Genomic DNA, 115,343 nt, shown 5'->3' on the forward strand with positions numbered 1-115,343 from the left:
GTCATTGCGGTTGGGGAACACCCGGTCCCATTCCGAACCCGGTAGTTAAGCCTTCCAGCGCCGATGGTACTGCACTCGTGAGGGTGTGGGAGAGTAGGACGCCGCCGAACATTCTTCCCTCAGGGGCACTCGGATATCCGAGTGCCCCTGAGGGCTTTTTGCGTTACCGTCGCGCCCGTGGCCGAGGTGACGAAGCACGACGATCTGGCGGAGTTCTGGGGACTCACCGGCGAGTTCTTCAACACGGACCCGGTGTTGCACACCGTTCCGATCGCCGCCGTGGCGCGCAGGTTGGACCACCCCGACCCGGACGACGAGCCGCCGCTGCTGATGACGGTCCACGACGACGGCGTGCTGGTGGCCGCGGCCCTGCGCACACCGCCGTGGCCGTTGACGCTGAGCGGTGTGCCGGCCCGATGGGCGGAGACGGTGGCGGACGCGTTGGCCGGCGACGTGGAACTGCCGGGCGTGAACGGTCCGAGGGACGCGGTGGAGGCGTTCGTCGTGGCCTGGTCGGCGCGCACGGGCCAGGGTGCGCAGGAGCACATGGCCCAGCGGCTGTACCAGCTGGGCGACCTGGTGGTCCCGGAGGTGCCGGGACAGGCGCGGTTGGCGTCGGAGGACGACGTCGAGCTGTTGACGCGGTGGCGCACGGACTTCGCGGTCGAGGCCATGGGAGTGGTGCCCGGCTCGGAGGCCCAGGAGGAGTCGGCGCGCATCCTGCGGGCGAGCCTGGCGGCCGGCGCCGGGTACCTGGTCTGGTTCCACGACGACACGCCGGTGTCGTGGGCGGGGGCGAACGCACCGGCGTCGGGCATGTCCCGCATCGGCCCGGTCTACACGCCGCCGGAGCACCGCGGGCACGGCTACGGTGCGGCGGTCACGGCGGCCTGCGCGGCGTGGGCGCGGGAACGCGGCGCGCAGCACGTCGTGCTGTTCACGGACCTGGCGAACCCGACGTCGAACTCGATCTACCAGCGCATCGGGTTCCGCCCGGTCGTCGACGCGGCCGAGTTCGTGTTCACCCCGACCACTTCCTGACGGGGACGGCCCCCGGCGCGCCCGTGTTCCGCCAGGAGCCGGTCCGGATGCGCCTGGCTGCTCACACGGTCCCCTCCAGGTCGCGGCGCACCTCGGCGCCGGTCCGCGTGATCCGGGCCAGGGCGAGGAGCCCGGCCCCGGCGACGACGGCCCACCACGGCACGTCCCACACCATCGGCAGGGAGCCGTAGTGGTCGGACAGTTCGGGGACGACGGGCTTCACCACCTCGATCCGGACGACGGCCTTCGTCAGGGTGGTGAGCAGCGGCACGACGAGGGTGGCCCAGCCGAGCCGGCGGACGCGGTCCGCGGTGGCGGCGGTGCGGAGGCCGTCGCGGGCGGTGCGCTCCAGGAGCCTGAGCAGCAGGTACAGCAGGGCGGCGTAGCCGGTCACCGGCAGTCCGCGCTCGACGGCGACGAGCACCCGTTCCCAGGTGGTCGGGTCGTCGACGCAGATCCTCAGCGATTGCGCACCCAGGTGGGCCCGGCCCTGTTCGACCGAGGTCAGCACGTGGGTGCCGAGGTCCGAGGTGAAGCACACGCTCGCGGCGGATGCCACCGAGATGGCGGAGACCACGGCGAGACCGGCGCAGACGACGGCGGCCGCCCACGTGAAACGGACCACGCCGATCAGCGCCCCCAGAGGGCGGCGTCGGCCCTTCCGGCCCTCGTCGCCGGCTAACGGGCCGTCTTGCGGGTTCTCCTCCACGACGTCCCCCATGTCGTCCATCGACGTCATCGGGACACGATGCCATCGAGGACGTCGCGGGTCACGGGTCGGTTCCGGGCGTGCGAGGAGAACACCAGGGACGTGGTGGTGTCGCCGTAGCGCTGCGCCACCTCGACGAACTCCTCCAGTTCCGCCATCGACCGGCAGAGCACGCGCAGCAGCCAGCAGTCGTCGCCGGTCACGTGGTCGGCGTCGCGCACCTGCGGCGCGGTCACCACGCGCTCGCGGAAGCGGGGCGTGTCGAGGCTGCGGACCCGCACCCGCACGATGGCCTCGATCGGCAGGCCGAGGCGCCGCGGGTCGACCACGGCCACGTACCCGGTGACGACGCCCGCCTGCTCCAGCCGCCGCACGCGCTCGGTCGTCGCGGGTGCGGACAGGGAGACCCGCTTGGCCAGCTCGGTGAACGTCATCCGACCGTCCCGCTGGAGCAGGTCCAACAACTTCCAGTCCAGGTCGTCCAGTTCCACCGTGGAATCGTAGGCGGGAAGGTGTGAACGCCTGGACTTCCGCCTGGGCCGGCGGGCTCGGCGGGGCGACGATTTCCCCATGACGAACACGCTCCGCTTCCCCGCTGCCGACCCGGCCGCGGCCGCTGCCTTCTTCGCCGCCCAGCTCGCCTTCGAGGCCGACCCGGACGACGTCGTCCGCGACCTGGAGGCGGGTGCGACCGCCGGTTTCCGGCTCGTGGAGACCCGCGGTCGCGCGGCGTTCGAGCGGTCGCGCATCCCCGGCGCGCTCAACCTGCCGCACTGGGAGGTCGACGGGACCACCACCGCCGGCTGGGACCGCGACCTGGTCTACGTCTGCTACTGCGAGAGCTCGGCGTGCAACGCCGCCACCAAGGGCGCGTTGCGGCTCAGCGAACTGGGGTTCCGGGTGAAGCGGCTCTCCGGTGGCATCGTGGCCTGGCAGGCGGCCGGGTACCCGGTGGAAGGCGACTCGGTGGAGGGCGACCTGGCAGGGGGCGACCTGGCAGGGGGCGACCTGGCAGGGGGCGACCAGGCAGGGGGCGACCAGGCAGGGGGCACGGGCCCGTCCGGGGTCGCCTGCGCCTGCTGACCCGTCCGCGCCCTGATCTACCCTCGGCGGCGTGACGCGACTGCTCGTGCTGCAACCCGACCGCGACGACCCGCCGGCCCGCCTCGGCGAGTGGCTGACCGCCGCCGGGGCGGTGCTGGACGTGCTCGACCCGGCCGAGCGGCCGGTGCCCGACACCCTGGACGGCTACCGGGGCGTGGTGTGCCTGGGCGGCGCGATGGGCGCCCTGGACGACGCCGAGCACCCGTGGCTGGCCGACGTGCGGCGGCTGCTGTCGCACGCGGTGTCGAAGCGGGTGCCGGTGCTGGCGATCTGCCTGGGCGCGCAGCTGCTGGCCGTGGCGACCGGCGGGCAGGTGCGGCGCGCGGAGCGGCCCGAGATCGGGGTGCGGCTGGTGGCGAAGCGGGACGTCGCGGGGCAGGACCCGTTGTTCGCGGACCTGCCGTGGACGCCGGACGTGCTCCAGTTCCACCTCGACGAGGTGTCGTCCCTGCCGCCGACGGCGACGCTGCTGGCGTCCTCGCCGGTGTGCGTGAACCAGGCGTTCCGGGTGGGGGACAACGCCTACGGCGTCCAGTTCCATATCGAGACGGCACCGGAGGACGTCTTGAAATGGGCGGAAGGGCACCCAGGTGGTCTCACCGCGCTGCCGCAGTTGGCGGATCGGGAACGGCTCACTGCCGCGCACGAGGACATCCGTGAGGTGTGGCAGCCCTTCGCCGAACGATTCGTGCGTCTGGCGGGCGGAGAGCTGACGATCCAACGGAACCTCCCGCTGGTGTGACGAACCTCCGATGATGTGAGAGTTCACCTGCACGACAGGTAGCGTTCATCCACGACTGTGTCGGTTCAGCCGGAGGAATCAGCGTGGATGCCTCGCTCCTCGTCATCATCGTGGTCATCACGGCATTGGCCTTCGACTTCACCAACGGCTTCCACGACACCGCGAACTCGATGGCGACCTCCATCGCCACCGGGGCGCTGCGGCCGCGCACGGCCGTCGCGTTCTCCGCGGTGCTGAACCTGGTGGGGGCGTTGCTGTCGGTCGAGGTCGCCAAGACCATCTCCGGGGGGATCGTCGACGACGCGCGGATCACGCCCGCGATCGTGTTCGGCGGACTCGTCGGCGCGATCGTCTGGAACCTCGTGACCTGGTACGTCGGGTTGCCGTCCAGTTCGTCGCACGCCCTGTTCGGCGGGCTCATCGGCGCCACGTGGATCGCGTCGGGCGCGGACGCCGTGCACTTCGCGAAGGTCGTGGACAAGGTCGTCGCCCCGGCGATCGCCGCGCCGCTGGTCGCGGGGATCGTGGCGCTGCTGGCGACCTACCTGACCTACCGGCTCAGCCGGGGCACGCGGCGCGCGGTGAGCGAGAAGGGCTTCAAGGCCGGGCAGATCGCCTCGGCCGCGCTGATGTCCCTCGCGCACGGCACGAACGACGCGCAGAAGACCATGGGCATCATCACGCTCACCCTGATCACGGCGGGCACCCTCGCGCCCGGCGCGGAACCGCCCATGTGGGTGATCCTCAGCGCGGCCATCGCGATCGCGCTGGGCACCTACCTGGGCGGGTGGCGCATCACGCACACCCTGGGCAAGGGGCTGACCACGATCGAGGCACCGCAGGGCTTCGCGGCGCAGACCAGCGCGGCGACCGTGATCATGGCGTCGTCGCACCTGGGCTTCGCGCTGTCCACCACGCACGTCGCGTCGGGCGGCATCATGGGCTCCGGCCTGGGGCGGCAGCGCGACGGGGTGCGGTGGAACGTCGCCGGGCGGATGGCGGCGGCGTGGGTGCTGACGCTGCCCGCCGCGGGCATCGTGGGCGCGGTGGCGGGCAAGGTCGCCTCGACGGGCACGGCGGGCGTGGTGGCGGTCGCGGTGGTGGGCGTGGCGGTGGCGCTGGGCATCTGGCTGATGTCGCGGCGGGAGCCGGTGCGGCCGGAGCACGTCGTGGACGAGATCGCGGCGCAGGCCGAGACGCGCGAGGTGGCGGTGTGAAGATCGACTGGGCGGCGCTCGGCGCCGTGTTCGGCGTGAGCCTGGCGGTGGTGCTGGGGCTGGTCGTGCTGTTCTCGCTGGGGCTCCGGGCCTGGTCGGCGCGGGAGACGGCGCGGGAGGGCGGCGGGTCCGCGGCGCTGCCCACGTCCGGCGCGGTGGCCTGCCTGCTGGCGTGCGTGACCGTGGTGTTGTTCGGGATCTACTTGATCGTGGCCGGCTGAGGGCTTCGCGGGGGGACTCGGCGGACTACGGTGTTCGTCGATGACCGATCCTGCCCGCACCCCCACGTCCCCCGCGCGGTTCGGCCTGACCGGGACGCGCAGCGCCGAGGAACTGCGCGCCGCCGGCTGGTGGGAGGACCGCCGGCCCACCGACGGCGCCGAGGCGATCCTGTTCGCCCTGTCCCGCAGCCCCGACCCGGACCTGGCGCTGCGCGGGGTGGACCGGTTGCGGGTGGCGCTGGGCGACGGGTGGCCGGAGCTCGACGGCGCGCTGCGGGACGGCGCCGTGCTGCGCGGCCGGCTGCTGGCGGTGCTGGGCTCGTCCACGGCGCTGGCCGACTTCCTGGTCGCCAACCCGGACCGGTGGCGCGGCCTGGCGGACCCCGAGCCGGTGGACGCCGGGGTGTTCGCCCCCGTCCTGGTCGGTGCGGTCGACGGGCTGACCGGGGCGGACGCGGTGCGGGCGCTGCGGCTGGAGTACCGGGCGCTGCTGTGCCGGATCGCCTCGGAGGACCTGGCGCACGTCGTGGAGCCCGACGAGCGCTACGTCGCCTACGACGACGTGGCGGCGCTGCTGTCGGACCTGGCGGTGGCCGCGCTGCGGGCCGCGCTGGACGTGGCGGACCGGGAGGTGCCGCGTTCGTCGGACTGCGCGCTGGCCGTGATCGCGATGGGCAAGTGCGGCGCGCGGGAGCTGAACTACGTCAGCGACGTGGACGTGGTGTTCGTCGGTGAGGGCGACCTCGGCGTGGCGACCCGGCTGGCCGGCACGGTGATGCAGGTCGCGGGGCAGGCGTGCTTCGAGGTGGACGCGGCGCTGCGGCCCGAGGGCAAGGCCGGCGCGCTCGTGCGCACGCTCGACGGGCACGCCTCGTACTACCGGCGGTGGGCGCGGACGTGGGAGTTCCAGGCGCTGCTCAAGGCCCGGCCGGTCGCCGGTGACGAGGAGCTGGGGCGCCGGTACCTGGAGGTCGTTCGCCCGCTGGTGTGGAACGCGGCCGAGCGCGAGGACTTCGTGCCCGACGTGCAGGCGATGCGCCGCCGCGTCGAGGAGCACGTGCCGCTGGGGTTGGCAGACCGGGAGCTGAAGCTGGGCCGCGGCGGGCTGCGGGACGTCGAGTTCGCCGTGCAGCTGCTCCAGCTGGTGCACGGCCGCGCCGACGAGGAGCTGCGCATCCCGTCGACCACGGCGGCGCTGGAGGTGCTGGGGCGCGGCGGGTACGTGGGGCGCGCGGACGCGGCGGACTTCGGCCGCGCCTACCGGTTCCTGCGCACCCTGGAGCACCGGTTGCAGCTGCAGAAGATGCTGCGCACCCACCTGTTCCCGGCCGACGACGACACCGCGGCGCTGCGCTGGCTGGCGCGTGCCGCCGGGCTGCACGCCGAGGGCGGCATGTCGGCGGACCAGGTGCTGCTGGCCGAGTTCCGCAAGCGCGCCAACCAGGTGCGCAGGCTGCACGAGAAGCTGTTCTACCGGCCGTTGTTGCAGGCCGTGGCGAACGTGCCGACCGAGGCGCTGCGGCTGACCACCGCGCAGGCCGCCGCCCGGTTGGCGGCGCTCGGCTACGCCGCGCCGGACGGCGCGCTCAAGCACATCGAGGCGTTGACCAGGGGCGTGTCGCGGCGGGCGCGCATCCAGGGCGCGCTGCTGCCCGTGCTGCTGGACCTGCTGGCCACCACGCCCGACCCGGACGGCGGGCTGCTGGCGTACCGCAGGGTGTCCGAGGCGCTCGCCGAAACCCCCTGGTACCTGCGGCTGCTGCGCGACGAGGGCACCGTCGTCGACCGGCTCGCGGCGCTGCTGGGCACGTCGAAGTTCGTGCCCGACCTGCTCGTGCGGGCGCCCGAGGTGCTGCGGCTGCTGGCCGACACCGACGCGCTCGTCGGCCGCGACCCGATGACCATCGGCAACCCGCTGCGCAGCACCGTGTCCCGGTACAGCGACCTGGAGCGGGCGGTGACCGCGGCCCGGTCGCTGCGCCGCCAGGAGCTGCTGCGGGTGGCGTCGGCGGACCTGCTGGGCCTCGTGCCGCTGCGCACGGTGTGCGTGTCGCTGTCCGAGGTGTGGGTGGCGGTGCTCCAGGCCGCGCTGGACGCGGTGGTGCGGTCGTCCGGTGAGCGGGTCGCGTCGATCGCCGTCATCGGCATGGGGCGCCTGGGCGGGCGCGAGCTGGGCTACTCGTCGGACGCGGACGTGCTGTTCGTGTGCGAGCCGGCGGCCGGCGTGGCCGACTCGGCGGCGGCGAAGTACGCGTCGACGGTGGTGGAGCAGGTGCGGCGGCTGCTGGCCGCGCCCAGCCAGGACCCGGCGTTGCAGGTGGACGCCGACCTGCGGCCCGAGGGCAGGCAGGGGCCGCTGGTGCGCACGCTGGACTCCTACCGGGCCTACTACGCGCAGTGGTCGGAGCTGTGGGAGGCGCAGGCGCTGCTGCGGGCCCGGTTCATCGCGGGCGACGCGGAGCTGGGCGGGCGGTTCATCGACCTGGTGAACCCGGTGCGGTACCCGGCGGGAGGGCTGGACGCGGCGGCCGTGCGGGAGATCCGGCGCATCAAGGCCCGCGTGGAGGCGGAGCGGCTGCCGCGCGGCGCCGACCCGTCCACGCACACCAAGCTCGGCCGCGGTGGCCTGGCGGACGTGGAGTGGACCGTGCAGCTGCTCCAGCTCCAGCACGCCCACGAGGTGCCCGCGCTGCGCACGCCCTCGACCGTGCGCGGTGTGAAGGCGGCCACCGAGGCGGGGTTGATCCCGGCCGACGAGGCCTCGGCGCTGATGGAGTCGTGGACGACCGCCACCAGGGCGCGCAACGCGGTCGTGCTGGTCCGCGGCAAGCCCGGCGACCAGCTGCCCACCGCCGGGCGCGACCTGGCGGCCGTGGCGTGCGCCATGGGGCACCCGGACGACCCGGGCGAGTTCCTCGACTCGTACCGGCGCACGACGCGGCGGGCGCGGGCCGTGGTCGAGCGCGTCTTCTACGGCTCCTGAGCGCTCCCGCGGCTCTCGAGTGGTGCGCTCCGCCGGAGGTCTGAACACTGGGGTGCGTGAAGGCGATCGCGCAGAACGAGTTCGGAGACGCCGACGTGCTGGTCCTCCGGGACCTGCCCGACCCTCCCATCGCCCTGGACCAGGTGCTGGTCGAGGTGCGCGCGGCGGGGGTGAACCCGGTGGACCTGCTGGTGCGGGCCGGGTACGTGGCGGCGTCGGTGCCCCACCACTTCCCGCTGGTGCCGGGCTGGGACGTGGCCGGCGTGGTGCGCGCCGTCGGGCCCGCCGTCGACGGGTTCGCCGTCGGTGACGAGGTGTTCGGCTACCAGCGCAAGGACCACGTGCAGCACGGCACGTACGCGGAGCTGGTCGCGGCCACCGAGCGGGGCTTGGCGCACAAGCCGCCGTCGCTGTCGTGGGAGCAGGCGGGCGGCCTCGCGCTGACCGGCCTGACCGCGCTCCAGTCGTTGCGCAAGGTCGGTGTCGGCGAGGGCGACGCGGTGCTCGTGCACGCCGCCGCCGGCGGGGTCGGGCACCTGGCCGTGCAGGTGGCGCGGCTGCTGGGCGCGTCGCGGGTGATCGGCACGGCGTCGCCCCGCAACCACGACTTCCTGCGGTCGCTCGGCGCGGAGCCGGTGGCGTACGGGGACGCGCTGGTGGACAACGTGGCGGAGCTGGTCGGCGGCGACGGCCTGGTCGACGTGGCGTTCGACTGCGTCGGCGGCACGGCGCTGCACGACTCGACCGCGTTGGTGCGGGACAACTCCCGGATCGTGTCGATCGTCGACACGAACGTGTTGCAGCTGGGCGGGCGGTACGCCTACGCCAAGCCCGTGCGGGCGGATCTGGAGTGGCTGGCCGCCCGTGCCGGGGCGGGTGAGCTGGAGGTGTCGGTGCAGCAGGCGTTCCCGCTGGACCGGGCCGCCGACGCGCACCGGCTGCTGGAGGGCAGGCACGTGCGGGGCAAGGTCGTGCTGGTGGTGTGAGGGAAGGGCCCCTCGGGTGAGGGGCCCTCCGGTCAGTCGATCAGTCCTCGTCCCCGGTCGGGATCGAGGTGAGCAGCTCCACCACCCACTCCTCGGCGAGCGAATCGGCGTCGTCCTCGTCCTGGACGAGCCGGTTGGACACCTTGACGCCCAGGCCGAGCACGTCGGCGGCGGCGATCGCCTCGATGGCCTCGGAGGCGGAGTCGAAGATGTTGGTGGAGAGCACCTGCGCGGTGGTTGCGACGTCATCAGACACGGCGCGACCCTAACCGCCCGGGTCGGGCGCGGCACGGCGGCCCCGCGGTGGACGGCGTGTCCCCCCGGCGTGGACGGCGCGTTGCCGGCGCGTCACCGACCGTCGATCAGGGGGCGCTCACCATTGACTATTCGTGTTCCGCATGTCAACACTGACGTCGTTTTACGGGAAGATTCATGTTTCGCACGCGTGCGCCCGGACGAAGGACGTCATGGTCGACGGAAGCCACCACCGCAGGAAGAACAACACCGCCCTGAAGGTCGGCGCGGTCGTGCTCGGCGTGCTGGTGCTCCTGGGCGCGGTCCAGGCGGTCACCGCCGGCACCATCGGCGTGGGCGCGCTGAGCGTGACGCTGCGCCAGACCACCTCCGACGCGGCGCCGTCCACCACCCGCCCCGCCACGACCGACGACACGGCGGGCCTGGACGGCGCGGTGGGCGCCGCCGAGTCCTCCCCGTCGCCGGAGGCCCCCGCCGCCGGCGTGGAGGACAGGAGCGCCGAGGGCTCCTGGCAGCAGGCGCGCGGCCTGCTCACCGTGGAGGTCACCAAGGTGGAGAACCGGGGCGGTGCGCTCCGGGTGTTCGTGACGGCCGTCAACGCCAGCACCGCGAAGATGGACCTGCCGGTGGCCTCCGTCGCGGCGGTCGACGACACCGGGCGCGACTACGGAGCGTCCCTGTCGACCAGCAAGTGGCCGGGGACGGTGGCGAAGAACAGCAGCGTCAACGGGTACCTGGACCTGGACCGGAAGGTGCCGGGTGCGGCGGGCGCGTTCTCGCTGACCTTCGCGGGCATCGTCGGTCAACTCGCCCCGACCGGCGGCTCCGTGACCGTGCCGGGCATCCCCGTCCCCCGGTAGCGATCATCCGGATCACGGGGTCGTGTCGTCCTGGGGCCGGGACGAGGCAGGGCCGCCATTCGATATCGATGCGCTCTCCCGGAGATGCCCTGGCCACGCTGTGCGAGCACGGGCGATCACTGGACCGCGAGACGGAACCGCCGGCACAGGTCGGGCACGACTTGCCGGGTGCCGTTCAGGTGCGGATGATCGAGCAGTCCGGCGACGAGTGGGAATGGGTCGATCCCGCGGAAGCCGAAGACGGCCGTTCCCGCTGCGGGTGAGTTCGGTGACTGGCTCGTCACGTTCCCCGACTACCGGCACGCGGACGTTCCCGTCAACGAGTTCACCATGATGTCCCTGGCGCGCGCCGTCGGCATCGACGTGCCCGAGATCAGATTCGGTGCACCGTGACGAGCTGCGCCGCGCCGGCCTACCGGGGGCGGGACGAGGCCCGCTTGGTGGAGGTGGTTCGGAGGCTCGCCTTCTGCGTGGTCGTCGGCAACGGGGACGCCCACTTGAAGAACTGGTCCCTGATCTACCGCAACAAGAAGATGCCCGTGCTGTCGCCGGTGTACGACTCGGTGTCCACGGCTCCGTACGTCCCGATCGGTGAATCAGAGGACCTCGGACCGAAGTTCGCCGGCAGCAAGCGGTTCGCCAACGTGAACAGAGCGAGCTTCGCGGCGTCGCAGAATCACCTGCAACGCCGTCTTCCGGAAATCCGGACGAATCTGGCCGACGTCGCCATGCACGCGGTCGAGGAGGTTCGTTCACACTGGCCGGAACACGAGGCCGAGTTGGCGAAGAGCCCTGAACCGCGCCGAGAGATCGACGACTGGGTCGACTTCCACTCCACCAGGCTGCTGCGCTCGCGGTAGGCGTCCTCCACTCCGGCGAGCCGGAGGCCCGGCCCCCGAGGGGACCGGGCCTCCGCGACGCTCAACCGCTCGCGCGGCGTCGGTCACACGTCGTAGTACAGGGCGAACTCGTACGGGTTCGGGCGCAGGCGCAGGGGGTTGATCTCCTCCTCGCGCTTGAACGTGATCCAGGTGTCGATCACGTCCGGCGTGAAGACGCCGCCCTCCAGCAGGAAGTCGTGGTCCGCTTCGAGGCTGTCCAGGACCGCGTCGAGGGACGCCGGGACCTGCTTGACGTCGCGGGCCTCCTCGGGCGGCAGCTCGTAGAGGTCCTTGTCGATCGGGGCCGGCGGCTCCATCTTGTTCTTCACGCCGTCGAGGCCCGCCATGACCATGGCCGAGAAGGCCAGGTACGGGTTGCCCGACGAGTCGGGGCAGCGGAACTCGATGCGCTTGGCCTTCGGGTTGTTGCCGGTGATCGGGATGCGCACGCACGCCGAGCGGTTGCGCTGGCTGTAGACCAGGCTGACCGGGGCCTCGTAGCCGGGCACCAGGCGGTGGTACGAGTTCACCGTCGGGTTGGTGAAGGCCAGCAGCGACGGGGCGTGGTGCAGGATGCCGCCGATGTAGTGGCGCGCCGTGTCGGACAGGCCCGCGTAGCCGGACTCGTCGTGGAACAGCGGCTGGCCGTCCTTCCACAGCGACTGGTGGGTGTGCATGCCCGAGCCGTTGTCGCCGAACAGCGGCTTCGGCATGAACGTGACGGTCCTGCCGGCCTGCCAGGCGGTGTTCTTGATGATGTACTTGAACAGCATCAGGTCGTCCGCGGCGTGCAGCAGCGTGTTGAACTTGTAGTTGATCTCGGCCTGGCCGCCGGTGCCCACCTCGTGGTGCGCGCGCTCGACGGTGAAGCCCTGGGCCTCCATGTTGAGGACCATCTTGTCGCGCAGGTCGGCGTAGTGGTCGGTCGGCGTGACCGGGAAGTAGCCGCCCTTGTACTTGACCTTGTAGCCGCGGTTGCCGCCCTCTTCCTCGCGGCCGGTGTTCCAGGCGCCGGAGATCGCGTCGATCTCGTGGAAGGAGGCGTTCGCGGTGGTGTCGAAGCGGATCGAGTCGAAGATGTAGAACTCGGCCTCGGCGCCGAAGTACGCGGTGTCCGCGATGCCCGACTCGGTGATGTACTGCTCGGCCTTGCGCGCGATGTTGCGCGGGTCGCGGCTGTACGCCTCACGCGTGAACGGGTCGTGCACGAAGAAGTTGACGATCAGCGTCTTCTCGATCCGGAACGGGTCGAGGCGCGCCGTGTACAGGTCGGGCAGCAGCAGCATGTCCGACTCGTGGATCGACTGGAAGCCGCGCACCGACGAGCCGTCGAACGCCAGGCCCTCGGCGATCGCGTCGGCGTCGAACGCCGAGGCCGGGAGCGTGAAGTGCTGCATCACGCCGGGCAGGTCGCTGAACCGGACGTCGACGAACTTCACGCCCTCGTCGGAGATGTACTTCAGGACCTCGTCGGGATTCTTGAACACCCTCGTCGACTCCTCTGCTGCGGTGGGGGCGTGGTTCTGCGCCGCTGCGTGCTGCGGCCGTGCCATCGTGGCGAAACTAAGACCGCGGTGTTGCCCGGCAGTCACCCTGGTGTTTCGCCAGTGTTAACGGGCGGCCCGTGCGGGGCAACCCGACCGTCGGTCCTCACCGGCTGAGCACGGGCTTACTCTGGTGGGGTGAGCAGGTGGACCGGTTCGTGGCTGTCAGGACCCCGCGCGGCGCTGGAGCCGGGCGCCGACTCCGGTGACGGCACCGGCCAGCGGTGGAAGGGCGAACGCCTCGGCCTGCCGCGGTCGGGACCGGGTTCGGTCGCCTCCACCGGGCGCCGCGCCTTCGCCATCCTGCTGGACTTCGTGCTGTCCGGGGGCGTGGCGGCGGTGTTCACCCAGCCCGAGCTGCCCAAGAACTGGAGCCTGCTGGCCTGGTTCACGATCACCATCGTCGCGGTCGGGTTCTTCGGCTTCACCCCCGGTCACGCGCTGTTCGGCCTCCGCGTCGCCCGACTGGACGGCGCCGGGGCCGTGGGCCTGCCCCGCGCGGCGCTGCGGACGCTGCTCATCTTCCCGATCATCCCGGCCGTCGTGTGGGACGCGGACGGCAGGTGCCTGCACGACAAGGCCGCGGGCACGGTCGTCGTCCGCGTCCGCTAGCCACCGGAACGCCCGGAGCCGAACACCCCAAGGCGCCGAAAACACCTCAGGCCCGGTCGACGGACCGGGCCTGAGGTGCGTGAACGTGGTTCCGCGCGGTCAGCGACGGCGCATGGCGCGCTGCACGTTGCGCATCTTGGCGCCCTGCGGCAGCGGGCCCTTGGGCAGTGCCGCGCTCCGGCTGGCCAGCGCGGCCAGGCGGTTCTCGATCGTGTCGACCTGGGCGGTCGAGATGTTGCGCGGGAGCTTCATCAGGTGGCCCTGGAGCTTGCGCAGCGAGACCTGGCCCTCCTCCGAGCCGACGACGAGGTCGTAGATGGGGGTGTCGCCGACGACCCGCGCCACCCTCTTCTTCTCCTGCGCGAGCAGGCCCTTGACCCGGTGCGGGGCGCCCTCGGCGACCAGGATCACACCCGGCCGGCCCAGCACCCGGTGCACCATGTCGCCGCTGGTCGTGCCCGCCACGGCCTGGGTGACCCGCCACTTGCCGCGCAGGTTGTCCAGTGCCCACGCCGCCGCACCCGGCTGGCCGTCGGCCTTCGCGTAGACGTTGCGCTGCACCCGGCGGCCGAACACGATCACCGCCAGCAGCGCGCCCACCGCGATGCCCATGGGCAGCAGCACCCACTGCATGTCCCAGACGAGGCCGATCAGGAATGCCGCCGCCGTCGCGCCCAGCAGGCACAACAGCATCAGCGGCACGAGCGCCTTGTCCTCGCGGCGCTGCATCTTGAACGCCTCGAAGATCTGGCCGCGCCGCTGCTTCGAGGCCGCGCGCCGCGCCTTCGCCGCTTCCTTGGAGGCCGCCTTGGCGGCGGCCTTGTCCTGCTTACCAGCCATACCCACCAGGATACGGCGCGGCGCGTCGCCCCATGACGGGAGTACGCGCTGTGCTCTGCGAGGATGCACCGCATGGACCGGCTGCTGGAGGGACTGGACCCGGAACAGCGCGCCGCCGTGGAAGCCCCGCGCGGCCCGGTCTGCGTCCTCGCGGGCGCGGGCACCGGCAAGACCCGCACGATCACCCACCGCATCGCCCACCTGGTCCAACGGGGGCACGTCGCCGCGGGTCAGGTCCTCGCCGTCACGTTCACCGCGCGTGCCGCGGGCGAGATGCGGACCCGGCTGCGGGCGCTGGGCGTGCACGGCGCGCAGGCCCGCACGTTCCACGCGGCGTCGCTGCGCCAGCTCCGCTACTTCTGGCCGCGGGTCGTCGGCGGCGAGCAGTGGCAGCTCGTCGACCGCAACAAGCTGCGCCTGATCGCCCAGGCCGCCAACCGCGCCGGCGTGTCCACCGAGTCCGATTCGCTGCGCGACCTCGCCGGCGAGGTCGAGTGGGCCAAGGCGTCGCTCATCGCGCCCGAGGACTACCCGGCCGCCGCCGCCCGCACCAGCCGCGACACCCCGGTGGCCGCCGAGCTGGTCGTGCAGGTCTACCGCACCTACGAGCAGCTCAAGAACCAGGCGCAGCTGCTCGACTTCGACGACCTGCTGCTGCACACCGCCGCCGCGCTGGAGGAGCACGGCGAGGTCGCCGAGGAGTTCCGCGACCGCTACCGGTGCTTCGTGGTCGACGAGTACCAGGACGTGACGCCGCTCCAGCAGCGCGTGCTCGACGCGTGGCTCGGTCAGCGCGACGACCTGACCGTGGTCGGCGACGCCAACCAGACCATCTACTCCTTCGCCGGCGCCTCGCCCGCGCCGCTGCTGAACTTCCCGCGCCGCTTCCCCCACGCGGCCGTCGTGCGGCTCGAACGCGACTACCGGTCCACGCCGCAGGTCGTGACGCTGGCCAACCAGGTCATCAGCTCGGCGCGCGGACGTCCCGCCGGTTCGCGGCTGAAGCTGATCGGGCAGCGCCCGGACGGGCCGCGGCCGTCGTTCACCGAGTTCGACGACGAGACGCTGGAAGCCGCCGCCGTCGCCCGGCGCACCAAGGAGCTGCTCGACGACGGCGTGCCGGCCAGCGAGGTCGCCGTCCTCTACCGGGTGAACGCCCAGTCGGAGGTCTTCGAGCAGGCGCTGGCCGAGGTCGGCGTGCCCTACCAGGTGCGCGGCGGCGAGCGGTTCTTCCAGCGCGCCGAGGTGCGGCAGGCGATGGTCGCCCTGCGCCAGGCCGCGGGGCACGAACCGTCCGGCGAGCTGCCCAAGGTCGTGCGCGAGGTGCTGGCCGGCATCGGCCTGACCGACGACCCGCCCGCCGGCGGTTCGGCCCGGGAGAAGTGGGAGTCGCTGCTGGCGCTCGTCGAGCTGGCCGAGGAGCTGGCGGGCTCGGTCGAGGGCGCCGACCTGCCGAAGTTCGTCGCCGAGCTGGAGATGCGCGCCGAGGCCCAGCACCCGCCGACCGTGGAGGGCGTGACGCTCGCGTCGCTGCACGCGGCGAAGGGCCTGGAGTGGGACGCCGTGTTCCTCGTCGGCCTCGTCGAGGGCACCGTCCCCATCCAGCACGCCGACGGCGACGAGGCCGCGATCGAGGAGGAGCGTCGGCTGCTCTACGTGGGCGTCACGCGTGCCCGTGAGCACCTGTGGCTGTCGTGGGCGCTGGCGCGCGCGGGCGGCGGGCGGCGCTACCGCCGGCGCAGCCGCTTCCTCTACGGCCTCGTCCCCGACGACCACCCCGCTTCGCGTGTCGCGGGGGCCGCCCAGCGCGCCCCGTTCCAGCGCGAACCGCTCCAGCGCAAGCCCAAGCCCCAGTGCCGGGTCTGCGCCTCGGCACTGGTGGACGCGCGGTCGGTCAAGCTGAGCCGGTGCACCTCGTGCCCCTCGGACGTGGACGAGGAGCTGTTGACGCGCCTGCGCGCGTGGCGCGCGGACCGGGCGCGCGAGCTGAAGGTGCCCGCGTACGTCGTGTTCACCGACGCGACCCTGGTGGCCATCGCGGAGCAGCGCCCCGAGGACGTCGCCGGGCTGGTCGCCATCACCGGCATCGGCGCCTCCAAGCTCGACCGCTACGGCGACGACGTCCTGACCCTGGTCCGCGGCAGCAACCACTGACCCGCGCCACCGACCCCGCCCCGGTGGCCCGTGTCGGCGGTCCGCGCCGGCCGTTAATCCGGTGGCGCGCGCGTGACCGGGGTCGCTATAAAGCTCCCGCGGCCCTGCCGCGCGGTGTCCCCGGACCCGCGCGCGGGCGCTGTGCCGGCGTGCCGCCGACCGCCTTGCAGGTGCGGTCGGCGGGGTGCCGGCGGGGGTTGTCGAGGTTGCCCGCCGGCGGGCGGCCCGGTCCTCGACTTGATCGAGCACCGGCCGTCTGTACAGGGCAAACACGGAAACTTCACACGATCGACAGGTATTTGGAAAAACCGGTTGCACCCGCCGTGCGCGGGGTCATAACCTGCTGAGGCCGGGCGCGAAGCGCCCGCTGGGGAATCAAGAGCTGTACCCGACACGAGACCGCCCTAGGAGGTGACCGGCTGTGAACACTCTCGAGTGCTTCGAGAAGCCCGGTTACCTGATGACCGGGGCTCTCATGGTGTCCGGCACGGCTCACGTCGCGGGGGAGAGGTCTGCCCGCGATCGCCACACCCACACGTGGGGTGCGCGAGTTCAGCTGATCCAGGTCCCGGCGCCGTACGCCCCGACCGTTGTCCCGACTCCGATCGTTGCGCCGTCCGCGCAAGGGCGAAGTACCTGACACACCAGTAGTCAGGCCACTGAACCCACGAAGGCCGCGGACCCGTAACCAGGTCCGCGGCCTTCGTGTTTTTTCACCCCGTTTTCCCTGCACGACCCACTTACCCCACGCAAGACCCTGACAGGAGTCCACCTGATGTTGACCGTGACCGTCCCGATAGCCGGGACGCTGTCCACCGAGTCCGACCTGATCGGAGCTGGTGTCGCGACCCTGATCGACACCGCGCCGGACGCCGGCCTGGAGCTCCCCTGCCGCACCAACAACCCCGACCTGTGGTTCGCCGACGCACCGGCGGAGTTGGAGGAGGCCAAGAAGTTCTGCGCCACGTGCCCGGTCATCGCCGAGTGCCTCGCGGGTGCGCTCGCCCGGCACGAGCCCTGGGGGGTCTGGGGCGGCGAGATCTTCGAGCGCGGAACCGTGATCGCGCGCAAGCGTCCCCGTGGGCGCCCGCGCAAGGACGCAGCACCCGTTGTTCCCGCGGCGCCCGCCGCGACCGTTGTCCGGGGGGCTACCGACCAGGAGGCCGCCGCGTGACCACGTACCGAACCACCAGCGACGAAGCCGTGCTCATGGAACTGAACCCCAGGGGGAACCCCATGTTGCTCGAAGAAAACCTGGCCAGATCCCGAATGCACGACGCGGAGATATACGCGCGACAGCATCGGCTGGCCCACCGCCTCGTCGTCGCCCGCAGGTGGCGTCGGCTGGCCGGTTGGGCCGAGCGCAGGGCCCGACTGAAGGCCCGCGCCCTCTGATGCACGACCGGGCCCGCCCTTCCCGTCCGACACGGGGAGGGCGGGCCTCGCCGTTTCGGGGGGAGGGATCGTCCCGTCGTCGGTACGGTGCGTCGTGTGGCTGCTCACTCTCACCACCACCCGGCTCACCACCACCCGGGCCGAACCCCCGACCGGATCGACTGGTCGTCCCGCCTGACGATGCTGCGGCAGGCCGACGAGCTGGACGCGGAGGCCCACCGCGTCGTCGCACGCCGGCTCGTCCGCGCCCTGCCCGACAACCCGACCGTCCTCGACGTCGGGTGCGGTGCCGGGGGGATGGCGGTGGCGTTCACCGAAGCACTGGTCGCCCGCGGCGGGGGGACGATCGTGCTGGTCGACGCCACGCCGGAGCTGCTGGACGCGGCGACGAGCGCGGCACGCTCGGCCGCCGCCTACGGCGGTGACACGACCAGCGCGCCCGTCCGGGTCCGGCCGGTGCTGGCCGACCTGGCCGCCGAACGGCCCGTCGACCTCGCCGGACCCGCTCAGCTGGTGTGGGCGTCGAACGTGGTGCACCACCTGCCGGACCAGCGGTCCGCTGTGGCCGGGTTGGTGGAGGCGGTGGCGCCGGGTGGGTGGTTGGCGCTCGCCGAGGGCGGGCTCGAGGGCAAGTTCCTCCCGTGGGACCTGGGGGTGGGGGAGCCCGGCTTGCAGGAACGACTGGCCGCCGCGCGCGCCCAGTGGTTCGTGCGGATGCGCGAGGACACCCACGGCTCCGTGCGGATGTCCGGTGGCTGGAACACCGTGCTCGCCGACCTCGGGCTGCTCGACGTGACGGCTTTCAGCTACCTCGTCGACCACCCCGCGCCCGCCGGGCAGGCGGTCCGGGACTGGGCCGTCGACCGGCTCCGCTGGTTCGCGGAGATCGCCGGCGACCTGCTGCACCCCGCGGACCGGCGCACCGTCCGGCAGCTCCTGGACCCGGACGACCCCGCCTACCTGGGGGCGCGCGACGACGTCTTCCTGCTCCTGGCCAACACCGTCCACCTCGGGCGCAGGGCATGACCGACGCCGGTGGCGCGTGCGCCCGGTGCGGTCGGACCCGGAACTCGGTCGCCGACGCCGCCCAGCTGCTGGCCTGGGTGCGACAGCGGGAACGCGGCGTCGACCAGTGGCTGTGCCACGTCTGCGCGCGAGAGCACGTGCGGGACATCGAGGGGAAGCTCCCGGCCGACCACTGGGGATGAGACGGCGGCACCGCTCGGGACGAGGTGGTGTGGGGGCTGCGGACCTCCTGGGGGTTCGGGTGTCCCGCCGGGCGGGACACGATCGGTGGAATCCGGCAGGCCGGAATCCGGCAGGCGGGCTCGGGTCGACCGGTGCTCCGGCCGGGGGCCGGCCGACAGCCGGTCAGCGGAGGGTGGCGGCCAGGAGCCTCAGGGCAGACCTGGTGGCCGCCGTGCCGCGTGTGCTGCCCGCCTCCAGCTCCGCCGTCAGGTCCTCGATCGTGCACAGGCCCGCGCGCACCGCCCCGGCCAGGACGTGGTGACGTCTCAGCGGGTGGGGTTCGTGCCGCACCGAGTCCAGGACCGCCCTGGTCGGCTCGCTGAACGGCAGGCCGTCGCGCACGACCACGCCCGGTGGCCGGCTGGTGCGTTCCAGCACCACCCGGGGCGTGCCCTGCCGGCGGCGGCTCGCCGGTTGCAGCAGGTGGACGTGGCGCGGTGGCCGGGTGGGCAGGCCCTGGGCGGCCAGGGCGTCAGCTCCGGTGATCACCGCGCCCGGACCCGCGTAGGCCACGGCGGCCCGGAGGCGTTGGGCGCGGGTGGGCGGCTGGGCGCCGAGCAGCAGCACGCCCGGCAGGATGCGCTGCCACGGGCCGCCGGGGCGGCACTTGAGCTCGATGACGTGGCCGGGGACGCCGGCGGCTTTCAGGTCGGCGGTCCTGGCGACGTCCGCGGTGCGGGTGATGTCCGTGGTCGGGGTGATGTCCATGGGGCAACGGTGGCGGACACCGGAGCGCTGTGCCAGGGAGTGCGGCTTGGTTGTGGACAACTCGGAAAGCTGTGGACAACTCAGTCCGCGAAGCCCGGCTGCCACCGGGACACAATGGCTTTGGCCTGCACGTTCGCGTCGAGCTGGCAGAGGATGCCCGTGGCACCCAGCGTCACCCTGTGGACAAGTAGGTACTGGGGCGGGAGGTTGAGGGACCTTCCCGTTTGCGAATCAGGGCTGCGGAGGTCGCCCACCCGCTCCGCCTGCTGCTGCAACCACCGGCGCGTGAAGTGGAACGTCTCGGTGCGCAGCGGCTCGACGAACGGCGCCAGGTAGTTCAGCACGTCCTCGGCGTGCAGCTCGGTGCCCGGGCGGATGAAGTGCTCGGTGCGCAGCAGCTCCTCCAGGTCCGCCGAACGGCCCTCCAGCGCCAACCTGGTCATCAGCCCCAGGGGCCTGGGCAGGCCGTCGGGCAGGCGGGCCACCGCGCCGAAGTCCAGGACGCGCAGCCGGCCGTCCGCGCCCAGCATGAAGTTGCCGGGGTGCGGGTCGGCGTGCAGCAACCCCGACCGGCTCGGCGCGGAGAAGTGGAACTCCGAGAGCAGCTGACCGGACAGGTCGCGCTCCTCCCGCGAACCGTCGCGGATGATCTTCGCCAGGGGGGTGCCCTCGGTCCACTCGGTGACCATGACCTTCGGCGAGCTGGCCACCACGCGCGGCACGAGCACGTGGTCGTCGCCGGCGAACGCCTTGGCGAACACCCGCTGGCTGGCCGCCTCGGTCCGGTAGTCCAACTCCTCCAGGTACCGGTCGCGCAGCTCCTCCAGCAGCGGCTTCACCTCGGCGCCGGGCATGATCGCCTGCATCAGCCTGCTGAACCGCAGCAGCTGCTTCAGGTCCGACTCCAGGGCCTCGTCCGCACCGGGGTACTGCACCTTCACGGCCACGTCGCGCCCGTCGTGCCACACCGCGCGGTGCACCTGGCCGATGCTCGCGGACGCTGCGGGCGTGTCGTCGAACGACGCGAACCGCTTGGCCCAGCCCGTGCCGAGCTGCTCGGCCAGCACGCGGTGCACGGTGCGCGTCGGCATCGGCGGCGCCGCGGTCTGGAGCTTGGTCAGCGCCTCGCGGTACGGCTCGGCCAGCTCCTCCGGCACCGCCGCCTCGAACACGCTCAGGGCCTGGCCGAACTTCATCGCGCCGCCCTTGAGCTGCCCGAGCACCGCGAACACCTGCTCGGCGGTCTTCGCCGACACCTCGGCGTTGACCTCCTCGGAGCTGCGGCCTGCCAAGCGCTTGCCCCAGCCGCCCACCACCCGGCCCGCCACCCCGAGCGGGAGGCTGGCCAGCTTGGCGGTGCGCTGCACGGCCTTGCGCGGGATTTCAGTCACCCGGGAATTCTCCCCCCGCCGATCCTCGTGGTCGCGCTGGATCGCGTTACCCACCGAAAACCTACACAGCCCTCCCTGAGGGCCCGTCACGTCGCGGAACGGCACTCGCAGCGCGGGTGCACCGGCGCTATCCGGTGCTCCACCGCCCCGGCGAACGCGTCGACCTCCACGACCGCGTCCCAGGTCGGCGGCCGGGTGCGCATCTCGGCGCCGCGGTCGAGCGCCAGCAGCGCCTGGCCGACGGCGAAGCCCGCCGTGGCGGTCACCGTGGCCGCGTCGGCGTGCTGGACGCGGTCGACGAGCTGCGCGGCCAGCACCGGCCACTCGGGGTCCTCGTCGGCGGCGTGCCTGTCCGCGCACCTCAGGCAGCTGCTGCGACCGGGCACGACGAGCGGCCCGACGACGCCGAGGCCCTCGCGGACGCGCACGGCCAGGTGCGGCGTGCGCGAGGCCAGCAGGCCGATGAGCAGTTCCGGCGCGGGCACCAGCACGTCCGCCAGCACGACGAGGTCGACGTGCCGGGGCGCCGGCCGGACACCGCCGCACGCCCGCTCCACGGCCGCCGCCGCGGCGGCGGAGCGCGGCCTGCCCACGTCGTCGTCGGTATAACCCGATCCGGTGTCCTCCGGTCCGACGCGGCCCCGCGCGACCACCCGAACGTGTCCCACGCCGGCGGCGGCGAGGAGGGTCGCGACGGTCACCGCGAGCCGCCCCTCGCCGTGCACGACGACGGCCCGGTCGGCACGCTCGGCGGGTAGCCCGGGCGCGGGGCGACGGGTCCGCAGCGCCCACGACGACACCTCGGCGGTCAGCCGGGCGTGCGGCGCGGGCACCGACTCCTCGACCAGGCCGGCCTGCGCCAGCCCGTGCAGCACGCCCGCCAGCTCGGCGGCCTGCGTGCCGTGGGGCGCGAGCTGTTCGCGCAGCTCGGAGAGGGTGTGCCGGCCGGTGAGGTCGAGCAGGACGGACGCCATGGGCGCGGGCACGTCCTCGACCAGCACGGCGTGCCGGGGGTCGGTGCCGATCTGCACCACGTCGTTCCGGCGGCGCAGCAGCGGCAGGCCGGGCAGGACCCTGGGTCGGTTCGGGAGATCCACACCGGCAGCGTGGCCCCGCCGCCCGGAATCGCGAAATGCCCGTCCACAGGTCCGCGATCCGTCCACAGGCGGCACCGGGGCCCTTGACAGGTGGCCGGGCGCGCGGCCCGGCCACCCGCAGGACGTCAGACCTTCGCCTTGCCGAGAATCCGGGTCACCGTGGTCCCGCAGACCGGGCACTTGCCCTTGGCCATCCTGCGGTTGTTGCTCTCGTGCACCTCGCCCGTGAAATCGCGCTTCTCACGGCACTTGACGCAGTAGCCGTTGTAGGTCTCGGCCACGGCTTCCTCCTTGCTTCGAGAGTGCGGGGCGATCTGCGCCACACTCGGGGCTGACCAGCACGCTACCTGCGGGGAGTCCGTCCCGCTGCACGCCGCGTCGATCGTGTCCAGCCGCCTTTCGGTGGAACCTGATCGTCCGTTGCCCCACACACCGCCGCTTGGCCGCCGCGGATTGTCGGTCCGGGGCCTTACCGTGAATGCCATGCCCGAACCGCAGGTGGAGGTGCGGCGCAGCGCCCGGCGCCGTCGCATGGTGAGCGCGTACCGCGAAGGGGACACCGTCGTCGTCCTGCTGCCGGCCCGCATGACGAAGACCGAGGAGAAGCACTGGGTGGCGGAGATGCTGAGCCGCCTCCAGCGCAGCGAGACCCGACGCCGGTCGCCGACGCGCACGTCCGACGCCGCCCTGCTCCAGCGGTGCGAGGAGCTCGCCGACCGCCACCTGGACGGCGTGCGCCCGAGCAGCGTGCGGTGGGTGCCGCCGATGCGCACGAGGTGGGCGTCGTGCACGCCCAGCGAGGGGACGATCCGGATCAGCGAGCGCCTGCGCGAGGTGCCCTCGTGGGTGCTCGACTACGTGCTGGTGCACGAGTTGGCGCACCTGCGGGTGCCCGGTCACGGGAAGGACTTCTGGCAGCTCGTGCACAGGTACCCGAGGGCGGAGCGCGCCATCGGGTACCTGGAGGGCATCTCGGCGGCCGCGGGCCTGGGCATCACCGAGGAGGACTAGCGGGACCGGTGCGCGGCGACGACGGCGCCGCGCACCCGGGCGCTACTTGGCGTCGCCGCCCGAGGGGCCGTCCTCGTCGGAGGGGCCCGCGCCGGCGGCGCCGTCATCGGGAGCGCCGCCGTCGGACTTGTCGCGCAGCGTGCGCTCCAGCTCCGCCATCGGGTCCTCCAGCGCCTTGCGGGTGGTCCCGAACCGCTCCGCGAACTCCATCGGGTCGTCGAGGTCCTCCGCCGAGGGCACCAGGTCGGGGTGCTCCCACACGCTCTCGCGCTGCTCGATGCCGTGCTGGTCGCCGAGCAGCTTCCACAGCGCCGCCGCCGAGCGGTGCCGGCGGGGCCGCAGCTCCAAGCCGACCAGGGTGGCGAACGTCTGCTCCGCCGGACCGCCGGACGCCCGGCGCCGCCGCAGCGTCTCGCGCAGCGCCTCCGCGCCGGGCAGGCGCTCGCCGACGGCCTCGTTCACCACGACGTCGACCCAGCCCTCGACCAGGGCCAACAGCGTCTCCAGGCGGGTCAGCGCGGCCTTCTGCTCGGGCGTGGTCTGGGGTTCGAGCATCCCGGACTTCATCGCTTCCTCGATGCTCGCCGGGTTCGACGGGTCCACCTGGCCCGCCAGCTGCTCCAGCGCCGAGGTGTCCACCGCGATGCCCTGCGCGAACTCCTCCACCAGGTCCAGCAGCCGCTGCCGCAGCCACGGCACGTGGCTGAACAGCCGCTGGTGGGCGGCCTCGCGGGCGGCGAGGAACACCAGCACCTCGCTGGCCGGGCGCTCCAGGCCCTCGGTGAACTTCTCGATGTTGGCGGGCAGCAGCGCCGCCGTGCCCTCCGGCCCCAGCGGCAGGCCCACCTCGGTCGAGGTCAGCACCTCGGAACCGAGCTGCGCCAGCGCGCCGCCGAGCTGCGAGCCGAACGCCATGCCGCCCATCTGGCCGAGCATCGACAGCAGCGGGCCGGCGGCCTCCTTGGCCTCGGCGGGCATCGCGTCGACCCACGCGCCGGACACGCGCCGCGCCACCGGGTCGCACAGCCGCTGCCACGTCGGCAGCGTGCGCTCCACCCACTCGCGCGCGCTCCAGCTCTGCGTGGTGCGCACCCCCGCGGGCAGCGCCGTCACCGGGTCGAGCCACATCTCGGCCAGGTGCACGGCGTCGGCCACCGCGGTCCCCTGGTCGGGGCCGAAGCCGAGGGCGGTGCCCGGCTTGCCGGCCAGCTGCTGGAGGGCGATCTGCTTCGCCAGGTCGTAGTTGACCGGCCCGGACGACGAGTTCGCGTTGCTGAACATCGCGCCGAGCTGGCTCAGCATCGCGCCGAGCTGGTTGAAGTCGAAGGGGTTCGCGTCCCCCTGGTCCCCTGGCTTGCGGCCTCGGTCGTCGGGGTCCTGCGGGCCGAACCCGAAGGGCAGGTCACTCATGCCACCACGGTACGCGGGATGCGGCGTCGGGGCGGAGCCGAGGAGCGGCGACGCGGACCGGTTCGCCCCCGGCGCAACCGCGTGGTCGTACCCTGTCGGGCGTGACCGAAGGCACCGACACCGTCGTGGACCAGGCACCGCCCACCCCGAAGCCCCCGCGGCGCGGCCTCACCAGGCGCACGTGGACCCTGGTGATCAGCCTCGCGGTGGTCCTGGTCCTCGGGCTGCTCGGTGGGTTCGCCCGGGTGCCGTACGTGGCGCTGGGCCCCGGTCCGACCTACGACACGCTGGGCCAGGTCAACGGCGGCGACGTCGTGGCGATCGAGGGTCAGGAGACGTTCCCGACCGGCGGTCGGCTGACCATGACCACGGTGTCGCTCACCGACGACGTGTCGCTGTTCGGCGCGCTCGGCCTGTGGGTCAGCGGCCGGTACGCGCTCGCGCCGCGCGAGGAGTTCTTCCGCCCCGGCGAGTCCGAGCAGCAGGTCCGCGACCAGAACGTGAAGGCGTTCCAGGACTCGCAGACCAGCGCCGAGGTCGCCGCGCTGCGCTACCTGGACTACCCGATGAAGGTCGTCGCCGCCGAGATCACGAACGACACGGCCGCGGCCGGCGTGCTCCAGCCCGACGACCGGCTGCTGGAGGTCAACGGCAAGCAGGTCGTGACCGCCGACGACGTGCGACCCGCCCTGGAGACCACCAAGCCGGGCGACCGGGTCCAGCTGACCTTCGAGCACGAGGGCGAGCGCAAGACCGCCACGGTCACGCTCGGCCGGGCCGACGGCCGCGAGACCGGCTTCCTCGGCGTGCTGCCGCTGGACCGCGCCGACGTGCCGTTCGACATCAAGATCAGCCTGAACGACGTCGGCGGCCCGTCCGCGGGCATGATGTTCGCCCTGTCGATCGTCGACAAGCTGACCCCCGGCGAGCTGAACGGCGGCCAGTCCGTCGCGGGCACCGGCGAGATCAACGACAAGGGCGAGGTCGGCCGCATCGGCGGCATCCAGTTCAAGCTGGTCGCCGCCGCCGAGGGCGGCGCCACCACGTTCCTGGTGCCGGCGGGCAACTGCGACGAGGCCAGGCAGCACGCCCCGGAGGGCATGCGCCTGGTGAAGGTCGAGAAGCTCGACGACGCCGTGCGGGCGCTGGAGAGCCTGGCCGCCGGCGGCGACGCGCCCACCTGCTGACCACGGCCGCCGGTCACCTCACGGCTGGAGGGTCTCCAGCAGCGCGCGCGTGAGGTTCGGGGCCAGCTCGGGGTGCGCCACGACCTCCTCGGGCACCTCCGTGCTCCCGCGCAGCCGCAGCACGCACGCCGCCGACCCGTCCCGCAGCACGGCCGCCACCAGGCGCGCCTCCCGGCGCTGGGGGTGCTCGGCGGCGAACCGGCGGGCCGCCTCGTCGTCCAGCTCGCCCTCGGCCAGCTGCGCCTCGGCGTCCGGCGGCAGCACCACGATCTCCTGCGCGAGCGCGCACCCGCGCACCACGTCCGGCCACACGATCCCGGCCAGCGCCCGGTCCAGCTCCGAGTCGGGCAGCGAGTCCTGCGCGATGGGCGTCAGCGGCGACGACTCCGGGTCGAGCTGACCGGCCAGCTCGGGCTGCTGCGCGAGCAGCTCCGACGTCGGGACCAGCGCGAACAGCTGGGTCGGCTGGTTCCACCCACCGGTGGACACGAACTCCTCGACCTCGCGGGCGACGGCGGGCAGCACCACGGGCGGCGTTTCACTGGCTGACACGCCCGCCATGGTCGCATCACCCCGAAACGGTCGACCGAACGGGGAACCCCGAGGGGCCTCCGTAGAGTTGGACAGAACGTACGAACGCCACTACCGCGATCCAGGAGCGTGCCCCGTGGCCACACGGCCCCCGGTCGGACTGCCCAGGCTGTCCCGTCGCAGCCGGATATTGCTCATCGTCGGTGCGGTGGTCCTGGTCGGTCTGATCACCGGCTCAAGGCTGCTCGGCACCTACGTCAACTGGCTGTGGTTCGGCGAGGTCGGCTTCCGCAGCGTCTACGGCACCGTGCTCGCGACCCGCCTCGGGTTGTTCGCGGCGGTGGCGCTGCTGGTGGGCGGACTCGTCGCGATCAACCTCATCGTCGCCTACCGCACACGGCCCGTGTTCGTGCCGGTCTCCGGACCCGACGACCCGGTCGCCCGCTACCGCTCGGTCGTCACCCGGCGCATGCGGCTGTTCGCGATCGGCCTGCCGGTGCTCGTCGGCGTCATCGCCGGCACCTCCGCGCAGGGGGACTGGCAGCGGTTCCAGCTGTTCCTCAACTCCACGCCGTTCGGCGTGACCGACCCCGAGTTCGGCCACGACATCGGCTTCTACGCCTTCGAGCTCCCCTTCTACACGTGGCTGCTGTCGTGGCTGTTCATCGCCACCGCGGTGTCGTTCGTGGGCGCGGTCGTGGCGCACTACCTGTTCGGCGGCATCCGGCTCGCGGGCCGCGGCGGTCAGCTCTCCGGCCCCGCGCGCGCCCACCTGGCCATCGTCGCCGGCGTGTTCATCCTGCTCAAGGCCGTCGCCTACTTCTTCGACCGGTACCAACTGCTGTTCTCCGACCGGAACGACAAGTTCGACGGCGCGAGCTACACCGACCTGAACGCGGTGCTGCCGGCGAAGCTGATCCTGCTGTTCATCGCGGTCTTCTGCGCCATCGCGTTCTTCGCGGGCGCGGTGCTGCGCAACCTCCAGCTGCCGGCCATCGCGACCGTGCTGCTGGTGCTCTCCAGCATCCTGGTCGGCGCCGCCTGGCCCGCCGTGCTGGAGCAGTTCTCGGTCCGGCCGAACGCCATCGAGAAGGAAGCGGAGTCGATCGACCGCAGCATCACGTCGACCAGGCAGGCGTACGGGCTCACCGAGGACAGGGTCGAGACCAAGCCGTACGACGGCAAGCAGAACGTCTCGCTGGACGAGCTGAAGGCCGACCAGGCGACGCTGGGCAACGTCCGGCTGCTCGACCCGGCCGTCGTGTCCAAGACGTTCACCCAGTTCCAGCAGCTGCGGCCGTTCTACGGGTTCCCGGACAAGCTCGACGTCGACCGGTACACAGTGGACGGGGACCTCCAGGACTACATCGTCGCGGTCCGCGAGCTGAACACCGCGGGCATCCCGCAGGGCCAGCGCGACTGGATCAACCAGCACCTGATCTACACCCACGGCAACGGCATGGTGTTCGCCGAGGCCAGCAAGGTCAACTCGCCGGCCAACGAGGGCGGCGACGGCGGCTACCCGGTGTTCCAGGTGGCCCAGGTCGGCCAGGACGGGAAGGTCCAGCCCGGCCCGTTCGGCGTCGAGCAGCCGCGCACCTACTACGGCGAGCTGGGCGGCGCGGGCGACTACGCGATCGTCGGCGGCCGCAGCGAGGGCGCGCCGGGCGAGTACGACACCGACGGCTCGCAGTACACCTACACCGGCAAGGGCGGCGTCCGCATCGGCGGCCTGTTCAACAAGCTGGTGTTCGCCGCCGCCTACGGCGAGCGGAACATCCTGTTCAACTCGGCCATCGGCGACGACTCGCGGATCATCTTCGAGCGCAACCCGCGCGACCGGGTGGAGAACGTGGCCCCGTGGCTGACGGTGGACGGCGACCCCTACCCGGCCGTGGTCGACGGCCGGATCACCTGGATCGTCGACGGCTACACCACGCTCGACAGCTACCCCTACGCCCGCCGCACGCCGCTGGGCGACGCCACGAACGACTCGCTGCCGGGCGTCGCGCAGCAGCCGAACCGGGAGATCAACTACATCCGGAACTCGGTCAAGGCCACTGTGGACGCCTACGACGGCACGGTGACGCTCTACGCGATGGACGAGCAGGACCCGGTGCTCAAGGCGTGGCAGGGCGTGTTCCCCGGCACGGTGAAGCCGGGCAGCGACATGTCGCAGTCGCTGCGCGAGCACCTGCGCTACCCGGAGGACCTGTTCAAGGTCCAGCGCGAGATGCTGTCCGAGTACCACGTGGACAACCCGCGCGACTTCTACTCGGGCGTCTCGTTCTGGGACGTGCCGTCGGACCCGACCATCGACAACGCCACCACGGTCGAGGCGCAGCAGCAGGTCAGCCAGCAGCAGCGCGACCGGCAGCCGCCGTTCTACGTCCTGGCGGGCGACCCGACCGGTGACGCGAACGACGTGAGCTTCCAGCTGACCAGCGCCCTGGTGCGGCTCAACCGGGAGTTCATGGCCTCCTACGTGACGGTCAGGTCGGACCCGGACAACTACGGCAAGATCAGCGTGCTGACGCTGAACAACGAGGCCAAGGGTCCGCAGCAGATCCAGACGACGTTCCTCACCAACGGCGAGGTCTCCAGTGAGCTGAACCTGCTCACCCAGCGCCAGACGAAGGTCGTCTACGGCAACCTGCTGACCCTCCCGGTCGGTGGCGGGCTGCTCTACGTGGAGCCCATCTACATCGAACGGGCGAGCCAGAACACCCAGTTCCCGCAGCTCTACAAGGTGCTCGTCAGCTTCGGCGACAAGGTGGGCTACGCGCCGACGCTGAGCGAGGCGCTGGAGGAGGTGCTGACCGGGGCCGGGGTGCAGGTGCCCGACCCGAACACCGGCGAGCCGCCGGCGTCCACGCCGCCGACGTCGCCCTCCACGCCCACCACGCAGCCCCAGGGCGACGGGACCGGGCAGACGGAGCTGGAGCGGGCCGTCCAGGACATCCGGACGGCCATGGACCGGGTGAAGGCCGCGAACGCGAGCGGTGACTTCGCCGAGCTGGGCAGCGCCTACAAGGCGCTGGACGACGCGCTCAAGCGGTTCGACGCGGCCGACGGCTCCACGCCGTCGCAGTCGTCGGCGGTGCAGCCGTCACCCACGCCGACCGGCTGACCAGGCGCTGAGCAACCGGATCGGGTGGCCCCGGGCACGACGGGGCCACCCGATTTGCATCTCCGCCACCCGGCGCGTACAGTTCCAATTACCAACGCGGGGTGGAGCAGCTCGGTAGCTCGCTGGGCTCATAACCCAGAGGTCGCAGGTTCAAATCCTGTCCCCGCTACCACGGCGAAGACCCTCTTCCGGATTTCGGGAGAGGGTCTTCTGCTTTTGGTGCACCGGGTTCCGCGTGTGCCGGGAGCGGATTCGCCGGTTTCGGCAGTACGGCTCCGCCAGGTGGTCTGAACTGCGGAAACGCGCTCGGGTACCCCCCTGTAAAACGGTTCGCGGGGGGTGTGTATAGTTCTACTTGCAGCGCGGGGTGGAGCAGCTCGGTAGCTCGCTGGGCTCATAACCCAGAGGTCGCAGGTTCAAATCCTGTCCCCGCTACCACGGCGAAGGCCCCCTTCCGGATATCCGGAAGGGGGCCTTTTGCCTGTTCGCAGATCACGTCATGTTCTCGGCCCAGTACTGGGCGCAGGTCAGCGAGCACACCCGGCCCTCGCCGCTCACCGTGCGGTGCCGGCGGATCTGCTTGCCGCACACCATGCACTCGTCCTTGCCCGCCTGTTCCGGGATCGAGCCGGACGCCCACGCGCGGGCGTTGCGCACCACCTTGGTGGTCCCGGTCGTCCACTTGGCCCCGGTCGTCCACTTGATGCCCACAGTTGACCTCCCAGAAGAACGAACACCCGCGGTAATGGTCCCACCACCGGACGTACAAGCCACGTCGAGCGGCCGAAACCACCGGGTTGTGCTATTCACGGGGCCCTCGGACCGGGTGGATCGACGCGGCGAGTGACGTACCGCTGCCGTTAGGGTGAACGCAGAAGTGCGGCTTCCCTTGCGGGGCAATGGATTTCCACTCGGCGTGGACAACCCGGGTCAAGCGGCCGAACGCGTGGCGCCGGCCGGCGGCCGGTTACGCAGCGGAGCTTCTCGTTGCTCCGCTTGGCCCAATTCCACTAGCCCGTGATCAGCCACAGTGGACAGAACGGCTGACCATTGTGGACACCGTGCCCACGGCGTGGCACCGTTGGGTGCGTGTCGGACCTGAATGCGACGGCGGCGGCCCTGCTGGGGCTGCTGCACGACGGACCCAAGACCGGTGGCCAGCTCGTGGCTGAGGCCGGGGAGCGCTTCGGTGCGTTCTTCAGCGTCACCCGCAGTCAGGTCTACCGCGAGCTGCCCGCGTTGGCGGACGCCGGCCTGCTTCGCCTCGGCAAGCAGGGCCCCCGCTCCAGCCAGCAGTACGTCCTCACGGCGGCGGGCAAGAAGGCGTTCAAGAACTGGCTGCTGTCCCAACCGGGACCGGACCACCTGCGCAGTCCGCTGATCCTGCGGATGGTGCACGCCGGTTTCCTGACCCCGAAGCAGCGGCAGGGCCTCGTGGACTCGGCGCGCGCGAGCTACACCGCCGACCAGGAGGCCGCCAGGACCGCTGTGAAGACCGCGGAGGACGCCTACTCCAAGGCGGTCGCCGAGTTCGGCCTGGCCCACGCCAAGGCCGTGCTGAAGCTGCTCGACGCCATCCCGCAGGGCTGAGGCGCGCCGACCGGTCGCACTCCGCGGCCGGTCCTGGCGTAATCTTCAGCCGTGAACCCCGACGTCGAAGCAGACATCAAGGACCTCTCCGCCACCCTCGCGAGCATCGAGGCGGTGATGGACCTCGATGCGCTGCGCGCGCAGCTGGTCGACCTGGAGCAGGAGGCCACCCGCCCCGACCTGTGGGACGACCAGGAGAAGGCGCAGCGGGTCACCAGCCAGCTCTCCCACAAGCAGGGCGAGCTGCGCCGGGTGACGAGCCTGCGCGACCGCCTCGACGACCTCGGCATCATGTACGAGCTGGCGGAGGACGAGGGCGACGCGGGCAGCCTCGCCGAGGCCGACACCGAGCGCGCGAAGCTCCGCGAGGAGATCTCCTCCCTGGAGGTCCGCACCCTGCTCTCCGGCGAGTACGACGAGCGCAACGCGCTGGTCACGATCCGCGCCGAGGCGGGTGGCGTGGACGCCGCGGACTTCGCCGAGATGCTCCTGCGCATGTACTCGCGCTGGGCCGAGCGGCACGGCTACTCCGTCGACGTGTTCGACACCTCCTACGCGGAGGAGGCGGGCATCAAGTCCGCGACGTTCCGCGTCAGCGCCCCCTACGCCTACGGCACGCTGAGCGTCGAGCAGGGCACCCACCGGCTCGTGCGCATCTCGCCGTTCGACAACCAGGGCCGCCGGCAGACGTCGTTCGCCGGCGTCGAGGTGGTGCCGGTGGTCGAGCAGACCGACCACGTCGACATCGACGAGAAGGACCTGCGGGTCGACGTGTACCGCTCGTCCGGCCCCGGCGGCCAGGGCGTGAACACGACGGACTCCGCGGTGCGCCTCACGCACATCCCGACCGGCATCGTGGTCTCCTGCCAGAACGAGCGCAGCCAGCTCCAGAACAAGGCCACCGCCATGGCGGTCCTCCAGGCGAAGCTGCTGGAGCGGCAGCGCCAGGAGGAGCAGGCCAAGATGGACGCCCTCAAGGACAGCGGGTCGAGCTGGGGCAACCAGATGCGCTCCTACGTGCTGCACCCCTACCAGATGGTCAAGGACCTGCGCACCGAGCACGAGGTCGGCAACCCGTCCGCGGTGCTCGACGGCGAGATCGACGAATTCCTGGAGGCCGGCATCCGCTGGCGCAAGCAGCAGCAGGCCTGACGCGTTCGGTAGCGATCTCGATCGGTCAAGCCCCTGTCGGGTGAAGTCCGGCGAGGGCGAGACGGAGGCTTCACGGGGGCCGCGAGTAGACTCGCGCCTCGTGATTCGCCTCGAACACGTGTCCAAGGTCTACAAGACCTCCGCGCGCCCCGCTCTCGACAACGTCTCCGTCGAGATGGACAAGGGTGAGTTCGTGTTCCTCATCGGGCCGTCCGGGTCCGGCAAGTCCACGTTCCTCCGGCTGCTGCTGCGCGAAGAAGTGCCCAGCAAGGGCCGCGTGTACGTCTCCAACTTCGACGTCGCCAAGATGTCGCGGCGCAGGGTCCCCCGCCTGCGCCAGTCCATCGGCTGCGTCTTCCAGGACTTCCGCCTGCTGACCAACAAGACCGTGGCGGAGAACGTCGCGTTCGCGCTGGAGGTCATCGGCAAGCCCCGCAACACCATCGTGAAGGTGGTGCCCGAGGTGCTCCAGCTGGTGGGCCTCGACGGCAAGGCGGACCGGATGCCCCACGAACTCTCCGGCGGCGAGCAGCAGCGGGTGGCCATCGCCCGCGCGTTCGTCAACCGGCCCCTGGTCCTGCTCGCCGACGAGCCGACCGGAAACCTGGACCCCGACACGAGCCAGGACATCATGTTGCTGCTGGAGCGGATCAACCGCACCGGCACGACGGTGCTGATGGCCACCCACGACCACTCCATCGTCGACTCCATGCGCCGCCGCGTGGTCGAGCTGGACCACGGCCGCATCATCCGCGACGACGCGCGGGGCGTGTACGGCGTGGGCCGCTGAGCCCGTCCGCCGCGAACCCCTCGTCCCCCCGACCCTGAGGAACGCTCCCCCCGATGCGTACCAGCTTCGTGTTCAGCGAGGTCGTGACCGGCCTGCGCCGGAACGTCACGATGACCATCGCGATGATCCTCACGACCGCGATCTCGCTCTTCCTGCTCGGCATGGGCCTACTGGTCGTGCGCATGGTCGACAAGATGCAGGACAACTACCAGGGCAAGCTGGAGGTCTCGGTCCTGCTGACGAACGACGTCAGCGCGAACGACAAGGACTGCACGCAGCAGCCGTGCGCCTCGCTGCGCAGCCAGCTGGAGACCACCTCCGGGGTCAAGACGGTCGTCTACGAGAACCGCGAGAAGGGCTTCGAGCGGTTCAAGAAGATCTTCGAGGCGCAGCCCGAGCTGGTGAAGCTCGCCCGCCCGGAGGCCATCCCGTCGACGTTCCGGGTGAGTTTGGAGGACCCCGAGCGCTCCGACGTGATCGTGCAGGCGTTCAGCGGGAAGGCCGGCGTGAAGGCGGTGAACGACCAGGGCGAGTTCCTCGCCCGGCTGTTCGACGTGCTCAACGGCCTGCGGGACGGCGCGCTCGGCCTCGCCGCGTTCCAGGCGCTGGCCGCGCTGCTGCTGATCTCGAACACCATCCAGGTGTCGGCGTTCACCCGGCGCACGGAGGTCGGCATCATGCGGCTGGTGGGCGCGACCCGCTGGTACACGCAGCTGCCGTTCCTCATCGAGGCGGTGGTGGCGGGCATCATCGGCGCCATCGCGGGCGTGCTGTGCCTGGTCGGGTTCAAGGCGGTGGCGCTCGACCGGGTGTTCGGCGACCTGTTCGACTCGGGAATCCTGCCGCAGATCGGGATGTTGGACATCCTGGTCATCTCGCCGATCCTGCTCGGCACCGCGGTGGTGATCTCGGCGTTGACGGGCTACGTCACGCTGCGCCTCTACGTCCGCCTCTAGGGTCCGACCACCGATAACCGCTGGCGCGGTCACGTAAGGTTGCCGTCATGGTCAAGGAGCGCGGTCAAAAGGTGATCGCGTCGAACCGCAAGGCTCGGCACGACTACACCATCCTCGACACCTACGAAGCGGGTGTCGTGCTCGTCGGCACCGAGGTGAAGAGCCTGCGGATGGGCAGGGCGTCCCTTGTGGACGCCTTCGCCCAGGTCGACGACGGTGAGATCTGGCTGCACGCGCTGCACATCCCGGAGTACGTCGCGGGCACCTGGACCAACCACGAGGTGCGCCGCAAGCGGAAGCTGCTGCTGCACAAGGGCGAGATCGAGCGGCTGATCGGCAAGACCAAGGAGAGCGGTCTGTCGCTGATCCCGCTGTCGATGTACTTCAAGGACGGGTACGTCAAGGTCGAGTTGGCGCTGGCCAGGGGCAAGAAGTCGTACGACAAGCGGCAGGACCTGGCCAAGCGGGACGCGCAGCGCGAGATCCAGAAGGCGCACGGCCGCGCGCTGAAGGGCCGCTACTGAGCACCCGGCCCCGGCGGACGCGCACGTCCGGGGGCCGGGTGGCCGGGCCTCACCCCAGGTTGAGGTAGGCGAGCACGGCGCGCACGCGGCGGTGCTCCGAGGTGCTCGGCTCCAGCCCCAGCTTGGCGAAGATGTTGCCGACGTGCTTCTCCACCGCGCCGTCCGACACGACCAGCGACGCCGCGATGGCGCCGTTCGACATGCCCTCCGCCATCAGGCCCAGCACCTCGCGCTCGCGCTGGGTGAGCGAGTCGACCGGGTTGCGCCGGGCACGCACCATGAGCTGCATCATCACCTCGTGGTCGATGCTCGTGCCGCCCCCGGCGACCCGGCGGACGGCGGCGACGAACTCCGACACGTCGGCCACCCGCTCCTTGAGCAGGTAGCCGACGCCGTTCGCGCCGCCCGCGAGCAGCTCCACCGCGTACCGCTCCTCGACGTACTGCGAGAGCACCAGCACCGGCAGGCCGGGGACGCGCCTGCGGGCCTCGATGGCGGCCCGCAGCCCCTCGTCGGTGAACGTCGGCGGCATCCGCACGTCCACCAGCGCCAGGTCGGGGCGGTGCTCCTCGACGGCGGCGAGCAGCGCCCCGCCGTCCTCGACGGCCGCCACCGTCTCGATGCCCTCGTCGGCCAGCAGGCGCTGCACGCCCACCCGCAGCAGCACCGAGTCCTCGGCGATCACCACTCGCACGGCAGCTCCGTCCGGATCACGGTCGGCCCCCCGGCGGGGCTGAGCACGACGACGACGCCGTCGATCGTCGCAGCCCGGTCCGCGAGGCCCGCGAGGCCACCCCCGGGACGCACCTCGGCGCCGCCGCGGCCGTTGTCGATGACCTCGACGACCACGGAGCCGTCCGTGCGCGACACGTCGACCAGCACCTGCGTCGCACCCGAGTGCTTGGCGACGTTCGTCAGCGCCTCGGCGACGGTGAAGTAGGCGGTGCTCTCCACGGCTGTCGGCGGGCGCGGCTCGACGTCCACGCGCACCTCCACCGGGATCGGGCACCTCGCCGCCAGCGACGACAGCGCCGCGTCCAACCCCCGGTCGCCCAGCACGGACGGGTAGATGCCGCGGGCCAGGTCGCGCAGCTCGGAGATGGCGAGCTTGGCGTCGGCGTGCGCCTCGGCGATCAGCTCGCGGGCGCCGTCCGGGTCCGTCTCCAGCTTGCCGCGCGCCCGGCCGAGGCCCATGGCCACCGCCACCAGCCGCTGCTGCGCACCGTCGTGCAGGTCGCGCTCGATGCGCCTGCGCTCCACCTCCGCCGCCTCCACGCCCCGCGCCCGGCTCGCCGACAGCCGCTCGGCCTCGGCGGACAGCAGGCTCGTCCGCGACGGCCCCAGCAGCGCGCGGGCGAACGCCCCGTGACCCCGGCCCAGGGCGGTGAGCAGCCGGTACGCCAGGAAACCGAGCACCAGGCCCACCAGGGTCACCGGGAGGGCCTTCACGAACGAGTCGATCGAGTAGACGACGCCCGGCGCGAACTCGACCTCCCACGTCGCGGGCAGCCGGTGCAGGTAGAACGGCAGGGCCACGGTGGCCGCGACCGCCGACCACAGGGCCACGGTCAGCGCGAACTCGATCGCGCCGAGGGGCAGCATCACCACCCAGTACGCGAAGTCGCGCCAGGTCGCCGGGTCCTTGGCGAGCGCCTTGGCACGGGCGACGAAGCCGTCCGGCAGGGGCCGGTAGGGCCGCGCGACCTCCACGCCGAGCGCGGTCCGCACCCAGGCCCGCTCCGCCGTCGCCGCGCCGCGCGCCAGGACCATCGTCAGCACGCCGAGCGGCAGGCCCACCCAGATCAACGCGGTGCCCAGGCTGACCGCGCCCAGCGTCACCAGCAGCACGAACCAGAAGATCCCCGTCACCAGGTTCACCAGGAGGTAACCGCTGGTCCGGAGGATGCCCGGGTTGGTCCGCGTCGTCATCTTCGTCCCCGCTCCTACGCCCGATGTCCCCGACCAGCATCGCCCGATGGGGTGGCGCGGACCATCAGGTGCGCCGGTCGACGGGGGGTGGGGACAGCCCTACCAACCTAATGGGAATGATCGAGGGGGCTCGGCGCGTTATGCTGTACGAGAAGACCCAGGACCAGGGGGTGAACGGTTTCGACTTTGTGCGTCGATTCAAGGGAAGCGTGCCGGTGCAGGCGAGAGACCACCGCAAGCGTCATCGCAAACCAATAAGCGCCGAGTCTAACGACCAGCGCGCGTTCGCCCTCGCCGCCTGAGGCTAGGAGCGACGCTGTCGGCCCGGAGGAGCCTCCGCTCCGGTCGCCGGCATCAGCCAGGAGGCTCACCACCGCCCTCGGCCACGGGGAGCGGTTGGGACACCCACAGTGGCTGGGCCCGTCACGGTCGCTTGTCCGCGTGATGACCGGGGTCGAGTAGAGACGTAGCGGACTGCGCACGGAGAAGCCTTGATGAGCCGGCAGAGGACCCGGGTTCGATTCCCGGCACCTCCACTCGTGGAACGGCGGGTGCTCGCACGACGAGCACCCGCCGTTCCGCTGTTCACAGGTCGTTGGCCAGCACGTGGGCGATGTTGCGCTCGGCCAGGGCGGTGATCGTCACGAACGGGTTCACCCCGAGCGAGCCCGGGACCAGCGCGCCGTCCGTGACGTGGAGGTTCGGGTAGCCGTGCACGCGGCCGTGCCCGTCGGTGACCCGGTCGAGGACCGCGCCGCCGAGCGGGTGGTAGCAGAAGTCGTCGGCGAACGCCCTGCCCCCGCCGAACACGTCGTACCGGTACGTGGTGCCGTTGGCCGCGTTGACCTCGTCGAGCAGGCCCTTCGCGGCGGCCACCGACGGCGCCGCCTGCGCGCGGGTCCACTGGAGGTCGAGGCGGTCGGCGCCCGGGTCGTAGGTGAACCGGCCGCGGTTCGGGTTCCTGGTGATCGCCAGGTAGAGGCTGACGTAGGTCTCGATCCCGGCGGGGACCGGGGCGACCTCGGCGATCACGTCGCGGACCGGGTCGGTGATGGCCAGCACGGGGATCGCGGACTGCTTGAACCCGGTCGGCTCGTGCAGGTTGTTGTTGCGGGCGGCCATGACGTTGCCGTTGGGGCCCCAGCCCTCGCCGACCTCGTCGGGCAGGTCCGGCAGGTCGCCGGTCTCGCGGGCGCGCAGCAGCAGCTCGGTGGAGCCGAGGCTGCCCGCGCCGAGGAACAGGTGGTCGCACGTCAGCCGCTTCTCGGCGACGAGCGCGCCGTCCTCGGTGATCTGGCGGGCGGTGATCGCGTAGCCGGTGGCCGTCCGCGTGACCCGGGTGACCCGGTGCAGGGGCGCGATGGTGACGTTGCCGGTGCCGACGGCCTGGGCCAGGTAGCCCTTGTCCAGGCTGAACTTGCCGTGGTTGTTGCCGTAGAGGACCTCGGTGCCCAGCGCGGACTTCGGCGCCTCGCCGCGTTCCTCGCGCATCATGTGCTCGAACGAGTAGACGTTGGGCAGCAGCCGGGTGCCGTAGCCGGCACGGCCCGCGAGGGTCCGCGACAGCCGGGCGTACCGGTAGTGGTCGGTGCCCTCGAACCAGGGCTCGGGGATGGAGTTGACCCGCAGCGCCCGGTTGGCCAGGGGGAACCAGGTCGAGTACATCTCGTCCGCGTCGACGGTCGGGAACACCTGCTCGAAGCAGGCCCGGTCCGGGACGACGGCCATGCCGCCGTTGACCAGCGAGCCGCCGCCGACGCCCCGGCCGACGTAGACGCCCATCCCGGGGAACTGCACGCGGTCCAGCACGCCGGCCCACCGCCGGATCGGCCGGTTGGCGAGGTCGAGGAACAGCACGCCGTCGACGGGGGCCTCCGTGCGGTCCCGGAACCACATGGACCGGTGGTCCGGGTTCAGCATGTCGCAGAAGACCTTGCCGTCCGGGCCGGGCGTGGTCCACGCGCGGCCCATCTCCAGCACGAGCGTCCCGACGCCCGCCTGGCCCAGGCGTAACGCGGACACCGCGGCGCCGTAGCCGCTGCCGACGACGATGGCGGGGACGTGGGTGCCGGTCGCGGCGGCACGACCGGTGGCGAGGGTGCCGGCGGCGAGCGCGGTGACCCCGAAGAAGGTGCGACGGGAAATGTTCTTCATGTCCGGCGACGCTAGGTCAACGGCCGGCGAGGTACCTCTCGATCAAGCCCGCGACCAGGGCGGGGGCCTCCAGCGCCACGACCGGCCGCACCGGGCACTCCAGAACCCGCAACAGCTCGGAGCGGTCCGACTCCTCCAGCGCCCGCTGGAGTGCGGGCTGCCCGTGCGCGCGGAACGCCTCGCGCGGCCCGTCGACCTCGGCGCGGACCTCGTCGGGCTCGACGTAGCGGACGAGCCGCGTCGGCACGCCGTGCCCGCCGGCGTTCACGACCGCCGGACATTCGGGATGCCGCAGGTCCGCGGGTGCCCCGCCCGCGCCGTGGCTAGCGGCGGGCGGGCGGGGCGGTCATCGGGTCCTCGGGCCAGCGGTGCTTGGGGTAGCGGCCGCGCAGCTCCGCCCTGACCCGCGGGTAGCCGGTGCGCCAGAACGACGCGAGGTCGCCGGTCACCGCCGTCGGGCGGCCCGCGGGGGAGAGCAGGTGCAGCACGACCGGCACGCGCCCGTCGGCCAGCCGCGGGGTGTCCGTCCAGCCGAACACCTCCTGCACCTTCACCGGCAGCACCGGCTCCGGCTGCGAGTAGTCGACGCGGACCCGTGAGCCGGAGGGCACCTCGAGCCGGTCGGGGGCGAGTTCGTCGAAGCGCGCGGCGGCGGGCCAGGGCAGCAGCAGGCGCACGACGTGCTCGCCGCTGATCCGCTGGAGGTCGGCGCGTCGCCTGGCGTCGCCCAGGTCGACCACGCGCAGGAGCGCCTCGTCGTCCACGGACGGCCACGGCTCGCCCAGCACGCGGTGCAGGAACGCCATCCGCTCGCGCGTCCGCAGCCCGTCCGCGTCCCACCGCAGCAGGCCGACCCCCTCCGCGCGCAGACCCTGGCGGAGCGCGTCCGCGACGGCCGCGCGGTCGCGGAGCGGCTTGCTCGACAACGTGATCGCGCCCAGCCTGCGCAGCCGGTTCGCGACCACGTCGCCGTCCCAGCGCACGTCGTCCTCCTCGGCGAGGAGGGCGGGGGCGGCGGTGACGGCCAGTTCCTCGTCGGCCCGCGCGGCCAACCGGACGCGGCCGTGCGCGCGGCCCGGTTCCCGGTCGGCGACGGCGACCGCCAGCCACTCGGCGTCGGCCAACCCGCTGCCCGGCGGCAGCTCGACGGCCGTGCCGCCGGCCATCAGGTACACCGGTGAACCCGGTGACCGCCTGCGCGCCAGCCGCTCGGGGTGGGCGAGGGCGACGACCAGCGCCGGGTCACCGCCGGAATCCCCTGCTCCGGAACCCCCTGCTCCGGAACCCCCGGTGTCGGGACCGCGGTCCGCGACCATCGCCGACAGGCGGCGCACCTCGCGCGGGTCGGCGTCGCGCGGGTCCAGCTCCACGCCCTTGCTCGCGCGGTCGTCGTCCAGCAGCGCCACCACCCGCGCGGCCGTGCGGGCGCCCACCGCCTCCGCCCCGTCCAGCAGGGCGCGCGCCAGGCGCGGGTGCAGGCCCAGCTCGGCCATCCGCCTGCCCCGGTCCGTCGCACCCCGGTCGTCCAGCGCGCCCAGCGCCCGCAGCACCGCCCGGCCCGCGTCGAGCGCACCCGGCGGCGGCGCGTCCCACCAGGCCAGGCCCTCACCGTCCGGCACGCCCCAGCAGGCCAGCTCCAGCGCCAACCGGGTCAGGTCGGCGGTGCGGATCTCCGGCTCCGGGTAGCGCGGCAGCGTGCTGTGCTCGTGCGCGGGCCAGCAGCGGTAGACCCGGCCCGGCGCCTCGCGCCCCGCCCGACCCGCCCGCTGGTCGGCCACCGCCGCGCTGACCCGCACCGTGACCAGACCCGACATGCCGCGCCGGTGGTCCACCCTCGGCACGCGCGCCAACCCCGAGTCCACCACCGCCCGCACGCCCGGCACGGTCAGGCTCGACTCCGCGACCGCGGTGGCCAGCACCACCCGCCGGCGCGGTCCCGGCCTGAGCGCGTCGTCCTGCGCGGACGCGGCGAGCCGCCCGTGCAGCGGGAGCACGTCCACGTCACCGCCGCCGAGCAACCCCGCGCACCGCCGGATCTCGGCCACGCCCGGCAGGAACGCCAGCACGTCGCCGTCACCCTCGGCCAGCGCCCGCCGGACCGCGCGGGCCACCGCCGGCTCGACGCGCTCACCGCGGGCCGGCGGGGTGTGCGCGACGTCCACCGGGAACGTCCGCGCGTCCACCCGCAGCACGGGCGCGTCGCCCAGCAGTTCGGCCAGCCGGTCCGCGGCGACCGTCGCCGACGTGGCCAGCAGCCGCAGGTCCGGCCGCAGCCCCGCCCGCGCGTCGAGCAGCAGCGCCAGCAGCAGGTCCGCGTCCAGGTGCCGCTCGTGGCACTCGTCGAGCAGCACCACGTCCACGCCTGCCAGCTCCGGGTCGTGCTGCAACCGCCGCACGAGCAGACCCGACGTGACCACCTCGATCCGGGTGTCCCTCGACGTCCGCCGGTCGCCGCGCACCGCGTAGCCGACCGTCCGGCCCACCGGTTCGCCCAGCAGGGACGCCATCCGCGCCGCCGCCGCGCGGGCCGCCAGCCGGCGCGGTTCGGCCACCACGACCCGGCCCTCCAGGGCCGGCGGGACGAGCGTCGTCTTGCCGGTGCCGGGCGGCGCGACCAGCACCGCCGTGCCGTGCTCGGCCAGGGTGCCCGCGATCTCGCCGAGCAGCGGGCGGATCGGCAGGTTCGGGAGCTCCACGGTGGGGCAGTGTGCCAATCTGGGCCGCATGGGGAAGTGGGGAGTCCTCGGCGCGGCGGTGGCGGTGGCCCGCGCGGCGGTGACGATGGCGGTGTGGCGGCGGGTCCGGCGGCTGCCGGAGCGGGGCGTGCGGGACGGGTCGGGTCGGTGACCGTCGTCGTGCCCGCCCGCGACGAGGAGCGCTCGATCGACCGGTGCCTCACCGCGCTGCGCGCGCAGGACTACGCCGACCTGCGCATCGTGGTCGTGGACGACGCGTCCGCCGACCGGACCGCCGGGATCGTGCGGCGGCACGCCGAGCAGGACCCGCGCGTGACGCTGATCAGCAGCTCCGGACCGCCCCCGGGCTGGGCGGGCAAGGTGCACGCGCTGCACGTGGGCACCGCCGGCCTGGACACCGACTGGCTGCTCTGCTTCGACGCCGACACCGAGGCGGCGCCGGACCTGGTCGGCAGGCTCGTCGCCGCGGCCCGGCGCGACCGGGTGGACCTGGTGTCCACCTCCGGGCGCGCGGCGCGGCCCAACCCCGGCTGGTGGCTGCTGCTGCCGCCCGTCAACCAGCTGCTGTTCGAGTCCACGACCGTGGACGGGCGACGCGGCAAGGCGCTCGCCGTCGGCCACTGCGTCCTGGTGAGCCGCGAGGCGTACGAGCGGTCCGGCGGTTGGGCGGCCATCGCCGCGCCCCGGGCGGACGACGTCGACTTCGCCACACTGGTCCGCGACACCGGGGGCCGCACGCGGTACTCCGACGGCGCGGACTCGCTCGCCACGTCCGGGATGGACACGTTCGGCGACACGTGGGCGTCGATGCGCAAGTCGATGGTCGCCGGCACGGCCACGTTCGCCAAGGGCCCCCGCACGGCGTTCCTCATGCTCGTCGGCACCGGGACCGCGCACGTCCTGTTCGGGGCCGTGCCGCTGGTCGCGGCGCTGCGCGGGTCCAGGCCCGGCCTCGTCGCCTGGCTCGTCCAGTCCGCGGCGCTGCACGCGTTCCTGCGCCGGGCCCACCAGCCGCGCTCCGCCGCCCTGCTCGGGCCCCTCGCGCCGCTGGTGTTCGGGGCGCTGGCGCTGGAGGCGGCGTGGCACGCCCTCCGCGGCACGACGAGGTGGAAGGGTCGCGACGTGCGAGGCTGACCGGGTGGTTGACCCGCTGCACGACCCAGACGACCCCGACCTGCTCGACCCCTACCGGGCCCGCGACCTCGCCGGGCTCGTCGAGAACGCCAGGCTCGCCTCCGGCGCGGTCCGCTACGGCAAGGTCGGCCGCGTCGGCGTGGCCCGGGTCGTGGTGAACCGGGACGACCCGCTGCCCACCGGCAACCACGCGTGCGCCGTGTACGGGTCGTCCGCCGAGGTCGCGGGCACCCTGATGGAGCTGGAGCGGACCTTCGCCGACGTGGGGCGCGCCGAGGCCGTGGTCTACGCGTCGCCGACGACCGTGGCCGAGATCGAGGGCCTGGCCGACGACACCGGCTGGCACGCCGTCGAGGAGTCGCTGGTCGCCGTGCACCGCGGGCCCGCCGCGACGTCCGCCGGGGTCCGGCGGGCCGGGGACGTCGACCTGCCGGGCGTGGCCGAGCTGCTCGCCGACGACCTCGGCATGGACGGCACGAGGCTGCTGCGGCACCTCGGGCAGCGGTTGGACGACCCCCGGTGCGCGATCCTCGTGGTGGACGACGGCGACCGGCTCGCCGGGTTCGCGTCCGGGTTCGGCGACCGCGGCGTCGGCCTGGTCGAGCACGTCGTCGTGCGCCCGGCCCGCCGCCGGCGCGGGGTCGGCGGCGCGCTGGTCGGCGGCCTGGTGTCCGCGCTGGACGACGCCGGGGCGCTGCTGGTCGCCGCGCAGGTCGCCGAGGGCGGAGCGGGGGAGCGGTTCGCCGAGGCGTGCGGGTTCGAGGTCCGTTACCCCGTGACCGCCTACGCGCGCAGGGTGGACGAACTGCTGGATTGAGTATTTGCCCGCCCCAAGGCATATCCTTAGCAGGGCTAACAGAACTGTGAGAGGGGCGCACGTGCTGGGGAACGACGTGAAGGTGAAACCCCGGCTGCCCGGCGAGGTGTGGGTCCTCGTCGTGGCGAGCTTCATCATCGCCATCGGCTTCGGCATCGTCGCACCGGTGCTGCCCGCCTACGCCAAGAGCTTCGACGTCGGCACGTTCGCCGTGTCCGCCGTCGTCAGCTCGTTCGCGCTGGTCAGGCTGCTGTTCGCACCCATGAGCGGCCGACTGGTCAACCGGTTCGGCGAAACCTGGGTCTACATCGTCGGCATCCTCATCGTCGCCGTCGGCACCGGCGCGTGCGGCTTCGCCACCGCCTACTGGCAGCTCATCGTGTTCCGCTGCTTCGCGGGCATCGGCTCCACCATGTTCACCGTCTCCGCCGTCGGCCTGCTCATCCGCATCACGCCCGCGACCCTGCGCGGCCGCGCGTCCGGCCTGTGGGCCACCGGCTTCCTGCTCGGCAACATCGCCGGCCCCATCGTCGGCGCGGCCCTCGTCGAGATCTCCATCCAGGTGCCGTTCGTCGCCTACGCCGTCGCCCTCGTCATCGCCGCGCTCGTCGTCTGGTGGTTCCTGCGGCGGTCCACGCTCACCGCGCTCGACACCTCCACCGCACAGCCGTCCATGACCGTGCGCGACGCCGTGCGCTCATCCGCCTACCGCGCCGCCCTCGCCTCCGGGTTCGCCAACGGCTGGGCCGTCTTCGGCGTGCGGATCTCGCTCGTGCCGCTGTTCGTCGTCGAGGCGCTGCGCAGCACCCCCGCCATGGCCGGCATCTCGCTGTCCGTGTTCGCCGTCGGCAACGCCGCCGTCCTCATGATCTCCGGGAAGCTGTCCGACAGCATCGGCCGCAAGCCCATGGCCATCGCCGGCCTCGCCGTGTCGTGCTTCGGCACCGTGTGGCTCGGGTTCACCACCGACGTGCCGCTGTTCATGGTCGCCTCACTCGTCGCCGGCGTCGGCGCCGGCCTCCTCAACCCGCCGCAGAACGCCGTCGTCGCCGACGTCATCGGCGCCAAGGCCAAGGGCGGACCCGTGCTCGCCGCGTTCCAGATGGTCGCCGACTGCGGCGCCATCGTCGGACCGCTGCTCGCCGGCGTCCTCGTCGACCACGTCTCCTACCAGGCCGCGTTCACGCTGACGGGTGCCATGGCCGGCCTCGCCCTGCTGTTCTGGCTCTTCGCCCCCGAGACACTGCCCCGCGTCGAGGAATCGCACGTCGCGTCGGACGTGGCCGGCGAGTGCGGCACGCTCGACGAGGGCCCCGAGGTGCCCGTCGGCGAACGCATCGCGGGCCGCCCGCGTCAGCCGGACGCGTGATCGCACTCAGGTTCCGCTCAGCATCCCTCGGTAGCCTGCGTGCGCAGGTGGACCGGGAAGGACTTGCGACGTGGGTGGCGCTGAGCGCAACGCTCGGAAGAAGAAGCAGGAGCAGCGGGCGGCCAAGGCGGTCGTCGCGGCACGGGGTGCCTCCGGCGACCGGAACAAGGTCGTCATCGGCGTGGCCGTCGTCGTCGTGCTCGCGCTGGTCGTGATCGGCGGCGTGATCTGGACCGCGCAGAGCAAGGACTCCGCGGACGGCGCGCTCACGCCGCCGACCGACGTGACGGGCGTGTCCGCGCCCATCGAGCGCCAAGGCGGCGTCGTCGTGGTCGGCGAAGAGTCGGCGAAAGCCACGATCGACCTGTACGAGGACTTCCTCTGCCCGGCGTGCGGCCAGTTCAAGAAGATCTACGGCCCCCGGATCAAGCAGGAGATCGAAGCGGGCACGCTGCGCGTGCGCTACCACGCCCTGCCGTTCCTGATCCGCTACTCCGACCCCGAGGGCTACTCCCGCGACTCCGCCAACGCGGCGCTGTGCGCGGCCGACGAGGGCAAGTTCTGGGAGTACCACGAGTCGCTGTTCGCCGCGCAGCCCGAGGAGGGCGGCCCCGGTTACACCAAGGAGGAGTTGGTGAAGCTGGGCACCGACCTCGGCATCACCGGTGACGCGTTCAAGCAGTGCGTCGACAGCGACGCCCACATGGCCGAGGCCCAGGCCGAGCTGGACGCGGCGAAGGGCACCGGGAACTTCAAGGGCACGCCCACCGTGATGAAGGACGGCCAGGTCGTCGACTTCGGTGACGAGAACTGGTTGAGCAACCTCGTCGGGTAGGCGGGTAGGTCCGGGGCGGTCACACCTGCGTCTAGCTGCCGGAACGTCCTTGGGGGACCCCCGATTTCACTCGGGAGCACCTCGTGATGTACGGTATTGCCACACGAGAACGGCGGGCCGCGAAGCCCGGCGGGAACGTGTGAGGCAAGGGGCTGTGGCGCAGCTGGTAGCGCATCACACTGGCAGTGTGAGGGTCAGGGGTTCGAGTCCCCTCAGCTCCACAATCGAATACAGCATACGAATCGCCCGCTGACCTGCGGTAATGCAGGTGGCGGGCGATCTTGCTTTTCCGTCCACTGTGGACTGTGGTGGCCGAGCTGGAGCAAATCTGGAGCAGGCGGTCGCTCCGCACGAAATGTTGTCAGCGTTGTGCTCCAGGTCTCATGACCCGGTCGGGTGGTTCTGCCCAGCGACTTTTCGACGGCCGTAGCGGCTACCGATGTCCGGCTCGGGTGAATCCACCCCGGAACGGTCATAGACGGCCGTCAGTGGGCGCATGGGCCCGCGTTGTCACTACGCCGCGGGCAACGTCGCTGTCCAGGTCGGCCTGTGCAACCCCGCGTTCAAGCACAGCAGCCCTGCCCTGGTCGAAGGCGACTCCCTGGCCTACCTCACCCTGCGCGGCCCTCGGAGCCCGAGGCCGCCGGACGCCGCTTCCAACTCGGTGCCACCGGCCGCGGCCCACTCGGCGCGGACCTAATCGCCTGGCAGGTCGTCGACAAGCGGTTCGTCCGCTTGGTGATCTCCACCTGATTCTGTTCGACTTCGCCCCTCGGGAGCCGTCGGCGAATGAACGCGGTCGCCGTGTCATCGCCAAAGTTGGCTGACCACGTTCTTCAACACCAGAGCTACACTACGCACACCAGTGTGCCGCTCGTGCAATCCGGGAGTTCGCATGGAAGTCTTTCACGGCGATGACGAGGAAAGGCGGTCGTCGACAACTCCAGTCCGGCCTGCGCCAAACACGGGCGACGATAGCGAGAAGGTGCACGGCGGCGCTCCCGAAGCAGCGGCCACGAGGCTGGCGGATGAAATCCGTCACCGCCGCAACCAAGCCGGCATGAGCCAACCAGAAATCGCCCGCTTGATCGGGTACACCCGCCAGTACGTGTCCCATGCTGAACGCCCTCAAACCAACCTGCCTTCCCTGGAACTCGTTCGAGCGCTCGACAAGACGCTGAAGGCAGGCGGACTCCTGCTGGAACTACGGGAGGTCGCACGACAGGAACGGCACGGTCGGCGCGACAAAACGACTCCGCCGGACACCTCAGGCAATACCGGCCACATCTCCGAAGACCACTCCGACGATGTGCTTCCGCCTCAGCACGTACGAGCGAGCCAAGAGGATTGGTTGCGCGTCCGCAACGCTCCGGGCGTGAGGGGCCGAGAGCTGACGGAACTGGCGGCCTGGTTGTACCCCGAGTCCGACCGCGCTGCCGGCGGCCACGTGCTCGCCGACTCGCACTGGCTCCTGGAAGAACCCGTCGAGCTGGACTCCGTCAAGCTGCGCTGGGACCAGGACGCCGCGCCCTACGCGCTTCCCGAGGCCGCCACCATCGATGGCCTGCTGCCCTTGCGCGACGAGGACAACCGGTACACGGACTACAGCCGGGCGGTACGCGACCTGGTGCGCCCTCGACTGCTGGAGAACCGTCTCAGCTATCGACTGACCGGCGTGCACGGCGAGGCGGACGGAACTTTGGCGCTGCGGTTCGGACGCACCACGTTCTTCGAGGTTTTCAACGTCAAACAGATGGTCGCGCACGAGTTCAAGAGAGCCTGGCTCCTGTCGGGCAGGCAGATTCCCGGATTTGAAAGGCTTCCGCTGCGTGCGGCCATCGGGAACCCGTTCGACCCCGCGCGACTGCTCATGTCACCCGGAATCAATACTCTGACGATACGACGTGGCAGCCCCGGCGAGGGTGCGAGCTTCGTCCTGCACGAACGGGATGGCGGGAAGGTGGCCGACGGTGGCGGGTTGTGTCACGTGATGCCCGCCGGCGAGTTCCAGCCGTCGTCCTCCGCGTCGGTGGATATAGCGAACGACTTCTCTCTGTGGCGCAACATCATGCGCGAGTTCTCCGAGGAGTTCCTGGGGAACCCTGAACACGACGGCTGCAACCCGAACTCGATCGACTACGAGAACAGCGAGCCGTTCGCGCGCTTCGAGCTCGCACGCGACCGCGGAACACTTCGCATGTGGCACTACGGACTGGTCGTGGAACCGCTCGAACTCGGCGCCCTGCAGCTCACCGTGGCGGTCCTGGACGCACCCGAGTTCGACAGGCTGTTCGCCAACATGGTGTCCACCAACGACGAGGGAAGCGTGATCGGCAAGGGCGGCACCAAGCGCATCCCGTTCACCGAAGAGGCCGTCAACCGCCTCGAACCACGCCTGACGGCCAGCGCGTTGACCCTCCTGCGCCTGGCGTGGCGAGACCGGGCCGCCCTCCTCCGGTACTAGCGTTCGGGCCTCCATCGAACCGACCTGCCCGGAAGTCATGGACGACTCACCTGAAACTCGCTGGAGTCACCTCACTGCAGCGCATCCACTTGTGATCGTACGTCCGGGGTGCGATCGACGCGGCTCGTCGAGGCACGGTGCCGGTCCTTGTGAATGGAGTGGAACCTGCTCGCGCAGCACGTGACGGAATCTCGTGCAGTCGATGCGACGTTCGGAGAAACCTTTCCGTCCGACTGTGCGATACAGCCCTCGACAGCACAGCGAACGGGGTGATCCACGTGGGCGTCGAGGCCTTCGGCATCGAGAAGGAGTTCCTGAAGGACCTGCTCACCCAGGTGGACAGGAGCGAAGCGCAGCTCCCCGAGTTCCAGCGCGGCTGGGTGTGGCCCGACCGCAACATCGCCAGCCTGATCGCCTCGATCTCGCTGGGCTACCCGGCGGGCACCGTGATGATGTTGAAGCAGGGCGGTGACGTCCGCTTCAAGACCAGGTCGGTCGAGGGAGTACCCCGTGCCAGCGCCGTGCCCGACCGGTTGATCCTGGACGGCCAGCAGCGGTTGACCTCGCTCTACCAGTCGCTGTTCCGCGACGCCCCGGTGGAGACCCACGACGTCCGCGGCAACACCACGCGCGGCTGGTTCTACATCGACATGGAGAAGGCCCTGCTCGGCGACGGGGATCGTGAGGAGGCCGTGGTCTTCGTCCCCGAGACCAAGGTCCGCGTGGACTTCCGGGGGCAGGCGCTGCTGGACCTGTCCACGCCGGAGCTGGAGTACGCGAACCGCATGTTCCCGTGCACGGCCGTGTTCAACTCGATGCAGTGGATGATGGGGTTCTTCCAGTACTCGCCCGAGCGGCAGTCCGAGAACCTGGCGCTGTGGGGCAAGTTCCACGAGGCCGTGGTCAAGCGGTTCGAGCAGTACCAGTTGCCGGTGATCGAACTGGGCAAGAGCACGCCTCGCCAGGCGGTGTGCCAGGTCTTCGAGAAGGTCAACACCGGCGGGGTCACCCTGACCGTCTTCGAGCTGCTGACCGCCACCTTCGCCGCCGACGACTTCGACCTGCGCCAGGACTGGGCCGACCGCAAGGCGCAGTGGGCCGGCAGTCAGTACCGGATCCTCTCCGAGGTCGCCAACACCGACTTCCTCCAGGCGGTGACGCTGCTGGCCACGCACGAGCGCCACCAGGCCGCCATGGAAGCCGGTCGGGACGAGGTCGCCGCCCCGCGCATCGGCTGTCGGCGCGCCGACATGCTCAACCTCACCTTGCCGGAATACCGCAAGTGGGCGCCCGCCGTGACCGATGGGCTCAAGTCGGCGGCGCAGTTCCTGCACTCGCAGCACATCTTCGACACCCGGTTCCTGCCTTACGGCAGCCAGCTCATCCCGATGTCCGCGATCTTCGCCCTGCTCGGCGGCAAGGCCGGGACCGTCGGGGCACGGGAGAAGATCTCCCGCTGGTACTGGTCCGGTGTGTTTGGCGAGCTCTACGGCGGCACCACCGAGACCCGCTTCGCGCGCGACGTGCCCGGGGTCGTGGCCTGGGTGACCGGCCAGGGCGGTGAACCGCGCACCGTGCAGGAGGCCCAGTTCTTCTCCAGCCGCCTGCACTCCCTGCGCACCCGCGGCTCCGCCGCCTACAAGGGCCTCTACGCACTGCTGCTCCAAGTGGGGCCTGTGGACTGGGCAACGGGCTCGGACATGTCCGACGAGAACTACTTCGACAACGCGGTCGACATCCACCACGTGTTCCCTAAGGCGTGGTGCGAGAAGCAGGGCATCAGCCCCGCCGAGTACAACTCCATCCTCAACAAGACACCGCTGACCGCCCGCACCAACCGCCTCATCGGTGGCCGGGCTCCTTCCGTGTACCTGCGCGGACTGGCCAAGATCGCGGACACCACACCGGAACAGGTCGACCGGAACGTGCAGTCACACCTGATCTCGGCCGCCGACCTGCGCAACGACGACTTCGACGCCGCGATGAGGGCCCGACAGGGTGCCCTGCTCGACCTCGTGGGCAAAGCCATGGGCAAGGATGCGCAGATCGACACCGAGTAGCCGACCGGCCAGGAGGGTCTGACCTGGCGGTACCCGTGCACCGATCCCGACTGCGGCACAGCGGATGAATGCGTTGACCTTGTATGGCGGGATGTTCGTGGTGGTGGACTTCTCCGACAACTCGTTCGTGAATCCGCCACGCTGGCCGATCTCCCGGGAGGACGGAGTGGTCTCGGCATCATGGGGGCTGTCAACCCGCCCCAGGGAGCTCGCTGTGATCGTGTCCTCGGTGATGACCGGCCATCCCTCCTGGCTGTCGGCAGGTGCAACCGCCTATTGCGCCGTTCGTTCCGGAAGCTCCACCTGGGTGTTGATCTCCGCGCTCACCGAGATCGGTGCAAACCGGACGGAGGCACACCCGGTATAGGGCGACGAGGGCTCCCGTGCTCGACGTCGTCGACCGGTCGGGCTGACCGGCGCCGATGAGGTGGCGGATTTGCTGCGCGCTGCCGGCACGGTGAGACGTTGGCGCAACCCCAACCTGTGGGATGCCCTGGCGACCTCGATCGTCCGGCAGGTGATCCGAGCGGGTCAGGCCCGCAAGCTCTACCGGGCGTTCTGCGAGGCGCACGGCGAGGAAGTCCTCACTCCCCATGGGCTGGCGTGGCTGTTCCCGATACCGGAAGCCGTCCTCGAACTCCCGGACGACGAGTTCACCGGCCTCGGGATGGCCTTCAAGCGCCTTCCGCTGAAAGCCGCAGCCGAGGCGGTGCTGGACTTCGGCGCGAAGTGGGCCGAACTCGACCCGGCCGTCCTGCGAGACGAGGTGCAGAGCGTGCCCCGCATCGGCCCGTGGACTGCGGGCGCGACCGTCGCCGACATCACCAACGACTATTCGCTGTACCCGTACGCCGACTTGGCGGTGCTTACCTGGGCGGACCACCTCTCGACCGGGCGAACCTGGCCCGAAACCGAACCGGAGTTCGCCCGCCTCTGGGCACGGTTGGCGGGCAAGGACCTGTCCGCCTGGACGCTGCTCACACTCGCATGGGGAGTACGTCATGCCAACACCTCGGGAGCTGTCGCCATCTGACGTGTCCGCAGCACTGATCATCGGCACAGACCGACTCCTGCCCCATGACCAGAAGTCGCTGGCCCGGTTCTTCCCGCAGGGACCGGACCTCACCGGCTTGGTGCTGCGGTCGATCCGGTTCGAGCGCCGTGGTCCGGGCTGCACGCTGCGGGTCGACCTGCCGGTGGCGTCGGACGTGCCGGGTTACGGCCGGGTGCAGGCGCACCTGGGGTTCCTGGCGGTCGACGACGTCCGGCTGTCCGGCGGCGCGGTGCTGCCCGCCACGGTCTCGGTCGAGTTCGAGGAACGGCCGAGAGCGAGGCTGGCCGTGTCGGTGACCGGCGAGTCGCTGCGCCTGACGCTGACGTGCGCCGAGCAGTTCCGCTTCGGCAAGATCAGCGCCCACAACTCGCCCCCGGAGGCGGTGGACGACGGGCCGCACGAGTTCACCAGCAGGCTGGACCAGCGGCTGTACACGGCGGTCCCGGGGGCGGAGGTCGACACCTACCATGAGCACTTCTGAGCTTTCGGCGTTCGAGCTGTACGCCCTGCACTGGGACGAGCGCGTGCAGGCGGTCACAGTGTCCTTCGAAGGGCCGCTGGACGAGGCCGCGCGTCGGAGGTGGGAGGCGCCGGACGGGCACGACTGGGTCCGGTTTCACCTCCGGTTCGCCGCGGTCGAGGACGTGGAGGTGCGGGGCTGGAGTCACCGGTTACCCGTCAGGGTGGAGCAGGTGGCGGTGGAGGAGCGGGTGTCGGTCACGGTGACGGGAGAGGGCACCGACGTCCGGTTCACCTCCGCCCCGGCCGTGCGGGTGGGGAGCCGAACGTCCCGAGCCGGGTCTCTCTGACCAGCACGCGCCATGGCACCGGGAGTCGACGCGCGTCACTTCACGATCGTGAGCTCGGCGTGGAACTGTGCCGGTCGTTGCCCTAGAAGGTGTCGGCCCGCTGCCAGCCGACGCATGTGGGGCGTTTGCCGGTCCGCATGAACTCGTGCAGGAGGCTGCGAAGCATGCTCAACGGCAGGGCGGCTTCTGCGGGGAACTCGGTGCGGGTGTCCCTGTCGATGTAGAGCGTCACGCCATTGGGGACTCGGGTGTCCGCCTGCCGGGGCAGGGCGATCCATGCCGTGGTGGCGTCCGCCTCGCCTGTCATGTCGGCTGGCAGGAAGTCTCTCGGGCCGAACACGTGCACGGCGACGATGTAGTGCTCGGTGTCGAGGTCGAACTTGAGCTGGTGGTCGGGCAGCGCCGCCGGTCCGATCGTCGGCCGGTCCTTGGCGTACACCACGGTCGGGTGCGGTTGTGGGTTGGCCAGAATGTCTGTCATGACATCGTCCAAGGTGATGTCATCGTCGACGGTGACAGGCTCGTCGGCGCGGTTGTCACCGCTGAAGTAGTAGATGTCGAGCGAGGTCACGACGGACTCCTTCCGCGGAAGGCCTGACACATCTTGTTGCCGACCACGAGTTCGACGCGGCCACGCCGGTGTCGCGCTGTCGCCAGGACATTGTGGCCCGGCGTGCAACCCTGCGGGCAACTGCACGCCCAAGGGGAAATGCGTCCCGACCGAGTACTGATCAAGGACGGCCCATGCTTGCCCGCCGCGCGTACATCCCTGACGACCTACTGCCCTCCGGTCTTCCGGATTCGCGACCGTGGCCGCTCACCGTGCCGTGCGTGGCGCACATGGCCGAGGAAGGCATGGTCTTCGAGCGGCCGATCACCTTCCTGGTCGGGGAGAACGGTTCGGGGAAGTCGACCCTGGTCGAGGCGTTCGCCGAGGCGTGGGGGCTGGACGCGCGCGGCGGGCGAGCGGGTCGCAAGTACGTCAACGACCGGCCGAAAACGGTGCTGGGCGACCTGCTCCGCTGGGAGACCACGGCCGCGGGCGCCCGGCACAAGAGCGGGCCGCGGACCAAGCGCCGGGGGTACTTCCTGCGGGCCGAGACGGCGTTCGGGTTCATGGAGGCCGTCAGCGGGATGCGCGGCTACTGGGAAGAGGACACCAGCGAGATGAGCCACGGCGAGGGCTTCCTCACCGTGCTGGCGAACATGTTCCGTGAACCCGGCTTCTACCTCATGGACGAGCCCGAGGCGGCGCTGTCGTTCACGTCCTGCCTACGGCTGGTCAACCTCCTGTACGACCTCGGTGAATCGGGGGCGCAGGTGATCTGCGCGACGCACTCGCCGGTCCTGGCCGCCACGCCGGGCGCCGACATCATCGAGGTGGGCGAGCACGGGTTCCGGCGGACGAAGTGGGAAGACCTCGCACTGGTCGACCACTGGCGCCGGTACATGAACAACCCGGCCGCCTACCTGCGATACGTCACCGAACAGTGAAAGTGGGCGAGATGCCGATCGACACCAGCGAAGCCGACGCGCGGTTCCGGCAGTGGATGCGCGGCAACCTCGACCGCGCTGTCGAACACTTCGGCGTGGTCGTGACCGGGGACCCGCTGCTCGGCTGGCACGACCGGTCGATCAGCGGGTCCGTCCGCAAGGACGACGCCGAGTACTGGCTGCGCGTCGTGTCCGAGGACAAGCAGTGGATCGGCGGCGACTTCTGGACCGGCAACCTCGACGCGAACGTCCTCGCCGACCTCGCCAAACCGCGCGTCCTGGACGTGGTCGAGTGGGCGGAGTGGCGACAGCAACGCGCCGAACTCATGACCTGGATGCCTGGCCAGCCTTGTTCACCCACCGACGCACTGCGCACCGAGGTCGAACTGCCCGACGAGTGGTGGGCCGAGCTGCGCCGCACCACCGACACCGTCGCGGCGACACCGACCACGCGCGTCAACAGCAGCCAGGACAAGATCACCGACCGGATCGTGCAACGCTTCGGCGACGCCGTCGACCCCACCGTGCCCGAATGGGAGACCGTCCACGGCGATGTCCACTGGGCGAACCTGCTGCGTCCACGGTTCGGCCTGCTCGACTGGGAATGGTGGGGACGCGGACCCGCGGGCACCGACGCGGCGACCCTGCTGTGCTACAGCCTCCTGACGCCCACGATCGCGCAGCGAGTACACGACGTCTACGCCGACATCCTCGACACGGACGCGGGTCGGTTCGCGCAGCTCTACACCATCGCCCGGCTGTCGCGTCGCATCAGCGGCGGAGAGTTCCCCGACCTCGCCGAGCCGCTCGAAAGACACGCGCGAACGTTGCTCAGTTCCTGAGGACCCGCTTTCACGTTGGGGGTCTTCTCGTGAAGGCGGTCGGCGGAGAAGACCTTTCCGTCGAGGACCACGTGGCCCAGTTTCTCGTCCTCGGCGCGTCGTAGGGCGTCGTGCGGGTCCGGGGCTTGGTCGGCGAGCACGGTGACGGCCTCGTCGTGGTAGCGGTGGGCGGTGGCCCTGCTGATGCCGAATCCGGGACCCGGTACGGGCCAGGTCCTCCTGGCTTGGGAACCACACCGGCCACGAACAACGCCTGATTTCAGCAGGTCAACGCCCGGCGCCCGCAGCAGGTGCCACGTGCCCCGCGTTCGGCGGCTGGCGACCGCGACACGTACGTCGCGGTCGGGTGCGGCTGCGGGTGGGCGGGATGTCGGTCAGGACGTCGTCGAGGGTGGCTTCGGAGTGCATGGTGACCGGCTCGTCGGCGTGGTCGTCGCCGTTGAAGTGATGGATGAGGAGACCATGCATCGGCTACGCCATCCTGCGCCAAGAGCTGTCACCGACATCGACGACGGCCTTGTCCCAGCGGTCCTGCAGGCATTGGAGCAGACGGCTGGTGACTTCCGGGGCGACGTGGGAGTAGGTCCGTTGGACGGGGTCTTTGAGGATGTGGCCGAGTCGGAGTGACTGGGCGATCTCGGGGATGGTGTCGGCGATCATCCAGGTCTTGTGGCTGTGGCGCAGCCCGTGGAACGTCAGGCCGGGCTTGACCGACTGGAGGCGCAGGACGGCGCGGGGCTGGTTGAGGTTGCCGTCGGCGGCGGGGCGCAGGGCGCGTTTGCTGAAGTTGCTGCGGCGCTGGAGTGCGCCTTCGGGGGTGGTGAAGACGTGTGGGTGGACGTGGTTGTCGAGGTGTGCCCGCAGGAGTCGGACGAGTGAGGGGGTGAGGGTGATGGTGCGGGCGGAGGTGTCGGTTTTGGGTGGGCCGAGCCAGAGCTTGCCGCCGGCGGATTCGTGCAGGGCGCCGTTCTGGGGGTCGATGACGAGGAAGCCTGTGTCGTCGTCGAAGAGGTGGAGGTTGTGGCGTTGCAGGCCGGTGAGCTCGCCCCAGCGTGCGCCGGTCCAGCCTGCGGTGATGACGAGCACGGCTCCGACGGGTCCGTAGAAGGCGGCGACCTGGTCGGCGATGTGCAGCACCTCGGCGGGCTGGGCCCAGACCTTCTCGGGGATGCGGGCGGCGTGGTTGCGGCGTCCGCGTCGTCGGGGCCGGATGGGGTTGGCGGTGATGAGCTTGTCCTCGGCGGCGTCGGTGAGGATCTGGGAGAGCAGCTTGACGAACCCGGCGACGGTCACCGGTGACAGACGTCCGGCGCGCAGCTGCTTGGCCCATGCCTGAACCTTGAGGTTGGTGATGTCGGCAAGGGCGGTGTCGCCCCAATGGGGCGTGATGTGGTTGCGCACGATGCTGCGGTAGTTGTCCTCGGTGCGGGTGTCGACGTCGAGGGCGTCCCACCAGTCGGTGAGCCACTCCTCCAGGGTCGTGCGTCCGCCGGTGGGGTCGAGCCAGGTGCCGCGACGTTGGTCGGATTCGAGGTCGTTGGCGTGGTCCTGGGCGGCTTTCTCGCTCCTGAAACCGGGGATGGACCCGATGGTGGCGTCGTCGCGGCGGAACCGGACGCGCCAGTGGTTGCTTCCCGACTGCTCCACCCAGGCCATGTGTGCTGCTCCTTCGTTCGGTGGTGGTGTGGTGGTCACGGTGTGACAGGAGGATGAACGCTCCTGTGGCCGAGTAATGCAAGCGTTGCGGCACAAGAACTTGATTCAGTTCCGAAAGGACTTGGTGCGGCTGCTCGGTGGTCGGGTGGAGCGTGCGGGCCGGGCGCCTGTCCGGCGATCGAGGCGAGGTCGTCGGAGGAGAAGCGCAGGTGCCTGCCGAGGAAGGTGCACGGGATCTCCCGGCGTCCTGCCTCGCGTCGAAGCCACGACTCGCGGACGGCCAGCAGGGCCGCCGCTTCGGCGGGGGTGTGCAGCAGGCGGTGGGTGTCGGCGTCTGGTTGAGGCACGGGGCCCCCGGAGGTGGTCGAGGGTGCGATGACACCGCTTAACTCCGGAATAAGGACCGTTGGGGGACACGCGCCGACAAGATCTTTTTGCCGACTTCCGTCCAACCAGTCGCGTGGACCGGTCGGTGAGGCGGGTACCAACCGCTTACCGAACTGGTACCGCGCCTCGTAACTGCTGCTCAAAGCCCTTTGGTGGCTAAATCACCGGGTTCCGACGAGCCGATCTCGCGTGTGACCATGGAGCCTGCCGTTCTCTACGTGCTTGGCGATCTCCGGCGGTGCGCCGCCAACTCGACCTTCTACCGCAGGACCGAGGTCCGGTAGTCGGCTGTCCACTGCGTCGCGTGCCGCTGCGCCGCAACTCTCGACAGCTCGTGAACGTCGATCGTCCAGCCTGCCGCCGATCTCGTTCACGCCGACGTCTTGTACCTCCAGCAGCGCGATTTCCTCACGTCCGGTGCGTGACAGGCAGCCGTCGGCAGCGGCGTGAACTGAATCGGAGTATGCCGCCACTCCCTGAACTACCGCGCACTCACCGGACCAATACGCCGCACGCGGCGGCCGCGTCCTCGCTGGCCAACCTTTCGGTGACCTTGTCCCAGAATGTGCTCCACATCGCGACTAACCGGAGCCTGCCTGGCGGCCCCACCTTCGGACGTCCCGTCAGCGCCGCTACCCGATCTGTTGACCGCCTCGCTTGGCACCGTCGGGATCGAGGTGTCGGGCGATCGGTTGAGTGCGCCGCGCGCCATCGTGATATCGATCATAAATCTATCCAATTGGCTGCTCTGGACTCTGATTCGTCGAAAGCATGTTCAGGCGCACTGGATCGGGTAACCTTCGTCTCTTCGGCAACGACATGCCCACCGCACGTGACATGTCGCCGGAGTAAGAGGAAGAGCCGCTAGTGGCCCTCGACAGCCCCAAGCTGCGCGAACTGCTGAAGAACGTCGCCGCAGCCAAAATCCAATTGCCCGACTTCCAGCGCGAGTGGAAGTGGGACGACGAGCGCATCAGGGCGCTCATCGCCACCGTGACCCTGGACTACCCGCTCGGTGTCGTCATGACCCTGGAGACAGGCGGTGCCGCCCAGTTCCGCGCCCGCACGCTCGCCGGTGTCGAGAGCGAAGCCGGCATCGTCCCCGACCTCCTGTTACTGGACGGTCAGCAACGGCTGACGTCCCTGGTCCAAGCCCTGTACCTGGACCGGCCTGTGGCCACCGTGGACGCACGTGACCGCAAGGTCGAGCGTTGGTACTACCTCGACATCGACAAGGCCATCGACCCGGAGGCTGATCGGGACGACGCGGTCGTCTCCGTGCCGGCCGATCGGGTGCTGAGGGAGGACTTCGCGCGCCGGGTGCGCCTCAACCTCAGCACGAGGGAGGACGAGTGCCGGGAGGGCTATTTCCCGCTCCACTTGGCCTTCGACGACGACGCGGTCAGCGCGTGGCAGAAGTCCTTCGTGAAGTTGGCGGACGAGAACTGGGACCGCTGGGCGGCGTTCAACGCCCGGGTCCTCAACAACATCCGCGAGTTCCTGATCCCGATGATTCGGCTCGACTCCGCCACACCGAACGAAGCGGTCTGCTCGGTGTTCGAGCGGGTCAACACCGGTGGTGTCGCGCTCAACGTCTTCGAACTGCTCACCGCCACGTACGCGGGTGACCGCAAGCACGCCGAGGAGTACGGCACGGAGTACGGCCTCCCGGACGTCTGGCGCGGTACCAAGGAGAAGCTCGTCAGCCAGTACCCGGTGCTCGGTCAGGTGGAGAGCGGTCGTGACGAGGGGCTGACCAACGTCGACTTCCTCCAAGCGGTGAGCCTCGTGCTCTCGTTCGAGCGCAAGCAGGCGGGGAGGGCGAACTCGGTCGCCTGCAAGCGGCGTGACCTGCTTGCGCTCCCGCTCGCGGACTTCAGGCGGCTTGAGCCCGTCGTGGCCGAGGCTTTCGCCTGGGTCGGGGAGTTCCTCGGTACCCAGGCGATCTTCGCGATCAGGGACCTGCCCTACCGCACGCAACTCGTGCCGCTGGCCGCGGTCAGGGCACTGCTCGGGGACCGGGCCGACGAGCCCGACGCCGTGGAGCGGCTCACCCGGTGGTTCTGGTGCGGGGTGCTCGGCGAGATGTACGGCGGGTCGGTCGAGAGCCGCTTCACCAGGGATGTCGAGCAACTCGTGGCGTGGATGAACGGGGAGTCCGTCGAACCGGACACCGTCGTGGAGGCGGCGTTCCTCGCCGAACGGCTCAACACCCTCACCACCCGCAACAGCGCCGCCTACAAGGGCCTCCAAGCGCTGATCATCAAACAGGGTGCGGTGGACTGGCTCCACCCCGAGGAATCGCAGATGACCGGACCGTTCGTCATCGGGCAGGGAGTGGCGATCCGCCAGGTTTTCCCGGCGAGCTGGGTCACGAGGAACGGTTACCCCAAGGCACGTGCCGACTCGATCGTGAACAAGACGCCCATGTCGCACCTGGCGAGTCGTCGCATGACGGGGGCGCCGTCGACCTACGTCGGTGTGCTGGCCCGGGAGACCGGGACACCCGACGAGTGGTTCGACGACATCCTCGGTACCCACCTGGTCGACCCCGTCGCGCTCAGGCGCGATGACTTCACCACCTTCTGCGCCGACCGTTACGAGCGCCTCCTGTCCTTGGTGGAGCGCACGATGGGCAAGCGGGTCATCCGCAGGGCGGGTGAGACGGCGTGACCGACGGTTTCCAGGCGATCGAGCCCGCGGAGTTGAAGAAGAAGGTGGGGAAGACGATCCCGGCGGGGGAGTTCCTGACCCTGTTCGGCGTACGGGTGCGCAACCACGACAACGTGGCGCGGATCAGCGCGTGCCTCGCGGAGGCCGAGGTGGGTACCATCCCCTCCTTCGCCACCTGCGCCGGCACCGCCGAACTCCACCTCGTCAAAGCCAAACCGACTGCGGTGTCCGCCGAACAGGACGAGGACGAGCTGTCCCCGACGGCGATGCCGCACCGCGCACTCCAGGTCGGCGACCTGCCCAGCGCGCGCAACGGGGTGGAGTCGGTGTCGCCGGACACCGACCTCGCCGCCGCGACCATGTTGATGAGGGTCAAGAACTACTCGCAGCTGCCGGTCATCAGCGGCACGGCCGACCTGCGCGGGGTGCTCACCTGGAGCAGCATCGCCGTCAACCTGGAGACGGGGAAGCAGCCGACCCTGAGCAGCGCGATGGTGAAGAATCCGGTGTCGGCCGAGGTGCACCACCAACTGCTCGCCCACCTGCCCACCATCACCGAGCACGGCTACCTGCTGGTGCGGGCCAATGACGGGAAGTTCTGCGGCATCATCACCTCCGCGGACGTCAGTGGCCACTTCGAGATCATGGCCAGGCCGTTCTTCCTGGTGGGCGACATCGAAGCGCGGCTGCGCAAGTGCCTGGCAGTCCTGGACGAGGAGGCAGTCAAGGCCGTCCAGAGGAGGAAGACCGGGAAGATCGCCGACCTCACCTTCGGCGAGTACAAGTACCTCATCGACAACGAGGTCAACTGGAAGCGGATCGGCTGGCCAGGGGTGCCACGTGACCAGTTCGTGCACCGGTTGGACAAGGTGCGCGTGATCCGCAACGAGATCGCCCACTTCCGTCCTCAGCCCCTCACCAGCGCCGGCCTGACCACGTTGGAGGAGTTCGCCGGACTGCTCAGGCAGTACGTTCCCTGACGCGTTCCCCCGTGGACCACCCGCGTCGCGGGCCCACCTCCTCGGCATCGTGGTGGGGCAGCGGTCTCGCGGCCAGGTGGATGCCGCCGGAAGCCGGCGTCGGTGATCGCGCGACAGCGATTGCCGGTGGCGGCGCCCGGGGTCACCATCACGGTCCACTCGTCGTGTGGAAGACCTTCACGCCGAGCGTCATAGTCCATTCAGGTGAATTAACGATCGAGTGCGCGGTGGTGACGATTGCATCGGTCGCCGTTCTATTTGACAGAAGACCAGCTCGGCCACGTTCTGTGACTGCGCTTTTCGCTCGTCCGGTCTAGGATTCGGACATCCGAGGCGGCCTCTGGTTGCACTCTGCTGCAACGTTCCCGATATGCCCGGCGATGTGAGACCCGAGTGGTGGTCACCACCGGGGTGACCACATCGTGGAGGCGCTGATGGGGCAGGTCCTGGGATCCGATCCCGATCAGCTCGACGGCCTGGGGCGAGCTTTCGCCGATGCGGCCGACCAGCTCGACGCGATACGCGCGGATGTCGGCCACACCGTGGGGTTCGGCCCGTGGGAGGGCGTCGACGCCGACGAGTTCCGCTCGCAGTGGCACAGCCAACTGGCGGTGTCGCTGGGGTCGGCCGCGTCCGCGCTGCGGGATCGGGGTGGTTGGCTGCTGGCGCAGGCGGACCAGCAACGCATCGCCAGCGGGACCGCCGGGCTCGACGTCCGTTCGTGGCCCGCCGGGCAGCCCGGTGCCGAGTGGCTCGCCGCGGTGGGTGGACTCGCCGGTGGGGCCAGGTCGCTGCTGGACGCTGTGGCGACGGGCAAGTACCCGATCGACGTCTTCGACGCGATGCGCAATGGCTACCTGGGCGATCGGCTGCACGACGCCGCCAAGGGCGTCGCCCGCTTCGCCGACGAGGTGGTCGGCAGCACGCCGCTGAGGATCGCCGGTGAACTGTTCCAGAAGTTCAGCGTGCCGGTGGACGGCGCGGCCGCCGTGGCGGACACCGGGGACTTCCTCCACGGCGCGGTGACCGATCCGCGCTCCCTCGAGACGTTCGACGACGGGGTGGGCGCGGCCCTGGGCATCGCGGGCGCGACGCTCGGGGTGGCCGGCCTCGTCGCCGTCGGGACGGCCGCGGCGCCGGTGATCGCCGTCGGCGGGCTCGTCGTCGGCGGAGTCGGCCTGGCCTGGGAGCACCTGGTGCCGCAGGAGTGGAAGCAGGACCTGCACGACGACCTCCTGGGTGCGGTGGACGGCGCGGGTGAGCTGGTCGGTGACGTGGTCGACGTGGTCAGTGACGGCGCGAAGGCCGCCGCCGACGTGATCTCGGGCGGGGTCCGTTCCCTGCTCGGCAAGTTCTGAAGGAGACCCGTCCGTGGCTGATCCGCTCGTGCTCACCTTCGCCGAGATCGGTTTCCTGCTGCGTGCCAGGCCACCGTCACTGGCCTCGCTCGCGGGGGAGCTGCGCCTGCCCGAGGCCGATCCGGCCACCGCGGCGGCGGGCTTGGCCTCGCTCGCCGCGCGCGGCCTGTGCGAACCGGTCGACGGCGAACTCGTCCCGGCCGCGTCCGTGCAGGCGGTGCACGCGGCGCTGTGCGGCGCCGATCGCGTCACCCGGATGCTCGGGTGGGAGGGCGGGCGCCCCGTGCTGGCACACCTCGTGACCGGCCCGCACCTCGATGTCGGGCTGTTCCCGGTCGGCCTGGGCCGGTTCTCGGTGAGCCCGCTGGACCGGGCCACGCCGCTCGGCGACCAGGCCGCGAGGTTCCTCGACCGGCACCTGGCGGGTGCGCGGGGATCGGCCGTGCTGGTGCGCACCACGACCGCACGCCGAACGGCCTCCCTCGCGGTGGCGGTCGACGAGCACGGCGCGTGGTTCCTGTCGGACTCGCTGACCGGGGACGCCCGCACCGACCCGTCCTCAAGGGACCTCGCGGTCGCGCGGCTCGCGGAACTGGTCGGCCGGTGACCGGCGTGCTCGACACCGGGTGGGCCACCTCCACCGGCCTCGTCCGGGCCTCCAACCAGGACAGCGCGCTGGTCGGCACGCGACTGTTCGCCGTCGCGGACGGCATGGGCGGGCACGCGGCCGGCGAGGTCGCCAGCGCCATGGCCACAGCGCACCTGCGTCTGCTCGACGAGCGCGCGGACCTGGGGCCGGACGGCATCCGACTCGCGCTGACGGCCGCGAACGCCGCCATCCGCGCAGCCGCCACCGAGAACCCCGAACAGGCGGGCATGGGCAGCACGGTCACCGGCTTGGCCCTGGTCTCGCTGGCCGGGTCACCGCACTGGGTGGTGTTCAACATCGGCGACTCGCGCGTCTACCGGTACGCGGCGGGCGCGTTGACCCTCCTGACCGAGGACCACTCCGAAACCGCCGAGATGGTCGCGTCCGGGGCGCTCACCCCCGAACAGGCGCGCACCTCACCGCGCCGCCACGTGATCACCCGAACGCTGGGCTCGGTCCGGTCGGAACCGGACCAGTGGGTGTTCCCGGCGGTCGGTGGCGACCGGTTCCTGCTGTGCTCCGACGGGCTCACCGGCGAACTGGAGGACACCGAGGTCGCCGAGGTGCTGCGGAACGCACCGGACGCACAGCGCGCGGCCGACGAACTCGTGCGCCGCGCGGTTGCCGCCGGCGGGCGCGACAACGTGACGGTGGTCGTCGTGGACCACCGCACCGCCGTGGCCGCGTCCGAGGACACCGCCCCGCGGAGTGCCCGGTGATCACGTACCGGCCCGGGGCGGTGGTGGCCGTGGTCGGCGGGGGGACGTGGCTGCTGATCGACGCGGACCCCGCTTCCGAGCTGGTCCGGCGGTGCTGGGAGCTGGTGTCGTTCGGCGCGGGACTGGACGACGTGCTGAGCGCGATCGTGCACGAGGGCTTCCGGGCGGTGGGCAGTTTCGCGCTGGTGCGGTGGACAGAGGAGGAGCGGCGCGCGGTGCTGCGCGGTGCCGCCCGGGTCGACGCCGTAGGCGCGGACGGCACCGTCTGCGAGCTGCGGGCCGAGGGCGTGGCCACCTGGTTGGACCGCGCCCTGGACGCCGGGCTCACCGGACTCAGGCTGACCGCCGGTGACGGCACCGGGCCGGAACTGCCGGTGGAACGCGGCGTCGTGCTCGCGGGCGAGGTCGTGGTGCGGCTGGTGGCGGGTGCCGCCGACAGCGACGTGGCGCCTCCGATCCGCACCACTCCCCCGAGCGACCCCTCGCGCTCGACAGCGCCTCCCGCCCCGGTCGCCGAGGCTCCGGCCAGCGCACCGGCACCGGCGATCGCACTCGCACCGCCGCCCACCGGGGAGACCTCTGCCGAGCCGGTCGACCTGACCGACTTCAAGTACGACCACGTCTTCGGTGCGTCCGGGGACGACCGGCCCGTGGAGCCCTCACCCGTCCGACCGGACTCGTCGCCCGTCCAACCGAGGGGTGCGTCCGTCGAATCGGAGGCCGAGCCGCCGTCCCGGCCGGAGGCCGAGCCGGTGCCGCCACCCGCTCCCGTGCAGGTGCGGCGCGACCCCGACGGCGTGATCGAGACCTTCGGCTGGGGGCGTCCCCCGGCCGAGGAGACGATGCTCCGCCACCGCGGCGCACCCGACGAGACGCACCACGTGAGCACGCTCGGCGCACCCAGGGTTCGCGCGGTCACCTGCCCGAACCAGCACTTGAACTCCGAGTACGCCGTCTCGTGCCGCGTCTGCGCCCAGGACATCGCGCCGCAGGAGGCGTTCGTCGTGCCGCGCCCACCGCTGGGCGTGCTGCGCCTGTCCACCGGAGGGCTGGTCACCCTGGACCGGGGCGTCGTCCTCGGTCGCGACCCGCAGGCCGGCCCACGCGGCTCGCACGCGATCCGGTTGGCCGTGCAGGGCAACGACATCTCGCGCAACCACGTCGAGGTCCGCCTCGACGGCTGGGACGTGCACGTGGTCGACCTCGGCTCCAAGAACGGCACGTCCGTCATCACCCCGGGTTGGCCGGCGCAGGAGCTGGCCGCGCTCATCCCGCACCCGCTGCCGCCCGGCTCGCGGGTCGTGCTCGGGGAGAACACCTTCTTCACCTACGAGGTGACCGCATGACGCCTCCCGACATCCCCGGCTTCTCGCACCGCCGCGAACTGGGCCGGGGCGGTTTCGCCACCGTGCACGCCTACTTCCAGCACAGCACCGAGCGCGAGGTCGCGGTCAAGGTGCTCAACGACGCCGGCCTGCCCGAGCAGGTCCGCGACATGTTCATCGACGAGGCCAAGGCGATGGCCAAGGTCGGCAGCCACGACAACATCGTGACCGTCTACTCCGCGGACCAGGCCGCGGACGGTCGGCTGTACCTCGTGATGGAGTACTACTCCGGCTCGGACCTCAAGGAGGCGTCGGCCCGGCAGCCGCTGCCGGTACCGCGCGTGCTGGACGTGGGCGTCAAGATCGCCAGTGCGGTGGAGACCGCGCACCGGGCGCACATCCTGCACCGGGACATCAAGCCGGCCAACATCCTGGTCAACTCCTACCAGAAGCCCGCGCTGACCGACTTCGGCATCGCCGAGAAGCTCGTCGGCCCGGTCAAGGGCGACCACGTGATGCTGTCGGTGCCGTGGTCTCCGCCGGAAGTCGTGCGTCCGACCGGGGGCGAGCCCGGCGTGTCCGCCGAGGTGTACTCGCTCGGCGCGACGCTGTGGCACCTGCTGAGCGGGCACGCGCCGTTCTTCGCCCCTGGTGGGGACAACTCGCTGGCGGCGATGGAGACCCGCATCCTGCGCGGCGGGCCGCCGCCGACCGGCAGGGCACCGCGGTTGCTGGAGGTGCTGCTGCACCGGGCGATGTCGGTCGACCCCGCGGCCCGTCCCCGGAGCGCGGTCGAGCTGGCGCGTCAACTCCAGGCCGTCCAGGCGGAACTGGGACTGCCGGTCACGGAACTGGCGCTGGAGTCCGAACCGGTGCGGCTGCTGGAGACGCCCCGCGAACCCCTCCGCGAGGCACCGGCCGACCTCACCGCGACCCGCCACCGCGCCGTGCCGCACGAGGCCGCGCCCCGCCAGGCCGGCCCGATCTTCGAGGTGGTTCCGTACCGGCCGGTGGTCCACACCGGACCGGCCGCACCGCGGCCCGCGCCCCCGTCGGCCACCGTGCTGAGACCGAGCCCGCCGAGCCCGCCGACCTCACCACCGACGCCGCCGCGTGCCGTGAAGTGGCCAGTCGTCTTGGCGGTCGGCGGGGTGCTGACGCTCGTGGTGGTCGGCGGGTTGGTGCTGAGCGCCTCCGGTGACGAGGGCGCCGTGCCCACCTCGTCCTCACGGGTCGCCGACGTCGGAGGGGATGTCGACGCCGGCGGTGACGACACCCCGCCCGGCAAGCCGACCGTCACCGCCACCCGCGTCGACCCGGCGACGCTGAGGTTCGCCTGGACGTACTCGGCGGCGCAGGACAGCGACACCTTCGCCTGGCGCACACCCGACGGCACGCTGTCCGGCACCGCCGAGGAACCGACCGCGGACGTGCCCTCTCCCGGTCCGCTGTGCCTCCAGGTCAAGGTCGTGCGCGCGGACGGCAGGAATGCCGCAGTCGACTGGTCCCCGCAGGGGTGCGGTTCCTGAGAAACATCGGTGACAAATGCTCGTCGAACTTCTGCAACGTATTCACCCGCGCGCCCGATAGTTCGGGTTGATAGCCGTTTCCGCTCCCGAACCGGGGGATTCCCTTGGCATTCCTGCGTCGCCACCGCACGGCCATCGCATCCGGTGCCGTGCTTTCCGTGGCCGCCGCGCTGCTGGTCGCCTATGCGTTCACCTCGCAAGGGGCTCCGATCCGCCAGGTCGACCTGAACGACGGCGGTATCTGGGTCACCAGTGATCGCGACGGCCTTTTCGGGCGCCTCAACAAACCGGTCGGCTCGCTCGACGCGGCCTTCGGCCCACCCGGTGGCGCGCAGGAGTCGTACCAGCTCGACATCGCCCAGGACGCGGGCGCGGTGGTCTCCTGGGACCGGGCGAGCGGCATGCTGCACCCGGTCGACACCGCTCGTGCGGTCACACTCGGTGAGCAGGGCGTGGCCGTTCCGGGCACCGCGCAGGTGCGGCTGGCGGGCGGCACGCTCGCCGTGCTCGACCCGGTGGCGGGCAAGGCATGGGCCATCAGGGTCGACACCCGCGCGGGGATCACGGCGCTCAACGGGCTGGACGTCTCCGCGCCACCGGTGGCGGAGGTCGGCGGTGAGGCGGCCATGGCCGTGGGCGTCGACGGCGCGCTGCACGTCGTGGGGGCCGACGGCAAGACCGCCCTCGTGCGCCCGGACGGCACGGCGTTCACCGCGACCGAGTACGGGAACCTGGGACGCCCCGTCCGCGCACCGAGGGCCACCGCGGTCGGTGACCGGTTCGTGGTGCTGGACTCCGCGAGCGGGACGCTGCTGCTGCCCGGCGGCGTGACGGCCCAGGTCGGTCAGGACGCGGTGCCGCAGCAGGCCGGGCCGGACGCCGAGTCCGTCGTCGTCGCCACCGGCAGCTCCCTCAAGGCGGTGGCCCTGGACGGTGGCGCGATCACCGACCTGTACGAGACCTCGGGCGAGCCCGCCGAGCCGGTCAGGTCGGGGGACTGCGTCCACGCGGCCTGGGCGGGCGCCGAGGGCGGCTACGCCCGCTCGTGCGGCGGCGCGCCCGCGGCCCCCGGCAACCTCAAGGACGCCAAGGCCCTGGTCAAGCCGGTGTTCCGGGTGAACCGGTCGGCGGTCGTGCTCAACGACCTGGCCACCGGCGCGCTGTGGGACCTCGGCACGCAGCGCAAGGTCGACGACTGGTCGTCGGTCAAGCCGCCGCCCGAGCAGCGGCAGAGCGACAAGGACAAGGACGAGAACACCACCGACGCGGCCCACGACAAGCCGCCCAAGGCCACGGACGACACACTGGGCGCCCGACCCGGCCGCACGACGGTGCTGCACGTGCTGGACAACGACTCCGACCCGGCGGGCAGCATCCTGTCGATCTCGGCGATCACCGCGCCGGACGTCGCCGGGGCCACCCTCGCCATCGCACCGGACGGCCAGACCGTCGAGGTGACCCTGCCCGAGCAGAGCGGGGACGTGCACTTCACGTACACCGTGGACGACGGCAAGGGGCTCAACGCCACGGCCGCGGTGACCGTGGAGGCGCGCGCCGCCACGCAGAACGAGCCCCCCGCCACGCGCAAGGGCGCCGAGCCGCGCGAGTGGACCGTCGCCTCCGGCGGCCGGCTCTCGCTGCCGGTGCTGGCGGACTGGCGCGACTACGACGGCGACCCCGCCGTGCTGGTGGACGCGAGCGCCCAGGCAGGCGTCGCGACCACCACGTCGACCGGGTTCGTCGAGTACACCGCACCGGTGGCGGGCGGTCCCCAGCAGGTCGACTACCAGGTCACCGACGGCGTCGGCGAACCGGTCACCGGCTCGGAGCGGGTGGCGGTGCAGGACGCGTCGGAGTCGACCTCGATCGCGCCGGTCGCCCAGCCGGACGTGGCCCGGGGACAGGTCGGCAGCCCGGTGCGCATCCGCCCGCTCGACAATGACCTGCCCGGCTCGGACCCCACCGACCCCACCGCCGTGCTGCGGCTCGCTGCCGAGCCGGCCGTCCCGGCGGGCACGACGGTGACCACCGACCTGAAGACCGGCACGGTCGTCCTCACCGGCACCAAGCCCGACTCGCTCGTGCTGGAGTACACCGCCGCGTTCGGCAACGCGCCGTTCGCCAAGGCCGCGATCCGGGTCGACCTGGTGGCCGCGCCGGGCTCGCCCGCGCCACCGGTCGCCATGCCGGACACCGCCGTGCTGCGCGGTCAGCAGCCGGTGCTGGTGGACGTGCTCGCCAACGACTTCAGCCCGGCCGGCGCCCTGCTCGCCGTGCAGCAGGCCACCGCGCCGGGCGAGCAGCCGCAGGTCGAGGTGGCCGTGGTGAAGGGCCGCTGGCTGCGGTTCAACGCCCTGGACCCGCGGTTGCGGCCCAATCCGCAGCTCGTCCGCTACACCATGACCGACGGCGTGACCGGGCCGGTCACCGGCGAGGTGGCCGTCACCCAGCTGCCGCCGCCCGCCGACGACACGCCGGTGCCGAAGGACGACCACGCCACCGTGCGCGCGGGCGACTCGGTCGCGATCCCCGTCCTGGACAACGACACCTCGCCGGGCGGTGGCGTGCTCACCCTCCAGGCCAACGTGCCCGGCGCGCCGGAACGCGGCCGGCTCGCCGCGGCCACCCGCGACGGCCGCACCGACGTGGGCGCCGCCTACGTCGCCGGCGCGGTCGTGCGGTTCGTGGCGCCCCCCGCGGTGGAGACGCCGACGACGGTGACCGTGGACTACGTCGCGCAGAACCCGGCGGGCGACCAGGCGGTCGGCCGCGCGCACGTCACCGTGACCCCGGCACCCACGCCGACCACCCCCGACCAGCCGCCCGCACCCCGTCCGGTGGAGGTGCGCGTCGTCGCGGGCGACACGGTCACCATCCCCGTGCCGACCAGCGGCGTCGACCCCGACGGCGACACCGTGGCGGTGACCGGCATCGGCTCCGCCCCGACCCTGGGCCGCGTGCTCGGCCTGGGCGCGACGTCCCTGACCTACCAGGCGTTCCCGACCGGCGGCGGCACCGAGCAGTTCGACTACCTCGTGACCGACCCGTTCGGCAAGAGCGGCACCTCGACCGTCCGGGTGGCGGTGGTGCCACCGGGCGACCCTCAGCCGCCGGTCGCGGTGCCCGACGTGGTCACCGCCGCACCCGGCGCACGACTGGTGATCGACGTGCTGGCCAACGACGTGCGCGACGACACCACCGAGGTCGAGCCGCTCGCCGACCGCAACCCCGGTGTCGAGGTCGGAGGTGGGAACGGGTTCGTCGAACTGACCGCGCCCGCCGCCGACGGCAAGCCGACCGTCGTCGCCTACGGCATCACCAACGGCATCGGCCGCGCGTCCGTGGCGACGCTGACCGTGCGCGGGCAGGAGGACTACAACGCCCCGCCCACCGCCGCGGACCTGTTCCCGCGCCCCGAGCGGGACGCGACGACGGTCGAGGTGGCCCCGCTGGAGGTCGCGGGCGACCAGGACGGCTCGGAGCTGAAGGTGACCAGGGTGTTCGCCGACGGCGCCTCCGTGTCCGGCGATCGGATCACCGTGCCGGTGGGGGAGCACCCGCGCGCCTTCGCCTACGAGATCGCCGACGACGGCGGCGCGACCGCGGTCGGCGTCGTCCACGTGCCCGCCCCCGGCTCCGGCGCCCCCTACGCCACGCCGGACCGGACCATCGAGGTGCCCGCGGACGGTGTCGCCACCGTCGCCATCGCGGACTACCTGGTCGTGCCGTCGGGCAGGCAGCCGCGGTTGACGCTCACCGACCGGGTGTGGGCCGCACCCTCGGGGCTCCAGGTCGTCAACCAGGGCGACCGCGAGCTGGTGCTCACCGCCCGCGACGGCTACACGGGGCCGGCCGCGGTGACGTTCGAGGTCACCGACGGCGAAGGGCTCACCGACGGCCTGACCGCCGTGGTCACCGTCCCCGTGCAGGTCGGGCCGGACACGCCGGTGCTGCGCTGCCCGGACGGTGCGCTGCCGGTGGTCGAGGGGGGACCGCCGGTGCGGGTGGACGTCACGTCGGTCTGCCACGTGTGGGTCGCCGACCGCTCGGCGGCGGCCGACCTGCGGTACACCGCGTCCTGGCGCGAGCGACCCGCGAACGTGTCCGTGGACGGCTCCGGCAGCCGCACCCTGTCCATCGCCGCGGACGGCGGGGCCGCCCCGGGCTCCACGGGATCGCTGGCCATCGGCGTGGAGGGCTTCGACGTGGTCGAGGCGGTGCTCGCGGTGCGGGTGACCGCCGCACCACCGCCCGCCCTGGCGCCGGTGGTGGTGGACGGCGTGAAGGCCGGCGACACCGCGACCGTGGACCTCCGGCCGCACGTGCGCTCGGCACTGCGCGACCCGGACGTCTCCGTCGTCTCGGTCGACCAGGTCTCCGGCGGTCCGGCCGCGGCGACGCCCGACGGCTCGTCGGTGCGGATCTCACCCGACGCGGACACCAACGGCGTGCTCGCCTTCGACGTGGTGGTCACCGATGTCGCCGACACCGGGCGCGCCGACCGCAGGACCACCGGCCGGATCACGCTGAACGTGCTGGGCGTGCCGGACGCGCCCGGCGTGCCGGTGCCCGGCCGCGCGGTGCTGAGCAAGGTCGTCGAGCTGTCCTGGACCGCCCCGGCCAACAACGGCGCGCCGGTCGACTCGTACGAGGTCGACTACGGGAGCGGCAAGCAGACGTGCGCCGCGTCGCCGTGCTCGATCACCGGCCTGTCCAACGGCGAGCAGTACTCCTTCACCGTCCGCGCCCACAACCTCGTGGGGTGGGGCAAGCCGAGCGGCCGGTCGGAGTCGGCGCAGCCCAACACCGTGCCCGGCGCGGTGACGGGCCTGTCGACCGCCGACCCGCAGGACGGCACGCTCCGGCTGAGCTGGACGGCCGCGCAGAACGACGGCACGCCCGTGCTGCGGCACGAGATCTCCTGGGCCGGCGGCGGGCGGATGACCGCCACCGGCACCAGTGCCACGGTCTCCGGCCTGGACAACGACGCGAAGTACGTCTTCACCGTCATCGCCGTGAACTCCCAGGGAGCCGGCCCGGCGGCCACCGTGGAGGGGCAGTCGGCGGGCGCGCCCGCGGCCCCGGCCGCGCCGACGTTCACCGCGGCGGACTCGGCCGACTCGTCCTCGCGCGCGGTGACCGTGTCGTGGACACCGGTGGGGGCCAACGGACCCGCGCCGACGACCTACACGCTGACCCGCGCCGGGGCGGGGGACAAGGTGGTGTGCGCGGACGTGCAGGCCACGACGTGCTCCGACGACGGGCTGGCCAACGACGGCACGGTCTACAGCTACACCGTGACCGCCGCCAACGGCGCCGCCGCCGCGCAACCGGCCGGGCACACCTCGCCGCCGTCGCCGCCCGCGCGGATGGAGGCCACCGCCACCCCCGACCCGATCACCGGGTTCACCGCGACCCCCACCGGCAACGACGGGCAGGCCACCGTGTCGTTCGACGCGCCCGCGTCGCACGGCCGGAGCAACACCGTGAGCTGCACGTGGAGCGGCGGGTCGTGCGGCACCTGGACCTACCCGACCGGCGGGCAGGCGGGTGCGACGCAGACGGTGAACGGCCTGCCCAACGGGCAGAACGTCACGCTGTCGCTCCAGGCGTGCAACGGCAGCGGGGGCGGCGCGTACGCCGGGAACCCGTGCAACAGCCCGGTCGCCGCCGCCGTGACCCCCTACGGGCCGATCCGGGACCTGGCCATCGCCACCTCGGCGAGCGGCGAGGTCGTGAACTTCACCGTGTCCGTGAACCCCAACGGCAAGCCCGCCACGGTGCAGGTCCAGACGAGCCAGCAGAGCCAGACGTTCACCACCGGCGTCGGGGCGTGGAGCTGGAGCGGCAGCGACCACGTCGGCTACAGCGCCTCGGACACGATCACCGTGACGGTCTCGGACGGCGGACGCGCCCCGATGAGCCAGTCCAAGACCCAGAACACGCCTCCGCCACCTCCGCCGCCACCCAGCGTGACGGTGTCCAAGGGCGCGGCCTGCCCGGCGAGCGGGTGCAACGGCTCCGGGATCTGCACGAGCAGCGCCTGCGCCTACGTCGTCGTGCGGACGGCCGATTTCGGCGGGTCCGTCACGTGCACCTTCAACAGCGACCACGGTCCGGTGGGATTCGTCAACGAGAACTTCGGGCCGAACGAACAACGCCAGACCCGCAATTACTACGGATATCCCGGCGAAAACGTCTACGTGACCTGTGGCGGTGTCCAGGGGTCGGTGCGCTGGTGATGACGAGAGAACCGAGAAGGGGAATCCCCATGCCCGCCACGCCCGACCAGGTGCGCACCTTCGCGCACGCCTTCGACCAGATGACGCTCAACATCTCGCGCGCCGTCGTCGGCAAGGAGGACGTGGTGCGGTTGGCGCTCACCTGCCTGCTGTCGGAGGGCCACCTGCTGCTGGAGGACTACCCCGGCACCGGCAAGACCTCCCTGGCGAAGGCGCTCGCGGCCACGGTGCGCGGCACGAACGCGCGCATCCAGTTCACGCCCGACCTGCTGCCCTCCGACGTGACCGGGGTGCAGGTCTACGACCAGCGCACCCAGCAGTTCGAGTTCCGCCCCGGACCGATCTTCCACTCGATCGTGCTGGCTGACGAGATCAACCGGGCCTCGCCCAAGACCCAGTCGGCGCTGCTGGAGGTGATGGAGGAGGGCCAGGTGACGGTGGACGGCACGACCCGGCCGGTCGGGTCCCCGTTCATGGTGATCGCCACCCAGAACCCCGTCGAGCAGGCCGGCACCTACCGGCTGCCGGAGGCGCAGCTCGACCGGTTCCTGATGAAGACCAGCGTCGGCTACCCCGACCACAACGCCACCGTCGCCCTGCTGGCCGACGCGGCGAACCGCGACCGCACCGCGGGACTGCGCCCGGTGCTCTCCGCCTCGGCGGTGTCGGAGATGGCCGCGGTCGCCGACCAGGTGCACGTGGACCCGGCGGTGCTCGGCTACATCAGCAGGTTGGCCGAGGCGTCGCGGACGCACCCGCACGTGCGGCTGGGCGTGTCGGTCCGGGGCTGCCTGGCCTACGTGCGGTGCGCCAAGACGTGGGCGATCGCGCACGGCCGCGACTTCGTCGGCCCGGACGACGTCAAGCAGCTCGCGGTCCCGGTGCTCGGCCACCGCGTCCTGCTGCGGTCCGAGGCGCAGTTCGACGGGGTCACCGTCGAGCAGGTGATCGCCCAGCTCCTGACGGACGTGGCGGCCCCGATGGAGCGCGTCGCGTGAGGCTCCGGGAGGCGACGGCGGCCGTGGGACGGGTGTCGCGCGCGGTCACCCCGTTCGGCCGGCTCGTCCTGGTCACCTCGGTCGCCGGCTGGTGGCTGGGCGGTGAGCTGGGCTGGTCGGAGCTGGTGCTGGTGGGCGCCACCGGCGTGGTGGTGTTCGCGCTGGCGTGCCTGCTGACGCTGGGCCGCGCGACGCTGCGGGTGCGGGTGGGCCTGGACCGGCGACGGGTGGTCGTCGGCGGGGTGGCGCGGTGCCGGGTGGACGTCGAGCCGACCGCGGCCGGGCGCGTGCTGCCGTCGGCGCTGGAGCTGCCCGTGGGCGACCGGGTGGAGTCGTTCGACGTGCCCGGCGGGAACCGGGAGCACACCGAGCACTTCGACATCCCCACCGACCGCCGGGGCGTGGTCGTGGTCGGTCCGGCCACGACCGTGCGCGGCGACCCCCTCGGCCTGCTGCGCCGCACGGTCACCTGGACCGACCCGGTGGAGCTGTTCGCGCACCCGGTGACCGTGCCGCTGGAGTCGATGGCGTCCGGGCTGCTGCGGGACGTGGAAGGGCGCACCACGGCCGACCTGTCGATGAGCGACCTGGCGTTCCACGCGCTGCGCGAGTACGTGCCCGGCGACGACCAGCGGCACATCCACTGGCGGTCCTCGGCGAAGCTGGCCACGCCGGGGACGTTCCTGGTGCGGCAGTACCTGGACACCCGGCGCGCCCACCTGGCCGTCGTCGTCGACGGCGACGCCGCCGCCTACCCCGACGCGGAGCACTTCGAGACCGCCGTGTCGGTCGGCGCGTCGATCGCCGTGCGCGCCATCGCGGACGAGGTGGAGACGAGCGTGCTGGCCGCCGGGCAGGTGGCGCACCGGGCGGCCGCGCGCCCCGCGCTGGACGCGTTCACCCGCGCCGTGACCGGACCCACGCCGTTGATCGCGTCGGTGACGCGGGTGGTGCAGGTGGTGCCCGACATGACCACGGCGATCGTCGTCACCGGGACGGGGCTGTCGTTCGCCGAGCTGCGTGCGACGACGGCCGCGTTCGCGCCCGAGGTGCGCAAGGTCGTCGTGCGGGTGGACCACTCGGCCCGGACCGCGCTGTCCGGCGACGTGCTGACCCTGGGGCGACTGGCCGACCTGCCCGCGCTGCTGGTCGGAGGTGGTCTGGGATGAGGTCGCACCTGCCAGGCCGGGCGGACCTCGTGGACGCGGGATTCCTCACGGCGCTGTTCTCCCTGGCACTGCTGGGCTTCCGCACCACCTTCACGGGGTGGGCGTTCCTCGGTGTGGGGCTGGCCGGGCTCGTGCTCGGACTCGTGGTGGGTCACGTCGCCGTCAGGACGCGTCATCCCGTGGTCGCCGCGGGCTTCCTGGCGGTGGTGGTGTTCTTCCTGCTGGGCGGCGTGGTCGCCGCCCGGGAGCAGGTGGTGGCGGGCGTGCTGCCCACGCCGGGCAGCGTGGCGCGCCTCGCGGAGCTGCTCGTGCACGCCTGGATGCTGTTGCTGACCACGCTGCCACCGGTGGACGGCGCGGGGCCGCTGCTGGTGATCCCGTACGTCCTCGGCCTGATGTGCGGGGCGGGCGGTCTCACCCTGGCCCGGAGGGTCGGGGCGAGCGCGGCTCCGGTGGCCGTCCCGCTCGCGGTGCTGCTCGCGGTGGTCCTGCTGGGCACCGGGCTGGAGTCCTCGGGGGTTCCCGGCGTCGCGTTCGCCGTGGTGGCGCTGGCCTGGAGCGGGCTGCGCGGCCGTCGGCAAGGGCGTCGCGTGCAGGCGGGCCGGTCGGGCCGCTCGTCCGCTGGGCTCCGGCGGGCGGTGACCGCCTGCGTGCTGCTCGGCGTCGCCGGTGGCGCCGTGGCGCTGGTCGGCGGCGCGCTGCCCGCTCCGGCGCACCGCGTCGTGCTGCGCGACTACGTGCGGCCGCCGGTGGAGGTGGGCGTCTACGCCAGCCCGCTGGTCGGGTTCCGCCGGTACACCAAGGACGCCAACCAGCTCTGGGACCAGACCCTGTTCACCGTCGAGGGACTGCCCGCCGGGCAGCGGGTGCGCATCGCCGTGCTCGACGACTACGACGGCTCCGTGTGGGCGGCCACCAACGACCTGACCGGTGCCGACGCGCTGCTGCGCAACGGCTTCCAACGGGTCGGCGCGCGCATCCCGACGACCGGTGACGGCGAGGAGGTCGAGGTGACGGTGACCGTGGGAGCGGCGTTCGCGTCCGCCGAGGAGGTCAGCGCCTGGCTGCCGACGGTGGGGCGGCCGACGCGGGTGTCGTTCACCGGCGACCGGGCGGCGGCGCACACCGAGCACCTCCGCTACAACCTCGCCACGACGTCCGCCATCGTCGGCGACCGGCTGCGCGCCGACGACCGCTACACCGTGCACGCGGTGTTGCAGTCCGAGGAGCTGCCCCCGGACGTGCAGCCCCACGGCCGGCCCGCGGTCGACCCGGCCGACCTGGCGTTCGTGCGGAGCAAGGTGGCGCAGTGGGTCGGGGGCGCGTCGACCACGGGCGACAAGCTGCGCGCCGTCGCGGCGCACCTGCGGGACAACGGCGCGTACACCGACGGTGGTCCGGGGGAGAGCGAGTACCTCCCGGGACACGGTCTGGCCCGGCTGTCCAGGTTCTTCAACGCGGACAAGCCGGCGGGCAACGACGAGCAGTACGCGGCGGCGTACGCGCTGGTCGCCAACCAGCTGGGCGTGCCGGCCAGGGTCGTACTGGGCGCCACGCCCGGCGCGGACGGCGTGGTGCGCGGCGAGCACGTGCACGCGTGGGCCGAGATCCACGTGGCGGACGGCCGGTGGCTGCCGGTGACCGACTTCATGCCGGACCGCTCCAAGCGCCCGGACCGGCAACCGCCGCAGCAGGTCGAGAACACCGACGCCTCGATCGTGCCGCCGCCGAACGCGGTGCGGACGCCCGACTCGCTGACCGACGCCGACCAGGTCGACGCCAACACGGGCCGCCGGGTCGTCGACGGCGGTGGCTTCCAGCTCCCGGCGTGGCTGGTGGCGGTGTTGGCATGGGGATCACCACCCGTGCTGGCGGTGGCGGCGGTGGTCGGCGCGATCACGGGGCTCAAGGCGCGGCGGCGGACCCGCAGGCGCACCACCGGGCCGACGGCCCGGCGCCTCGCCCGCGGCTGGCGCGAGCTGGTCGACCACGCGCGCGACCTCGGCGCGCGGGTGCCGACCGGCACCACCCGGCTGGAGGAGGCCGAGCACCTGGTGCTCGCGGCGAACACGTGGACCGCGCAGCCCGCCGGTCCTGCCACCACGCCGGTCCAGCAGCAGTTCCGCGACCTCGCCCGCGCCGCCGACTCGCTCGTCTTCGGCCCCGGTGACCCCGCCGAGGCCGCCGTCGCGGACTTCTGGGCGCGCGTGGACCAGGCACGGCGGGGGATGGGCCGCAGCGTCGGCCGGTGGCGGCGCTGGCGCGGCGCGGTCAACCCGCGCTCGTTGCGGGGCGGTCTCCGGTGAAGATCAAGTTCACCCTGCGCCGGTCCGGGTTGCCGGACGTGGACCTCGTGGCCGCGGTCGACTCCGCGACCACCGTCGCCGACCTCGCGGGGCACCTGGTGCGCACCGAGCCGACCGGTCGGTCCGACCCCGGCACGAGGACGCTGGACCTGCTCGGCGGCGGTGTGCTCGACCCCGCTCTGCGGGTGGCGGACAGCGGCCTGCGCTCCGGCGCGATCGTCGCCACCAGCCGGGGTGGCGAGACCTACGTCGATCCGCGTCCGGGCGGTGCCGCGGTGGTTGAGGTGGTGGCGGGCCCGGACCGCGGGCGGACGTTCCCGCTGCACCGCGGCAGCAGCGTCATCGGCCGCGACCCGGCCTGCGAGGTGCGGTTGACCGATCCGCTGGTCTCGCGCAAGCACGCCCGGGTCAACATCACCGACGTGGCTGAGGTCATCGACCTGGGCTCCGCCAACGGCGTGCAGTTCGGCGACGCGGCCGTGTCCCGGTCGGTGCTGCGGCCCGGTGACCGGGTGCGGGTGGGCGACACCGAGCTGACCGTGCGCGTGCTGCACGCCGCCGAGCGGCAGGGGGCGGTGCTCCCGTTCGTCCGGTCGCCGCGCCTGGACCCCGCGTACGAGGGCGTCGAACTGGTCGCCCCCGAACCGCCCCAACCACCCCCGAGGCAACGTTTCCCGATCGTCCCGCTGCTCACGCCGGTGCTCATGGGTGCGGTGCTCTACCTGATCACGAAGTCGGCGACCTCCCTGGTGTTCGTCGCCCTCACGCCGCTCATGGTCATCGGCTACGCCGTCGAGTCGGTGCTCGCCGGGCGCTCGGCGCACCGGGCCGCGCTCAAGGTGTTCCGCGCCGCCGTCGACGACCTCGTCACCCGCGCCGTGCGCGTCAACACCGAGGAGGTCCGGGCGCGCCTGCGCCGACACCCCTCGTCGGCGGACTGCCTGGACGCCGCGAGGCAGGGCGGCCCGCTGCTGTGGACGCGCCGCCCCGGTGAGCCCGGCTTCCTGGAACTGCGCCTGGGCACGGGCAGGCAACCGTCGCTCAACTCGATCGAACTGCCCGACCCGAGGCGGCTGCCACCGGACCTGTACGCCGAACTGGTCACCGCCACCCGGCCGCACACCGAGGTCGACGACGTGCCGGTCGTCGCTACCGGCGCCCTCGGCGTGGCCGGCCCCCGCCAGGTGGCGCTGGGCGTGGCCAGGTCGCTCGTCGCCCAGGTCGCCGCGCTGCACTCCCCGGCCGAGGTGGTCCTCACCGGGTTCGCCTCGGCCCACTCCGCGGTGGACTGGGACTGGCTGAAGTGGCTGCCGCACACCACCTCCCCGCACAGCCCGCTCACCGGCAGGCACCTGACCTCCGACGCCACCGCCGCGACCGCGCTGATCTCCGAGCTGGAAGACCTCCTCGTCAAGCGCGCCCAACCGCTGCCGCACGTCTTCGTGCTGGTCGAGGACGACGCGCCGGTCGAGCGCAGCAGGCTGGTGCGGCTGGCGGAGGTCGGCCACGCCCACGGCGTGCACGTGCTGTGGCTCGCGGCCGACACCGCGCTCCTGCCCGCCGCCTGCCGGACCTTCGCCTCCGTGCGGCCCGGCGGTGCCGAGGCCGGGTTCGCCGGTACCGGCGAGCAGGTCGCGCCGTTGAACCCCGAGGTGCTCGACGCCGCGGCCGCCCTCGACCTCGCCCGACGGCTGTCCCCCCTGGTGGACACCGGTGTCCGCGCGGACGACCAGAGCGACCTGCCGCACTCGGTGTCCTTGCTGACCGTGCCCGAACCGCAGCTCCGGGCCTCACCCGACGCCGTGGTGGAGCGGTGGCTGGAGAACCGGTCGATCATCACCGGTCCGCTCGCGCCCGAGCGGCCGATCAAGCAGGCGGGCACGCTGCGCGCCGTGATCGGCACGTCCGCCCTCGGCGCGCACGCGCTGGACCTGCGGGTCGACGGCCCGCACGCGTTGGTCGGCGGCACCACCGGCTCGGGCAAGAGCGAGCTGCTCCAGTCGTGGATCCTGGCGATGGCCGCCGCGCACAGCCCACAACGGCTGACGTTCCTGCTGGTGGACTACAAGGGCGGCTCGGCGTTCCGCGAGTTCGTCGACCTGCCGCACACCGTCGGGCTGTTCACCGACCTCAGCCCGCACCTGGTGCGGCGCTCCCTGGTGTCCCTGGTGGCGGAGCTGAAGCACCGCGAGGAGCTGTTCGCCAAGTACCGCGTCAAGGACCTGGTGGAGCTGGAGAAGCAGGGGCACGTCGACGCGCCGCCCAGCCTGGTGATCGTGGTCGACGAGTTCGCCGCCCTGGTGACCGAGCTGCCCGAGTTCGTCGACGGCGTGGTCAACGTGGCGCAACGCGGCCGTTCGCTCGGCGTGCACCTCATCCTCGCCACCCAGCGGCCCGCCGGCGTCATCCGCGACAACCTGCGCGCCAACACCAACCTCAGGCTGGCGCTGCGCACCGCCGACGAGGCCGACAGCACCGACGTGCTCGGCTCGCCGCAGGCCGCGTTCTTCGACCCGGCGCTACCGGGCCGCGCGGTGTCGAAGAGCGGACCCGGCAGGCTGGTGCCCTTCCAGGCCGGGTACGCGGGCGGGTGGACCCCCGAGGTGGCCCCGCCCCCGGACATCCTGGTCGAGGAACTGCGCTTCGGCGGGGGCGCCGCCTGGCGCGCGCCGGTCGAGGACGACGGTCCGATCGAACTCGGCCCGACCGACATCACCCGCATGGTCACCGCCATCCGAGGCGCGTCGGCCCGCGCGCGCATCGCCCCGCCGCGCCGCCCGTGGCTGCCCGAGCTGGCGGCCCACTACGACCTGTCACCGCTGTTGTCCACCGGGCACGAGCCCGGCCTGGTCTTCGCGCTCCGCGACGACCCCGAGCACCAGAGCCAGCCGCTCGTGCGGTTCCGGCCCGACGTGGACGGCAACCTCGCCGTCTACGGCACCGGCGGTTCCGGCAAGACCACCCTGCTGCGCACGCTGGCCATCGCCGCCGGCGACGCCGCCCGGAGCGGGCGCTGCCACGTCTACGGGCTGGACTTCGGCGCGCGCGGACTGGCGGTGCTGGAGGAGCTGCCGCACGTCGGCAGCGTCATCCCGGGATCGGACCACGAACGCGTGTCCCGGCTGCTGTCCTGGCTGCGCGAGGTGGTGGACGAACGCGCCGCGCGCTACTCCGGTCGCGACGCGGGCACCATCGTCGACTACCGCGCGCTGCCCGGCGCACCCGACGACCCGCGCATCCTGCTGCTGCTCGACGGCGCGGCCGCGTTCCGCCAGGCGTACGAGACGGGCGAGCGGGCCAAGTGGTTCGACACCCTGGTCGGCATCGTGAACGACGGCCGCCCGGTGGGCGTGCACCTGCTGCTGTCGGCCGACCGCGTGGCCTCCGTGCCGTCCGCGCTCGCCTCGGCGATCCAGACCAGGGTGGCCCTCCGGCTCGCGGACGAGAACGAGTACCTGCTGATGGGCCTGCCACCGGACGTGCTCACCCCCGCCTCGCCGCCCGGTCGGGGCCTGCTGCGCGGTGCGGAGATCCAGGTCGCGGTGCTCGGCGAGGAGACCGACGCGGGCTCGCAGGCGGCGAACGTGCGCCGGTTCGCGCGGGCCATGCGGCGCCACGCCCCGATCGAGGCGCCGCCAGTGCAGCGGCTCGCGGACCGCGTGGAGCTGACGACGCTGCCCGCGTCGCTGGACGGCAGACCCGTGCTCGGCCTGCGGTCGGACACCCTGGGCCCCTGCGCGTTCGAACCGCGCGGCAGCTTCCTGGTGGCCGGCCCGCCGGGTTCCGGGCGCACCACCACCCTGCGTGCCCTGGTACTGGCCCTGCTGCGCTGGGACCCGGCGGCACGACTGCACTACCTCGGCAACCGCCGGTCACCACTGGCTGACCTGGACGTGTGGGCCACCAGGGCGTTCGGTGCCGCCGAGGTCGCGGCTCAGACCGAGGCGGTGCTGGAACAGGTCGCCGCCGCACCACCCGGACAGTTCGTGGCCGTCGTCGTCGAGAACCTCCCCGACTTCGCGAACACCCCCGCGGACCAGCCGTTGCAGCGCCTGGTGCGTACGTGCGTCAACGAGGAGCGGTTCGTCGTGGCCGAGGGCGACGCGACCGCGTTGCAGAGCGGCATGCTCGCGAACACCGTCCGAGCGGGGCGCGCAGGGCTTGCCCTGGCCCCGGACGCCAACGCGGGCCCCCTGTTCCAGACCCCGTTCCCCGCGCGCCTCAACCGCGCCGACTTCCCGCCGGGACGGGCACTGCACGTCACGGGGGGCAAGGCCCAGGTGGTCCACATCGGACTGCCGGACTGACAGAGGAGGAGCTATGCCCGGTTTCTACGGGATGGACGTGGACGCGATCCGCGTCCTGGCCGGCCAGTTGGCCTTCAAGGCGGACGAGATCGACACCATCGCCACGACCCTCAGCACCCAGATCGACGGCGCCAGCTGGTCAGGCCCGGACGCCGACTCGTTCCGCTCGGACTGGGCCACCAGCTACCGGACCCAGCTGACCGCCGTGGCCGGGGCTCTGCGCGACGCCTCGACGAGGGCCACGAACAACGCCAACCAGCAGGCGGAGGTCTCCTCCACCTGACCGCACACCGGTGAGGTCCTCCACCGGCACACCGGTGGAGGACCTCACCGAGTCCGTCGACCGCTGCGGGGTCGTGGGTGACGGACCCGCGTAGCCGGGCGGCTTTCCCGGTCGGCCGCACACGGCCACCGGTCCTCCGGCATGCGGAATCCACGTCGAAGCGCGCCGGTGCAGGGGGTCCCGCACCGCCATCGTGGTGACACCCGGTCGTACGACCGAGGGACCCGCAGCGTGGAACGTGGTCGCCGACGGCTTCGCCGGATCCGGGGTTCGGCGTGGTCGCAGTGTCGCCGTGTCCGCGGATGCCCGGCTTCGTCGAGCTCCGCTGTGATCTTGACAGGTTCTCCCGCCTGACGCGGGTCCATGCTCTCCGAATTCCGGCGAAATCGCCGCGAATCGGCATGCAAAAAATCGCTTGCAACTATTTCTACGGAAAGGCTGTCGAGGGTGACATCGGTTTATGAGGTGCTGTCCGGGTTGCGCGTCTCCGCGCGTTCGGAAGTGGACAAGGGGAGTCGGTTCGAACGGCTCGTGCGAGCTTTTCTCGTAACCGATCCCGTCTACGCCGGCCAGTTCAAGGACGTCTGGTTGTGGGGTGAGTGGCCCGGCAACGGGGGTAGGCACGATGCCGGGATCGACCTGGTCGCCCAGGACCGGCTCACCGAGGGGTACGTCGCCATCCAGTGCAAGTTCTACTCGCCCGGTTCGATCGTCTCCAAGGCGGACATCGACAGCTTCCTCTCCGAATCGGGGAAGGAGGGGTTCGTCGAGCGCGTGGTCGTCTCGACCACCGACAAGTGGAACACTTTCGCCGAAAACGCGATCAAAGGCCAGCAAATTCCCGTCCGGCGCATCGGGCTGTCGGACCTCGAAGCCAGCCCCATCGATTGGGCGCGGTTCGACATCGAGGCGCCGGAGGTGCTGACCACCGTCGGCAGGAAGGCCCTGCGCCCTCATCAGGTCGTGGCCGTCGACTCGGCTGCCGCGGGGTTCGTCGAGCACGACCGCGGCAAGTTGATCATGGCTTGCGGTACCGGCAAGACCTTCACCTCCCTGCGGCTGGCCGAGCAGGTGGTGGGCCCTGGTGGTTCCGCGCTGTTCCTTGTGCCGTCGATCTCGCTGCTGTCCCAAACGCTGCGGGAGTGGTCAGTCGAGGCAGAGATCCCACTGTCGCCGCTCGCGGTGTGCTCCGACCGGAAGTCCACCGCCCGGTCACGCAACGAGAACGAGGACATCGCCACCGTGGACCTGGCGCTGCCGGCCACGACCGACATCAAAGTGCTCACCGAGCGACTGAGACGCGCGACGGCCGAGCCCGGGGCGATGACCGTCGTGTTCTCCACGTACCAGTCGATCGACGTCGTGGCACGCGCGCAGGCCGAGAGCGGCATCCAGCCGTTTGACCTGATCATCTGCGACGAAGCCCACCGCACGACCGGCGTGACCCTCGTCGACGAGGACGAGTCACCGTTCGTTCGCGTTCACGACGCGGACTACGTCAAAGGCACCAAGCGGCTCTACATGACGGCAACGCCGCGCATCTACGACGAGTCGACGAAGGCGAAAGCGGGCGACGCCGACGCGGTGCTCGTGTCGATGGATGACGAGGCCGTCTACGGTCCGGAGTTCCACCGGCTCGGCTTCGGTGAGGCCGTTGCCCGCGATCTGTTGACGGACTACAAGGTGCTCGTCCTGGCCGTCGACAACAAGATGGTCGCCTCGACGTTCCAGGCGCAGCTCGCCGACGAGAGCGGCGAGCTCCAGCTCGACGACGTGGCCAAGATCGTCGGCTGCTGGAACGGCCTGGCCAAGCGCGGGCAAGCTGAGCACGACTTCGGCGCCGACCCCGAGCCGATGCGTCGCGCAGTCGCCTTCGCCGGGACGATCAAAGCCTCGAAGAAGGTCGAGGGCATGTTCGAAAGCATCGTCGACCGGTACGTCGAGGTCCACGAGACCGACGACGCAGGCAGGCGCAACGGGCTCGACTGCGAGGTGAAGCACGTCGACGGCACTTTCAACGCGCTGGAGCGCAACGCCAAGCTCGACTGGCTGCGTGCCGAGGTACCGGACGGGGCGTGCCACGTCCTCGCCAACGCCCGCTGCCTCTCCGAGGGAGTGGACGTGCCGGCGCTCGACGCCGTCATGTTCCTGTCGCCGCGCAAGTCGGTCGTCGACGTCGTCCAATCGGTTGGCCGGGTGATGCGCAAGGCACCCGGCAAGAAGTACGGCTACATCATCCTCCCGATAGCGATTCCAGAAGGCGTCACACCCGAAACCGCCTTGCGGGACAATACCCGCTATCAGGTGGTGTGGGAGGTCCTCCAGGCTCTTCGCGCGCACGACGAACGGTTGAACGCCGAGATCAACAAGATCGACCTCACCAAGAAGCGCTCGGACCGGATCAACGTAATCGGCGTCGGCGGCGGAGCACGCGCCCGCAACGGCGAAGGCGTCCAGCAAGCGCTGACCTTGAGCCTCCGCCAGCTCGACGAGTGGCGTGACGCCGTCTACGCCAGGATCGTCACCAAGGTCGGCTCGCGCCGGTACTGGGAAGACTGGGCGAAGTCGGTCGCGCGCATCGCGGAAGCGCACATCACCCGCATCACAGGTCTGCTCGACACCAACCACGCCGGAGCGGCGGACGCGTTCGAGAAGTTCCTCGACGGTCTGCGAGCCAACCTCAACGATGGCATCACGCGCGCCAACGCGGTCGAGATGCTGGCTCAACACCTGATCACCCGCCCGGTGTTCGACGCGCTGTTCGGAGGCTACGACTTCGCCGCCCACAACCCCGTCGCCCGCGCCATGGAGCAGATGCTCGCCACTCTCGATGAGCACAATCTGGAGTCGGAGAACGCCGACCTGGTCAAGTTCTACGAGTCGGTGCGGACGCGCGTACAGGGCATCGACACCGCCGAAGGGCGACAGCGGATCATCGTCGAACTCTACGACACGTTCTTCTCGACTGCTTTCAAACGCACCGTCGACAAGTTGGGCATCGTCTACACCCCGATCGAAATCGTCGACTTCATCCTCAGGTCGGCGGACGATGTGTTGCGCGCGGAGTTCGACCAAGGGCTCACCGACGAGAACGTGCACGTGCTCGACGGTTTCACGGGCACCGGCACCTTCGTGACTCGATTAATCCAGTCCGGTCTGATCGAGGCGGCGGATCTCCCACGCAAGTACCAGTCCGAGTTGCACGCCAACGAGATCCTTCTTTTGGCCTACTACATCGCCGCGGTGAACATCGAGACCACCTACCTCGATGCCGTGAACGGGCACCTCGACAGCGCGGACTACAAACCCTTCCCCGGACTGATCCTGACCGACACCTTCCAGTCGTGGGAGGACGGTGCCCAACTGGACTTCGAGGTGCTCCGCGAGAACAACGAGCGGCTCGAACGGCTGAAGCGGCTCCCGATCACTGTCATCGTGGGCAACCCGCCGTACTCGGTGGGACAAGAATCGGCCAACGACGACAACGCCAACGAGGCCTACCCAGAATTGGATCAGGCGATCCGGGACACCTACGCGGCTCGGGCCGCGAAGTCCTCCATCCGAGGGCTCTACGACAGCTACGTCCGCGCCATCAAGTGGGCGACCCTGCGAATCCGCGAGCGCGGCGTCATCGCCTACGTGACCAACGGAGGGTTCCTGGACTCGGCATCTGCCGACGGCATGAGGAAAGCCCTGACCGACGAGTTCAGTTCGATTCACATCTTCAACCTCCGCGGCAACCGTCGCAACGCGGGCGCCGAGGGCCGACCGGTCTTCGAGGCGTACGCCAAGGGCGCCGGCGGCTCCATAGCCGGCATCGCCATCGTCGTCCTGGTGAAGAACCCGGCGGCGACGGGAGGGTGCCGGATCCACTACGCCGAGGTCGGGGACTTCACGACTGCTCAGGAAAAGCTCCAAGAGGTCGTTGACGCCGGGTCGATCCTCCGCGCCGATTCCCGGCGGATCATCCCCAACGCACAGGGTGATTGGCTACGGCAGCGCCGCGACGACTTCGCTGCTTTCTTGCCGTTGTGGGAGAAGGGAACCGACGGGGTCTTCGCACTGTCATCGAAAGGGCTCACGACCAACCGGGATTCATGGGTCTACAACTTCTCGCGCTCGACCCTGGCCGACAACGTGCAGCGCGTGATCCGGACGTACACCGAGGCCAAGGGGAGTCCCACTCCCACCAAGGACCCACGACTGATCAGTTGGTCGCGGCGCCTGATCGCGCGACACGACCAGGGACGGGACCTGGCGCACGACGACACCGCGTACCGGCTCGCCATCTACCGACCCTTCCAACGCCAACACGTCTACTTCTCTGCGGACCTCAACGAGGATCGACGTCGACTGCCCCTCGTGTTCCCGTCCGACGACCTGCCCAATAAGGGCTTCCTGCTGACCGGCGTCGCGTCCCACTACGACTTCAGCGTCATCGCGACGGACACCATCCCGGATCTCCACCTGCTCGACACGGGCCAGTTCTTCCCCCGCTGGACATACGAGTCGAAGGCGCCCTCGGCTTCGAATTGGGAGGCGGTGACATCGTCAACGGGCACCGACGTGTCGACAACATCACGGATCACACGCTCGCGTTGTTCCGCGTTGCTTACGGTCAGGACATCACCAAGGACGACGTCTTCCACTACGCCTACGGGATGCTGCACTCACCCGAGTACCGCGAAACCTACGCCGCCGACCTGAAGAAGCTGTTGCCGCGCATACCCCTGGTCATTGACGCGCGACCGTTCGTCGACGCTGGCAAGGAACTGTTCGAGCTGCACGTCGGGTATGAGTCGCTCGCCCCGTACCCGCTCGGCGGGACGGACGTCGTGGCGACAGGTGATCCGTTCGAGTTCTTCCGTATCGAGAAGATGGCGTACGCCAAAGTGCGCGAGGGCGGCAAGCTCGTCCCGGACAAGACAAAGATCAAGTACAACAGCAGGATCGAACTGACCGGAATACCGGCCGACGTCCAGCGGTACCTGCTCGGCCCGCGGACCGCCGTGGACTGGTTGATCGACCGGTACCAACTGCGGGTCGACAAGGCATCCGGAAACATCAACGACCCGAACGACCGGTCCAAGGAGTCGGGCAACCCGCGCTACGTGCTCGACCTATTGGCGCGTATCGTCCGCTTGAGCGTCCGTACGGTTGAGATCGTCGATGCCCTGCCCGCGCTGATCCTGCGTACTGAGGCGACGACCTGATCGGCCGACGAGCCGTCGTTCCGCGCGTGATGTCGCTCGCGTAGGACGAGCCGGGGTGTTTCGGCGCGCATCGCGCCGAAGCACCCCACTCGCGATGCCTGCCATGCCGCATGATGCCGTGGTCCGGAGCGGCGCATCAACGTGCACAGCCGCTTCGAAGCCGCCATCGCCACCAGCTGGACGGAAGCCGATCGGTACGCCGACACCACTCATGGTCTGACCCGAGGCAACTACCCGCGGTCCACACGACGAAGGCGCAATGGGGAGGTTATCGGCATGATTGTCGAAAATCGCCCCAGCTGAGGGCTGGTTCCGCTGGCGAATCGCACACCTCGTAAGCTGCGCCGGTCCCAGACCGCGTAAGCAAACGACGAGGACCCATGGCCGACCGACACTTGATCGACGTACACGTCCTCCTCGTCCGAGACGACGACATCCTGCTCACCCGCCGCCGCGACACCAACCCACTCTTCGACGGCCTCTGGCACCTGCCCTCCGGCAAGCTCGACGCGGGAGAGTCCGTCCTCGACGCCGCCGTCCGCGAGGCCGAAGAGGAAGTTGGTGTCCATCTCGACCTCGAAGACCTGCGCCTGGTGCACACCCTGCACGTCAACGGCTCCGGTCCCGAACCCCGGCTCGGCCTTTTCTTCGAAACCCGCCGTTGGATCGGGACACCGACCAACCGGGAACCCGACAAGTGCTCCGCGGTCCGCTGGTTCCCCCTCGACGCCCTGCCCGACCGGCTCATCGACTACCCGGCCGCCGGCATCCACGCCTACCGCACCGCCAGCACCTTCAGCACTCGAGGTTGGGCCAAACATGCAGGGACGTTCTGAACGCGTCGGCCAGCTTAGTGGTCCTTGTCCCGCAGGTTTTTTCCTCGCCCTCGAAAGGTATGGATTGCCTCAATGGGTCCTTGCTGACTCGCGAATCAACTGAGCCGTCTGCATCCTCTTTAAAGGGCGGTCCATGACCATGGTTGTCTGACCTCTCCTTTCAGGCAAGCTACTCGATGGTGTGCTTGCTCCCTCGTTTTGGAATCGGTGCTGGCTTTGTTCAGGGCGAAGGCGGTCCAGCGGAGTTCGGTTGTGGTAGCCAGTGTGCGGTAGCCGGGCCAGGTGGTGACGTCGTAACCGCCGTATGCGTCGACGAACGCCGCGTACTCCGAAGATGTGACACGAGCGAAGTCGGTGAGGTCGACAGCCAGAGGGATGAGGTCCCACTCGCGAAGGCCGAGTCCTAGGTTGTCGAGATCCAGGAGCACGGGGACACCGTCGGCGGGGACGGCCACGTTACCTTGCCAGGCATCGCCGTGGACCACGCACCGGGGTGATCCGCTCTGCAGTTGCGCGTACTCGCGGTGCAACCTCTTCAGCAGGTCTTTGAGCCACGTCCGGTCGTGCTCCGAAAGTGTGGCGGCGGCAGTGAGCGCCTCGTCCAGCCCAGCGAAGGGATCGAGCACAGGCAGAGGCGGTGAGAGGGGCGGAGCCAGTGTGTGGAGTCGTTTGAGCACGGTGCCGAGTTCGGCGGGGGTGGCGTATCGGTGTTCCGGGATGCTCACCCACCAGGTGACGGGCCGATTGTCGACCATGGTGGGCTGGCCGATGTCGTCGAGTGCTTGGACCGCGGGTATGCCGGTGCGGGCCAGCCAGTGCGAGGTGTGCAGCAGGCGGGTGGCGGTCTCGCGGGAGCCGTCGGGGCCGATGCGGGCGATGATGTCGCCCGGTAGTCGGTAGAGGACGTTGACGCCGTCGCGAATCAGTTCCGCGCCGGAGATCGGTACACCTGCTTGTCCGCCTGCGGCGGCCAGTACTCGGTAGGCGGCCTGGTCTTTGTCGACGTCGGAAACGTCAGGCATCGTTGATCGCCGATGCCAGCGAGTGCGACAGGTCCGCCACCTCAGGGATCGCCAGGTGCTGTTCGCCGGCGCGCATCAGGGCGCGCAGCTCCTCGTTCATCCGCTGGGAGTGGAAAATCGCGGCGTTCGCAACGGCCTGTCGCCCCAGTGCGGTGGCTTCATGTGGGTCGCCGATCGACATGTGCAGTGCGGCCAAGCGCGTCCTGGAGAACGCCCGCGACCGCGGATAGGCGTCGCTGTGCAAACGGATCGCCGTCCCCAGGCGTTCAGCGGCCTCACCCGGCCGCCCGGTAGCGATGGCGATAGGGATCAGCGCCCTGGCGCTGCTGCCTGCGTGTTCGGCCTCGTCGTAGTAGACCAGCCAGGCGGGTGCGGTGGCCGTTTGGTGCTGCGCGAAGTCTGAGTCGGCGCGGTCCACCTCTGTGATCGCGCTTCTTCGTGACGCCGAGCATGGCCGGCAGTGAGCGTTACGGCACCGCATGCCAGCCGCTCCACGGCCGGGAGCCGTGTTGACCGCGTAGGCAGGCGAGTCGGTGTGCGGCCTGGTGGGCATAGCGCGCCGGGTTGCTGCTTGCTACTTGGATGGCCATGGTGGTCATGCGCAGTTCGCGGATGTCGCGCAGGGTGTTGAATCCGGCCCAGGTGGTGGCGTCGAAGCCGTAGGCCCTGCTGTAGGCGGCCCATTCGGCGGTGTTCATCCAGTTGGTGGTGACGTGCGAGACGGCGGTGGAGACGAGGTCCCATTCCGGTGGGCCGAGCGCGCAGCGCTCGAAGTCCAGCAGCACCACGTTGCCATCACGAGTACGGACCACGTTGCCTTCCCAGGCGTCGCCGTGGACCACCGCGTGTGGCAGGCCGGGCGGTAGGGCGTCGTAGGCCTCCTGGAGTGCTGCCAGCCGCCCCAGCATCCAGGCCCGGTCATCGTCGCTCAGCACGGACGCGGCCTGGATGCGTTCGGCGAGCCGCACGAATGGGTCCAGTTCGGGCAGCTCGAAGTCTTGCGGCGGTGAGAGGGCGTGAAAGCGGCGCAGGACGACGGCCACGTCGACACTGGAACCGGGTTCGTGCGGGGGCAGTTCGTGCCAGAACGTCACGGCTCTGCCCTCGGCCACGACCGGCTGTTCCACCTCCCGCAGCACGCGTACGGCCGGCACGCCGCCGTCCTCCAGCCACCGGGCTACCTGTACCTCTTTGGCCGCCGCAGCGTCCTGCCCGATGCGCGCGACCCGGGCCACCAGGGAGCCGGGCAGTCGGTAGAGATCGTTCTCCCCGAGCCGGATCACCGCGGTACCTGCCGTGTCCAAGCCCGCTTTCGCGGCGGCGCTCTCGAGGGCCGCACGGCTGCTGCTTCGTTGGGCGTCGGTCATCCGACCACCGCCGTGCCGATGCGGTGCCGCAACTCGGCCACCTCCGTGACGTTGTCGTGCACAAGCGCGAAGCGGTGAAGATCGCGAAGGTCGTCCGCGGCGCGTCGTGACTTCACGGTGCCCGCCCAGTCCAGCGCCAGGCTGCCGAGCATGGCGGCTTCCGTCGGATCTCCGACGGCCATGACCAGGGAGGCGAGTTTGGTCTGGCTGATCGCACGGGCACGGGCGAACTCGTCACCGTGTCCGGTCACTGCCGAGGCGAGCCTGTCCCGGGCTTCCGCGTAGAAGTGTCCTCGGACGGCGGTGTCCCACAAGGCGTGCCCGGTGTCCCCGGCGTGTTGCGCGGTGTCGTAGTACTGCATCCACGGCGGGTCGTCGTCCGGGCGGCTGTGGCCGAATTCCTCGTCGGCGGCACCGACCGCGCTCGCCGTCTCCTGCATCCTGGCGAGCTTGGCCAGCGCACGGGCACGACCGGTGTGCAGCATGGCCCGGCTCGGTGGAGGTCAACCGATCGGCACGCACCAGTGCCAACTCGGTGAACGTCAGCCCACTGTCGGGATCACCGCACCAGATCGCCTGGCGTGCCATCGAGGAGAGCACCTTGGCACGCAGGTGCCAGTCCCCTGCCTCCTCGGCACACGCCAGGGCGAAGCGGAACATGCGACGCGCGTCGTCGTGGGCGTAGGCGTCGAAAGCCATGAACCCGGTGACGTGACCGAGGTACCCCACGGCCGAGAACAGGGCGGGGCGGATCTTGTCCGAGCACCGTGCGCCCAGCAGGTCGGCGCAATACCGCAGTTGCGCGGTGACGGCCGTGCGGACCAATCCTCCGCCGTAGAGAGCGTCCCAGTTCTCGAAAGACCGTGCAGCGGTACGCACCTCCTCGACTTCCGTCAAGCCGACCACGGAAGGAAGAGGCTCAGACTGGATCGGCACGATGAGCTTGGTCAATCCGGACCAATCGTTCGTTGTCCTCACGCGGAGGGTGCCGCATCGCCCGTTGACATTGTCACAGCAGTGTCGTCTGAGTGAAATTCGATTCGTGCGCGGCTGCCTGCATCGCGGACGTCGGCAACGTCGTCTAGTAGGTTTTTCTGCTGTTCATTAGCTGCTCGACCATATTGCTGGCGAAGTCGCTTCTGTTCATTCCTTCCTTCTTCTCGCAGTGCCATCAGCGCACCTCCGGTCCCCAAGGCGTGGTCGAGAGCTCTGACCACCTCGGCTGAAGGGAGGTTGTGGCCAGCGCGTTCGGCCAGGGACACGTACTGCCTGGTGTAGCCGATCTTTCGGGCCAGTTGTGGCTGACTGAGTCCGGCTTCGGTGCGGCGTCGGCGGATCTCGCGGGCGAGTCGGACGCCGGCCGGTTCGGTCATGTCGGAGTGCTCGTCGTCGCTCATGTCGCCTCCGCCTGCGCTAGGGGGCAAATAGGGGGCAAATCCGCGTGTCGGCTGTTTGCGTTGTTCCCTGATCGTACCGGTCCTGGTTGAAATGCGTATCTACCGATTTCGGCGGGGTGAAAGGGAAGGCGATGGATGCTGGTTTCGTCAGGACGCGCGACTGGGCGGGTTCTGATGCTCGATGGCGCGAAGACGGCCAGGTTCGACCGGAGTTGCTGTCCGCTGGCGATCACGACCGACTCCTCGAAGCCGTCCTCGACTTGATCTTCGCTCGCTTTCCCTGCGCCGGCAGGACCCCGACAGCCGACGGAGCGGTCGACACAAGCCCACGCGCTGAACGTGGACGCGCCATGCCGTTCGTATGCGGCCGCGCTCGGCCGGGCTTATCAGCCTGGTCCGCACCGCATCAGACCGAAGCTTGATCATCGCCGTCGGCAGTGTCGCGGCACCCGAGCACAACTGAGGAACGTCGATGGACACCGACGACGAGAAGTCGCCCGTCAGCACGAGGTTGAGCACCGCTCACAGCCGTGAGCTCGGCGAGGAACTACGTCGCATCCGCCACACCGCCCGCCTGGCCTCCGCAGTCGTCGCCGAAAGCCTGGGCTGGTCGCTGGGCAAGCTCAGCAAACTCGAGACCGGCAGCCGCGGCACCAGCCCGTGGGAGATCGCCACCCTCCTCGGCCGCTGCGCCGCAGACAAGGCCACCCGTGACCGCGTCATGGCCATCGCCCACGAGCCCGACACCGGCACGTTCACCCGGTCCCACCACGGCAGCCCCGACACCCTCACCGCCCTGACACTGCACGAACACCTCGCCCACAGCGTCACCGTCTACGAACCGCTCACCGTCCCGGCCCTCGCCCAGACCGCGGCCTACGCCCGCGCACTGACCGGCGACGAGAACCTGGCCGCCGCACGCGTCGCGCGTCAGGACAACCTCCTCCACCGCCGCACCCCGCCGGACACCACCCTCTATATCCACGAAACCGCCCTGCGGCTGGTCGTCGGCAACCGCGCCGTCATGCGCGACCAACTGCTCCACCTCACCCTGCAAGCCGGTCAACCCCACATCACCGTCCACGTCATCCCCATGACCGCACCAACCCACCTCGCCCTGCGCCACCACGCCGCACTGCTCACCTTCGCCCCACCACTGCGCCCGCTGGCCTACAGCGAAAGCGGCATCACCACCGTCTTCCACGACAAGCACCACGCCGTCGAACACCACCAGCGCCGACTCCGCGAACTCCACGCCCGCGCCCTGCCCGCAGCCCAGTCCGGTGAAGTCATCGCGCACTGGGCCGACGCCTACGACAAGGGGATCCGCTGATGGGACTGCGCCCGTTCCGCTGGCAACCCCACGACGGCGAACGTCATGCCATCGACGACAACGCCATGCCGACCCAGGAGACGGCCACGCTGTGCGGGGCGGAGCTGACCGTTCCCGCTGCGCGCCCCACCAAGCAGCAGTGGTGCTGGCCCACCTGCACGGCGTGCGACGCCGCCTGGCGCCTCGCCGAGGGCATCCCCCTCTTCCTCCCGCAGCAGCGCGACACCAACCGGAAGACGGCGCAGCCCTGCGAAAGCCGCCGTCCAACGCGTACCTAATCCGCCTGACAGTCAAGCCCGCCGATCCTCGCTACGCCTGTTTCGGAGCCCTGGCTGCACGGGAATCATTGTTTGTGGCAGACGCGGCGCGGCAGTCGAACGGTATAATCAGCTAAAAATAGGTGAGGTGCTTCCGGTGCACTTCGGGTACATCTCCTTATGTCGCCTCGATTTTATGCTCGGTGTGCCAGTGTTTGTGAGTGTGGCTTTGGTGGAATTGTGTCTACATGACGAACTTTTAACCGATCGCTCTGTGTGGTCAGATTGAAGATCGATTACGCGTACGGTGACTTCCGTCGCGGGTTCACATGGAGGATCACATTGGGGATCAGGTTGGGGATCCTGTTAGAACGCCACCCCCTCCGATCGACGAAGAGCCTGCTCACGGGGCTGTAGGGGGATCCGCTGGTATCCCAGACTCGCTTGCCCACAAGCCTGTGACACATCGGGGCGGGCTGGTCGTCAGCGGCCACTCAGTCTGCCCTGGTCGTCTGTGCCGGCTAGGATGGCTCGGTCAATGCACCGGCTTCGTCGCCTAATCCCACTGATACCGCGGGCTCCCGCACTGTTCGCGGAGGATTTGTTGCGGGCCGACGGCCGAGGGCGGGGCTGATGGTGCAGGCTCGTACTCCATGATCGATGACTTTGCGAAGGAGTACCTGCACGGCGACCTGCGGGAGGTCCGCGAGGTGATGCTGCGGAAGCTCGACGGGCTGTCCGAGTACGACGTCCGCCGTCCCCTGACGCCGACCGGGACCAACCTGCTCGGCCTGGTCAAGCATTTGGCCTTGTCGGAGGCCCGGTACTTCGGCGAGGTCTTCGGTCGACCGTTCCCCGAGCCCGTCGCCCGCTGGGACGACCCGGAGCGGCGCGGCGCCGACATGTGGGCGACCGAGCACGAGACGCGCGAGGAGATCACCGGCCGCTACCGGCGCGCCTGGGCGCACTCCGACGCGACCATCACCGCGCTCGCCGTCGACTCGCCCGGTCACGTGCCCTGGTGGCCGCGTCCCGGCGTGATGCTGTTCAACGTCCTGGTCCACGTGCTCACCGAGACCAACCGGCACGCCGGGCACGCCGACATCCTGCGCGAACAGCTCGACGGCGAGGTCGAGATGGACTGGGAGGGCATGGCCCGGCGGGGGCAGGACGCGGCCTTCTGGGAGAACCAGCGCGCGCAGATCGAGAGAGCAGCCCGGGCGGCTGGCTCAGTCGAGGCTTGACCAGGCGATATCGGACAGGTGGCGTCCAGCCGTTGTGCCCGTCGAGCGAGTGGTAGGTCTCTCCGCTTCGCCGATCATGATGTTGACCTGGACGACCGGCAGGCGCAGCGCCTGCCGGTGGTGGTCCTATCCACTAAGCAGCTCGCCGTCGACTCCGGCGAGCACCCCTTCATCGACTAATCGCTCGGTTCACGCTTGTGGCGTCGTCGCTGCGGGCGGCATCGGCGAGGGCGGTGGGGTCGTCGAGTGCGGCGAGTTCGGGGCGGGAGCGGCCGCAGCATCATCGTCGACGACGGCCGGGGCCGCGACGTGAGCCCAGACGTCGGACAGCTCGGACAGCGACCGCCGATAAGTGTCGCCGGCCGGCGTGCCGAGAGGAAGCCAGACTTCGTCGGCCGGACTGGGATGTACGGCGTTGGGGTCGAGTAGCTCGGCCGCCGCGGTGGCGACCGGTACCGAGCGTGGGTCGTGCAGTTCGCGCCAAGCTTGGTGGAGCAGCTGGCGAGTGGTTGCTTCGCGGCGCGAGGTCGGCAGCCAGACGAGCAGTGGTGTGGTGATGCCGGTGGACTGTGCGAGGGCGGCGTAGCCGGTGAGTTTCCCGACGAGCTTGGTCAGGACCTCGGTGCCGAAGTCGTACTCGAGAAACCAGTCGATCCGTCGGTTGCCGTCAAACCAGCGGCCGTAGCCGTCGGGCTTGACCAGGTCGCCGAAGTAGCGGGCGCAGCGGGCCTCCGACCACCACGCCGCCAGCGCGACCTGCTCGCCCTGTCGAAGGTGGCGGGCGCGGTCGACCAGGGCGGTGAACCACTCGTTGACGCCGACGGTATGGGCGAGGCGCAGGCTGTGGGCGATGCCGAAGGCGCGGTCGTGCCGGTAACCCATCCTCTTGACGTCCAAGCCGTCCTCGGCCGCAAGTACGGCCGCACCGGCGGGTGCCAGGACGTAGTGCATGGGTGCGGTGCCGAGGCTGATGAAGGGCTGGAAGCGGTCGACGACGCTCCAGAGGTAGAGCTCGCGTAGCCGCTGGCGCCCGGAACGGGAGCTGGGGAAGGCCAGTGCGGTGATCTGGTGGGCTGTAAGGACCCGGTGCTCCCAGAGCATCCTGACGATCCACCTGTCTCGTGGGGTCAGCCGCCCCGCGAGCAGGGCCTGGTGTTCGGCGGTGTTGGCGGCGCGCGGCGTGGGACGGGTGGGCTTGTGGCCGCGTAGTGTGCGTTGGCGAGTCGGGTTGGTGATCACGACGAGCACCTCCGAACAGGCTGATCCACGCAAGGGCTTCCTTGCTTGCACTCCTGAACTCCAGAAAATTGGCCCTATGGGGACACGCGGCCCCGAATCGTGATCGATCGAATGTCCTGTTGCCGCGTCTGGTCGACATGATCGTTGATCGATCGAGCGGACCCGGTACGTCATCCGCCCTGGAAGCACCTCAGGGTGGATGACGGAGGCTACTCCTGCTGTGCTGGCCGGTCGTAGGGCGTGCCGTCACTACCCAACGTTCGAGTGAGAGGCCCTGGCCTTATGTCTCAAAGTGGATCAACCGTGGCAGTCTCAAGTACGCCCATAGTCCGAGAATCGGATGTAAGAGATGTGAAGCTGCTTGTTGCCGCTGAGCTGAATTTCCACTGACGTGTTTGCCCGAGGGCGGTGCCCACGTAATTTGGCAGTCGCCGTACAGGGGTGATGGTTACGGCGATTTCGGCTTAACGTAGGTGAGGCGGGAGTCTTGTCGGGGTAGCCTCTTGTCCATCGCTAAAGTGAAGCTTCGATTGGTCAGCTTCCTGTTGACTCGAAGTGGTGTGCTGATCGTCTAATGGACATTGCAGGCACAGTTCATGTCGCCAGCGGGATGGTCTCGGTCGTTGCATTTGAACGAATTGACGATCGCTTGCCTTGTCGGCCGGTCCGTCGTTTATTTGTCACTTTGGTGGCCTTGCTGGCGGTCTTAACGTGATCCACGATCGCAGCTCCAACGGCTTTGGCAAGCTGAGGGGGTACGGCGTTTCCGATGAGCCTGCCAAGTGGGGCAAATTGAACCGGCTTGTTTGGGGCCACGAACTCGTAATCCGATGGGAAGCTCTGCAGGTTAGCAGCCTCCCGCAAAGTGAGGGCGCGATCCTGCTCGGGGTGACCAAACCGTCCCGTGCCGAAGTTGTACGACATGGTGGTGATGGTAGGAGATGGTTCGTCCCACGCCATGCGCGCGTAAACATTGCGGAAAGTTGATCCGGATTCCTTGCGATGGCATGGAGCTCGCAATTCTTCGGGCCACTCTTCCCAGGTGCCGCCGGGTGTAGACTTTTGGATGCGTTCGAAGTTCGTCTCGCTCAAAGTGCGGCTTTTGTGGAATCGATCGTGTGGGTGCGTCTCCCCATGAGCTACCGGGGGCAGGTCGTGGATCGCCTGACGGACGGTGGCGTACTCACTAGGGCTGACGGTGCCCTTCGGTACCTTGATCTCGCCGAGCAGTGAGGCGAGGAGGACCAGTCGCCTACGGTGTTGAGGTACGCCGTACGTCGGGCAGTGGCACGACTTGAAGTCCACGTGGTACCCGAGGGTCCGAAGCTGGATGACGAAGTCCTTGAAGACCGAAGCGCTCCCTATGCGAGGAACGTTCTCCATCGTCACGATCTCCGGCATCGTCCCTTCGATCAGTCGTCGTACCTCATTGACCAGGGGCCACTGGCGCTCCTGTGAGGTGTCGACCCCTCGACGGTAGGACGAGAACGGCTGGCACGGAGCGCAGCCCGCCAGGATGCGGATGCGGGTGTCGTCAGGCCACATCGCAGCCAGTTCGCCTGCTTCGAGGTCGCAGACATCCCGCTGGTGGAACGGCGCCTGAAGGTTGGTGCGGAAGGGGTACGCGCAGGCCGGATCAAGGTCAAGGCCGGCAGCGATGTGGATCCCGGACTCCCGTAGGCCGTAGGAGAGTCCGCCGACACCGCAGAACAGGTCGACTGCAGAGATCTTGAGGGGTCGGGCGGCCATGCCGGCACTGTAGTGGATCTACAGAGCGTAGTGCGGGTGATACCAGGTTGTGAGAGCGGGGAGCCGCCTTGAGCGATCCACATCGGCGTCTTACGAGGTGACCGGTCGATCCGTCCAGGACGTTGCGGTCGTGAGCATCGCAGATGCGGCAGGTATCGAATCACGATTTGATCAACAGGTCGCTACGCGCGTCACGTTGGTAGCTCTTCCACCGATGAGCCTCTGGACCGAGGAGGTGCTCATGGCGACCCCGATGCGAGCCTCAGCGCGCTGTCCGGCGAACGCGCCACGCGTCAACGACCTCGCGGGCGAACTACGCGTGATCCTACAGAAACATGAGGCCGGCTCGGGTCGACGGTTCCTGGCCGAGTTCGCCGCGCGGCACCGTTTGACCCACCGCGACGTCGATGCACTGTTGTCGGCTTTGGAGGGGAATGGTGCCGACTCGCCCGGCTCTGGCGCTGTCGACGTGAAAGAGGTTGGGCCGGCTGAAGCGACGGTCGAGGAGCCGATGGCGGCGGTGCCTGCTCCTGACTTTGCCTGGATATTCGGGGACGAGCCGGAGTCGGCTCCCCTGCGGGCTGTCGACGATGTCGTTGGTCGGGCGTTCGACGACCTCCTCGGGGATTGGTCACGAAGCGGGGGACAACTCGCTCGGGCGGATGTCGCACTTCTCGCGAGTGCGCGAGGATTGAACTCTGTCGAACAGGGGCAACTGCTGGTCCTTCTGGAGGGTGCGGGGATTGAGTTGTCGGTTCCCGGTGATCTACGTCCGGAAAGGGCCGCTGAGTGGGGGTACGAGTTCCGTGCGGATGTGGTCGGCCAATACTTGGAGGCGATCAAGCGCTACCCGCTGATCGACGGTTCCCGAGAGGTGGAACTGTGGGCGTTGATCTCCCAGGGCGTCGCCGCCCGGCGTGAACTGGACGAGACCGGGAACAACGCGTTGCCTGCGGATCTCCGGCGCAACCTGCAGGCTCAGGTCGCCGCAGGGCGACGCGCCCATGCCGAGTTGGTGTGCGCCAACCTACGACTCGTGGTCTCGATTGCCAAGGCCAGGCATTACGACGTCTGCGGAGTGGAGTTCGCCGACCGCATCCAGGACGGCAACGTGGGACTGATGCGTGCGGCGGACAAGTTCGACGGGTCGAAGGGCTTCAAGTTCTCGACCTACGCCACGTGGTGGATCAGGCAGGCGATCGAACGCGGTATCGGTGACAGGGGAAGCACTATCCGTGTTCCCGTCTACATCCACGAGCAGGCGCACAAGATCCGAAAAGCAATATCCGGATTGACCGCACGGCTCGATCGCTCACCCGTCCTGAGCGAAATCGCCGACGCGACGGGTATCGCCCCCGGACAGGTTCAGGCGGTGCTCGACTTCACGCGGCCCGTCATCAGCCTCGACCGCCTACTGGGAGAGGAGGGGGATCTTCGCCTGTCCGACGTGCTGATGAGCGAAGACGAGCGCGACGGCCGTGCCGATCCAGCGGAAATCGTCACTCACGCGGTGATGCGGGAGGACTTGACGCACACGCTCGCCGCGATCCTTCCCGCGCGGTCAGTTCGGGTCCTCGAACGGAGGTTCGGCATAGGCACGGGTGACGAGGAGACGCTGGACGAGATCGGTGCGATCTTCGGTGTAACGCGCGAGCGCATACGGCAGATTCAGAACCAGTCCTTGGCAACTTTGCGTCAGAACCGGTGCGTAGCCGCCCTGCGGTCCTACGTCGTGAACGACTGAAGCTGGTGGGCGGGCCAGTGACCACCTGGAGGGAACAGGCAGTGAACAACACCAGCGGCCAGTCGCCGCAGCAGGCGTACCAGGCGTTCGTCGACTGGCTCGACCGCCGGGTCGTCGCTGCTGGGCGGGGCGACGGGCTCGACCGTTTGGAGGTCGCGCCCGCGGGAACGTTCTGGCTGGGCCGGTTGGCGTGCGAGGACGAGGTCCGCAAGGGTGCCGGCGACGAACGGTCGGAGCGGCTGGATCCGTGTGCGATCGGTATCCGGTTGCGGCCCGCGAGCGAACCGTCCTGGTCGATGACCGTGACGGTGCGGGCGCGGGGATGGGTGCAGGACCCCAAGGACGGGCCCGTCCCGGACAAGCGCTGGTGGCGCACCGACCCCGTCGAGGAGCGGGTGCTGGTGAAGGTCGACCGAAAAGGCGGGGTGTTCGGCGCTCGGCAACTGGCCGACGCGTTCACCGCCGTGGGCGCACCGGGCTTGACGGCCGAGGTGCGCGTCGACGTGGAGGACTGGCACCGGCAGATGGAACTGGTGGTGCAGCTGGTCAACACCAGTCCAGAGAAGGCGAAGGACCTGACCGATTCGCACCTGTACGAGACCCAGATCGAAATCTCGGCTCTGAAGACGGTGCCGTTCCAACTGGAATCGCTACCGGACAGCTTCCGCTACGACCGGACGATACCTGCGTACGGCATCAACGTCGGAGTCGAGGTGCCCGAGCCTGGCGTCTTCCGCAGTTCGGACACCGTCGGCGTGCAGACCTTCCGACCCGGCTACTGGAACAGCACGCACCAGGAGCCGGACCTGTCGTTCTCGACGCTGGCCGATAACCCTCTGCCGCAGCTCGCGGCCCTGCTCGAGGCGCTGACCGCCTACGACGACGCGCACTGGTCGCCGTCGGTACTGGATGCCAGACAGGCAGCCGAGGAGTGGACGCCGACGATGCGCGAGGAGGCGGACAAGTCGGCGGAGGAGGTGTTCGCCGAGCTGGGGCGGCTGCGGACCGGATTGGGCCTCATGGAGACCCACCCGAAGATCCTGCGCGCCTTCCGGCTGATGAACGAGGCGATCGGGCTCAGCGCACACGGGCGGTACACCGGGTGGCGGCCGTTCCAGGTGGGCTTCCTGCTGTCGACGGTCCGCTTCCTCGCCGAGCCGGAGGAAGAGGCGAGCTACGTCGACACGGTGTGGTTCGCCACCGGTGGCGGCAAGACCGAGACCTACCTCGGGCTGCTGTTGACGGCGGCGTTCCACGACCGCCTGACCGGCAAGCCCCTGGGGGTGACGGCGTGGTCGCGGTTCCCGCTGCGGCTGCTGAGCCTGCAACAGACCCAGCGGTTCGCCGACGCGCTCGCCGCGGCCGAAATCGTCCGCCAGGATCGGACTGTCGGGGGTGCCCCGTTCAGCCTCGGCTTTCTCGTCGGTCAGGCCGGCACGCCCAACAAGATCGTCCCGAAGGCGGAGAACGACGAGGACATCACCCCGGACAGCGCGGGAATGCCCGACAGGTACCGAGTGCTGCTGCGCTGCCCGTTCTGCCGGGACGAGAACCTGCGGATGCACTTCGACCGCCAGCGGTGGAAGCTCGAGCACTGCTGCACCAACTCGGACTGCCGGATGTACCGTCGGGCCCTGCCGGTGTACGTCGTGGACCAGGAGGTGTTTCGATTCCTGCCTACGGTGGTGGTCGGCACCTTGGACAAGGCCGCTTCGATCAGCATGCAGCAGGCCATGCGCGGCCTGGTCGGTCCGCCGCGAGCGCAGTGCCCGGAGCAGGGGCACGGCTTCACCTACGCTGAGCGGGCGAAGACCCCGAACGGCTGCCTGGTGCCCAACTGTCAGGGGGGGCTGGTTCTCAAGCCGCTGCCCATGGATGCGCAGCGGTTCGCGCCGTCCCTGAGGTTGCAGGACGAGCTGCACCTGCTGCGCGACAGCCTGGGGGCGGTCGACTCCCACTATGAGAGCCTGCTGGACCACCTCCAGCAGGAACTGTCCGGCAGGCGCGCCAAGATCGTGGCGAGCAGTGCGACCCTCACTGGCTACGACCGCCAGGTCAACGTGCTCTACCGGCGGAAAGGCCGAGTGTTCCCGCAGCCGGGTCCACGGGCGGGCGAGTCGTTTTGGACCGTGCCGACCGCGCAGCCGCTGCGTCGGTTCGTGGCGGTCGCCCCGCGCGGCGTAACGCTGGAGCACGTGAGCGACCGCACCCTGGACACGCTGCAGCGCTGCATCAGGGAACTGCTGGACGACCCGGCCGCGGTGTGCGCGGAGGCAGGCGTCGAGCCCCGGTACGCCGACATGGTGATCAGCCAGTACGGCACCAACGTCGTCTACGGCACGACCCTCTACGACGTGGAGGCCGCCGGACGGAGCTTGGGCAGCAACAACACCGTCGCCGGCATCAACGTCGAGCAGCTGACCGGCCAGACGGACTTCGACGAGGTCCGCGGCATCCTCGAACGGCTGGAGAACCCCGAGGAGGACTTCGCCGAACGCGTCCACGTCGTTGCCGCCAGCTCGATGCTCTCCCACGGCGTGGACGTCGACCGGCTCAACACGATGGTGATGCTGGGTCTGCCGCTGACCACGGCGGAGTTCATCCAGACGACCGCACGGGTCGGGCGTCGACACCCCGGACTGGTCTACGTCCTGCACAAGATCGGCCGGGAGCGGGACGCCCAGACATTCCGCCACTTCGGGCCGTACGTGCGCCAAGGCGACCGGTTCGTCGACCCCATCCCGATCACCCGACGCAGCCGCCGCGTCCTGGACCTCACGATCCCCGGCGCCGTGGCGGCACGGACGCTGATGATCCGCGAACCGGAGAGCCGACAGAAGCTGAGCACCCCTGCGAGGCTGCGCGACTACATCCGCGGTACAGGTCTGACGCCTGAGGCGGAAGCCGATGCGGTGGCGGAACTTCTCGGCTTGAACGGCCCCGAGGACACCCTGCACCAGCAGCAGATCCTTGAGTGGCTGCAGGACTGGTTCGCTGATCTGGAGGACCCGACCTCGAAGGCCCGGTTCATCGGTGAACTCGGTCCGAATGCTCCGATGCGGAGCCTGCGGGACGTCGAAGCCAGCGCTCCTATCCACGACTGACAGGCGGACGACATGACGATTCTGGGGAGCCGGAGCGGCAGCCAGATTTTGCGGATCTTCCTGCCCGACAACACGGTCGACCTGCGCGGGGAGATCTACCGCGTCGTCGAGTGGTCGGCAGCGAACCCGATCCAGGTGGACACGGATCTCGTCCGTCGGCACCTGATCCGCGAGATCGGTGCGTGGACCGCTCACGGCACCGACGGTGATGTCGGCAAGGACCTGCTGAGCGGAGCCTCGATCGAGGTCGTGGAACTCGACGAGCGGCGTGGCGTCACGGTCGAGCGGTATCCGGAGGTGTGGCTGTGCAAGAGCTGCAAACGAATCGGCAAGTCCGTCGAGCGGCCCTGCAAGTGCGGGCAGCGCAAGTGGGGGCAATTGCACTTCGTCGGTATTCACGACTGCGGCGCGATCACCGAGCCGTGGATCCGTCGCTGCCAGGAGCACGACGATGTGAAGGTCGTCATCCCCAAGAGCGCCAAGGCGGCCGACATCACGTTCGAGTGTCCGGTCTGCCACAAGCGGACCATGCAAGGGCTGGGGTTCAAGCCCTGTGCGTGCGGCAACGGCACCATGCGGTGGAACGTCCACAAAGCCCGCACCGTCTACACGCCGCGTGGCATGGTGTTGATCAACCCGCCCCGACCGGAGCACCGCGAGAACCTCAAGCTCGCGGGCGGCGCCCGCAAGGCCCTGGCATGGGTGGTCGAAGGGCTGGTCGCTAAGCGACCCGCGGACGTCAACGCGAAGCAGACCAGAGAGGACCTCATCGCGACGCTGATCACCAGCGGCATGCCCCGAGCTCTCGCCGAGAGCATGGTGGACTTCGCAGAGAAGGCCGGAGAGCTCGCCACCCCAGGTGACCACCCGGTCGACTCACTGCCCGCGACGCAGCGGGAAGAGGCCGAGCGGGAAGCCGTCGATATCGCCATGGCGCTGGCCGAGAGTCGCACTCCGACGACCGAGCTGCGCAGCACCGATTCCGGGGACGCGCTCGACCTGCGCTATCGCAACGGCTATCCCGCGGCGTTGGCTCGGGCTGGCCTGGACGGCTTGGACCTGGTCGATCGGTTCCCGGTGCTGAGCGCCATGTACGGCTACACGCGAGGCGAGGACGATCCGGCCAAGTCCCACCTGGTGCCGTTTCGGCGCAAGCGGGGCGTCTACCGCCTCCACAGCAACCTCGCGGAGACGGAAGCGTTCCTGGTGCGCTTGGACCCGGTGCGGGTGGCGACCTGGTTGACGGGGCGTGGTCACGCGCTGACCGGCTGGTCCGTCGGTGACACCGATCCGGTCGCGGCGAGGGTCGCGATCCTGCGGTCCGCGGAGATCCCCGACAAGCGCGAGAGTCAGTCGGACGAGTCGGCCGGCGCCGACTTGCTCAAGCTGGTGCACACCTACGCGCACCGGTTCATTCGCCAGGCCGCGGTCTTTTCCGGTATCGAACGCGACGCGTTGAGCGAATACCTCCTCCCTGGGCACCTGGCGTTCTTCGTGTACGCCTCTGCTCGAGGTGACTTCGTGCTGGGCGGCATGCAGGCGGTCTTCGAATCCAACCTCGACGACCTGTTGGCCGCGTTCGTCGACGCCGAGCACCGTTGCCCGCTCGATCCCGGGTGCAGTCGCGGCAGCGGGGCGTGCAGCGCATGCGTCCACCTCGGGGAGCCGTCGTGCCGGTTCTTCAACCGCTTCCTGAACCGGGAGGCGCTGTTCGGCCCCCACGGCTACTTGCGCACGCCGGTCAGCCCGTGACCGTGAGGGCGACACCGCCGGGCCGGCGGGCGCGGCTTCCTCGGCTTCGTTCCGGGTGATGTCGTGGCCGGGTTGACGTCGTGGGGTCAACGGCGTCGGCGGGGGTCACCGTCCACCGAACAGCTTGGCTTTATCCGAAGAGGATGTGAAGTTATGCTTCGGGTGGACGTCGAAATTTAATTATGAGTAAAACTTTTCATGACTTTTGATGACGGAGAACCTACCTGTGACGGCAACGAACGCTGAAGCCCGCGTGGCACTCGCGCCAGGATCGATCGTCGTGATCCGTGACGAGGAGTGGCTGGTCCAGGCAGCCGAGGAGACGGCTGACGGCAGCCTCGTCCACGTGCAGGGGCTCAGCGAGCTGGTTCGCGACACCAGCGCTTCGTTCTACACCAGCCTGGACAAGATCGTCCCGCTGGAACCCGCCCGTGCGCAGGTGGTGGCCGATGACAGCCCCCGCTACCGCACTACCAGGCTGTGGCTGGAATCGACCATCCGCAAGACCCCCGTGCCCCTCGGTGAGCGTTCGCTGTCGGTAGCCGTTCGAGGGCTGGCCGACCCGCTGAGCTACCAGCAGTCGGCGGTGCGCAAGGCCCTCGACCCGGCAAACCTGCGCCCGAGGATCCTGTTGGCGGATGCGGTCGGCCTCGGCAAGACGCTCGAAATCGGCATGATCCTCTCGGAGTTGGTGCGCCGCGGTCGCGGTGAACGAATTCTCGTGGTGACGCCTCGACACGTGCTGGAGCAGATGCAGCACGAATTGTGGTGCCGGTTCGCGATCCCGTTCGTCCGGCTGGACTCCGCCGGCATCCAGCGCGTGCGCCAACAATTGCCCGCGACGCGAAACCCCTTCACCTATTACAAGCGTGTGATCATCTCGATCGACACTCTCAAGTCCGACCGGTACGTGGCGAGCCTGCGCAAGCAGCGCTGGGACGCCGTGGTCATCGACGAGTCCCACAACCTGGCCAACGCCGCGACGCTCAATAACCGGCTGGCGCGGTTGCTGGCCCGCAACGCCGAGGCACTTGTCCTCGCGTCGGCGACTCCGCACAACGGCCGCGCCGACTCGTTCGCCGAGCTGCTGCGGCTCCTGGACCCCTCGGCCGTGCCCGTCGACGGTCAGCTCAACCCGGACGAGGTACGGCGACTGGTCATCCGACGGCACCGGCACAGCCCCGAGGTCGCCCAGGTCGTCGGCGCCGACTGGGCCGAACGACGGGAGCCGGACAACGTCCTCGTGCCGGGCACGAGCGAAGAGAACGCCGTCGCCCGTGAGCTGGAGGAGACCTGGCTGTGGCCTGGTCAGGGTGGGAGCCCGTACTCCGGCCAGAACGCCTCGCTGTTCCCCTGGACGCTGGCCAAGGCGTTCCTGTCCTCGCCGGCGGCGTTGAAGGAGACCATCGACGGGCGGTTGGGTCGCCTCGGGCACGACGATCGGGCTGAGGTCGAACGACGCGCGCTGCGCAGGCTGGCTGAGTTCAACGACAAGACACGGCAGCGACCACCGGCCAAGTACCAGCGGCTCGTCGAGCACCTCAAGGAGATCGGTGTGGGCCGTGGCTCACCGGTCCGGGCGGTGGTGTTCGCCGAACGGCTGGAAACCCTGCGCTGGTTGCACCGCGCCCTGCCCGTCGACCTCGGAGTGCCCGCCAACGCCGTCGAGATCATGCACGGTGGGCTTCCCGACGATCAACAGCAGAGCGTCGTGGAGGCGTTCAAGCAGGAACAGGCGCCGGTGCGGGTCCTCGTGACCGGCGACGTGGCCTCCGAGGGCGTCAACCTGCACGCCCAGTGCCACAACCTGATCCACTACGACATCCCCTGGAGCCTCATCCGCATCGAGCAGCGCAACGGTCGCATCGACCGGTACGGGCAGAAGCACGCCCCGCGCATCACCGCGCTGCTGCTCGACCCCGCCAGCGAGCGGTTCGCCGGAGACGTGCGGATCCTCGCCAAACTGGTGGAGAAGGAGAACGAGGCACACACCGCGCTCGGCGACGTCGCCTCCCTGATGGGGCACTACGACGTCAAGAGCGAGGAGGACGACATCCGCGCCGTGCTGGCCGGTAGCAAGAAGCTCGACGACGTGGTCCGCCCGGTCGCCGCCGTCGCGGCGGGCAACAACCTCGGTGCGTTGTTCGCCCGGATCTTCGACTCGCCCGCCACCACCGCACCCGAGCCGACGACGGCAAGCCGGTCGGACGCGGACACCGGGATCGACCTCGGCTCGGTCGTCTACGACGATGACGTGTCCTACCTGGAGGACGCGCTGCAGGAGGCGTTCATCGACCCGACGGCCCCGCCGGCGCGTGGCGGGGTGGGGTGGCGGCGGGACACCGCCTTCGGCACCGTCGAACTGACTCCGCCGCCCGATCTCGCGCAGCGCCTGAACGTGCTGCCGCAGAAGTACCTCGCCGAGCGTAACGTCACCGAACGGCTGGTACTCGCCACCACCCTGGCACGCGGCAAGGACCGGCTCGCCGCCGCGTTGCACGACGACAAGAAGCTGAGCTGGCCGGACGCGCATTACCTGGCTCCACTGCACCCGGTCCTCGACTGGGCAGCGGACCGCGCTCTGGCCGCCCTGGGCCGCAACGAGGTCTTCGCCGTGCGCGGAAATGTGGACGCCCCGACTGTCCTGCTCGTCGGCACGCTCACCAACAGGCGTGGCCAGGTCGTGTCGGTCGCCTGGCTGACCGCGCAGTTCCCGACGGAGGACAACCCGTCCTTCGCGCTGATCGCCCCGCACGGTTCGGCTCGGGAGGCGCTGGCTTCGCTGGGCTGGGACAGCCCGCGGGCCAATCCGGGACCGATCGAGAACGTAGCGGCTCTCCAAGGGCTCGTGGCTCCTGCAGTTGATCATGCCGAGAAGCACCTGATCACTCTCTTCACAGCCGCCGCCGATGACGTGGCAAGTCGAGTGGAGCACTGGTCCACTCGGTTGGACAGCTGGGACGACGAAGCCGATGCGCTCATCCAGCGCAGCGAGATCAAGCGCAGGCGAGCGAGCGTGGAACAGGAACGGGCCATGGTGCAGGCCATGGCACCGGACCGGCAACTCGTACGGCCGCTGCTGGTGGTCGTTCCCGACGTGGAAGGTGTGGCGCTGTGAATGGGTCGGACGCGATCCTCGTCGGCGAGGGTTGGATCTCGGAGCACTACTTCACCACCCAAGCCAAGGGTGAGTCGTTCCACGCGAAGGTGCTGGAGCGACGGGCGTTCTGGGACGCCGAAGCCAAGGAGGGGCGGGCGACACCCCGATCGCGGTTCGTCGAGACCCGGCAGAACCTGGAGAGCGATCTCGCCGCCTTGGCCGAATTGCTCGACCCGGCCGCTGAAGTCGACGCACGCGACGGGCGCACCGCGGACGACGCCGCTGCCGCGGTTCACGAACGGCTGCTCGACGTGCTCGAACTGACCGGTCATGGCCTCGTCCTCGACCGACAGGGTCCGCTCCTGCGCGTGTCGCCCCCCGGTGTCACCGGACACGCACCGCTGGTCGTCGTGTCAGCCCGCCCGGTCGCCGCGGTCGAGGACTTGCTCGCCCGTGATGCGGTCACCCTGCGTGAGCCGGTGCAGCTCACCGAGGACGCCGAGGAGGTGAAATCCGCCGCGCGGCTGACGTCGGCGCTGTTCGTCGCGGACGACGCCCCCGACCTGGTCCTCCTACTCGCGGGCCGCTGGGTGCTGCTCGCCGAGCGGGAGCGTTGGGCCGAGGGCCGCTACCTCGCCGTTGACGTGCAGTTGGTGTGCGAGCGCAACGACGGCAAGAAGGGCGGGGAAATTGACCGGGCGCTTACCTGCCTGTCCGCCCAATCGATCGCACCAGATGCGGATGGGACGCTGTGGTGGCACAGCGTCCTCGAAGCGTCCGTCAAGCACACCGTCGGCGTCTCCAAGGACCTGCGTGACGGTGTCCGCCTGTCCATCGAGATCATCGCCAACGAGGTCGTCGCCCGCTGGCGCGACAAGGGTCTCGACCCGCTACCCGCCAGCGAGGCTCAACCGCTGGCTAAGCAAGCACTGCGATTCCTCTACCGCATCTTGTTCCTGCTCTACGCCGAGGCGTCGCCTGAGCTGGGCGTGCTGCCCGTGGGCGCCCGCGAGTACGACCAGGGGTACAGCCTGGACCGGCTGCGCGAGCTGGTCCAGGTTGAGTTGGCCAGCCCGCGTGCCCGCAGCGGTACCCACCTGTACGAGTCGCTGACCGCACTGTTCCGGCTGGTAGACAAGGGGCACACCCCGAAGACAGTCAGCGGTGACAGCGAAGATGAGCAGGACGCGGCGTTCGGCGAGGGGCTGACGTTCAACCCGCTGAAAGCCGACCTGTTCCGGCCGGAGGCGACTGCCCACATCGACGCTGTAGGGCTGGGCAACGCCGCGCTGCAGCAGGTCCTCACCCACCTGCTGCTCAGCAAGGAGTCGCGCGGCAAGGACCGCGGCTTCATCTCGTACGCGGAGCTTGGCATCAACCAGCTCGGCGCGGTCTACGAGGGCCTGATGTCATACACCGGCTTCTTTGCCGAGACCGACCTCTATGAGGTGGCCAAGAACGGCGACGCTTCCAAGGGTTCATGGGTCGTCCCCGTCGAGCGAGCAGACGGGATTGCACGTGCCGACTTCGTGAAGACTCCCGACCCGCACACGGGTGAGCCACGACCGGTGCTGCACAGGAAGGGCACGTTTGTGTTCCGCCTTGCTGGGCGAGAGCGTCAGCAGTCCGCGTCGTACTACACCCCAGAAGTGCTCACCCGCTTCACCGTCGGTCAAGCGCTCGAAGAGCTGCTCGACCAGGGTGGCCGCACGACGACTGCGGCGGAGATCCTGCAGATGACCGTCTGTGAGCCAGCCCTCGGCTCGGGCGCGTTCGCCATCGAGGCAGTGCGGCAGCTCGCTGAGCAGTATCTCAAGCGCCGCCAAGCCGAACTGGGCGTGCGCCTCGACCCGGACGACTACCCGCGTCGGTTGCAGGAGGTCAAGGCCTACTTGGCGCTGCATAATGTGTACGGCGTCGACCTCAATGCCACTGCCGTCGAACTGGCTGAGATCTCCCTATGGCTGGACACCATGGTCGAGGGACTCTCCGCGCCCTGGTTCGGTCTGCACTTGCGGCGCGGCAACTCGCTCGTCGGCGCCCGACGGGCGGTGTACCCACGCAGCCACGTTAGCAATAAATCCTGGCTGACCGAAGCACCGCGAGTCGTCCCCATAATGTCCCTCGCAAATGACATCGAGACTGGACGAGTTTCCAATGAAGGCATTCACCACTTCTTGCTACCGGCCGATGGTTGGGGTGCCGCTGTCGAAGCCAAGGAGGTAGTCGCGCTGGCCAGCGAGGCGGCCGACCGACTTAGAGCGTGGCGGAGAACTGTGCGATCCAAACCGACGCAACAGCAAGTGAACACGCTGGTCGAGTTGGCACATCGCGTGGAGGTGCTGTGGCAGATTGCGCATCGCCGGTTGAACATGGCTGAACAAGAGGTCCACCGAGTCATCCCAGTTTGGGGCGCCGACGACCTGCCGTCCGGTGGCGGCACTGTGCAGCGGAAGCAAATCGAAGCCGCGCTCACTGACCCGAATGGTGCTTATCAGCGGCTGCGGCGGGTAATGGACGCGTGGACCGCACTGTGGTTCTGGCCACTCACTGACGAGATCGTTACAGTCCGCGGGGTACGCGTGGAGCCCCCGACCTTCGCACAGTGGATCGCCGCACTGCAGGCACTGCTTGGACGCAGCCCGGAGGTGCGCAAGAAATCGCTACCGCGAGAGACCCTTGCCAGTAGCGCCGACTGGGGCCAGCTGAACGATGCAGAAAAATTGGAGCTTTTCTTCTCAAGTGCGCTACCGGTAGAGAATGTGTTGCAGGAGCACCCCTGGCTTGTCGTGTGTGACCGAGTCGCCAAGCAGCAGGGATTCTTTCACTGGCACCTGGACTTTACGACCGTCTTCGCTCGCGGAGGATTCGATCTTCAGATAGGAAACCCTCCATGGGTGAAGCCCGAGACCAACATCAAAGCGCTCCTTGCCGAGGGAGACCCTTGGTGGCAGCTCGCATTGAAGCCGTCGGAGGGAGAGAAAAAGAGGAGGCAAGACGCGACACTGGACCTGCCTTCGATCAAGGATCTCGTAATCGACGGCACTACCGAGGTAGTAGCAACGTCCACATTCATTGGCGCAATTTCACAGTATCCAACCCTCAGAGGATTGCGGCCTGATCTTTATCGGTGCTTCATGGCACAATCTTGGACGCATGCGACCCACCATGGCACCATCGGTCTCATTCACCTGGACACACACTTCACCGACGACAAGGCGGGCGACCTTAGAGAGGAGACATACGCGCGACTGCGACGCCATTGGGAGTTCGCAAATGAGTTGAAACTTTTTGAGATTGGCAACAGAAAGCACTACAGCGTAAACATTTATGGATCACCAGTTGACAACCCGCGATTTCTTCACGCCGTTTCCCTCTATCATCCCGACACTGCAAAGCGATCGCTTGAGCACGACGGCACAGGCGAGGAGCCTGGCCCCAAGGGATCTGATGGAAACTGGGATCTTCGACCTCACCTCAAGCGGGTAACCGAGGTAACAGACGACATCCTTCGTACATGGCATGCGATCGCCGAGTTGCCTGGTGCACCCATTCGACGCACGCGAATGGCCTACACGATTAACCAAGCCGCTTCCGGCGTACTGAAAAAAATTTCCTCCGCCGAACGGCTTGGAGGTTTGGGATTGGTCTCTTCTGCGGGATGGAACGAAACTATCGATCGAAAAAAGGGTCGCCTTGAAGTCAGATGGGGTGCTCCACAGTCGTGGAACGATGTAATCCTTGGCGGCCCGCATCTGTTCGTGGCAACACCGTTTTACAAAACCCCGAACCCCACGATGAAGAACTATAGAGACTGGTCAGCTACCGATTTCGAGAGCCTTCCCTTTGACGCTATTCCTATCACGACGCACAAGCCGGCGGGCGACCGATCCTTGTACGACCGACACTATACGAATTGGGGGGAGGGTGATCGCCGAAAGCCAGCGCGTGCGCAGTATCGGATAGCCTGGAGAAGAATGGCCGACAACACGGCGGAACGCACTCTTATGCCCGCGATCATTCCTCCTGGAGCTGCACACGTGGGGACCGTACACAGTCTTGGCCAGGCGGATGGAGGCTGCAATAAACTACCTGTCGTAAATGCAATTATGGCATCCCTTGTCGGTGATTTTGTAATTCGCTGTGTACCAAAAGACGACATACTCCTGGCGGCAGTCAACCGTCTCCCGTGGTTTTCCCCTTCGAGACGAGTTCGAGATATGATAACATTGCGGATGCTGCGACTTACATGCATTACTGATGCATATCTCGAATTGTGGCAAGCCTGCTATTCGGACACCTTTATCGACGATAGCTGGGCTGGTGGATACAACCACTCACGCCGGTTTCCCCTAGGCAACGTTGGCCCTGTTCTGACTCAAGACACTTTGTTGCGCATTGCTGTCGACCGTCGGCAGGCCCTGGTGGAGATCGATGCTCTTGTCGCAATGGCGCTCGGACTTAGCGCTGATGAACTGTGTGCAATATATCGCAGTCAGTTCCATGTTCTGTACGGGTACGACCATTATGAGTATACCTACGATGTCAACGGACGTCTTGTTCCTAATCAGGTGCTGACCCGGTGGCGCAAGAAGGGGCACCGGGTCAGCCGGGAAGATCGGACCGCGACCAACCAGCCGGGTAACACCTATACCTACGAACTGCCGTTCGTGACGTTGGATCGGGAAGCGGACATGCGGCAAGCGTATGCCCACTTCCAGCAGTTGCTGAAGGAGCGTTCGTGACTGAACTGCTGCCCACCCTGCAGGCGGCTCGGATCCGGACCAGCCTCGTCGACTACCTGACGACGACCTTCGGGCTCACCGACGGGGACGCTCGCGATGGGTTGGACCGGTTCCTGTCCGATCCGGATACCGGCATGTTCAAGGGGCCGTACGTGCGGCTTCGGTTGCCGTTCCGTGCGGCCGATGCGGGGTGGCGGGACACCCTCGGCTGGTACGAAGGCTTCCCGCCCTACGGGCACCAGGCAGCGGCGTTCGCCCGGCTGGCGTCCGCCCCGCAGGGCGAACCGCGTCGTCCGCTGCCGACACTGGTCACCACCGGTACCGGCTCGGGCAAGACCGAGGCGTTTCTCTACCCGATCCTCGACCACGTGCTGCGCGCCCGCCACGAAGGCGTATCGGGCATGAAGGCGCTCATCCTCTACCCGATGAACGCGCTCGCGAACGACCAGGCGGCGCGATTGACGAAGCTGCTCACCACGCAGGCCGACCTCACGGGAGTTACGGCCGCGCTCTATACCGGTCAGGTCGGACCGACCCGCACCACGGTCACCTCGGACGGGCTGATCACTGACCGGGCGATAATCCGGGACACCGCACCGGACATCCTGCTGACCAACTACAAGATGCTCGACCAGCTGTTGCTGCGCGCCGAGGACCAGGACCTGTGGCGGCAGTCGGCGACCAGCCTGCGTTACCTGGTGCTCGACGAGTTCCACACCTACGACGGCGCGCAGGGCACGGACGTGGCGATGCTGCTGCGCCGGCTGGGGCTGGCGCTCAAGAGCCACTGGCAGGAGGACGACCCGCGCGTTGACGATGCGGCTCGCGCTCGGCCGCTCGGCCTGGCCACCCCGGTCGCCACCTCGGCGACGCTGGGTGACAAGGGCGATCCCACGGTGATGCTCGACTTCGCCCGCGCTGTCTTCGGGGAGCGGTTCGACGCCGACGCGATCGTGACCGAGACCCGGGTGAGCCTCGACGAGTGGGCCGCAGGCGCGGCGGAGACCATGTCGGCTATCGGTCTCACGCCGGTGGAGGTTGACGACCTCGACGTGGTGGGGGCGGTTGACGAGGTGTCGGCGCTCGGCCACGACCCGGCCAGCGCACGGATCGCCCGGACGGTCCTCGGCGTCCTGTACGGGATCGAACCGGATCGGTTCATCGACCAGTCTCCGGAGTTCCTGCTGGCGGCGAGCCGTGCGCATCCGCTCGTGCAGAAGTTAGCGCGCCAAGCGGAGCATGCGGTCGGCCTCGACACGCTGGCCGCCCGCGTGTTCGGTCGGGGTGACGGGGACGTCGTCCCCGTGGAGACCCTGCTGTCCTTGGTGCTGGCGGCACTCGCCCACGTGCGCGCGGTCGCGGGTCGGCCCGCGCTGTCGGTGGACGTGCACCTGTGGGTGCGTGAGCTGACGCGCATCGACCGGGTCGCGGCGGCCTCGGCACGGTTCCGCTGGGGTGATGACGGTCCGCCGGTCGCCGACGTCTACGCGGAAGAGGCCCGGCCGTCTTTTCCGGCGATCTTCTGCCGGCACTGCGGCCGCTCGGGTTGGGGCATAGGTCTGGCACCCGTGGGCACGAGCCTGGCCGTGAATGACGACGACATCCGTCGTGACCACGCGGCTAGGGAAGGTCGTTTCCGGCCGTTGCTGTACGCGCCTGCAGAGGCAGCCGTCAACCTCGACCAAGGCCAGCGAACCGACGGGTTGATGTGGTTCTCGGTGCGTCACCGGGAACTGCTCACCAGCGTGGCCGAGGACGACCCCGACCTCCGTGACGGCTGGATCCTGCCGGTGCTCACCAATCTCGGCCCCGAGGCCGACGAGCAGAGCCGCAAGGACACCTGCCCGTCCTGCGGTCAGGAGGACGGCATCCGGTTCCTCGGCAGCGCGATCGCCACACTGCTGTCGGTGTCCCTGTCCACGCTGTTCGGCTCGCCCATCCTCGACGCGAGGGAGAAGAAGGCGCTGGTCTTTACCGACTCTGTGCAGGACGCCGCGCACCGAGCCGGGTTCGTCCAGGCCCGCTCGCACACCCTGACCCTGCGGTCGGTGTTCCGCGACGCGGTGGCTGAGGGCGCGCTGACCCTCGACGAGTTGGTCGAGGAGGTGATCCGGCAGGCGGGTGACGACCCGTTCGCGCGCTACCGCATCCTTGCCCCCGAGTGCGCCGACCGGGAGTCCTTCGTCGAATTCTGGCAGGCAAAGTCGCTGCGCTCGGTGGGCTCACCGGTGCGCTCCCGCGTTCGCAAGCGGCTCGCGCTGGACGCCGCGCTGGAGTTCGGCCTCAACTCACGCATCGGCCGCACCCTGGAGCTGACCGGCTCGGTGGCCGTCGAGGTGGCGGCGGGGCAGCCCGCGCGGATGGCCGGCGTCGCCCGTGCCGCCATGCAGGGCACGTCGTGGCAGAACCAACTCGACGCGGAGGACCGGGACGGCACGATCCTGGTGCAGTGGGTTCGTGGCGTGCTAGACCGGATGCGCGCACAAGGCGCGATCGACCACCCGTGGTTCGACCGGTACCGCGCCGAGGACGGGCGGGACTGGTCGATCTGGGGCGGGCGGCCCCGCGGCGAGGGGATGCCCGCGTTCCCGCGTGACCGGCCCGCTCCCGCCTACCCGAAGGTCGGTGGACCGAGCGGGGCGACCCGAGGCCTGGACGCCGTCACCTCGGCCCAGTCCTGGTACGCCCGCTGGACCGCTCGTGTCCTCGACGTCTCCCCGCTCGACGGCGGGCGGCTGGCGCGGCTGCTGTTCGACCGGTTGGCCCGTGACGGCGTGCTCATGACCACCACCAGCGAGTCCGGTGCCACCGTGTACGCCATCCCCGTCTCCGGCGTCGTCGTCGCCCCCACCGGGCCGGCGGCCGCTACGTCCGCCGACCAACGCCTGCTGGTCTGCGACACCTGCCGGGCCACGACCCCCGGATCCCCTGTCACGGTCGATCAGCTGACCGGAGCGCCGTGCCTGCACGTGCGGTGCCGCGGCAGGCTGGCACCCGAGCCGTTGCCGGACAACTTCTACCGCCGCCTGTACGCCTCCCCGGACATGCGTCGGGTCGTGGCCCGCGAGCACACCAGCCTGCTGGACGACAAGACCCGCTTGGCGTACGAGGACGGCTTCCGCACCGCCGGCGGCAACCCGCAGGCGCCCAACGTGCTGGTCGCCACGCCCACGCTGGAGATGGGCATCGACATCGGCGACCTTTCGGCGGTGTTCCTGGCTTCCCTGCCGCGCACCGTCGCCTCCTACCTTCAGCGCGTCGGTCGGGCCGGGCGGCTCACCGGCAACGCTCTCGACATCGCCTTCGTCACCGGCCGCGGCGAGCAGCTGCCCAAGCTCGGTGATCCGCTCTCGGTTGTGGACGGTGAGGTGCGACCGCCGGCGACGTACCTGGCCGCCGAGGAGATCCTGCGACGGCAGTACACCGCGTACCTGGTAGACGCCTTCGCCCGCGACCCTCGCCGCCGCCACCCGCACAAGGCTTCCGGAGCGATCGGGTCCTGCAAGCCGGCCTCGTTCCTCGGCGACCTCGTCCTCCACGCCGAGCAGGGTGCCGATGAGGACCTGCCCCGGTTCGTCGCCACCTTCGACGGCCTGCCCGACGAGGTGGTGGCCGGGCTGCGCGACTGGCTGCGTCCCACCTCTGGGCCGCGCACCAGCGGCTTCGCCGCCCACGTCCACGCCGCGAGCCTGCGGTGGCAGGAGACGGTGCAGACGCTGAAACAACGGCAGGTCGCCATCGCGGCGTTGCTGCCCGACCTGGAGGCACGGGTGGCGTCGCCTGCCGTGACCGACGACGACCGGCAGGCGCTGCGTTCGGCCAAGGCCACCGGCAAGCTGACCGCCGGCCAGCTCGCGCACCTGCGCGGTGCGTACTGGATCAGCGTGCTGGAGGAGTACGGACTGCTGCCCAACTACACCCTGCTCGACGACTCAGTCACCCTCGACGTGGGCCTGTCCTGGGTCGACCCGGACACCGGAGGCCACAAGTACGACGCCGCGCAGTTCCAGCGCGGATCGGCGCACGCCCTGCGCGAGTTCGCCCCCGGTGCCACGTTCTACGCCCGCGGCTGGGAGATCACGATCGACGCGGTCGACCTCGGGTTGGACGGTGCCTCCATCCGCACCTGGGCGTTCTGCCCCCACTGCGGCTACGCCGCCGACGTCGCCGAATCCGGCCGCGAGCTGCCCGTGCCGTCCTGTCCCCGGTGCGGCAGCCGGGGGATCCAGGACACCGGCCAGCGGCTCGACGTCGTCGAGTTGACCCGCGTGTCGGCCGAGGTCCGCCGGGACGAGGTGGCGATCTCCGACCGCCGTGACGAGCGCGGTCACGCCGCCTTCCAGATCGTCACCACCGCCGACATTGATTCCGCCAACGCGGTGCGCCGCTGGTTCGTCGAGGACAGCGGGCTCGGCTGCACCTACCTGCGCACGGTCGACCTGCGGTGGATCAACCTGGGGGCGCCAGGCCACGGCGCGACCCGGACCATCGGCGGCGACGACCGGCAGGGCATGCTGTTCCGGGTCTGCTCCGGCTGCGGGAAGAAGGACACTGAATCCGGCCGTAACCGGCCGCACGAGCACCGCCCGTGGTGTCCGCACCGGACATCGGCCACCGAGGTGACGAGCACGATCGCCCTGTCGCGGACGCTGCGTACCCAGGGACTGCTGATCCGACTACCTCACGCGATAACCGTCGGCGACGACTTCGCCGCACCCAGCCTGGCTGCCGCGC

At 70.2% G+C, this 115,343-nt stretch carries 87 protein-coding genes, 3 tRNA genes, 1 rRNA gene and 1 other RNA gene (1 of these 92 running past the window's edge); 65 read left to right on the forward strand and 27 right to left on the reverse strand.

Annotated elements, in window-relative coordinates:
• Positions 1–110, forward strand: a 5S ribosomal RNA gene (rrf, locus tag CKY47_RS25520); the annotation flags it as partial.
• Between the two features lie 67 nt (positions 111–177).
• Complete coding sequence (locus CKY47_RS25525; RefSeq protein ID WP_306748700.1) at positions 178–1,041, forward strand: GNAT family N-acetyltransferase; 864 nt, start codon at positions 178–180, stop codon at positions 1,039–1,041.
• A gap of 61 nt (positions 1,042–1,102) precedes the next feature.
• Here the strand turns inward: CKY47_RS25525 and CKY47_RS25530 are convergent, their stop codons facing one another.
• Both CKY47_RS25530 and CKY47_RS25535 read right to left on the reverse strand, forming a co-directional pair.
• A complete protein-coding gene (locus CKY47_RS25530) occupies positions 1,103–1,780 on the reverse strand; it encodes a DUF2975 domain-containing protein (protein WP_306748702.1) in 678 nt (225 codons plus the stop codon).
• The gene (locus tag CKY47_RS25535) at positions 1,777–2,241 is read right to left on the reverse strand and encodes an Lrp/AsnC family transcriptional regulator (RefSeq protein WP_306748703.1); all 465 of its coding nucleotides are present in this window, start codon (positions 2,239–2,241) and stop codon (positions 1,777–1,779) included. The genes CKY47_RS25530 and CKY47_RS25535 overlap by 4 nt, the downstream gene beginning before the upstream one ends.
• 79 nt (positions 2,242–2,320) lie before the next feature.
• On the opposite strand from CKY47_RS25535, the gene CKY47_RS25540 reads away from it, so the two are divergent.
• The 6 genes from CKY47_RS25540 to CKY47_RS25565 all read left to right on the forward strand — a co-directional run bounded on the left by CKY47_RS25540 (position 2,321) and on the right by CKY47_RS25565 (position 9,003).
• Positions 2,321–2,833: a rhodanese-like domain-containing protein gene (locus CKY47_RS25540; RefSeq protein WP_306748704.1), complete on the forward strand. Its 513-nt coding sequence runs from the start codon at positions 2,321–2,323 to the stop codon at positions 2,831–2,833.
• Between the two features lie 31 nt (positions 2,834–2,864).
• The gene (locus tag CKY47_RS25545; RefSeq protein WP_306748705.1) at positions 2,865–3,596 is read left to right on the forward strand and encodes a type 1 glutamine amidotransferase; all 732 of its coding nucleotides are present in this window, start codon (positions 2,865–2,867) and stop codon (positions 3,594–3,596) included.
• An 83-nt stretch (positions 3,597–3,679) separates the two neighbouring features.
• Complete coding sequence (locus CKY47_RS25550; protein WP_306748706.1) at positions 3,680–4,813, forward strand: inorganic phosphate transporter; 1,134 nt, start codon at positions 3,680–3,682, stop codon at positions 4,811–4,813.
• Positions 4,810–5,034 (forward strand): hypothetical protein, encoded by a 225-nt coding sequence (locus CKY47_RS25555; protein WP_306748707.1) that lies wholly within the window; start codon positions 4,810–4,812, stop codon positions 5,032–5,034. The genes CKY47_RS25550 and CKY47_RS25555 overlap by 4 nt, the downstream gene beginning before the upstream one ends.
• A 40-nt stretch (positions 5,035–5,074) precedes the next feature.
• Positions 5,075–8,017, forward strand: coding sequence for a bifunctional [glutamine synthetase] adenylyltransferase/[glutamine synthetase]-adenylyl-L-tyrosine phosphorylase (locus CKY47_RS25560; protein ID WP_306748708.1), 2,943 nt, complete (start codon positions 5,075–5,077; stop codon positions 8,015–8,017).
• A gap of 56 nt (positions 8,018–8,073) precedes the next feature.
• Positions 8,074–9,003: an NADP-dependent oxidoreductase gene (locus CKY47_RS25565; RefSeq protein WP_306748710.1), complete on the forward strand. Its 930-nt coding sequence runs from the start codon at positions 8,074–8,076 to the stop codon at positions 9,001–9,003.
• A gap of 40 nt (positions 9,004–9,043) precedes the next feature.
• On the opposite strand, the gene CKY47_RS25570 is transcribed toward CKY47_RS25565, so the two are convergent.
• Complete coding sequence (locus CKY47_RS25570; RefSeq protein ID WP_306748712.1) at positions 9,044–9,259, reverse strand: hypothetical protein; 216 nt, start codon at positions 9,257–9,259, stop codon at positions 9,044–9,046.
• A 211-nt stretch (positions 9,260–9,470) separates the two neighbouring features.
• Between CKY47_RS25570 and CKY47_RS25575 the strand changes: the two genes are divergently transcribed.
• Positions 9,471–10,118 carry a hypothetical protein gene (locus CKY47_RS25575; protein WP_306748713.1) on the forward strand — a complete coding sequence of 216 codons (648 nt, stop codon included), beginning with the start codon at positions 9,471–9,473 and terminating at the stop codon, positions 10,116–10,118.
• A gap of 389 nt (positions 10,119–10,507) precedes the next feature.
• Positions 10,508–10,978, forward strand: a complete 471-nt coding sequence (locus tag CKY47_RS25580) for a HipA domain-containing protein (RefSeq protein ID WP_306748714.1) — start codon at positions 10,508–10,510, stop codon at positions 10,976–10,978.
• An 83-nt stretch (positions 10,979–11,061) separates the two neighbouring features.
• Here the strand turns inward: CKY47_RS25580 and glnA are convergent, their stop codons facing one another.
• Positions 11,062–12,486: a type I glutamate--ammonia ligase gene (glnA, locus tag CKY47_RS25585; RefSeq protein ID WP_306748715.1), complete on the reverse strand. Its 1,425-nt coding sequence runs from the start codon at positions 12,484–12,486 to the stop codon at positions 11,062–11,064.
• Between the two features lie 195 nt (positions 12,487–12,681).
• Between glnA and CKY47_RS25590 the strand changes: the two genes are divergently transcribed.
• Positions 12,682–13,155, forward strand: a complete 474-nt coding sequence (locus CKY47_RS25590) for an RDD family protein (protein WP_306748717.1) — start codon at positions 12,682–12,684, stop codon at positions 13,153–13,155.
• 99 nt (positions 13,156–13,254) lie between these two features.
• Here the strand turns inward: CKY47_RS25590 and CKY47_RS25595 are convergent, their stop codons facing one another.
• The gene (locus CKY47_RS25595) at positions 13,255–13,995 is read right to left on the reverse strand and encodes a DUF4191 domain-containing protein (RefSeq protein WP_306748718.1); all 741 of its coding nucleotides are present in this window, start codon (positions 13,993–13,995) and stop codon (positions 13,255–13,257) included.
• 63 nt (positions 13,996–14,058) lie between these two features.
• On the opposite strand from CKY47_RS25595, the gene CKY47_RS25600 reads away from it, so the two are divergent.
• The 4 genes from CKY47_RS25600 (at position 14,059) to CKY47_RS25615 (ending at position 18,752) form a co-directional block, all read left to right on the forward strand.
• On the forward strand, positions 14,059–16,149 hold the full coding sequence (locus CKY47_RS25600; protein ID WP_371320733.1) for an ATP-dependent DNA helicase UvrD2: 2,091 nt from the start codon (positions 14,059–14,061) through the stop codon (positions 16,147–16,149).
• 775 nt (positions 16,150–16,924) lie between these two features.
• On the forward strand, positions 16,925–17,323 hold the full coding sequence (locus CKY47_RS25605) for a WhiB family transcriptional regulator (RefSeq protein WP_306748720.1): 399 nt from the start codon (positions 16,925–16,927) through the stop codon (positions 17,321–17,323).
• A 317-nt stretch (positions 17,324–17,640) separates the two neighbouring features.
• On the forward strand, positions 17,641–18,570 hold the full coding sequence (locus CKY47_RS25610) for a class I SAM-dependent methyltransferase (protein WP_306748721.1): 930 nt from the start codon (positions 17,641–17,643) through the stop codon (positions 18,568–18,570).
• Entirely contained in the window at positions 18,567–18,752 is a 186-nt protein-coding gene (locus CKY47_RS25615; RefSeq protein ID WP_306748722.1) for a hypothetical protein, read from the forward strand. The genes CKY47_RS25610 and CKY47_RS25615 overlap by 4 nt, the downstream gene beginning before the upstream one ends.
• A 163-nt stretch (positions 18,753–18,915) precedes the next feature.
• Here the strand turns inward: CKY47_RS25615 and CKY47_RS25620 are convergent, their stop codons facing one another.
• The 4 genes from CKY47_RS25620 to CKY47_RS25635 form a co-directional block, all read right to left on the reverse strand.
• Positions 18,916–19,500 (reverse strand): hypothetical protein, encoded by a 585-nt coding sequence (locus CKY47_RS25620; protein WP_306748723.1) that lies wholly within the window; start codon positions 19,498–19,500, stop codon positions 18,916–18,918.
• Between the two features lie 80 nt (positions 19,501–19,580).
• Positions 19,581–20,891 (reverse strand): ABC1 kinase family protein, encoded by a 1,311-nt coding sequence (locus CKY47_RS25625; protein WP_306748725.1) that lies wholly within the window; start codon positions 20,889–20,891, stop codon positions 19,581–19,583.
• A gap of 86 nt (positions 20,892–20,977) precedes the next feature.
• The gene (locus tag CKY47_RS25630) at positions 20,978–21,988 is read right to left on the reverse strand and encodes a ThiF family adenylyltransferase (protein WP_306748727.1); all 1,011 of its coding nucleotides are present in this window, start codon (positions 21,986–21,988) and stop codon (positions 20,978–20,980) included.
• Positions 21,989–22,113: 125 nt separating this feature from the next.
• Complete coding sequence (locus tag CKY47_RS25635; protein ID WP_015098458.1) at positions 22,114–22,269, reverse strand: DUF5679 domain-containing protein; 156 nt, start codon at positions 22,267–22,269, stop codon at positions 22,114–22,116.
• Between the two features lie 202 nt (positions 22,270–22,471).
• Here CKY47_RS25635 and CKY47_RS25640 point away from each other — a divergent pair, with 202 nt between their 5' ends.
• Positions 22,472–22,999, forward strand: coding sequence for a M48 metallopeptidase family protein (locus tag CKY47_RS25640; protein ID WP_306748728.1), 528 nt, complete (start codon positions 22,472–22,474; stop codon positions 22,997–22,999).
• Positions 23,000–23,041: 42 nt separating this feature from the next.
• On the opposite strand, the gene CKY47_RS25645 is transcribed toward CKY47_RS25640, so the two are convergent.
• A complete protein-coding gene (locus CKY47_RS25645) occupies positions 23,042–24,409 on the reverse strand; it encodes a zinc-dependent metalloprotease (protein ID WP_306748729.1) in 1,368 nt (455 codons plus the stop codon).
• Between the two features lie 101 nt (positions 24,410–24,510).
• Here CKY47_RS25645 and CKY47_RS25650 point away from each other — a divergent pair, with 101 nt between their 5' ends.
• Positions 24,511–25,596 (forward strand): YlbL family protein, encoded by a 1,086-nt coding sequence (locus CKY47_RS25650; protein ID WP_306748730.1) that lies wholly within the window; start codon positions 24,511–24,513, stop codon positions 25,594–25,596.
• An 18-nt stretch (positions 25,597–25,614) separates the two neighbouring features.
• Here CKY47_RS25650 and CKY47_RS25655 read toward each other — a convergent pair whose 3' ends face one another.
• On the reverse strand, positions 25,615–26,157 hold the full coding sequence (locus CKY47_RS25655; protein WP_306748731.1) for a PPA1309 family protein: 543 nt from the start codon (positions 26,155–26,157) through the stop codon (positions 25,615–25,617).
• A 106-nt stretch (positions 26,158–26,263) separates the two neighbouring features.
• On the opposite strand from CKY47_RS25655, the gene CKY47_RS25660 reads away from it, so the two are divergent.
• From CKY47_RS25660 to CKY47_RS25670, 3 genes are all read left to right on the forward strand, one after another.
• Complete coding sequence (locus tag CKY47_RS25660) at positions 26,264–29,257, forward strand: UPF0182 family protein (RefSeq protein WP_306748732.1); 2,994 nt, start codon at positions 26,264–26,266, stop codon at positions 29,255–29,257.
• A gap of 95 nt (positions 29,258–29,352) precedes the next feature.
• Positions 29,353–29,429: transfer RNA gene (locus CKY47_RS25665), tRNA-Met, on the forward strand.
• Positions 29,430–29,618: 189 nt separating this feature from the next.
• Positions 29,619–29,695: transfer RNA gene (locus CKY47_RS25670), tRNA-Met, on the forward strand.
• Between the two features lie 54 nt (positions 29,696–29,749).
• Here the strand turns inward: CKY47_RS25670 and CKY47_RS25675 are convergent.
• A complete protein-coding gene (locus CKY47_RS25675; RefSeq protein WP_306748734.1) occupies positions 29,750–29,968 on the reverse strand; it encodes a hypothetical protein in 219 nt (72 codons plus the stop codon).
• A 378-nt stretch (positions 29,969–30,346) separates the two neighbouring features.
• Between CKY47_RS25675 and CKY47_RS25680 the strand changes: the two genes are divergently transcribed.
• The 5 genes from CKY47_RS25680 to smpB all read left to right on the forward strand — a co-directional run bounded on the left by CKY47_RS25680 (position 30,347) and on the right by smpB (position 34,269).
• Positions 30,347–30,847, forward strand: a complete 501-nt coding sequence (locus tag CKY47_RS25680; protein WP_306748736.1) for a PadR family transcriptional regulator — start codon at positions 30,347–30,349, stop codon at positions 30,845–30,847.
• 51 nt (positions 30,848–30,898) lie between these two features.
• Complete coding sequence (prfB, locus tag CKY47_RS25685; protein WP_306748738.1) at positions 30,899–31,999, forward strand: peptide chain release factor 2; 1,101 nt, start codon at positions 30,899–30,901, stop codon at positions 31,997–31,999.
• Positions 32,000–32,099: 100 nt separating this feature from the next.
• Positions 32,100–32,789, forward strand: a complete 690-nt coding sequence (ftsE, locus tag CKY47_RS25690; RefSeq protein WP_306748740.1) for a cell division ATP-binding protein FtsE — start codon at positions 32,100–32,102, stop codon at positions 32,787–32,789.
• 53 nt (positions 32,790–32,842) lie between these two features.
• Entirely contained in the window at positions 32,843–33,745 is a 903-nt protein-coding gene (gene ftsX, locus CKY47_RS25695) for a permease-like cell division protein FtsX (RefSeq protein WP_306748743.1), read from the forward strand.
• 47 nt (positions 33,746–33,792) lie between these two features.
• Positions 33,793–34,269 (forward strand): SsrA-binding protein SmpB, encoded by a 477-nt coding sequence (gene smpB / locus CKY47_RS25700; protein WP_306748745.1) that lies wholly within the window; start codon positions 33,793–33,795, stop codon positions 34,267–34,269.
• 49 nt (positions 34,270–34,318) lie between these two features.
• Here the strand turns inward: smpB and CKY47_RS25705 are convergent, their stop codons facing one another.
• Both CKY47_RS25705 and CKY47_RS25710 read right to left on the reverse strand, forming a co-directional pair.
• Positions 34,319–34,963, reverse strand: coding sequence for a response regulator (locus tag CKY47_RS25705; RefSeq protein ID WP_306748746.1), 645 nt, complete (start codon positions 34,961–34,963; stop codon positions 34,319–34,321).
• Positions 34,951–36,198, reverse strand: coding sequence for a sensor histidine kinase (locus CKY47_RS25710; protein WP_306748747.1), 1,248 nt, complete (start codon positions 36,196–36,198; stop codon positions 34,951–34,953). The genes CKY47_RS25705 and CKY47_RS25710 overlap by 13 nt, the downstream gene beginning before the upstream one ends.
• 166 nt (positions 36,199–36,364) lie before the next feature.
• On the opposite strand from CKY47_RS25710, the gene ssrA reads away from it, so the two are divergent.
• Positions 36,365–36,737: a transfer-messenger RNA gene (ssrA, locus tag CKY47_RS25715) on the forward strand.
• Positions 36,738–36,783: 46 nt separating this feature from the next.
• On the opposite strand, the gene CKY47_RS25720 is transcribed toward ssrA, so the two are convergent.
• From CKY47_RS25720 to hrpB, 3 genes are read right to left on the reverse strand one after another with little or no spacing between them, the layout of a single operon-like run.
• Positions 36,784–38,352, reverse strand: coding sequence for a GMC oxidoreductase (locus tag CKY47_RS25720; protein WP_306748749.1), 1,569 nt, complete (start codon positions 38,350–38,352; stop codon positions 36,784–36,786).
• Positions 38,353–38,368: 16 nt separating this feature from the next.
• A complete protein-coding gene (locus CKY47_RS25725) occupies positions 38,369–38,620 on the reverse strand; it encodes a hypothetical protein (RefSeq protein ID WP_306748750.1) in 252 nt (83 codons plus the stop codon).
• A 55-nt stretch (positions 38,621–38,675) separates the two neighbouring features.
• Positions 38,676–41,048 carry an ATP-dependent helicase HrpB gene (gene hrpB / locus CKY47_RS25730; RefSeq protein WP_306748751.1) on the reverse strand — a complete coding sequence of 791 codons (2,373 nt, stop codon included), beginning with the start codon at positions 41,046–41,048 and terminating at the stop codon, positions 38,676–38,678.
• A 28-nt stretch (positions 41,049–41,076) separates the two neighbouring features.
• Here hrpB and CKY47_RS25735 point away from each other — a divergent pair, with 28 nt between their 5' ends.
• The 12 genes from CKY47_RS25735 to CKY47_RS25790 all read left to right on the forward strand — a co-directional run bounded on the left by CKY47_RS25735 (position 41,077) and on the right by CKY47_RS25790 (position 51,590).
• Positions 41,077–41,199 (forward strand): hypothetical protein, encoded by a 123-nt coding sequence (locus CKY47_RS25735; protein ID WP_306748752.1) that lies wholly within the window; start codon positions 41,077–41,079, stop codon positions 41,197–41,199.
• Positions 41,196–42,182: a glycosyltransferase gene (locus tag CKY47_RS25740; protein WP_306748753.1), complete on the forward strand. Its 987-nt coding sequence runs from the start codon at positions 41,196–41,198 to the stop codon at positions 42,180–42,182. Before CKY47_RS25735 ends, CKY47_RS25740 begins: the two co-directional genes overlap by 4 nt.
• Positions 42,183–42,186: 4 nt before the next feature.
• A complete protein-coding gene (locus CKY47_RS25745) occupies positions 42,187–42,999 on the forward strand; it encodes a GNAT family N-acetyltransferase (protein ID WP_306748755.1) in 813 nt (270 codons plus the stop codon).
• Positions 43,000–43,060: 61 nt separating this feature from the next.
• A complete protein-coding gene (locus CKY47_RS25750) occupies positions 43,061–44,368 on the forward strand; it encodes an MFS transporter (RefSeq protein ID WP_306748756.1) in 1,308 nt (435 codons plus the stop codon).
• 70 nt (positions 44,369–44,438) lie between these two features.
• Positions 44,439–45,203 (forward strand): DsbA family protein, encoded by a 765-nt coding sequence (locus CKY47_RS25755; RefSeq protein WP_306748757.1) that lies wholly within the window; start codon positions 44,439–44,441, stop codon positions 45,201–45,203.
• Between the two features lie 148 nt (positions 45,204–45,351).
• Positions 45,352–45,424: transfer RNA gene (locus tag CKY47_RS25760), tRNA-Ala, on the forward strand.
• 674 nt (positions 45,425–46,098) lie between these two features.
• Positions 46,099–47,667 carry a helix-turn-helix transcriptional regulator gene (locus tag CKY47_RS25765; protein WP_306748758.1) on the forward strand — a complete coding sequence of 523 codons (1,569 nt, stop codon included), beginning with the start codon at positions 46,099–46,101 and terminating at the stop codon, positions 47,665–47,667.
• Between the two features lie 278 nt (positions 47,668–47,945).
• Positions 47,946–49,727, forward strand: coding sequence for a GmrSD restriction endonuclease domain-containing protein (locus CKY47_RS25770; RefSeq protein WP_306748759.1), 1,782 nt, complete (start codon positions 47,946–47,948; stop codon positions 49,725–49,727).
• Positions 49,728–49,818: 91 nt separating this feature from the next.
• Complete coding sequence (locus tag CKY47_RS25775; RefSeq protein WP_306748760.1) at positions 49,819–50,094, forward strand: hypothetical protein; 276 nt, start codon at positions 49,819–49,821, stop codon at positions 50,092–50,094.
• 60 nt (positions 50,095–50,154) lie between these two features.
• Positions 50,155–50,760 carry a DNA glycosylase family protein gene (locus tag CKY47_RS25780; RefSeq protein WP_306748761.1) on the forward strand — a complete coding sequence of 202 codons (606 nt, stop codon included), beginning with the start codon at positions 50,155–50,157 and terminating at the stop codon, positions 50,758–50,760.
• A gap of 1 nt (position 50,761) precedes the next feature.
• Complete coding sequence (locus CKY47_RS25785) at positions 50,762–51,262, forward strand: hypothetical protein (RefSeq protein WP_306748762.1); 501 nt, start codon at positions 50,762–50,764, stop codon at positions 51,260–51,262.
• On the forward strand, positions 51,249–51,590 hold the full coding sequence (locus tag CKY47_RS25790; protein WP_306748763.1) for a hypothetical protein: 342 nt from the start codon (positions 51,249–51,251) through the stop codon (positions 51,588–51,590). The genes CKY47_RS25785 and CKY47_RS25790 overlap by 14 nt, the downstream gene beginning before the upstream one ends.
• An 82-nt stretch (positions 51,591–51,672) precedes the next feature.
• Here the strand turns inward: CKY47_RS25790 and CKY47_RS25795 are convergent, their stop codons facing one another.
• A complete protein-coding gene (locus CKY47_RS25795; protein WP_306748764.1) occupies positions 51,673–52,161 on the reverse strand; it encodes an Imm1 family immunity protein in 489 nt (162 codons plus the stop codon).
• 269 nt (positions 52,162–52,430) lie between these two features.
• Here CKY47_RS25795 and CKY47_RS25800 point away from each other — a divergent pair, with 269 nt between their 5' ends.
• Positions 52,431–53,084, forward strand: coding sequence for an AAA family ATPase (locus tag CKY47_RS25800; RefSeq protein ID WP_306749094.1), 654 nt, complete (start codon positions 52,431–52,433; stop codon positions 53,082–53,084).
• Between the two features lie 11 nt (positions 53,085–53,095).
• The gene (locus CKY47_RS25805; protein WP_306748767.1) at positions 53,096–53,926 is read left to right on the forward strand and encodes an aminoglycoside phosphotransferase; all 831 of its coding nucleotides are present in this window, start codon (positions 53,096–53,098) and stop codon (positions 53,924–53,926) included.
• Between the two features lie 471 nt (positions 53,927–54,397).
• Here CKY47_RS25805 and CKY47_RS25815 read toward each other — a convergent pair whose 3' ends face one another.
• Both CKY47_RS25815 and CKY47_RS36975 read right to left on the reverse strand, forming a co-directional pair.
• Positions 54,398–55,582 (reverse strand): tyrosine-type recombinase/integrase, encoded by a 1,185-nt coding sequence (locus CKY47_RS25815; RefSeq protein WP_306748768.1) that lies wholly within the window; start codon positions 55,580–55,582, stop codon positions 54,398–54,400.
• A 35-nt stretch (positions 55,583–55,617) separates the two neighbouring features.
• A complete protein-coding gene (locus CKY47_RS36975; protein ID WP_371320734.1) occupies positions 55,618–55,929 on the reverse strand; it encodes a helix-turn-helix domain-containing protein in 312 nt (103 codons plus the stop codon).
• Between the two features lie 907 nt (positions 55,930–56,836).
• On the opposite strand from CKY47_RS36975, the gene CKY47_RS25820 reads away from it, so the two are divergent.
• The 16 genes from CKY47_RS25820 (at position 56,837) to CKY47_RS25895 (ending at position 86,556) form a co-directional block, all read left to right on the forward strand.
• On the forward strand, positions 56,837–58,642 hold the full coding sequence (locus tag CKY47_RS25820; protein WP_306748769.1) for a DUF262 domain-containing protein: 1,806 nt from the start codon (positions 56,837–56,839) through the stop codon (positions 58,640–58,642).
• The gene (locus tag CKY47_RS25825) at positions 58,639–59,622 is read left to right on the forward strand and encodes a CBS domain-containing anti-phage protein (RefSeq protein ID WP_306748771.1); all 984 of its coding nucleotides are present in this window, start codon (positions 58,639–58,641) and stop codon (positions 59,620–59,622) included. The genes CKY47_RS25820 and CKY47_RS25825 overlap by 4 nt, the downstream gene beginning before the upstream one ends.
• Before the next feature lie 434 nt (positions 59,623–60,056).
• Positions 60,057–60,980 carry a hypothetical protein gene (locus CKY47_RS25830; RefSeq protein WP_306748773.1) on the forward strand — a complete coding sequence of 308 codons (924 nt, stop codon included), beginning with the start codon at positions 60,057–60,059 and terminating at the stop codon, positions 60,978–60,980.
• A 13-nt stretch (positions 60,981–60,993) separates the two neighbouring features.
• A complete protein-coding gene (locus CKY47_RS25835; RefSeq protein ID WP_306748775.1) occupies positions 60,994–61,587 on the forward strand; it encodes a hypothetical protein in 594 nt (197 codons plus the stop codon).
• On the forward strand, positions 61,584–62,348 hold the full coding sequence (locus tag CKY47_RS25840; protein WP_306748776.1) for a PP2C family protein-serine/threonine phosphatase: 765 nt from the start codon (positions 61,584–61,586) through the stop codon (positions 62,346–62,348). The genes CKY47_RS25835 and CKY47_RS25840 overlap by 4 nt, the downstream gene beginning before the upstream one ends.
• Positions 62,345–63,694, forward strand: coding sequence for an FHA domain-containing protein (locus CKY47_RS25845; RefSeq protein WP_306748778.1), 1,350 nt, complete (start codon positions 62,345–62,347; stop codon positions 63,692–63,694). The genes CKY47_RS25840 and CKY47_RS25845 overlap by 4 nt, the downstream gene beginning before the upstream one ends.
• Entirely contained in the window at positions 63,691–65,202 is a 1,512-nt protein-coding gene (locus CKY47_RS25850; protein ID WP_306748779.1) for a serine/threonine-protein kinase, read from the forward strand. Before CKY47_RS25845 ends, CKY47_RS25850 begins: the two co-directional genes overlap by 4 nt.
• Before the next feature lie 149 nt (positions 65,203–65,351).
• On the forward strand, positions 65,352–71,444 hold the full coding sequence (locus CKY47_RS25855; protein ID WP_306748780.1) for an Ig-like domain-containing protein: 6,093 nt from the start codon (positions 65,352–65,354) through the stop codon (positions 71,442–71,444).
• Between the two features lie 29 nt (positions 71,445–71,473).
• Positions 71,474–72,442 carry an AAA family ATPase gene (locus tag CKY47_RS25860; protein ID WP_306748781.1) on the forward strand — a complete coding sequence of 323 codons (969 nt, stop codon included), beginning with the start codon at positions 71,474–71,476 and terminating at the stop codon, positions 72,440–72,442.
• Positions 72,439–73,611, forward strand: coding sequence for a DUF58 domain-containing protein (locus tag CKY47_RS25865; RefSeq protein WP_306748782.1), 1,173 nt, complete (start codon positions 72,439–72,441; stop codon positions 73,609–73,611). The genes CKY47_RS25860 and CKY47_RS25865 overlap by 4 nt, the downstream gene beginning before the upstream one ends.
• Positions 73,608–75,917 (forward strand): transglutaminase TgpA family protein, encoded by a 2,310-nt coding sequence (locus CKY47_RS25870; protein ID WP_306748783.1) that lies wholly within the window; start codon positions 73,608–73,610, stop codon positions 75,915–75,917. The genes CKY47_RS25865 and CKY47_RS25870 overlap by 4 nt, the downstream gene beginning before the upstream one ends.
• Positions 75,914–80,224 (forward strand): type VII secretion EssC family protein, encoded by a 4,311-nt coding sequence (locus CKY47_RS25875; RefSeq protein WP_306748785.1) that lies wholly within the window; start codon positions 75,914–75,916, stop codon positions 80,222–80,224. Before CKY47_RS25870 ends, CKY47_RS25875 begins: the two co-directional genes overlap by 4 nt.
• A 13-nt stretch (positions 80,225–80,237) precedes the next feature.
• Positions 80,238–80,507, forward strand: coding sequence for a WXG100 family type VII secretion target (locus CKY47_RS25880; protein WP_306748786.1), 270 nt, complete (start codon positions 80,238–80,240; stop codon positions 80,505–80,507).
• 363 nt (positions 80,508–80,870) lie between these two features.
• On the forward strand, positions 80,871–85,214 hold the full coding sequence (locus CKY47_RS25885) for a DEAD/DEAH box helicase (protein WP_306748787.1): 4,344 nt from the start codon (positions 80,871–80,873) through the stop codon (positions 85,212–85,214).
• The gene (locus CKY47_RS25890; protein ID WP_306748789.1) at positions 85,106–85,720 is read left to right on the forward strand and encodes a type ISP restriction/modification enzyme; all 615 of its coding nucleotides are present in this window, start codon (positions 85,106–85,108) and stop codon (positions 85,718–85,720) included. The genes CKY47_RS25885 and CKY47_RS25890 overlap by 109 nt, the downstream gene beginning before the upstream one ends.
• 380 nt (positions 85,721–86,100) lie before the next feature.
• Complete coding sequence (locus CKY47_RS25895) at positions 86,101–86,556, forward strand: NUDIX hydrolase (RefSeq protein ID WP_306748790.1); 456 nt, start codon at positions 86,101–86,103, stop codon at positions 86,554–86,556.
• Positions 86,557–86,675: 119 nt separating this feature from the next.
• On the opposite strand, the gene CKY47_RS25900 is transcribed toward CKY47_RS25895, so the two are convergent.
• The 5 genes from CKY47_RS25900 to CKY47_RS25920 all read right to left on the reverse strand — a co-directional run bounded on the left by CKY47_RS25900 (position 86,676) and on the right by CKY47_RS25920 (position 90,342).
• Positions 86,676–87,578, reverse strand: coding sequence for a phosphotransferase (locus CKY47_RS25900; protein WP_306748792.1), 903 nt, complete (start codon positions 87,576–87,578; stop codon positions 86,676–86,678).
• The gene (locus tag CKY47_RS25905) at positions 87,571–87,996 is read right to left on the reverse strand and encodes an NsdA family TPR-like regulatory protein (RefSeq protein ID WP_306748793.1); all 426 of its coding nucleotides are present in this window, start codon (positions 87,994–87,996) and stop codon (positions 87,571–87,573) included. Before CKY47_RS25905 ends, CKY47_RS25900 begins: the two co-directional genes overlap by 8 nt.
• A 49-nt stretch (positions 87,997–88,045) precedes the next feature.
• Positions 88,046–88,945 carry an aminoglycoside phosphotransferase family protein gene (locus tag CKY47_RS25910; RefSeq protein ID WP_306748795.1) on the reverse strand — a complete coding sequence of 300 codons (900 nt, stop codon included), beginning with the start codon at positions 88,943–88,945 and terminating at the stop codon, positions 88,046–88,048.
• Positions 88,942–89,430, reverse strand: coding sequence for an NsdA family TPR-like regulatory protein (locus CKY47_RS25915; RefSeq protein WP_306748797.1), 489 nt, complete (start codon positions 89,428–89,430; stop codon positions 88,942–88,944). The genes CKY47_RS25910 and CKY47_RS25915 overlap by 4 nt, the downstream gene beginning before the upstream one ends.
• Before the next feature lie 489 nt (positions 89,431–89,919).
• Positions 89,920–90,342 (reverse strand): helix-turn-helix domain-containing protein, encoded by a 423-nt coding sequence (locus CKY47_RS25920; protein WP_306748799.1) that lies wholly within the window; start codon positions 90,340–90,342, stop codon positions 89,920–89,922.
• Positions 90,343–90,814: 472 nt separating this feature from the next.
• Between CKY47_RS25920 and CKY47_RS25925 the strand changes: the two genes are divergently transcribed.
• The 3 genes from CKY47_RS25925 to CKY47_RS25935 all read left to right on the forward strand — a co-directional run bounded on the left by CKY47_RS25925 (position 90,815) and on the right by CKY47_RS25935 (position 93,176).
• Entirely contained in the window at positions 90,815–91,675 is an 861-nt protein-coding gene (locus CKY47_RS25925) for a helix-turn-helix domain-containing protein (RefSeq protein ID WP_306748802.1), read from the forward strand.
• The gene (locus tag CKY47_RS25930) at positions 91,675–91,953 is read left to right on the forward strand and encodes an HC3 family zinc finger protein (protein ID WP_306748803.1); all 279 of its coding nucleotides are present in this window, start codon (positions 91,675–91,677) and stop codon (positions 91,951–91,953) included. Before CKY47_RS25925 ends, CKY47_RS25930 begins: the two co-directional genes overlap by 1 nt.
• Positions 91,954–92,585: 632 nt before the next feature.
• Positions 92,586–93,176, forward strand: a complete 591-nt coding sequence (locus tag CKY47_RS25935) for a DinB family protein (RefSeq protein ID WP_306748805.1) — start codon at positions 92,586–92,588, stop codon at positions 93,174–93,176.
• Positions 93,177–93,365: 189 nt separating this feature from the next.
• Here CKY47_RS25935 and CKY47_RS25940 read toward each other — a convergent pair whose 3' ends face one another.
• Together CKY47_RS25940 and CKY47_RS25945 are read right to left on the reverse strand one after the other, a co-directional pair.
• Entirely contained in the window at positions 93,366–94,415 is a 1,050-nt protein-coding gene (locus CKY47_RS25940) for a replication-relaxation family protein (protein ID WP_306748806.1), read from the reverse strand.
• A gap of 594 nt (positions 94,416–95,009) precedes the next feature.
• Positions 95,010–96,164 carry a DNA cytosine methyltransferase gene (locus CKY47_RS25945; RefSeq protein ID WP_306748807.1) on the reverse strand — a complete coding sequence of 385 codons (1,155 nt, stop codon included), beginning with the start codon at positions 96,162–96,164 and terminating at the stop codon, positions 95,010–95,012.
• 130 nt (positions 96,165–96,294) lie between these two features.
• Here CKY47_RS25945 and CKY47_RS25950 point away from each other — a divergent pair, with 130 nt between their 5' ends.
• The 6 genes from CKY47_RS25950 to CKY47_RS25975 form a co-directional block, all read left to right on the forward strand.
• Positions 96,295–97,908, forward strand: coding sequence for a sigma-70 family RNA polymerase sigma factor (locus CKY47_RS25950; RefSeq protein ID WP_306748809.1), 1,614 nt, complete (start codon positions 96,295–96,297; stop codon positions 97,906–97,908).
• A gap of 41 nt (positions 97,909–97,949) precedes the next feature.
• Complete coding sequence (locus CKY47_RS25955) at positions 97,950–101,012, forward strand: helicase-related protein (protein ID WP_306748811.1); 3,063 nt, start codon at positions 97,950–97,952, stop codon at positions 101,010–101,012.
• A gap of 12 nt (positions 101,013–101,024) precedes the next feature.
• Positions 101,025–102,764 carry a DUF8724 domain-containing protein gene (locus tag CKY47_RS25960; RefSeq protein ID WP_306748812.1) on the forward strand — a complete coding sequence of 580 codons (1,740 nt, stop codon included), beginning with the start codon at positions 101,025–101,027 and terminating at the stop codon, positions 102,762–102,764.
• A gap of 208 nt (positions 102,765–102,972) precedes the next feature.
• Positions 102,973–105,882, forward strand: coding sequence for a helicase-related protein (locus tag CKY47_RS25965; protein WP_306748815.1), 2,910 nt, complete (start codon positions 102,973–102,975; stop codon positions 105,880–105,882).
• Entirely contained in the window at positions 105,879–110,609 is a 4,731-nt protein-coding gene (locus CKY47_RS25970) for a class I SAM-dependent DNA methyltransferase (protein ID WP_306748816.1), read from the forward strand. The genes CKY47_RS25965 and CKY47_RS25970 overlap by 4 nt, the downstream gene beginning before the upstream one ends.
• Positions 110,606–115,343, forward strand: the 5' portion of a protein-coding gene (locus tag CKY47_RS25975; RefSeq protein WP_306748818.1) for a DEAD/DEAH box helicase. It continues 1,601 nt past the right edge of the window; 4,738 of the gene's 6,339 nt are visible here — the first part of the coding sequence; the start codon lies at positions 110,606–110,608; its stop codon lies off the right edge, out of view. The genes CKY47_RS25970 and CKY47_RS25975 overlap by 4 nt, the downstream gene beginning before the upstream one ends.

This window comes from Saccharothrix longispora (assembly GCF_030852425.1).
In the GTDB taxonomy this organism is placed as follows: Bacteria; Actinomycetota; Actinomycetes; order Mycobacteriales; family Pseudonocardiaceae; genus Actinosynnema; species Actinosynnema longispora.

Coding starts and splice junctions, on each gene's coding strand:
- CKY47_RS25530 (WP_306748702.1), bottom strand. CDS start 1,780: ATGACGTCGATGGACGACATGGGGGACGTCGTGGAGGAGAACCCGCAA.
- CKY47_RS25540 (WP_306748704.1), top strand. CDS start 2,321: ATGACGAACACGCTCCGCTTCCCCGCTGCCGACCCGGCCGCGGCCGCT.
- CKY47_RS25560 (WP_306748708.1), top strand. CDS start 5,075: ATGACCGATCCTGCCCGCACCCCCACGTCCCCCGCGCGGTTCGGCCTG.
- CKY47_RS25575 (WP_306748713.1), top strand. CDS start 9,471: ATGGTCGACGGAAGCCACCACCGCAGGAAGAACAACACCGCCCTGAAG.
- CKY47_RS25595 (WP_306748718.1), bottom strand. CDS start 13,995: ATGGCTGGTAAGCAGGACAAGGCCGCCGCCAAGGCGGCCTCCAAGGAA.
- CKY47_RS25600 (WP_371320733.1), top strand. CDS start 14,059: ATGCACCGCATGGACCGGCTGCTGGAGGGACTGGACCCGGAACAGCGC.
- CKY47_RS25605 (WP_306748720.1), top strand. CDS start 16,925: ATGTTGACCGTGACCGTCCCGATAGCCGGGACGCTGTCCACCGAGTCC.
- CKY47_RS25615 (WP_306748722.1), top strand. CDS start 18,567: ATGACCGACGCCGGTGGCGCGTGCGCCCGGTGCGGTCGGACCCGGAAC.
- CKY47_RS25620 (WP_306748723.1), bottom strand. CDS start 19,500: ATGGACATCACCCCGACCACGGACATCACCCGCACCGCGGACGTCGCC.
- CKY47_RS25640 (WP_306748728.1), top strand. CDS start 22,472: ATGCCCGAACCGCAGGTGGAGGTGCGGCGCAGCGCCCGGCGCCGTCGC.
- CKY47_RS25645 (WP_306748729.1), bottom strand. CDS start 24,409: ATGAGTGACCTGCCCTTCGGGTTCGGCCCGCAGGACCCCGACGACCGA.
- CKY47_RS25655 (WP_306748731.1), bottom strand. CDS start 26,157: ATGGCGGGCGTGTCAGCCAGTGAAACGCCGCCCGTGGTGCTGCCCGCC.
- ftsX (WP_306748743.1), top strand. CDS start 32,843: ATGCGTACCAGCTTCGTGTTCAGCGAGGTCGTGACCGGCCTGCGCCGG.
- smpB (WP_306748745.1), top strand. CDS start 33,793: ATGGTCAAGGAGCGCGGTCAAAAGGTGATCGCGTCGAACCGCAAGGCT.
- CKY47_RS25710 (WP_306748747.1), bottom strand. CDS start 36,198: ATGACGACGCGGACCAACCCGGGCATCCTCCGGACCAGCGGTTACCTC.
- CKY47_RS25720 (WP_306748749.1), bottom strand. CDS start 38,352: ATGAAGAACATTTCCCGTCGCACCTTCTTCGGGGTCACCGCGCTCGCC.
- CKY47_RS25735 (WP_306748752.1), top strand. CDS start 41,077: ATGGGGAAGTGGGGAGTCCTCGGCGCGGCGGTGGCGGTGGCCCGCGCG.
- CKY47_RS25765 (WP_306748758.1), top strand. CDS start 46,099: ATGGAAGTCTTTCACGGCGATGACGAGGAAAGGCGGTCGTCGACAACT.
- CKY47_RS25775 (WP_306748760.1), top strand. CDS start 49,819: ATGTTCGTGGTGGTGGACTTCTCCGACAACTCGTTCGTGAATCCGCCA.
- CKY47_RS25790 (WP_306748763.1), top strand. CDS start 51,249: ATGAGCACTTCTGAGCTTTCGGCGTTCGAGCTGTACGCCCTGCACTGG.
- CKY47_RS25800 (WP_306749094.1), top strand. CDS start 52,431: ATGGCCGAGGAAGGCATGGTCTTCGAGCGGCCGATCACCTTCCTGGTC.
- CKY47_RS25805 (WP_306748767.1), top strand. CDS start 53,096: ATGCCGATCGACACCAGCGAAGCCGACGCGCGGTTCCGGCAGTGGATG.
- CKY47_RS25815 (WP_306748768.1), bottom strand. CDS start 55,582: ATGGCCTGGGTGGAGCAGTCGGGAAGCAACCACTGGCGCGTCCGGTTC.
- CKY47_RS25830 (WP_306748773.1), top strand. CDS start 60,057: ATGGGGCAGGTCCTGGGATCCGATCCCGATCAGCTCGACGGCCTGGGG.
- CKY47_RS25850 (WP_306748779.1), top strand. CDS start 63,691: ATGACGCCTCCCGACATCCCCGGCTTCTCGCACCGCCGCGAACTGGGC.
- CKY47_RS25860 (WP_306748781.1), top strand. CDS start 71,474: ATGCCCGCCACGCCCGACCAGGTGCGCACCTTCGCGCACGCCTTCGAC.
- CKY47_RS25870 (WP_306748783.1), top strand. CDS start 73,608: ATGAGGTCGCACCTGCCAGGCCGGGCGGACCTCGTGGACGCGGGATTC.
- CKY47_RS25880 (WP_306748786.1), top strand. CDS start 80,238: ATGCCCGGTTTCTACGGGATGGACGTGGACGCGATCCGCGTCCTGGCC.
- CKY47_RS25885 (WP_306748787.1), top strand. CDS start 80,871: ATGCTCTCCGAATTCCGGCGAAATCGCCGCGAATCGGCATGCAAAAAA.
- CKY47_RS25895 (WP_306748790.1), top strand. CDS start 86,101: ATGGCCGACCGACACTTGATCGACGTACACGTCCTCCTCGTCCGAGAC.
- CKY47_RS25900 (WP_306748792.1), bottom strand. CDS start 87,578: ATGCCTGACGTTTCCGACGTCGACAAAGACCAGGCCGCCTACCGAGTA.
- CKY47_RS25910 (WP_306748795.1), bottom strand. CDS start 88,945: ATGACCGACGCCCAACGAAGCAGCAGCCGTGCGGCCCTCGAGAGCGCC.
- CKY47_RS25915 (WP_306748797.1), bottom strand. CDS start 89,430: ATGCTGCACACCGGTCGTGCCCGTGCGCTGGCCAAGCTCGCCAGGATG.
- CKY47_RS25920 (WP_306748799.1), bottom strand. CDS start 90,342: ATGAGCGACGACGAGCACTCCGACATGACCGAACCGGCCGGCGTCCGA.
- CKY47_RS25925 (WP_306748802.1), top strand. CDS start 90,815: ATGGACACCGACGACGAGAAGTCGCCCGTCAGCACGAGGTTGAGCACC.
- CKY47_RS25930 (WP_306748803.1), top strand. CDS start 91,675: ATGGGACTGCGCCCGTTCCGCTGGCAACCCCACGACGGCGAACGTCAT.
- CKY47_RS25935 (WP_306748805.1), top strand. CDS start 92,586: ATGATCGATGACTTTGCGAAGGAGTACCTGCACGGCGACCTGCGGGAG.
- CKY47_RS25945 (WP_306748807.1), bottom strand. CDS start 96,164: ATGGCCGCCCGACCCCTCAAGATCTCTGCAGTCGACCTGTTCTGCGGT.
- CKY47_RS25960 (WP_306748812.1), top strand. CDS start 101,025: ATGACGATTCTGGGGAGCCGGAGCGGCAGCCAGATTTTGCGGATCTTC.
- CKY47_RS25965 (WP_306748815.1), top strand. CDS start 102,973: ATGACGGAGAACCTACCTGTGACGGCAACGAACGCTGAAGCCCGCGTG.